Source organism: Pseudomonas retamae (genome assembly GCF_043496865.1).
In the GTDB taxonomy this organism is placed as follows: domain Bacteria; phylum Pseudomonadota; class Gammaproteobacteria; order Pseudomonadales; family Pseudomonadaceae; genus Aquipseudomonas; species Aquipseudomonas retamae.
Genome location: NZ_JBIEIL010000014.1, coordinates 1 through 115,343 on the forward strand (window position 1 = coordinate 1; position 115,343 = coordinate 115,343).

Here is a 115,343-nt window from a genome sequence, read left to right on the forward strand (position 1 = left end):
ACGAAGCATTCTTTATCGGCGCTTTGGTGGAAGGGGTGGGGCGATGTCTCCCACGGTCTGTACTGCGGCTAACAGTCAGAAGCCAGCTTGAGGTCCCACCCACCCCTTCGAGTCCTACCATACAAGCCAGCCTGCTGGCGATAGCGGTGTATCGGTTACAACTGCATTGACTGATATGGCGCTATCGCGAGCAGGCTCGCTCCCACAGGTATGTTTGCAATGCCCGAAAATCAGTAAGCCCGGCCGAAGCCGGGCTGTGTGAGGGACTGCTGATATTCAGCTGATGGCATCGGCCGTACCGGTTTTGTCGAAACCATCGGCGGCGACGGTTTTGCCGATGTGGGTCTTGTCGAAACCGTCAGCGGCATAAGTGCCCGAATGGCTGGTTTCGATGGCAGCAGTGGCGCCGGAAATGAAATCGGCGGATTTGGTGCGGTCCGAACCATCGGCAGCGAAGGTGTTGGCGGCCAGTACGGACAGGGTCAGGGCAAGCATCAGTCGGGTTTTCATGGCGGTTACTCCGGATGGGTTGGCGTGTGTGTCTTGCATGGGTTTGATGCTACGCCAATTAAATTGATTAAAAAGTGCAAAATAATGCTAAAAACTATCGATTAACTTGATATTAAGGGCGGCGCATGTTTTTCGCTTTTTTCGCAAGAGCGAGCGTCGCGCAGGTCATCGATCAGGTAGGGGCAGGATGCGGTGGCGGGATTAATTAGTGATTAATCGATGTGCAAAGGGAGTCATGATCTGAAGACCGCGAAGCCCCATTCGCGGGCAGACTCGCTCCTGCAAGGGATTGGTGTCGACCACCGATCCAGTGTGTAAGCAAGCCTGCCCGCGAAGGGCCATCAACGCCACCGTTGCAGTGGCGCTGTAAAACCCGATCAGTCAGTCACGATGCGCGAATGCTTCTGGGTGTCTTTCATGGTGATGTACACCAGCAACGACACGGCAATGCACGCTGTCACGTACCAGTAGTAACCGGTTTCCATGCCGATGCTCTTGAACCACAGCGCGATGTATTCGGCGGTGCCGCCGAAGATCGACACGGTCAGTGCGTACGGCAGGCCGACGCCCAGGGCGCGGATTTCGGTCGGGAACAGTTCGGCTTTGACCACCGCGTTGATCGAGGTGTAGCCACTGACGATGATCAGCGCCGCCATGATCAGAAAGAACGCGCCCCACCAGGTCTGGATGGTGTGCAGTGTCATCAGGATCGGCACGGTGAAGATCGTCCCCAGCACGCCGAAAGCGATCAGGATCGGCCGACGCCCGATCTTGTCCGACAGGCCACCGATGATCGGTTGCAGGCACATGAACAGGAACAGCGTGGCAGCGGAGATGGTGGTCGAATCGGAAATGCTCATGCCCACCGTGTTCACCAGGTACTTCTGCATGTAAGTGGTGTAGGTGTAGAACGCCAGCGTACCGCCCATGGTTAGGCCGACCACGGTCAACAGCTCTTTGGGGTGGCGCATCAAGGTGCGCATGGCGCTTTCTTTGGACTTTTCTTTCTTGGTGAACGACTCGGTTTCTTCCATGCCACGACGCAGGTAGAGCGCAACCACGGCACACAGCGCGCCGATGGCGAACGGAATGCGCCAGCCCCACGCGTACAGTTGCTCAGTGGTCAGGGTGTTTTGCAGCACGATCAATACGCCCAGCGCGATGAGCTGGCCGGAGATCAAGGTCACGTACTGGAAGCTGGAGAAGAAGCCGCGACGTTCCTTGGTGGCCATTTCCGAGAGGTAAGTGGCCGAGGTGCCGTATTCGCCACCGACCGACAGGCCTTGCAGCAGACGGGCGAACACCAGCAGGATCGGCGCGCCGATGCCGATGGTTTCGTAGTTCGGGCTCAGTGCGATCAGCAGCGAGCCGAAGCACATCAGGTAGACCGAGGCCATCAGGGCTTTCTTGCGGCCGACCTTGTCGGCGTACATGCCCATCAGCCAGCCGCCGATCGGACGCATCAGAAAGCCAACGGCGAAGATCGCTGCGGTGTTCATCAATTGCGCAGTGGTGGAACCGGCGGGAAAGAAGGTTTTCGCGAAGTACAGCGAGAAGGCGGCATACACGTACCAGTCGTACCACTCGACCATGTTGCCGACGGAACCGCTGAAGATCGATTTGATCCGGCTGGCGGTGGTTCTTGCTTTGACCGGCGCAGCCGCCGACCCAAGTGGCAGGGCGTTGGAGTTATCCATTGAAGGATCCTTCGTTTAATTGTTTTTGTGGAGCGCGTCGAAACGCAGCCTGCCAGGGCTATAGCAGGAGCTGTGCCAACGGGGGGAAGGCCGGTTTAGAGGGGCTGACGGGAAGGGGTGAGCGGTATATCGCCGAAGGATTTGGTTTGATGAGCGGATTTCCGCTTATTGAGGCGCAAGCCGAAAGCCCCTCACCCTAGCCCTCTCCCGGAGGGAGAGGGGACTGACCGAGTGGTTTATTTGAAGTGTTTCGACCTGAGATACCGAGTGGAATACATATTCTGAATAGCATGCAGATCGGCTCCCTTTCCCCCTCGCCCCCTTGGGGGAGAGGGCTGGGGTGAGGGGGATGGTTCTCAGCCCCACAGAAAATCACTCCGCCAGAAACATCTCCCGACTCAACCGATGCCGCTGCATTTTTTCATTGAAGGTCCGGCGCGGCAGTTGCAGCTCCTCAAGCACCGCTTTTACGTCACCCTTGTGCCGGGTCAATGCCGCTCGCAGACATTGCGCCTCAAACGCTTCCTGCTGTGCGGCTAGCGATTGCCCGGGATCGATCCCCGGCACCGGTTCATCCAGCCCCAGTACCTGGCGTTCGGCAACGTTCGCCAGTTCGCGCACGTTACCCGGCCAGTCATGGCTGAGCAGGTGACTCAGCTGCGCGCCGCTCAACGGCGCAAAGGTGCGACCGAGGCGCTCGGCGGCCTGGCGGGCGAAGGTGTCGAACAGCAACGGAATGTCTTCGCGCCGCTCGCGCAACGGCGGCAGGCGCAGTTCGGCGACGTTCAGGCGATATGCCAGGTCTTCGCGGAAACGTCCGGCGCGCGCCTCGTCGAGCAGATCCGGTTTGGTCGCCGCGACGATACGCAAATCCACGCGAATGCTCTGGTTCGAGCCCAGCCGTTCCAGCTTCTGCTCCTGCAACACGCGCAGCAGTTTCACTTGCTGAGCCAGCGGCATGCTTTCGATCTCGTCGAGAAACAGCGTGCCGCCATCGGCGTATTCGAGTTTGCCGATGCGCTTGCCGGAGGCACCGGTGAACGCGCCGCTCTCGTGACCGAACAACTCGGCTTCGAACAGTTGCTCGGGAATCGCCGCGCAGTTCAGCGCCACGAACGGCTTGTCTGCGCGCGGGCCGAAATCATGCAGGCAGCGCGCGACCAGTTCCTTGCCGCTGCCGGTTTCGCCGCGGATCAGCACGTTGACCGGCAACGCGGCCAGATCCAGCACTTGCCGGCGCAGGGTCTGCAAACCACGGGAAACGCCGAGCAACGTCGTATCGAGTCTGGCGCGGTGGTCGGCCTGTTCGTGCAGCGCGCGGTTCTCCAGCACCAGACGACGCTTGTCCAGCGCCCGACGCAGGCTGCCAAGCAGGCTCTCCGGGCTGAAGGGTTTTTCCAGAAAGTCGTAGGCGCCGTCGCGCATCGCTTCGACCGCCATCGGCACATCGCCGTGGCCTGTGAGCAGGATCACCGGCAGATCGGCATCGCGTTTCTGCATTTCGGCCAACAACGCCAAGCCACCCATGCCGGGCATGCGCACGTCGCTGAGGATCACCCCGGCAAAGTGCGCCGGCAGGGCGGCGAGGCATTCTTCGGCGCGGCTGAACAGTTGCACCTCGAAGCCGGACAGGCTCAGCCACTGTTCGACGGCGCTGCGAATGCTGCTTTCGTCATCAACGACCATCACCGAATTGAGCATCAGATATGTGCCTCCAGATCGATCGGCAAAGTCAGGCTGAACACCGCGCCGGTGTCGCCATTCTCGGCGCTCAGGCGCCCGCCGGATTCATGCACGATCGCAAACGATACCGCCAGGCCAAGGCCCAGGCCATCACCCACCGGTTTGGTGGTGAAGAACGGGTCGAACACCTGCGCCAGATGTTCTTCGGCAATCCCGCCGCCATTGTCGCTGACGCTCAGGTGCCACAGTTGCTCATCGGCCTGCAGACGGATTTCCAGACGCTTGCAGGCTTTGCCGTGCATCGCATCCAGTGCGTTGCGCAGCAGGTTGATCAATACCTGTTCGAGGCGAATTGCATCACCGCGCACCCACGCCGGGCGGGTCAGGTGCAGCACCAGGCTGACCTGTTCGTCACGCAGCCGCGCATCGAGCAATTGCAAGGCTTGATCGACCACGGTCGCCAGATCGAGACGTTCGCGTAAACCGCTGGGGCTCTTGCGCGCGAAGGTCTTGAGATGACCGGTGAGGGCGGCCATGCGTGTGAGCATGTCGTCCACCGGTTTCAGCGCTTTGTAGGCATCGTCGACGCGGCCATGTTCGAGCAGCAGGCGCAGCGTCGCCAGCTGCATGCGCTGAGCGGTCAGCGGTTGATTGATTTCATGCGCGAGCGCGGCGGACATTTGCCCGAGCGCGGCCAGTTTGGCCGATTGCACCAGACCTTCCTGCGCGGTGCGCAGATCGCGGGTGCGTTCCTCCACCAGCCGTTCCAGCTCTTCGCGGTTGCGCTGGCGGATTTTCGACAGGCGCCAGCGCTGATTGAGAAACAGCAGCAGAAACACCACGGCGAGCCACACCCCGGCGGCGGCCAGCCCGGCATTGCGCAGGTCTTCGAACGCCACCTGCGGACGGCGCAGTAAATGCAGGGTCCAGCCTTCGGCGGCCAGCGGCAGCGATTCCCACAAATAATCGGCGGTGCCGTCCGGGCCTTCGACGCGGCGCAGCTCGCTGTTGTCATCGAAACGGCGCAGCGCCAGGTGGGTCAGCGGCAGCAACGATTGTTTGTCGTATTGCCGCGTGGCCTTGATCTCGGCCAGGTCGCTGGCGTTCAGCGGCCGCAGTGCGCGGTAGCGCCAGCCCGGCTGATTGGCGATGAAAATGATCCCGCGAGCGTCGCTGACCAGCAGCGTGTCGCTGCCCTGGCGCCACTCGCGCTCAAGCTCCGGGAATTCCAGCTTGACCACCATTGCGCCGAGAAACTCGTCGTTGTCGCCGAGCACCGCGCTGGAGAGGAAATAACCGGGAATCCCGCTGATCACGCCCACCGCATAAAAACGCCCGGTGCCTTGGGTGCGGGTCTGGCTGAAATACGGACGGAAACCATAGTTGTGGCCGACGTAACTGCTCGGCAGGCGCCAGTTGCTCGCGGCTACGGCCAGGCCGGTGCGATCGAGCAGTTCAAGGGTCGATGACTGCGCCGCGCCGTTGATCTTTTCCAGTTTCAGGTTCAGCGCCGCTTGTTCTTCGGCATCCACTGGACCTGCCAGCGCCGTACGCAGTTGCGGATCCAGCGCCAGCACGGCGGGCAGAGCGCGGTAGCGGTCGATCAGGGTGTGTAGCGAGTTGGCATACAACGCCAGTTGCTGGTTGGCGCGGGCGGCGTCTTCTTCCAGTGCCTGACGTTCGGCGTGACGGATGGCAAGCGTGGCGGCAAGCGCCGTGCCGGCGATGATCAGCAGGGTATACAACGACAGACGCAGGGTACGGGAAGTCGGCAGCATGCTGGGCGATGGGTCGGCAGGACGGGGGGGCACGATAGCATGGGTTGACGTGGCCCGCCGTGCTGTTGCCGCGGGCCACGGTGGTCATGCGGATGATTGCTCTGCCTGACGTCGACGCTGCAGATCCAGGCGTGGTTTAGGTACCGGTTTGCGGCTTGGTTCTTCTGTGATCGAGCGCTGCAGTTGTTGAATGCGTCCGGTAACTCCGTCGGCTTCGCTAGGCTCTTCAAACATTTGCTCTCCTGCTTTGAGCACTTGCTCGATTGCCTCGAACGGGTCGATGCCGCTTCTCGCCAGTTTCAGGATTTCGCGTTGTTGTTCCCCCACCAGCGGTTTGAACTGGTCATAGAACATATCCTGAAGAGGTTGCGAATAGCTGCTGAGGTTTTCGGTGAAGCGTTTGATCCCGTTGAGCAGTCTGGTGCTGTCATCCACCAGATCAGTCACCCCATCCACCACGCTTTGTGCGAGGTCCGCTCCCGACTGGGCGGCGTCGCTGACCGCTTGGGCACCATTTTTCAGTTCTTCGGTATGCAGAACTTCAGTCAGCTTCAAACCCTTTTTGAGAAAGTGGTAGCGCATGATCGGGATGGCAATGGCACCTATTACTGCGCCTGCAATACCTCCTATCAAGCCGCCGACCGCGGCACCGCTCGCTGCTCCGGCAGGGCCACCAGCCATGCCGACCAACCCCCCGACAAAGCTGCCTACTGTCGCGCCGACCCCTCCGGCAAATCTGGCGCCCTTATAAGCTGATCTCAATGCGTAGCCTGATTTGAGGAATTTTCCGAAGGTCAGGTTTGCACGCGTATCGTTGATCGATGCGTCTTCAGGGATGAGTCCGTCGAACTTGGTCGCCAACTCATGCAATTGACTGATCGAATCGCTGGTTTTCTTCGCTATGCCCACGAGCCCACGCAGACTGTCCGCCAAAGATTTCCACTGACCTGACGTATCGACGTAGAGCAAGGGATTGTTTGACACCATCGCATACAGATTCAACCCGTCCACATCCCCCGCAGGGTCCGCACTGACCCAGCGCTGCAACCACGGCGCGTAATAGCGCGCGCCGTAGTAATACAGCCCGCTGACATCCATCTCCTTGCCCGAATAACGCACGAACCTGTAGCTCACTTCCAGCGCTGATTGCGCGGCCATCCACGCCGTTTCACCAAACGGGTAATAACCCTCCTGACTGATCAGTTGCGCTTGTTGATCCAGTTCCATGACGCAGGAACCGAGGTGATCCTCAAGGCTGTAGCGCAGTTGATCGGCGTCGATGCCTTCGGGTTTGTTTGCCACCCAATGCAGGCAGCGCGCGCTGCCGACGCTGATGACGTGCAGCTCTTCGCCATTGTCTTTGGTGCGGATTTCCAGGTCCGGCAAGTAGCGCACCTGATGGAAGTGCTCGGTATTGGCGGCGAGATATTCGTGGCGTTTGAACACCCGCGCACCTTGGCTGTAAGTGTAGTGCTCGAGGTCATTAATCTGGCTCTCGCGTGCCACGAGGATCACCTGTTGCACTTCATCCCGCGCATTCCAGCTCAGAGGTCTGCCGGAATAGGCGGCCTGCTGATTGCCGTGGCGGTCGAACAGCGTGTCGAAGTCCGGTTCGCCATCGCCGGGTGTCCAGCGCACGCCGCGATTGCTTTGCGGATCGATGCGCATCTGCCGGGTGTAGCTATTGCCGGCGCGCACATGGCGCAGTTCGGTCAGGTTACCGCCGTGGTCGTACTGGTAGGTCTGGGTGTAGTTGAGGCGATTGTTCGGGTCGCCCGGTTGCGGCAGACCGGGAATGTCCGCGGGCGGTGCATCGTCATAACCGGTGGCGCTGATCAGTCGATACAGGGAGTCGTAGCTGAAGTCGCGGTGGCCGTCGATAAGCTGGTTGGCGAAATGGCGGGTCTCAAAATTGTGATCTTCGATGCGTGTGATGTTGCCGACGCGGTCGTAAAAATATTTGAAATCCTGCAGGACATCGCCGTTGCTTATGCGGCTGGACTGGGTGTGCAGACGGCCGTCCGCCGGGTCGTAGGTCCAGCGACTGCGCACATCGTTGCCGGCCAGTTGCTCAATGATCTGGTTGGCGGCGTTGTAGCGCATGTCCAGCAGCACTGCCTGCCAATCACCCACGCCACCGATGTGCAGGTGCGTTTGTTTGAGTTGTCCGGCCAGGCTGTAATGCGATCGTTGTCGGTGGCCGCCCGCGTCGGTCTGCTCCAGCAACATACCGAGCGGGCTGAACCGCCACTGGCTGGCGAACGCTTCGCCATCGTTGAAGGTGCGGGTTTCGCTCAGCGGCTGCGCGGCCAGTGAATAACTGTCCACCTGCAATGTGCCCGAGCAGTCGTGCTGCTCCACCAACTGCCCACGCAGATTATGTCCGCCGTCGGCGGTCGCATCGGCGTAGATGAACGTATCGACCACCTTGTTATTTTCCGCGAGCGCCACCACCCGAAGTTGCTCATCGAAGGTGCTGTGCCAACGGCTACCGCGCTCATCCCAGCGCTGCAACGGCTCACCCGCCAGCCCCGGCAGATTCAGGCGCCAGCCGGCATCGACACTGATGGATTTCAACGGCTTGCCGGCCAGTGAATACAAGGTGGTCACATTGGGACGGCAATCTGGACTGGATAAACGTGCATCGCGTTTTTCGATCACTTCACCGATTGCGTTATAAGACTGTTGGGTTACAAGACGTTCCACCACCGTATCGATGGTGTTGCGCAAGTAAGCGATGTGTCTGACAGTCAGGCCCCTGCCGTCTTTCGCGACCAGGTCTGGGGTACGAGAAGCGAAGCGGATATTTGTCATCCTTTTACCGCGCTTTTCTGCTGAATGTGTGACGCCGCCCTTGGCAGCAGCTCGAGGGTACGATTCATTTTGCCAAGCACGGCGGTTTCAATTTGAGTGAGACGATAACGAGTACCCTGGGCTGTCGCGATGTTTTCGCGCCCGAGGTCCTCCAGTTCTTCCAGCGCCAGATCAGACAACTCCTTCTGCGACTCGAGGAAATCGGCAACCACCTGAACACCTGCTTCTACGAGATCCAGGTCATGTTGCCCAAGTGAGTCGTTCAAAGCCTCGGTCACTTCGATAGTCAGGCGGAAAAAAGCCAGATACTTTTCCAGATTAGTGCCGTCTGTCAGCGCATCCGCGGCTCCGATAACACCAACGAGCGATGCCTCCTTATTGCCCTCAGTGGTGCGAGGGTCATATTTTTGGAACACTTCTTTTATTTTCGACGCCCAGCTTTTGGGCTGCACTTCCTTCTTCAAACGGCCCACATCGTAGTCGGCACCGTCAGGCATGAGTGCGTATCCATAGGCATTGTCTTCGCCAAGCCTGTCAATCTGCGCTCCTGTTACGTCAGCGGCGATCGCTGCTGCACCCATTCCGATACCTATCCCGGCGATGGGATTGAGCGTGACGGCTGTGCCGATGACGGTTCCCACTGTTGCCACCGTGCCTGCGGTGATGGCAGAAGCGAAAACGTTGAGAAAGGTGAGTGCCGCTCGCTTGCCGCTGGAGCGGTAAATATCTCTGGTCCTGTTCAAGTGGCCCAGTTGATAGATTGATTTGTCCAGCCTGCGTTCTACGGCGCCCAGCAGGGTTTCGTAGTCCTTGGTCACTGTTAATAACTCAGAAGGCGTGCGCTGTTGCCCTTGAACGTCGAAGTATCGCAACGGGTTATTTCCAACGAAGCCATACAGATTCAAGCCATCCACATCGCCGGCCGGATCTGCGCTTACCCAACGCTGCACCCACGGCGCGTAATAACGGGCACCGTAGTAATACAGCCCACTGATATCCATTTCCTTGCCCGAATAACGGACGAACCTGTAACTCACTTCAAGCGCTGAGCGTGCGGCCATCCACGCTGTTTCGCCAAACGGGTAATAGCCTTCCTGGCTGATCAGTCGGGCCTGTTGATCGAGTTCAATCACGCAGGAACCGAGGTGATCCTCAAGGCTGTAGCGCAGTTGATCGGCATCGATTTCTTGCGGTTTGTTCGCCACCCAATGCAGGCAACGCGCGCTGCCGACGCTGATGACGTGCAGTTCTTCGCCGTGGTCTTTCGTGCGGATTTCCAGGCCCGGCAAGTAGCGCACCTGATGAAAATGCTCGGCGTTGGCGGCCAGATATTCGTGGCGTTTGAAGACCCGCATCCCCTGGCTGTACTCGTATCGCTCGATATCGCACATCTGATGTTCGCGAGCGATCAGCGACACCTGTTGCACCTCATCGCGAACAGTCCAGAGCAGAGGTTTGCCGGCGTGAACGGCCTGTTGATTGCCGTGGCGGTCGAACAGCGTGTCGAAGTCTGGTTCGACGCCTTCTGCCCAGCGCACGGCGCGATTGCTGCGCGAGTCAACGTGCATTTTGCGCGTGTAGTTGTTGTCGGCGCGCACATGACGCAGTTCGGTCAGGTTGCCACCGTGGTCGTATCGATACGTCTGGGTGTAATTGAGGCGATTGTTCGGGTTGGTCGGTTGCGGCAGGCCGGGGATCTCTGAAAGAGGGGCGTCGTCGTACCCCGTGGCGCGGATCAGCCGGTAGAGCGAGTCGTAACTGAAATCGCGGTGGCCGTCGACGAGTTGGTTGGCGAAGTAATGGGGCTCGAACGCGTGATCTTCGATGCGCAGGATGTTGCCGACGCGGTCGTAAAAATATTCGAAATCCTGCAGCACATCGCCGCCGCTCTTGCGGCTGGACTGGGTGTGCAGGCGACCGTCGGCCGGGTCGTAAGTCCAGCGGCTGCGCACCTGATTGCCGGCCAGCTGTTCGATGATCTGGTTGGCGGCGTTGTACTGCGCATCCTGCAACACCGTTTGCCATTCGGTGTGGCCGTTGATCAGCAGATGCAATTGTCTGGGTTGCCCGGCCAGACCGTAGCGCGAGCGTTGTCGATGGCCGCCCGCGTCGGTCTGCTCCAGCACTGCGTCCAGCGGACTGAATACATATTGACTGCCAAGCGCTGCGCCATCATGGAAAGTGCGGGTTTCGTTCAGCGCCTGGCCGGCAAGCGAGAAGCTGTCCACTGTCAACGTGCCGGAGCGGTCTTCCTGTTTGAGCAATTGGCCGCGCTGATTGCGTCCGGCGTCAGCCAGTGCATCGGCATAGGTGAACGTATCGACCACCTCGTCGTTTTCAGCGAGCGTCAGCACGCGCAATTGCTCGTCGAAGGTCGAGCGCCAGCGTGTGTTGCGCTGGTCCCAGCGCTGCAACGGCTCACCGGCCAGCCCCGGCAAGTGCAGGCGCCACCCGGAGTCGACGCTGGCGGATCGCAACACCGTTCCGTTGAGGTGGTGAACAGAAGTCAGGGCCGGCACCTCGAGTCGCGGATCCCATTGCTCGATCAACCGTCCTGTGGGGTCATGATGCTGACGAGTGACCAGCGCGACGGGCGTATCAGCGGCCACGGCTCGCAGATACGCGACCTGCCGCACCGGCAAGCCACGCGCATCGCTGACCGCCAGCGCCGGCGTACGCCAATGCAGGTTGGCGGTCATCACCTTTGCGCCTTTGCCGACGGTGACGGTTCGGCGGTGTCGTTGAAATCCTCGCTGATGACATACCAGGGCGTTGGACATTCGCGAGCAATGTCGCCCTTGGCATTGAGCAGCCTGATCTTGCGGCCCAACGCGTCATAAAACAGCTGATCACAATGGCCCGATTCGCGCAGCGACTGGTCGTTGACGTAGCGGTGGGTATTGGCAAAGAACGGCCGGAACTGGCGCACCGGCAGGCCCTTGTTGTTGTATTCGACGCGTTCGCTGATGCGCCAGCGCGGGTCGGCATCGACTTCCTTGATCTGGCCATTCTCCACGATCAACGAGCCGTCTGCGCCCACCGCCCAGGCTTTGCCCGGATCAACCAGTTGCTGGGTCTGCAACGCCCGGCCGAAGCCATCGACGCAGGCCTTGATGATCTGGATCTGCGCCGGCTCCGGATCGTCGGGATAGCGGTCGGCACTGAGCATCACGCTGTGTACCGGTTCGCGATGCGCTGTCGTGATCGCTTCGTAAACGGCCTGCTCATCGGCTGTCAGGACGCTCTGGCGCCGCGCGAGTTGCCGTCGCGCGCTGGCTCTGATGTGGCCGCTGGGCAGGAGATAGCCGGCTTCGATCCACTTGCGCAGGTCGCCTTCGGCGAGTTGCCCCATCCAGCTGAACAGGTCCTTGCGCAGTGTGCTTGCCGCTTGCTGCACAGCAGCGACCGGATCGGCGATGGCGGTGTCAGGGAGCAGATCCTCTGGCCGGACATAGTCGCTAAGCGGTTTGAAACCTGCGGGGATACCGTTCTCGGTGCCATGGAAACTGATCGCCAGCGGCTGTCCCGAGGGTTCGTAAAGCGCCTCTTGAATATTGTCATTGGCATCGATGATGTTCCGCGGTTGCAGCGCGTGGTAGTCGAAGGTGACACGCGTGGTGCAGCCATCCGGCAACTCGACCAGCGTGACGGCCAGTCCATGAACGTCATATTCGGCGCGGGTGTAACCGTGGCTGAGCGTTTCGCGGTAGCGGCGGACTTTGTAGAAGCCCTCAAGGCCGGCATATTCGGCGTAGCCGTAACAGGCGGACCAGAGGTTCTGCTCGTCATCGGGTGGCGAGTCATCGAACAGAAACGGCATGGGTTCGTAACCGATTTTCGCCAGCTCAAGCCGTATATCGATGCCCAGAGCGGGATCGCTGTAGGCATCCAGCGCAGTCTTGTCCAGCTGTGCCAGTTCCAGCGGCCCGGACAATGCTGCGAACCCCGCCACGCCATCGGGTAGCGGATCACCGTTCGTATCGACATAGCGCTGCACCGACTGATTGGTCAACACGCGCTCGGCGTTCCAGTGCGTGGAACCCTCCTCAACGATCAGGCATTCATAGGTGATCTGCGCCGGGTCCAGCCCACCCGGCAGCGGGAGCTTGGGCAACACCAATGCATTGCCACGCTGTTGATAAGGCAAACCGAGGCGCCAGTGATCCGGCTCCAGCAGATCAATGAATCGCGCGCGCATTTCATTTACGTAGTAGCACTGCTGACACGGGTCGTGGGCGTCACGCCACCAGCGCTGTTCGTCGGGATCACTGAACGGAGGCGTGTCGGTTTCGATAAGCCGACGGGCATAGCTGACCGTCAGTGAATGGGTCGGTTGGCCGTGGACGTTGGAGCGCAGGTTGAGCGTTTTGCGGCACAGCGGATCATCGACAAAACGGTCGTACTGGTAATCGATGCTTTCCAGTAGCAGGGGTAACAGCACGGCGGCGCCATAAGCACCTTGCGGGCGTACTTCGCGGACCCGGTAACGCAGTTCCTGGACAATGAACGGGACGGCGATGCCGGGCACGTCCAGATCGGCTGCGGCCCAGGTTTCGCTGCGCAATACCGAACCGACCAGTGCTCGGGCGATCTGGTAACGAGTGTCGTCATTCGCGGGATCGATCGTTTCATCGACGTCATCATTGAGGTGATAACGACTGAACAAGGTATTACCCAACGGCACTGCGCTTGCGTCCCGATTGAAATAGTCATCGCGCGGCAGATCCAGCGATTGCCCGGTGTGAAACCAGGTGCAGACGCACACGGCTTCACTGAAACCGACATCATCGTCACTCGAGGCACTTTCGCTGTCGGTCTGCGATAACTGGCCGAAACAGCGGAACTCGCGTTCACGACTGTCGTACATGCCTTCGCGCCAGGTGAAGGACTGGGTCAGGCAGTTGCCAGTGATTTCATCGAGTTGCCGCTGTTTTTTCACCACCGGCACCGGGAAGGGTAAATGGCAGACCGGCAGGCGTTTGAGCGTCAGCAAGCGATGCTTCTCATCCAGCCATTCCTGCGCCGAGCTGCGGTAGAACACCTCGGCGCTGCAACCCATGTTGTTGTTGCTGTGGGTCAGCAGATAGGGCTTGGCCGCAACGAAATCATAGCGCCAGTGCTGCGGCTGCATGTGAGGCACCGTGAGGATCAGGCTGGCACAGCCGAGGCCCTGCAGGTCGGCGAAACTGACTTGGGTGAAGCGGTCATAGCGCACGCCGGCCGGCCACGGCACGCTGATCGGGATCTGCTCTACGCCATTGCCGCCGCGGTTCAGGTAGATATCGAAGGCGTCGGAGCGCAGATAGATCAAGGCTGTCGCGCCAGACCCGTCGAGATCGGCCAGGCGCACACGGGAGGCATCGAATTGCTCGTAGGCAAAGGGCAGATCGCTGATCTTGCGGCCCTTGCCGAAGCGGCCATGGCCGAGGTTCGGCCAGCAACGAATTTCGTCGTGACGAATCCGGCACAGTTCGGGCATGTCGCTGCCTAGCAGGTTGCCCAGCAGCACCAGTTCCGAAGGCGAGTCACTGAACAGCGGCAGGCGGTCATCATCGGGTTCGTGCGCGACTTCTTCAGCGGCGGCGAAGCCATGTTCGCGCCGGTTGGCGAAGACCTTGACCGAGCGCGGGCTGATCAAACCGATCGAGAGCAGGCCGTCGCCACTGAAGTCACCGCGAACCGAGTGTGGATTGAAAAAATCCAGCGGGAAAGCGGGGAACGGCACGAAGTCGGCAAACACCTGTTGCGCGGTCAGGGTGCGAAAACCGCTGCTGCCCGGCTGTGCCGTGATCCAGTCCAGACGTCCGTCACCGGTCAGGTCAGTCAGCAGTTGTTGCACTGCGCGGTTACGGTTGGCCACGGGGATCCGCTCCAGTGCGGTCCATGGCCCGTAGGCAAGGTCGTCCGTGCCCTTGGCGGCCCGCAGCGGTTCGCGGTAATACCAGCTCTGGTCATAACGACACAGAAAGCCCGGCAGCCCTTCGCCAAAGAGGTCCACGCACTGGTAGAAACCACCGTCTTCGATCCCTGGCTGGACTTGCTGTTCGAACAGGCGCGTTGGGGTGTTATCGAGTTCGAAAGGGCTGTAATCGAACTCGACCGGCGGGGTGTCCTCGACCAGGCCATTGGCATCGAACGTCTGGTAGTGAGCCGCGCTGATCTGGCTGAAAGCCCATTGCCCGGTGTTTTGGGGCTGGCGATATTCCAGCAGCAGGCGGCGTGCGAGTTTTTTTGGCTCGCCTTTTTCAGCCGGCACGTGATGAAACATCAATACTTGCCGGCAGAGGCGGCGGGTGCCCAGTTCGAAGCCTTGGCCATGGGTGAAGAAACCGTCCGCTCGCAACGTCCACTGTTCGACGGCTTCACCGTCATAGACCGGAATCCCGGTTAACGAAGTGCTGCGTTCGCCGTAGTCGAACAGCAGGTGGAAGTACCAGTCGAGTTCGCCGGGGCTGGTTGTACCCCAGCTGTACAGCTCACTGCTGGCGATCGAGTTGCCATAACACACCCGCTGCAGATATCGCTGCGCGCGGTAGTCGTGCAGCGGGTCGGCTTCCTGGTCATCGGCCTTGTACTCGTAATAGATGTGATGACCGTGAGTGTTCATGCTTTCGCACAGCAGCCAAGCGCTGATTCGCTGCGGGTCATCGGGATCGGCGCGACGTGAAGCGGCGGTTTTGCCGTAAAGGTGCAGCGAACCGTCAGCACCGTGAATCAACCAGAAAACCGATGCATCCTCGACCTGGGTCCAGCGTTCGCGCAAGGCGAAATCGCTTTCGATTCGCGGCCAGTAGCGCACCACCCGGTGCAAGCCGATGGGGGTGCCGTTGTAGGTGCTTTCTTCGCGCAATTGAAGGTCGCCGTCATCATTCAGCTCCGGCATCCACACTTCGCCGTCGTGACCGATGATTTCATCGTGATCGGTGTAGCGCGGCACACCTTTGTTGGTGCGACGACTGATCTGACCGACGCCGAGCAGATTCCAGCCGATGCCAAAATTACCGTTGCCGCTCTGGCTGCTGTAGCTCAACGCCAGCGTCGGGCTCCACACATCTGCGGTCGACAGAGGAATTGGCAGTTCAAACGACGCCGCACCGGTCGGCCCGACGCTGCCCCAGCTTTTGCCGACGGTCGCGATCGACGCGCTGCTGGCGATGGAGGGCGTAACGATGCTCAGGTCTTGTGGCTCAGCCATGGTCTAATCCATTGCGCGCAGGTTGGGCGTGAATGGATCGACGCTAACAAGAAACGCCGAAAAATGGACCTGTCAGATCTGACAGGTGCGCAAGACTGTTTTGTGTGCTTGAGAGGGTTTTTAATCGCCAAATGCATGCAGATGAAAAAACGGCCGGGTCATCGCTATGGATGAGCCGGCCGTTTTGATTCGGGCAAAGCGCTTACTGCACTTCTACCGCCAGGCTCTCGCTGATCTTCTGTTGCCAGATCGCAGGACCGGTGATGTGTACCGACTCGCCTTTGCTGTCCACTGCTACGGTGACCGGCATGTCCTTGACCTCGAACTCGTAGATCGCCTCCATGCCCAGCTCGGCAAACGCCAGCACCTTGGATTTCTTGATCGCCTGGGCGACCAGATAAGCGGCGCCGCCGACAGCCATCAGGTACACGGCCTTGTTGTCCTTGATCGCTTCGATCGCGGTCGGGCCGCGCTCCGACTTGCCAATCATGCCCAACAGGCCGGTCTGCTCAAGGATCTGCCGGGTGAACTTGTCCATCCGCGTTGCGGTGGTCGGGCCAGCCGGGCCCACCACTTCGTCACCGACCGGATCGACCGGGCCGACGTAGTAGATGAAGCGGCCCTTGAGGTCGACCGGCAGGGTTTCACCCTTGTTGAGCATCTCGACCATGCGCTTGTGCGCAGCGTCGCGACCGGTGAGCATCTTGCCGTTGAGCAGCACGGTTTCGCCCGGTTTCCAGCTTTGCACGTCTTCCGGGGTCAGGGTGTCGAGGTTGACGCGACGGGCCGACGGGCCGGCTTCCCAGACGATTTCCGGGTAGGCGTCCAGCGGTGGCGCTTCCAGCGAGGCCGGGCCGGAACCATCAAGCACGAAGTGCGCGTGACGGGTAGCGGCGCAGTTGGGGATCATGCACACCGGCAAGGAGGCGGCGTGGGTCGGGTAATCCATGATCTTCACGTCGAGCACGGTGGTCAGGCCACCGAGGCCCTGGGCGCCGATGCCCAGCTGGTTGACCTTCTCGAACAGCTCCAGACGCATTTCTTCGATACGGTTCTGCGGGCCGCGGGCCTTCAGTTCGTGAATGTCGATGGACTCCATCAACACTTCCTTGGCCATCACCGCAGCTTTCTCGGCGGTGCCACCGATGCCGATGCCGAGCATGCCCGGCGGGCACCAGCCGGCGCCCATGGTCGGAACGGTCTTGAGCACCCAGTCGACGATCGAGTCGGAGGGGTTGAGCATGGCCATTTTCGACTTGTTCTCGGAACCGCCGCCCTTGGCCGCCACGTCCACTTCCACGGTGTTGCCCGGGACGATGGAGTAGTGAATCACGGCCGGGGTGTTGTCCTTGGTGTTCTTGCGCGCGCCTGCCGGGTCGGCGAGGATCGAAGCGCGCAGGACGTTTTCCGGCAGGTTGTAGGCGCGACGCACGCCTTCGTTGATCATGTCGTCCAGGCCCATGGTGGCGCCATCCCAACGCACGTCCATGCCGACACGCACGAACACGGTGACAATACCGGTGTCCTGGCAGATCGGACGGTGGCCGGTGGCGCACATGCGCGAGTTGATCAGGATCTGCGCCATCGAATCACGGGCCGCTGGCGATTCTTCGCGCAGGTAGGCTTCGTGCATCGCCTGGATGAAATCCACGGGGTGGTAATAGGAAATGAACTGCAGGGCGTCGGCAACGCTCTGAATCAGGTCGTCTTGCTTGATCACGGTCATGAGTCGCGCTCCTCTAAAACACGATGGGGCAGCTACAAGCTTCTAGCTTCGAGCGGCAAGTTAAGCATTACGCGGACAGCTTGAGCTTGCCGCTTCAGGCTTGCGGCTTGTAGCTGTCCCTTTGTGGCGCGACGCTAAAAAGGCGCGGCAGTATACCGCGCATCTAAGGGGCGTACACGCGTCGGCGGTCATTCGTTGGTCGCATGGGTGGGCGAATATCGGACATGGGGATGCGTTTCGACGGCGGCCCCTCACCCCAGCCCTCTCCCGAGGGAGAGGGAGCCGATTTTCGTGTGGTTCAATGGTGTGTTCGGCTTGGAAAGGAGCGGATCTTCGTGTCGTCAGAACCTGAGTCCGACGCGGTATTCAAGGTCGGCGCTGTTCGAACAGTCGACTCGGTCAGTCCCCTCTCCCTCCGGGAGAGGGCTAGGGTGAGGGGCTTTTGAAGTCAAACACAGGACACACTTTTGACGCCATTTTCCCGGCCCGAAAATCGGTGGTCATTTAGCGACCGGGCCTCTAAAGTGGCAACCGGTCTGTAGAGTAGGACACTCGGTCAGCTTCTTATCGCACGGTGAGTCAACGATTGACCCATAACGCCATTCAACGTCTTTTGCTCAAACGCTTCGCCCTCGCTGCAGCCACCTACGGATTGGCTTTGCTGCTGCTGTGGCTGGCGTTTTTTACCGGACACTACGAGCAATCCCTCAGCGCCGTGAGCATCGGCAGCGCCCTGGTGGTCATCAGCCAGGCGGTGCTGTTCGCCTTGTTCTGGAGCGGGCGCAACCTGCGTTTCGCCGATCCCAGCCTGACCGAAGCGCAGGTGTTGCTCGGGCTCGGCTGGCAGACCTGGCTGATCGCCCATCTGGATCAAGCCCGCAGTGTCTTCCTGGTGTTTTACGTGATCATCCTGTTGTTTGGGCTGTTCCATCTCAGCCGGCGCGCGTTCGTTCGTTGTGCCTTGCTGGTGTTCTTCAGTTTCAGTGCGATCACTCTGTGGGACGGTTACCAGTTGCGCCTGCGCGAGCCGGCGCTCGCCGCGTTGCAGGTGTGCGTACTGGCGCTGGTGCTGGCGTGGCTGGTGCTGTATGCGCGCTTCGTTCAGGTCTCGCGGCAACGCCAGCGCCAGCGCCGGTTTGCCTTGCAGGCGCATCAGGACACCTTGCGCGGGATGATGCGCCAGCTCGAAGATCTGGTCGCCACCGATGAGCTGACCGGGCTGTTCAACCGCCGGCACTTTCTGCGCCTGGCCTCGCGCGAACTCAATGCGATGGACAGCGATGTCGTGCATGGCCTGGCCTTGATCGACCTCGACCATTTCAAACGTATCAACGACCTGCACGGTCATGCGGCCGGCGATCAGGTATTGCAAGCCTTCGCCGGGGTCGCCCAGGCATGCCTGCGCGACGGCGATGTGCTGGCGCGTTATGGTGGCGAGGAATTCGTTGTGCTCCTGCCCGATTGCGACGCCGAGCGGCTGACCGCGTGCTGCGAGCGCCTGCGTATTGCCTTTACCGATGTGGAACTGGTGGGATTGAATGTGCGCAATCTCAGTTTGTCGGCCGGCATGACCCTGCTGGGTCTGGGTGATGATCTGGACGACGCCTTGCAGCGCGCCGATCAGGCGCTGTACCGGGCCAAGCGCGACGGGCGCAATCGCTGTTCTGCGGCGTGGGAGAACGTCGATGCCTGAATTGCGCGTCGGTGACCGCCACTGGGCAGTGGAGGCGGGCAGCAACCTGCTCGATGCGCTCAACCAGAGCGGCGTTGCGGTGCCTTACAGCTGCCGCGCCGGCAGTTGTCACGCCTGTCTGGTGCAGTGCGTGCAAGGCCTGCCAGCCGATAATCGACCGGACGCCCTCAGCGCCGAGCAACGTCAGGACGGCTGGCGCCTGGCCTGCCAGTGTCAGGTGACCGAGGATCTAGAGGTACACACCTTCGACCCGATCACCGACGGTCGCCCGGCCGCGGTCGAGGCTCTGGACTGGCTCAGCGACAACGTCCTGCGGCTGCGCCTGACCGCGCAACAACCGCTGCGCTACAGCGCCGGACAGCATCTGGTGTTGTGGCTCGGGCAGATTGCGCGGCCCTATTCGCTGGCGAGCCTGCCGCAAGAGGACCGTTTTCTTGAATTCCACCTCGATTGCCGCGAGCCCGGTGAGTTCAGCGATGCCGCTCGAAAACTGCAGCTCGGCGACCCGGTCCGCCTCGGCGAACTGCGCGGTGGGGCATTGCACTACGACCCGGACTGGCACGACAGACCTTTGTGGTTGCTGGCCGCCGGAACGGGGCTGGGCCCGTTGTTCGGTGTGCTGCGCGAAGCGTTGCGGCAGGATCATCAGGGCGCCATCCGCGTCATTCACCTGGCCCATGACGAACGCGAACACTATCTGGCCAAACCCCTGGCGGCGCTGACTGCACAGCGCGAAAACCTCAGCGTCGAGCTGTGGACGGCGGCCGAGTCAGCCGCCGCTTTGGCGCAACTGCGCCTTGTTTCCCGGCAAACCCTGGCCTTAGTCTGCGGCTCGACCGCCAGTGTCGACGCCTTCGCCCGGCGCCTGTATCTGGCTGGATTGCCGCGCAACCAATTGCTGGCCGACGTATTCCTCAGCCGTGGTTGAGCGCTGATTTTCAGACGCGAGACACCCCATGACCGAAGCCATTTTGTTGGAACGCGAACGCGGTTTACTGACCCTGCGGCTCAATCGCCCGGACAAGAAAAACGCCCTGACCCGCGCCATGTACGGCCGCCTCGCCGAGGCACTGCAACAGGCCGACAGCGACCCCGAAATCAACGCCGTGCTGATCAGCGGCAGCGCCGAATGCTTCACCGCCGGCAACGACATCAGCGACTTCCTCCAGCAACCGCCGAGCGACCTCGACAGCCCGGTGTTCCACTTCATGCTCAACCTGCTCGAATGCGGCAAACCGGTGATCGCCGCCGTGGCCGGTGCCGCCGTGGGTATCGGCACGACCATGCTGCTGCATTGCGATCTGGTCTATGTAAGCCACGATGCGCGCCTGCGCATGCCGTTCGTCAATCTTGGTCTGTGCCCGGAGTTTGGCTCCAGCCTGATCCTGCCGCGTTTGCTTGGTCAGGCCAGGGCAGCACAATTGTTGTTGCTCGGTGAAGGCTTCAGCGGTGAACAGGCCGCCTCGTGGGGGATTGCCACCGAGGCGCTCGGTAGTGGTGATGCGGCGTTGAGCAAGGCGCGGGAAATGGCGTTGCGCTTCGATGAATTGCCGGCGCAAGCGGTGTGCATCAGCAAGCAATTGATGCGAGCGCCGGATCGTCAGTTGCTGCGCAAGGTGATTGAGGAGGAGGGCGCGTTGTTCACCCAGCGGCTGCGTTCGCCGGAGGCGGTGGCGGCGTTGAGCAAGTTTTTTCGGTGAAGGTCAAGACTCCTTCGCGAGCAGGCTCCCACCGAGCGCATTGCAAATGTGGGAGCGAGCCTGCTCGAGAAGTGGGTTGACCAGACAATAAAACTCTCAATCAGGGGCAGCCGGCAATCTCGTTGCCAGGTCACTCGATCAATCCACGGCCGACGCATTGAACCGGTTGGCCGTCGACTTGCCTTTGGCCGAGGAACGTCATTTTACCTTCACCGATTGCAACCCCAGTACAAATCCCCCTCTCCAGGTCGAATACTCGCCAGCCGCCATCCGCAAAATCCGTGTCCAATTTGCCGTCATCGGTGAATCTGGCAATAACATGGTTAAAACCAGAGGACACTAGACTCAGCCCCGCAACAAGCATGTGTCCGTTGTTCTGGATGGACGCGTCAAGCCATAAGGTGTCAATGCCTTGCAGTCTGCTCAGAAGTGGTTTGCCTACGTTGAACTGGATGTTGGGTTTGCCGTCGGATTCCCGGCTGATCAATACGCCATGGTGTGCAGGCTCCGTATACCCAACGGATAACAGCCGCTTATTCGTCTGCCCGATAACTTTTACGACATTGACGCTCAGCAAGTTTTCTACTGGATCCATCACTTCAAAGCCATCAACGGCGAACGAGTCATCAATTTTCCCGGTAGCAGTCAAGCGGTTGAGTACTGCCCGGTAAGGATGATTGCCACGTACACAGCCCGCGAGCACGTAGGTCCCATCCTGTTTTGCCAATAGATCGTATAGCTCCGTGTGGGTGAAATTCGGGTGGAGAACATAGGCGATTTCTCCCTCGTTAAATTCAATATCCCGTGTGCCGTCAGACAAGAGTCGAATGACGGCTGTCGCTACTTTGTATCCATCCCGATCTACGGTGGTATGCAATACGATCTTGCCGTCAGGCAGAACGGTCGACCGCTGGCTCCCGGTTTTTGAGTTCGCTGCGTTGGGTTGTTGCTGGTGCTTCTGATGTGCCGTGTCGTCATCCGAGAGGTAAACAGCGACTTTTCCGGTCTCGTTGAATGCCGGATCAAGGTTGCCAGCGATGTCGAGACGCACGACTCCTATGGCACGCTTAAGGTTAGCCTGAAAGAAACTGCCGATGAGCAGCAGTTTGCCGTCGGCCTGCTCCACTATTTCGTTAGCGAAGGAATGCGATCTTTCTCCGACATCAAATTGACCGGTTACGTAGCCACTCTGGCCAAATTCAGTGTCGTGTACCCCATTGCTATCCAGTCTGATCAAGTAGTAGGCATCACCGTTCGATTGGCCTACGCTTCCCGCGATATAGGTGCGCCCTGATTTGTCGATCATCACTCCCCGCAGGACAAGGTTTCCTGAAAAATCAGGAGGTTTTTTCGGAGTGGCAACGCCCTGATTGCCAAACGTTGGATCGAATTTACCTGGCGAGATGTTTGCCGCAACGTCCATCTTCAATCCTCCTTGATTACAAGTCGTGTCCAGTCTTGAGTGGTTGGGTGGTGAAGTAGCACGCTAATCAAGAGTGGCTCTTGCAACAACTGACAGAACTGACAGTTGACGTTCTGTGAAAACTGGTTTTCAGCGACATGCAGACAACAAAAAGCCCCGCCATTCACATGGCGGGGCTTTCGTTTTTCAACTGCCGATCACTCAGACCTGCGGATCACCGACATGCAGAATCTTCATGCCGTTGGTGCCGCCAGTGGTGTGGTAGCTGTCGCCCTTGGTCAGGATGACCCAGTCGCCTTTTTCCACGACGCCGCGCTTGGTCAGTTCGTCGATGGCTTTCTGGCTGACTTCGTGCGGTTCCAGCGAGGCTGGATCGAACGGGATGGTGTAGACGCCGCGGAACATCGCTGCGCGAGCCTGGGCTTCGCGGTGCGGGGTAAAGGCGTAGATCGGCACCGAGGAGCGGATACGCGACATGATCAGCGGGGTGAAGCCACTTTCGGTCAGGGCGATGATCGCTTTGACGCCTGGGAAGTGGTTGGCGGTGTACATGGTCGCCAGCGCAATACTTTCGTCGCAGCGGGTGAATTCCTTGCCGATGCGGTGGCTGGAGGTCTTGCCGGTCGGGTGCTTCTCGGCGCCGACGCAGATGCGCGCCATGGCCTGCACGGCTTCCAGCGGGTAGAGGCCAGCGGCGGATTCTGCGGACAACATCACGGCGTCGGTGTAGTCGAGCACGGCGTTGGCCACGTCGGAGACTTCGGCGCGGGTCGGCATCGGGTTCTGGATCATCGACTCCATCATCTGCGTCGCAACGATCACCGCCTTGTTGTGGCGGCGTGCGTGCAGAATGATCTTCTTCTGAATGCCCACCAGTTCGGCGTCGCCGATTTCCACGCCGAGGTCACCACGGGCAACCATTACCGCGTCGGAAGCCTTGATCAGGCCATCGAGGGTTTCGTCGTCGGCCACGGCTTCCGCGCGTTCGATCTTCGCCACCAGCCAGGCAGTGCCGCCGGCTTCGTCGCGCAGTTGACGGGCGTATTCCATGTCGGCGGCGTCACGCGGGAAGGACACGGCGAGGTAGTCGACTTCCATTTCCGCAGCGAGCTTGATGTCAGCCTTGTCCTTTTCAGTCAGGGCCGGGGCAGTCAGGCCGCCACCGCGACGGTTGATGCCTTTGTGATCGGACAGCGGGCCGCCGATGGTCACGGTGCAGTGCAATGCATCGTCAGTCTGGGTATCGACGCGCATCACCACGCGACCGTCGTCGAGCAGCAGTTCGTCGCCCACACCGCAGTCCTTGACCAGGTCCGGGTAGTCGATGCCGACCACTTGCTGGTTGCCTTCGGTCAACGGATGGCTGGTGGAGAAGGTGAACTTGTCACCGATCTTCAGCTCGATCTTCTTGTTGGCGAATTTGGCGATACGGATTTTCGGGCCTTGCAGGTCACCGAGCAGGGCGACGAAGCGGCCGTGCTTGGCCGCCAGGTCACGCACCAGCTTCGCGCGAGCCTTGTGCTCGTCGGGGGTGCCATGGGAGAAGTTCAGACGGGCAACGTCCAGACCAGCCAGAATCAGCTGTTCGAGAACTTCCGGCGAGTTACTGGCCGGGCCAAGGGTAGCGACGATTTTGGTACGACGGACGGACATGCAAAGACTCCTGAGTTCAAGCGCAGGCAGAGGCTACTATGCTCGAAGGGTGTAGTCATTGTTCGTTTGCACTACTTATCGTTTTCTTTATTGAACCGACAACTGGCACAAACACTTCTGAAGATTTCTCGGCAGGGGTCGATACAGAGCACAAGACAGGAGAACCCCCATGCGATTGTTGCCCATTGCCGCCCTTGCCCTCAGCGTCCTCGCCGTCACGGGCTGCACCCGTTGGTCGATGAACCATCATTTGAACAACGCCTACAGCGCCTATGAGCGAGGCAATTGCGAGCAGGTCATGCTCGAGCTGTCCAAGGTCGAACGCGCCAGCCGCGCCCGCCCGTACGTGTGGCCGGAAGTGTCGATGATGCGCGGCCAGTGTCTGGAGCGACAGAAGCTCTATATCGACGCGGTGCAGACCTACCAGTTCATCATCGCCTCGTACCCCAACAGCGAATACGCCTACCGCGCCCGCGCGCGCCTGGAATCCTTGCAGAGCCTGGGCCATTACCCGACCCGCAGCGCCGCCGCCGTGGTACGCCCGACGCGTTTCTGACGACAGGGATACCGTACAAAATCTGGCCGTGTGTACAAGCTCAGCTATAGTCAGATAACCCGGATCCAGCATACAAGCAGAGATCCGGAGCAACACCTGCGACTGGTCAGCGGTAAGGTGACGGCGATTGTTGCGCCCGGCACACCGGAAGCGGGGAGAGCGGTCCCGCGTGCGGGCACGTTCCGAAGCAAAGGTGCGGCTCCGTGATGGAGCCTTGCATGGCGAACTGCGCATGTTTACCGACCGCCGGATCGAACGGCATCAGTTGCCGTACTTCCTCAGAGTGTTCAACACCGTCACCGACAAACCAATCGGCTTCCTCGGCAACGTCTCCGACGACGGGCTGATGCTCATCAGTCAATTGCCGATGATGGTCGGTGTCGACTTTCAACTACGCCTGAAAATCCCCGATAGCGATGGCTGCCAGCAGGTCATCGACTTCACCGCGTGTTGCGCGTGGTGCCATGAAGACGCCACGCCGTTGCATTACGACGCCGGGTTCATTCTTTTGCAGCCGCCGGTTGAGTTTGGCCTGTTGGTGCGCGCGTTGCGGCGGTATTTCAGTTTTCAGCCGTTGCCGGCTTCGGCTTGATTCACATCCCCCAAATATTACCCGCGAGCGGGCTGTCGTCTCTCTAAGGCGTACGCCGGTTCTGTGGGGCGGGCTTGCCCGCGAAAGCGGCATCATTAACGCGTGATGTGAACGATCAGGCTATGGCACAGGCAATGCCTGATCTCGCGTTGTCGCACTTCGGTTACAACGGGACCGTTTGTCCGGACTGTCAGAGTTGACAGGTGCGCAACGTCAGAATTGTCGATTCACTGCCAAGAGGGGGACAAACGCTGAATGCCCTTTTATCGAGGTGTGGGATCATGGAAAACGAATCGGATGACGCAATACAACCGGCTGAAGACGAGCTCTTTGGAAGCGCGAGCCAGAGCATGGAACCTGACGCCGCAACTCCGATAAAAAGACCTTTTACAGCACCCAAAACTGATCATGTACATGACATTTATAGTGATCTTATCGGGCCTTTAATCGGATCTGCAGATGGGTACGAGCTACATTTTTATGACGTAAATAGCTACAACTATTTTCAGATTAAAAAAACCATTTCGGTCAAGGATCCTGTTCATTTTCCAAGTAGCCTCGGTGGTCGCAAGGCGGGAAGAAATGCTATTCATTATCGTTGGCAAACAGGTACTCATTGGGGGGAGTGGTTTGACTCTGAATGGTTCTATTTTTTGCGGACCCCGATTATTACTGTATCGGACCGGACAGTTCATGAAACGGCCGTTCCGACCATTACAGGCGTGGCGGAAGCAGGGTCTCACGTGCAGTTGGCTAGATCAGGTACACATGCCCTTCTTAGCAATAAGTTCGAAGTGTCGGCAGGTGGCGGCTTCTCGTTTCAAACGCATACGTTGACCCAAGGCGACTATAAAGCGGTTGTTTTAAATACTCAAAATGGCTACCACGGCGTAGTGTTGTCTGCCGAGCATAATTTTTCCGTCTTGCTTCCTCCTGCGATAGATTCGGTAGACGACGGGCTCCACATCACGCCTCGTCCGTTAATTCGTGGAAAGGGTATGGTCGGCGCGACCATTGACGTTTATATAAAAAATACGGTTACACAAGTGCTCAAAAGCGTCGCAGTCGCCGCCGATGGAACTTGGGCTGCTTCGAGTAACCATGAATTTGTCGCAAGTGGCAGTTATACACTTGTTGCTTATCAGACATTGCGTGGCGTTCTCTCCAAAGAGGGGCCCGGTCACAACTTTAAATTCTACGTACCGCCGAAAATTTTGAAACCGTCGCCATCGACTACCCAGAATGCGTCTTTCCTGATGGAAGGTCACAACGGTGAGCCCGGCGCGCAGTTGGTGGTTATTGAGAAATCTAATCCATCAATTACTTATGGTACGACGACCGTAACGGCTGCGAATGGTGACTGGAGCATCGCAGTCTCCGGACTACCACTGCGCCGGATTGAACTGGTGGTTAAACAGTTCGTAGGGTTTTCCATCTCTATCAGTGCTGCCTTGCCGCTGGAAATCGGCATCCCGGCGCCTGTGATCGGCTCGCCGCCCTCGGGCAGTACACAAGACACTTCTTTTCGTATTGTCGGGACGGGGGCGCTGCCAGGCGCCACTGTTGAGATTTTCGAGGACCTTCTGAATAATCCTGCGCTGGGCTCCAAGGAAGATTCAGCCGCTACCTGGTATGTGAATTTGGAAGAGCTTGCGCCAGGTCCGTTGTCACTTGTGGCGATGCAGACCCTCAATGGCACATCCTCACCACGCAGCGGTGCTCGAAATTTCAAGATTCGCCCCGCTGAGTTGACAACAGTCACCGTCGAGCAAGCCGACGGGGCCACGCTGGTCTTCTCAGGTAATGGGCACTACAACGTAAAACTTCGAACGGAGATTCAGTTCACCGTCCCCGCGGCAGTCAGTGCGCCACCTAATGCCACCGTACAACCGGACGGCAAGTGGCAAACCACCGCGACCGACTGGCCCTTCGGCGAATATGACGTGGAGGTAATTCAGAAAGTCTCCGACAACGCCAATGGCTGGATCAAGTCCCGGCCATATCGGTTCAGCGTTGAAAAAAATGTGCCCAACGTCAGCGACCTCGACTACACCAAAGACTACCAACCCACTTTCACCGGTAAAGGTTTCAACGGAGCGACGGTTCAAGTTCGCGAGCGCGTCAGTCATGTAGCGCTGGCACGTGACACGACGGTGGTGCGCGGCGAATGGACCACCAGGGCGTTGGCGGAGTGGGGGCCTTCGTGGCAACGGCAGGTCGAGGTCAAGCAATTCGTGGGAGCGCAGGAATCACCGAACTGGGTTGCGCTTGATGTCACCATTCCCCCTAAACCGCCAGGCTTGAATGATCCCGAAGAAAACGGCCTTTCGCCGAAGTTCAGCGGGACCTGCTGGCGGGACGCAGACGTCACCCTCGAGTTTGATGACGAAAATCAAGTGCACAAGGGCGTCGTCAGCAACGGCACTTGGCAGTTCACACGCGCCCAGCCATTTGCTCCTGACAAGGAACACAAGGTCACGGTGAAGCAATCTTACGCCCAGCAAACCTCGGGTTCTGTATCGAAGACGTTTACCCTCTCGCGGCCCATGCAATCGCCCACGATCACCCATCCAGTGACAGGCTCGAGAGTCAATCGCGACGTGACAATCAGGGGCGGGGACGGCATGAAAAATGCCGTTCTACAACTGCGCGACAAACAGTTTGATCGGCCTTTGGGGATAGCCAAAACCCTGATCGCGGACGGTGACTGGTCGATTGATCTGCAAGGTCTGGAATTCCGGAACCACGGCATCGATGCACAGCAGACGTTGCAAGGAAGGCCTTCGGCAAACAGCGATGAACATAAGCTGGAAGTGGTATTGCTGCCTCCTGAAATCATCCAGCCACAGCGCGACGGCACGCTGGAGCGTATTGCGAAGATCAACGGAAAGGCAATGAGAGGAGGGCGTGTAACGGTTTTTGTGCAAGGCTTTGCCGCCCCTGTTCTTTCGAATGTTCCGGTAGACAACAACGGTAATTGGGCAGGCACAGTATTGCTGCCGGTGGGCCGCAATACCATCTGGGCGCGGCAAATGTTCCTGGATGAAAATGACGAATTGCAAGAGTCGGATGACAGCCAGGCGTTTGATTTCAGGGTCGTACCAGATGCTCCGGTAATCGAAACCCCGGTGGTCAACGATTGTGTTGGAACGCGAGTGGTGGTGTCGGGGTTTGGTGAGCCGGGCGATACGGTCACGGTCACGCTGGTGGGGGATCAGTCTTCAATGCCGGAGAGTACGCAAGTGCAGTTGAGCCGAACCTGGTCGGTAACGCTTGATGCCGGTGGATTGACTGGCAAGGATTACCGACTGGAAGCGGTAGCTTCATCAGGAGACTTTGGCTCAGGCAAGTCAGTGCGCGACGTCCAATTGGCTACTTTTCTACCTGTCATCGACCATCCAGCGGGGGGACAGTGGGTAAGCCCTCCGGTCCAGTTCGCCGGCCAGGGGCGAGAAGGCATTGGCAAAGTCGTGAGCTGGTACAACCCTGATGTGCACTGGGCGGAGCAGTTATCCGTGGTCGAAGGGCTATGGTGCGGCGAGTCGATAGCGCTGCGCGAGGCTGGCAACTGGTGCCGGTTCAGGCAGTCACTGTCCAGCTCCGATGGCGCGACAACATCGGACTGGGCTGACAGCGAGCGCTTTGACGTCGCACCTGCACCGGCTCGAGACGGCTAAGGCCCAACTACCGACGAGCGGTCATCGAACCTGTCAGAACTGACAGTAGACGGCTTGACTCGCAAAGCGCTCAATCCTACTGACCGAGTGCGACACCTGACGGACAATTCCAGGTGTCGCGGGACCGCTATCGCCTCAAGGAAATCCGATCATGGTTGATTCGCGCCGTCCCGCCCTGCAACTGCTGGATCAGTTGTTTGGCGAGGAACAATATCTGACAGACGTCGGGCTGGGAAAACTCAAAAGCTACCTCGAAGAGGGCGGGTCGATCTTTCCCTTGGTCGAGGGCGGTGCGCGTGGTCTGGAGCGCAACTACGGCGTGAAAAAAGACGACGCCCGACGGTTTCTGCGGCGCGCCAACAGTATGGCCTTTTACATACGGCGCCGATTTATCGAACAGGGTCTGCAGCGTCAGAAACCAACGAAAGAAGTTCCGCAGAACGGCATTTTGTCGATGGTCCCCGGGCCCACTATCGAAGACTTGTTCGATCCCAACTACGACGCTTTTTGCCCGCCGAGCGCTATCGAGTCCGCAGTGGGCCCAGCCGCCTATCTGGTCGATTTGATGAAGTGGGTTGAAGAACGTATCGAATCGGCTTCGGATTCCACAAGGATATTGCTGCATGATCGGCGCAGCGATCTGAAAAAACTGGTCGTCGATTTCAACGCTGTGCATCGTCCGGTGTCTTCGGTCGACATCATTGTGCGGGTTCTCGAAACCTTCATTGAGGCGACGCAGGAATCGCCCGATGAGCCAGTGGATGTCGAGCAGCAAATGATCGACGCACGTTATCCCAACGGACTGCCCTACTATCAACATTGGAACACTATCGATGCGGTTGCCCGCCACCATGGGCTATCGGTCGGTAATTTTGCGCACATGGTGGACAAGTCGTTTCCCTACTTCCTGCAGGCACAGGCCTGGGACGACGATGCAGGGCGTGCCTTGGCGCACGCGACACGATTAGGACCCTATCAGCGCAAGTTGCTGACAGAGGAGCCTGCGAATATTGACGACAGGGTTCGTTTCTACAGTCGTAATTTTGGCACCGGCGATATATACGGGGACATCAATCAAGTCAATTTTTTTGGGAAGCGAACCAAACTCGACACGCCGGGGATCGAGAAACTATTGTCAGTCGGCAGCTTTGTTCCACAGCGTTCAGCCAATGTGAAGTTTGCGACAGAACCGCCTGCAGAGCCGGAGAGTGGACGTTCCGGTTCCGTTTACGTTAATGCTCATTCCCATCCGGGCATTCATTTCATCGCTACTGGTACCGGCCCCACCTTCCTGCATAAACTCTCGCCTAACCACAGCAATGTCGAGGGATTGGACCGCTACGACCGCCTGAATCGCAAGTTGCGTCTGGACCAGTGGCTGGACCTGCCCGCGGATGAAGTCGATGCGTTGTTGGCAGCAGCCATGCGAGCGGAAGCACGCGGCAGTGCGCAGGCCGAGTCCTGGTTGATTACAGAGAAAGTTACCCATGCATTGGGTCTTTTCCAATCGCTAAGAGAGCGTTACGGATGTACCGCGCATGATTTCGCTGCGTTCATCGACGAGCTGTCGATTTACGGACGTGGCGAGGCACTGTCGCAATTCGATCAGGTTTTCAACGGCCAGGGAAACTATCGTGACCCCTTGGTGCTGGATGGTCTCCCGTTCCCGGTATTGCCCGTTCAAGGCAAGTCCGAGTTGACGATCACTCAGCTGTGCAGTGCGTTGAGTATTGATCTGCAGACGTATCATTATCTGGCGATGGCGATTGCCGGCGCCCATCGCATCGATGGCAATAATCTGCTGCGCACGCCGGCGATCATCTCCAGTTTTTATCGCATGGTGAAACTGCCGCGCTTGTTGGGCCTTACTCCTGTCGAAGGCGTGCTGATGCTGACATTGCTCGGCGGACAGGCATGGCTGGAGGGGCTGGCAGGCAAGCCGCAAATCAATTCGGCTGAAAGTACCAGCCCCGATGTGCTGAACCTCATCTATGCCATGCATTCGTGCGTGCAATGGTGTGCAGACCGTGATTTTCCGGTGCTGTGGATGCTTCAGCAGATTGCCGAACCTCGAGCCCTCGCCGTCGCCGAGACCGAGTTGCAGTTTTTCGAACAGGTGCGCAACTTGCTGGGTGCTGCCGGGTTCAGCAACTCGGCACTATTGATGGCGGGTGTCCCGCCATTGGCGGGTGCCAGTTGGTTGGACTTGCTGACGAAACTGGCCGATCTCGACGGCCTGGTCCTCGCCTGGTCAGGCACAGAAAGCGATTATCAGTCCTTTGCCCGGGATGTCCTCGACGATGCCGTAAGAGATGGCCTTGGCCAGATCGACGACAATGTACGCGCCAATATCGTCGAGCGCATGCTGGTTGTGCTTGTGCAGGCCAGAGACGCGCAGGTGCAAGTGGCCAAGGAGTGTCTGGAGGTTTATACCGGCGTCAGCGACGAGCACGCCTTGCAAATCTTGAAGTGGGCCAATGCAAGCGTGCCTCGATTGTTGCGACTGGTACTTGATCGGCCGCTTTTGCAACTCGAGACAAACAGCAGACGTGCCGAACCGTCCGACCCGCTAATGCTGCTGTTGGCCGACGTACGTCGACGCAGTGCCGTGGTGGCGCAACTGGACCTTGGCGTTGAGGCGTTACGCGATTATCTGGATTACGGTTACCAGGCCTGGCTTTCTCAGGAGGACAAGTACGCTTTCACGGTGCGGACCCTTTATTACCTGACCTCATTGACCCGAGGCTTCGAGTTGAGTCGGCTGCCGGCGCAACGGCTGCTCGATTATCTGCGCGAAGTCAACGCGCTGCCTTCCCCGCTTACGGGGCACGCGCTGCGTCTGGCACAGCAGGCGGCCGCCATCAGACTCGCCGAGTTTTTTGACTGGAGCGTGCAGGAAGTGCGCGAATGCGTGGGGCGTATCGACCCGGACAAGGGCATTCTGAAAACCCTGCCCCAACTGGACCAGTTCATGCGCATCCGCGTGCTGGCTTCGCACACAAGTATGGATGCCTTGACGATTTTCCTGATCGGTACCTTGCCGGAAGATGTAGACAAGAACCGCTACAAGGAAGCCGCTGAGCGGGCTTTGTTGAGTGTGTCCCAATCGATAACCTCTCGGGTCACTGTTAACGAGGATTTGCAGCAGATCGTCACCATGACCTGCGTATCGGATAAAACCGAGGTCGTCGCCAATAAACCGGGCGAGAAAATCACGTTCACCGTCACGCTCACCGACAGCGATGCAAACCCATTGAGCGGCGTCAATGTTTATTGGCATACCACGCTGGGCACCATCGCCACAAAGGCAACGGGTACCAACGGCGTGCTGCACACGGATTTCATTCCCGGTACGGCCACCGGCACGGAGGCTCCCCGGTTCTGGATTGATTTGCTCGAAGCAGCGTACGCCCCTGCCGTCCACGTTATCGTCGACACTAAAACCCTGCAATTCCCACCGCGGTTCATGTCTCCGGTGCCGTTGGAATCCGTGGCATTCGGCCAGGAGGTCGAACTCTCCGCCACGATGAAGGACGGCTTTGGCAACCTCGGAAGAAACACCCCGGTCAATTGGAGCGGCCATCCTTTGACGATCGGCATTGGCCCCTCACATGTTTCTATTCGCCCGGCACAGGCGCACACCGATCACGAAGGGGTGACGCGAGTGTACGTTTCAAGCCCTACCGGTGGAACGTTTCGGATCACCGTCGGTACAGAGGACGGCACGTCGTCCGCTGATTTCGAACCCATCACTTTCGACCTGCAGGAGCAAGCATAATGGCAATGGACACGATGGCACGCTTGCTCGAAAAACGTCGGGATGCGTTGGTCGAATACTGCATCGGGCATATCGGGAAAAACGATCCGACTTCCCCTTACATGTTCGTCGAAACTCCGGAAGATCTGTTTGAATTGCTGCGCATGGATCCTCTGGATAATGATCCGGTGAAGAGCTCCTGGGTCGCCGAAGCGATTGGCTGCGCCCAGCAATTCACTAACGCGGCCTATAAAAAGCTCGAGCGTGGTTATACAGATACCGAATTCGACAAGCGCGATGTGAAGACCTGGGAACTGTACAACAACTATTCGGATTGGGCGGCGCTGCAGATGATCGCGGTGTATCCGGAAAACTACATGAACCCCTTCGTGCGCCAGCGCAAGACCAGCCTGTTCAAAACTCTGGAAAACAACCTCAGTCAGACGCGCCTCCACAGCGATACAGTGCAGGTCGCCTTGCGCGATTATCTGCAAACGTTCGAGCAGACCTGCGATCTCGATGTGATCAGCAGTTACATGGATTTGATAGGCAGCACTACGGAGGTTGTCTCGCCCGCCCGTGCTGATTATTACTTTGTCGGGCGCCAGCGGGTGCCGCCGTTCCAGTATTTCTGGCGCAAGGCCGAGGTGGAGCTCACTGACGAATGCCGAGCGATCAATCCCGCTGCGTGGAGCGAATGGCGGCCGGTAGAAATTCCCGCAGGCGTAAAGGTTTTGGACATACGCCCGGTGTTGTGGAATTCCCGCTTGTGTCTGGTATGGGCGCAATGGCAGGACGAGATGAAGATGGCGGATAAGGAAGTAAGTCTGCCCCACCAGTTATCCATCAATTTGTCTTTCATGAGTCAGAACGGGCAATGGTCGGCACCTCTGAGTCTTCACACTTCCGAACAGGAGACGGATCACTCTGAAGGGGCTCGACTGATCGCAACGGTATGGGCGGACCGCTACAACCCCAAGGGCAAGCTGGGAGTCATGTTGATCAATGACCGGACTGCCCCGGATTCCTTCAAAGTATCGGCAGTACGTGATGTGCTGTTCCGTCGCCTGGACTGGGACGATGGTGGCTGGCTCGAGAAGGCAGCGACCGAGCGGTTCACCACACTCGATACCGTTCAGCATCAATTGCGCAACCAGCCGACGGTTGTCTCCAGCGCGACGGTGATGGGCAATGTTACGGACTTTCTGGACTTGCAAGCCGTGGTGTTTCGTGTGGACGAAAAAGATGTACTGTTCCTCCAGGGTTATTGCAGACCCACGGGCTCGACCGCAGGAGACGACAGTTTTACGTTGGAGGTCTTGGAGCCTGCCACAGGCGATCCCAAGCCGATCATTGGCAATTTTCCGCTTGCTGGTGGCTGGAGCACCGGATGGCTTGAATTGACACGAGACAAAGGTTCCTGGCCGCCGGCTACTTTTTCTTTCGGCACCGCCGGTGAACGCAGAGTATTTGTTGTAACAGTTGCCAACGTCACACCCTTCGTCCCGCCGACGCTGCTGAAGAACACAGCAGATGCTGCACAGTTTCTGTCACTGAACCAGGATGAGCTCAAGCTCAAATTCACCCGTCTGAATTCGCTGTTCGGGCCGGAACTGGTGCAGCGCGCCAATATTTCCGTCGATGCCGTACTGGATTGGTCCACCCAGTTTCTGTCGGAGCCGCCTCCACAATCCGGCACCATTGATGAGCCTAATGGCGCTTTCGACGGCGCCAACGGACTGTTCCACTGGGAATTGTTTTTTCATTCTGTGCTCTTCGTCGCCGCACGTTTACGGGATGAGGACCGGTTTCAGGAAGCGCTGAACTGGTTGCACTATTTGTTCGATCCACAAGCGCCGGCCGACCCCGCAGATTCAGAATTACCGGATCGCAAACCCGCTTATTGGCGGTGCCGGCCCCTGGATGGCGACGGTAATCTGGGCTGCGAAACCGAAGCCCCGACTGATCCCTATGCGATTGGCTACTCCGCACCCAGACATTTTCAGATACTGGTGTTCACCGAATATGTGAAAACCCTGATGGAGTGGGGCGACTGGTATTACCGGCAGCTCACGCGTGACAGCTTGTTATCGGCCAAGCTGTGTTATGTCCAGGCACAGTCTCTGATGGGCAAGCCACCGTCCGTACGAACGGTAAACCGCTGGGAAGCAGATACGCTCGGCAATCTGTTGAACAGAAGCCGGGCACGGCCAACGCTGGTGCAATTCGAACATGACCTGGCATTCAACCTGGAAGACTTGCCGGCGGCGGCTGAAGCGGCGCCACTGCTCGGGTTGCTGGCAGTCGAGCCGTTCAAACAGCCGATCAATGAGCAGTTGCTTGCGTTGTACGATCTGCCCGGTAAGCGCCTGCATAATCTGCGCAACAACCTGACCCTCGACGGCAAGCCGCTGAATATTCCACTGTTCAGTCCGCCGACAGATCCCAATCAATTATTACGCGACCTGGCAGCTGGACCCGGCGGACCGCGGCCCATGGGGGGGCGCCTGGTGGTTGGCGCTTTTCGCTGGCGCGTGTCGTATGAGGCAGCACTGCGGGCCGTGCAGACCTTGCAGGATTACGGCGGTCAATTGCTGCGTTTCCTGGAACAGCGAGACCGGGCCGAACAAGAAGAAATTCAGCAAAGCCATCTGGTGGAACTGGGTGCCTACGCCAAGACTGTACAGGAGCAAACCATCGCTCAACTGCAAGCGAGCCAGGTCGCGCTGGCACACAGCAGGACCGTAGCGCAGGAGCGTGCCATCGCCTATGCCGGACGTTTTGAGGAAAACGTCTCCGACATCGAATACGAAGTCATGGAAAGTTTGCGCGATGCAAAGATCGTAGCGCTGACCTCCACGAGCGTTAAGATTGCAGGCTCGATAGTCGCCGCTTTTCCCAATATTTTTGGCGTGGCCAACGGCGGACACAGGGTCGATAGGGGCTTCGATGCGGTGTGCTACGGCCTGGACATCGCCTCATCGGTGCTAAGTATGGACGCAGACAGGAAAGCAACGACCGAGGGCTACCGTCGGCGTCGTGAAGAGTGGCGTTTGCAGCGCGATCAGGCATTGGCGGAAGTCAATGCAATCGAGGCGCAAATCACCGCACAAAGTGTGGCGGTGCAAGCTGCCCAAACCAGCCTGGAGCAAACGCTGCTGGCGAACAACCAGGCATTGTCCGTTTACAATTTTCTGAAAAAACGCGCCACCAATGCCGAACTGTTCAACTGGTTGCTGGGCCAGCTCAAGACGTTGCATTACCAGGCGTATGACGCAGTGGTCAGCCTGTGCCTGAGTGCGCAGGCGTCGCTGAGCGCCGAGACTGGGGACTACGACTCACAGATTCCTTTGCCTCAGGTCTGGCTGGACAACCGCCATGGTCTGACGGCTGGCGAGCATCTTCGTGGCTATTTACTGCGCATGGAGCGCGAGTACCTGCAACGTCATGAGCGACGGCTGGAACTGGAAAAAGCCATCTCCTTGCGTCGGTTGTTCGAAGACAAAAGCGATCCGCAACCAGGTATCGGCAGCTGGGCGAGCGCGCTGCAAGAGCTGAGCACTCGCGGGACCCTTGAATTCGATCTCACTCAATTACTGTTTGATCGCGATTATCCGGGGCACTACTGCCGGCAAATCAGTTCAGTCGAGGTCGACCTGCCCGCATTGGTCGGGCCGTTCGAAAACGTCCGCGCTACCCTGCTGCAAATCAGCAGCATGACGGCGACCAAAGCAACGACCTCGTCGGTTAGCTACTTGCATCATCCGGTCGATGCGGTGGCCCCGCCGGATGTGCTGGTCAATCTGCGCAGCGGTCAGCAGATAGCTTTGTCGACAGGGGTTGCCGACAACGGCATGACGGCGATGAGGCCTGATGAAGGTTTGCTCAACTGCTTTGAAAGTACCGGGGTGGTGTCTCGCTGGCAGGTGAAATTTCCGTGGCCGACAACAGAACCGCAGGCCGGCATGCTCGCTTCGGTGACAGACATCATCCTGCGTGTTCGATACACCGCCAAGGCCGGGGAACCGACGTTTACCCGAGCTGTTGAAGATCTGGTGACCCGGGCTCTGACCGGGCAGCGAAAAGCATCTCGCGCTGGAGCAGACCATCATGAATGAGCCCGTCATCAAGGCCGGCGAAAGCCTCGTACGCAACGGCGATTTCGAGCAAGGATTCAGCCACTGGAAAAAAGGTTCGACCAATCCGTCCTGGTTGGGTATAGCGCGCGAAAACTGGAACGAAGAGGACGTACGCTTTCTCAAGGCCGGCAATCGTTCTTCGGTCAGTCAAACCCTGACAATTCCAAAAAGTCCCGATACCGGTGTTACCTATGAGCTCGGTTTCGACTGTGAAATGCGCCATACCTCGCCGGGCAGGTTGGTTGTCAGTCTCGAGGACCAGCCAGACGTCAGTCTGGAAATCGAGTTGCAACCGAGTGCTCGACGCGACTCGCTGGAAGATCAGGCCCGGCTGAAGAACGGTCAGCCGCTGGAGTTCAGGCCCAAACGGTATGACGCTGTGCTCGATATGGCTTTCGAGGCCGGCGATAACCTTGTCGTCAGTGTATTCAGCCCGCCTAACGATTCCGGGGACGATATCTCAGCGGTATGTATTACCGGCATCGATCTGCAACTGCGTCTGCCGGCAGTGGATCTGGACGCAATAAAGCTGGACAGCGAGACGCTGCCCCCGAACCGGACGCTGTACCTGTGTCCGGGAGCGACCGAGGCCGCAAACACCGCCGACCCCGTGATCATGCCCCATGAACTGACTTTTTTGCCGGCCGACGGTAGCCCGTGGCAGGGCACTGAAGCGGCGTTGAGCATTGTTGGCAATCCCTTGGGCGCGATTGTCGCGACGCCGCAGTGGGAGACCAATCAGCCCTTGGCATCAGCGTGGTCTCTACGGTGTCCGTGGCTTGATGGAGACGAATACACATTTCAACTGGTACTGCGCAATCGCTACAAAGCGCCCGACTGCTCGATCAATGTTTCGCTGGGGCATCACCGGCTGAAGTTTCGCGATCTTCTTGAACCGGGCTATTACCCTTTGATCGATCAAAGCGTTCGTTTGGGAGGACAGGTTTCTTCGTATTACACGGGCTTTCCGGTGGCAGGCCGGACCGTCAAGTGGTCCGTCGTCGGGCATGAAGATCTTGGGGAAACCATCACCGATGAGCAAGGGCGAGTGCACTGGGATTATCAGGCGACACAGGCGGGAACCTTCGTCGTTCAGGCAACGGTTGAAAGTCTCTATTACGCCTCGGGGAGCGTCACGCAAAGTTTCGACATCACTGTGCTGGCCGCGGATCCGTGGCCGACGCTCAAGTACATGGACAACAGTGAAGAGCGGCACTGGACCGACAACGGCTACCCCAACCGCGGGTCGACTCACGTTCTGCAAGTCATATTGCCGTCAGACAGCCCTCTTCGTGAGGCCCTGTTTTCACTGCACTGGAGTGGCGACGAGCCCGACAGGATCGGTGTCGCGGTCAGCCCTGCGCTAACACAGCCGGTGCCCGTCAATAACGGCAATCTGAGCTGGACGCTAACCTGCGACGATGTTTCCGACGGCCAGTTCGAACTGGAGCTCAGATGCTCGAAACTGCTGCTGCCATCGTCACCGAAAAAAATGTCACTGGCGCGTAACAAGGTCAGGGTCGGTGATGTGCGCGAAGCCGACAAGTCACCGGTCATCGAGGATCGCGAAAGCGCACTGGTGCGTTTGCAGGTTGTGCATCGCGCCGACGCGTCTGATAGCGCCGACGGTGATCCTGTGATCGATGCACTGGTAGATTGGGAAACGCCCAACGGCATCGTTTCCACGCGAACAGGCAGCGGCGGCTGGGCCAGCGTATTGTTCACCCCTAAACAAGCCGGGACTAACACCATCGCCGCCAGGATCCGGGCGCACGACGAGGACACGCCGATCGAGCACTCGTTCACGGTAACGGCGATCGAGCGAAGTTCATGGAAAAACCAGGTCAGCATCACGCTGGATGGCAGCGAAGACACTCGCCCTGGCAATGGGCTTGTGTGTAAACGAGGCAGCACTCACGTCTTGAAGATCACGCCGCGCGAAGGCAGTACGCTCATCGGCAAAGCCATAACGCTCAGTTGGCGCGGGGTCGACCGCAATATCGGATTGAGCATCAGTGATCTGGATGTACCGCGCACTCTCGATGCAGTGGAAGGTCTGAGCTGGACGTTGAGTTCCGAGTTCGCTACCAGCCTCAGCAGTATGTTCGAACTGCGATTGATCAACGAAGCGCTCGAGGACCGGGACTTGTATGGTCGGCTGATGTCGCCTGATATTCATGACGAGTTCACGGTGGTCATGGATCGGATGAGCGTCGACAAGGGACAGGTGTTGTATCCATGTCTGGGGGCGATGCACCGCTACACTTTCAGAACCCATGCCTTGAGTCCGTTAGTAGGAATCGACATGGATCTGCGGTGGGACGGTAGCTCAGCTGGAGAGCTGGGCATTGAGCTGTGCCCACGTCCGGGTAGCTTGAATGTTATCGATGACAGCGGTTTCACCTGGACGCTCGATTGTTGCAATAGCGTCGCATCCGGGACATTTCGGCTTGCATTTGTCACGCCTTACGGTACGGCGGCTTATAACGCGATGCATTTGGGCCACAACAAAGTCAATATCGAAGCCCTCCATGAATCTGCGGTGACGCCGGTTGTGGGGCAGGAGCCTGCCTGGATGTGGGCAAAGGTTCGCTCGCATTACACTGGACGTGCCGTGGATCGCTTCCCTGTGCAATGGAGCGTCGCCGGCAAGCCGGTGGTTTACGACACCGGTGCCAATGGCTGGTCCGGTTTTCCCTTCGAGCCCACCGAGGCAGGGGAGCAGACCGTTGATGTGTCGATCACCAGTCCTTATGACGGTCATACACAATCGCATTCTCTGGCGGTCAGTTCGCTGAGCAGCGATCCGTGGGCCGGCGTAACGATCAAATTCGATACCGGCGCACCTCAACTCTGGGGTGAGCACACCTTTTTTCCACGTCGCAAGGGCAATCATCGGATCGAGGTGAAAGCGGCGCAGAACAGTCCACTGTTCAATCAGAAAATGACGCTGGGTATGCGCGGTGCTGGCCCGGCGGCGTTTGATTTACGCTTCAATCCACCGGCACTGGGCGTCCCGGCAGTCTTCAGCGAAGCAGGCTGTTTTTACGATTTCAGCGTGGGCGATCTGACGGACGGCAGCTTTGAGTTATGCCTGGCTTCCGAGCGGCTCGCCAGATTGTCCCCGGCCAATGCCATGTCGGTAGGTAGTGGTTCACATGCGGTGAAGATTTCCGAACGCTCGCGCGCCGGACAATCCTTGCTTTGGGGAGAGACACTGTTCGAGCACATCACGGTTATCTCTTCTATCAGTGGTGAACCGATGGAAGGTATCAAGGTGATCTGGCGCAGTGCGGATCTGGGGGAGGTGACCACGATTACTGATCATTATGGGGTTGCGAGCGTTCGATTCCTTCCCAAAACGCCCGGTGAATTTGAGCTGACGGCGACGGTAGGCGATTCGTTGTATTGGGAGTCGCTTGTGTTGTCTTGCACCATGAGCGAACCGAGGGAAATTTTTGATCTGTGGGAGCCATCGGATTCCGAGGATTACGCTCATGCCAAGGTCGTTTCGGCGCTGACTGGAGTGCCGTTGGCAGGCGTAGAAGTGGAGTGGGAATACGAGAATCAGTTTTTGAAGAAATCGCTAACCGCAGAGGATGGGATTGCACGGTTATCTTTGAAAGCCATCGCACGCAGCCATGGCATGCTCTTCGCTACAGTCAAGGGCGGTATTGCTGGCTGGGACGTGGCCTCACTGGCGTACGGCGGGAATATGCCTGCAATTCAATCACTGGATTGTGAGAGGTCCTCCATTTACCTGGGCGACGAAGTCAATGCCTGGGTTACCGTTATCGATCTTTCGCAAAACAGCGCGATGCCGGGCATTACAATCAAATGGAGCTTTGGCGGAGAACCATTACCGGATGCTGAAACCGATCAAGAGGGCGTGGCCCGCACGAAGTTCAAGCCAGCAGTGCAATCGATGGGTGGCGTTGATTTGGTGGCAACTGCGCAGTTCGGTCATCCCAAGGAGAAACAGCAACGGATTATCGTGAATCCGCTGCACGACGGGCTATTGAAGGATATTCGTACAGAGCCGGAAATTGTTTACATGAATAGAGCCGTAAGGCTGAAGGTGTATGCGTATGCAAAAACATCGACATGGGAAGTGCCCCTTGAGGGGATAAAGGTGCAATGGAGTGTGGATCGCACGGGTATCGGGTATAGCTACAGTAACGAGCAAGGATGGGCGGAAATAGACTATGTCAGCGGGGCTCCCGGGCACTATTCGCTTGAGGTCACTACGACTAATAGAGATGGGCCAGTAAAGCTCGGAACAGACCTGTTGGTGAAGTGGCCGCAATAAGATTGTCAGCCTGATAATTCAAAGGTTACCGGACTTCTTCCAGCCGAGGTAATGCGTCACCAGTTGGGCGCCCAAGTACCCAGGCCGAACATCCACTACCGCAACTCCATGAGCACTCAACCGCTCATGGAGTTCTCCCCGCTCGTTCAGATAACTCACCGCCCCGCAGTAAGCCAACGCCTCGGGCAACGTTTGCACCGGGGTGTTGCGCAGCGCATCGAGCGTATCCTCGCGCAGGCTGGCCACCAGCACCCGGTGTTGAGCGCTCAAGCGTTTGACCGCTCCGAGCAATTGTTCATCATCTTCATCACGCAAGTTGGTCACCAGCACCACCAGTGCCCGGCGCTTTTGTCGGGCCAACAGCTGATTGACGGCGGCCTGGTAATCGGCCGGGCGCTGTGTGCTTTGCAGGTCATAAACCGCATTGAGCAAAACGTTCAGTTGGCGGCGGCCTTTGACCGGTGCCACATAACGTGGATCCCCGGCAAACGTGCACAACCCCACAGCATCACCCTGGCGCAGGGCCACGTAACTGAGCAGCAGGCAGGCGTTGAGTGCATGGTCGAAGTGCGCCAGCTCACCATCCTGGCTGCGCATGCGCCGGCCGCAGTCGAGCATGAAAATGATCTGCTGATCGCGCTCATCCTGATATTCGCGGGCGATTGGCGTGCGCTGTCGCGCGGTGGCTTTCCAATCGATCTGCCGCAGGCTGTCGCCTTCGCGAAATTCGCGCAATTGATGGAACTCCAGACCCTGACCGCGGCGTTGCCGCTGGCGTACGCCGAGCTGGCTGAGCCAGTTGTCCACGGCCAGCAGTTCACCGCCGTAGAGCCGGGCGAAGTCGGGGTAGACGCGGGTCTGGTCGCTGACTGGCAGCGAGCGCTTGCCGGTCCACAAGCCCAATGGGCTCGGTAGATTGATTTCGCAGTGTTCAAATGTGAAATGACCGCGGTTCAACGGACGCAGGCGATAGCTGATCTGGCTGAACTGGCCGGGTTGCAGTTCAAGCGCCAGCGGCAGATTGTCGAAGCTCAAGCCATCCGGGACATGATCGAAAAGGTCAATGTTCAGCGGCGCATTGAAGTCGTGTTCAATCGTCAGCGGGACTTCGGCCCAGCGCCCGAGCGAGAGGCTGCCCGGCATCTGCCGGCTGACACGCACGGGCGGCATTCGCTGCAAGCGCAGCGCATCCAGCACCGCCAGGGCCAGCAGCGCCAGTAGCAAGCCCCAGTTAATCGATATCAGGCTGGCCGGGATTGCCAATTCCAGAGCCTGCAGAGTGCCCAGTACGATGCCAATCACCAGCAGCGCGGCCACCCAGCCCAGCAACAGTCGTGAGGGTTTCACAGACGCGGCGCCGGCACTTGATCGAGCAATTGCGTCAACACCTGATCGACCTGCAGACCTTCGATATCGAGCTCCGGCGCAAGGCGCACACGATGGCGCAGCACGGCCAATGCACAACTTTTGATGTCATCAGGAATGACGAACTCGCCACCGCGCAACAAGGCGCGAGCCCGGGCGCAACGCACCAGGGCAATCGAGGCGCGCGGCCCGGCACCGAGGGTAAGTCCCGGCCAGGTGCGTGTGCTGCGCGCCAGGCGCACCGCGTAGTCAAGCACTTGATCATCCAGCGGCAGATCACTGGCGATGCGCTGCAAGGCTTGCACATCCTTGGCCTGCAGCACGGTGCGCAGCGGTTGCACGTCGAGCATGTCGGCGCGGGTCGAGCGGCTGACCTGACGGACCATGTCCAGCTCCTGATCGGCGTCGGGATAGTCCATGCGCACCTTGAGCATGAAGCGGTCCAGTTCGGCTTCCGGCAGGGGGTAGGTGCCTTCCTGCTCGATCGGGTTCTGCGTGGCCAGGACCATGAACGGTTGCGCAATCGGCAAGGCGCGGCCTTCGAGGGTGACTTGCCGTTCCTGCATCGCTTCGAGCAACGCCGCCTGGGTTTTCGCCGGGGCACGGTTGATCTCGTCGGCCAGCAACAGGTTGGTGAACAGCGGACCTTTGCGCAGCTTGAACTGTTCGGTTTGCAAGTCGTAAACGGCATGACCGGTGACGTCGCTGGGCATCAGGTCGGGGGTGAATTGAATCCGCGCGAATTCGCCGCCGAAGCAGCGGGCGAGGGCGCGCACCAACAATGTTTTACCCAGCCCGGGCACGCCTTCGAGCAATACATGACCGCCGGCAATCAGTGCCGTCAGCACATCGTCGATTACTTGATGCTGACCGATCAGCACTTTGCGCAATTCGCCGCGCAGCGCTTGCGCCAACTGGCTGGCACGCTGGCGTTGCTGCGCGGCGTGGCTGGCGCTGCCGGGCTCGATCTGTTCAGTCATAGCGTGTTCCTCAAGGTTTGCAGGTGGGCGACCTGGCGGCAGAAGTCAGCGCTGGACAGCCGCCGGTTCGACACCGGGCTCAGGGCCTGGCTGATGGCGCGGGTGGGTTGCCGGGTCAGGCGCGACAACGCCAGCCATTGTTCGGCAACGTTCAATTGGTCAAAGCCGGGATGGCGGCGGCGCGCCCGGCGCAGCACGTCTTGTTGCAAGGCTTGCAGCAGCGCTTGCTGGCCGTTGTGGCGCAAAAGGAAATCGGTACTGGCGCGCAAATGCTCCTGCAACTGTCGACGCCCGCTCGGCGCGGGCGCCTGAATCGGTCCGTGGCGCGTGCCGACGTGCCATAGCCACAGGCCGATCAAGGCGAGCAGGGCGACGAGTGCTTGCGGAAAGTAGCGCCAAAGCAAGGTCAGCAAGCCATCGTGTTCGCTGTTGTAGATCAGCGTGACATCGGTGTCGGCGCTCAGATACCACAGCAGCCAGGCGTTGTCGTACTTGGCGATGGCATCGGTTTTCCAAAGCTCGGCGTCGGTCACCACGGTGATCGAACCGAGGCCGTGAGGCAGTTGCATCATGTGCGTAGCCTTGGCGCTGTTGGCCCAGGCCTGGGCGAGATTTTTCGGGTCGTCAAGGTGGAAATCGGTATCGAAGCCGGCGTAGGCCGGTGCGGCTTCGTCTTCAACATAGAGTTTGGTCAGCTTTGGAAAAGGCTCGGGTTCTGCGTCTGCGGGGACGTCTTTCAAATCCTTGCTCAGGGACTGATGCAGTTGCACCCGATCGAGCAGCAGGTCGTTGCTCTGTTTGCTCTGTTCGTCCCACAGCGATTCGGCGACGAATATCAGTCGCCCGCCAGCGCGGGTCCAGTTCAACACCTGGTCGACCTGACGTGGCGTCATCCGCGAGCGATCGTGGAACAACAGCAGCGTATGCTGATGCGGGTCGATGTCCGGTAATACGGCGAGGCTTTCGCCATGGCTGACACGTAGGCCGCGTTGGCGCAGAAACAGTTCGGCCGCGAGATAGGGATTGGCTTGCGCAGCAGGTGAGGGGCCGTGATCGATCTGTTCCTGATACGGCGTGGCTTTGATGTACAGAAAAACGCCCAATGCGCCCAGCAACGCGACGAGCAATACGCCTGTCCAGCCCAATGTGCGGCGACTCAACGGGCCGTCTCCTTGCCGAACAGAACGCGCCAGCCACTGCACAATTCTTGCCGCGCAGAGGCGGCCGGTACGCGGTGTCCATAAGCCATGTTCTGCCAGTGAGCGGTCAGGCTGCGGCTGAAGGCGAGCAGTTGCGGATGCTGCAATTGCTCGACTCGCGCCAGCACCTGATGTTCGGTGTCGGCGGGTTTCAGTCGCAGGTCAAAGTCGTGCAGCAGGTGACTGAGCAAGCCGCGATAGAGCAGGCTCAACGCAGCGCGCGGTTGGCTGTGCCAGAGTTGTTCAGCGCTGGCGGCGATGTCGTCAGGCAGGCTGTCGCGGTTCAAGTCCAGACCAAAAGCCTGCTGCGGCACTGCGCGTTCGGGCTTCGCCGGCAGCTTCGGGCGGCGATTGACGAAGGCTTGCACAAAATCGCGATAGCGCCAGATCAGCCAGCCGATCACCGCAACGACCGCAGCCCACAACAACACCTCGATGAGTTTCGCGAGGGCATTGAAATGCTGCCCGTCGAGCCAGCCCAGCAAGGTTTTCAGCCATTGCGGCGCGTCGCCGGGTTCCGAGCCTTTGGCCGCTGCCGCCGGGTCGTCGCCGAAGCGATAGCGGGTGACGGTTTCCTTGTTCTTGAACGGTGGTTGTTCGAGTAACGCCTTGATGCTTTCTTGCGAGGCCTGACTGGTCAGCGGCTGATTCAACAATCGCGGCGCCTTCGGATCGTCATCGGGCGCGGCGGCCCAGACTGTCGGCACATTCGGCAATACCAGACACATCGCCAGCAGCAGCCCCAACAGCGAATGGCTCAGCCGTTGGCGCAGGCGGCGGAACACCAGTTCGATATCCCACGCCTCCAGTTGCGTGCGCCGGTTCAGATACAGGCTGAAGCCGCACGCGACATACACCGGCCCCCACACCACCAGTATCAGCGCATAGAAGGCATTGGTCAGGTGTTCCAGCCAGCGCCATTGATGATCCGCTGCCAGGATCAGTGACTGCCAGTCCCAATCGGTTTCTATCTGCTGCGGCAGCAACAGATAGAACAGCACCATCAGGCCGATCCACAGCGCGGTTTCCAGATGTGCGCCGATAATGGTCAGCCATTGCGCGGCGCCGGCGTTGCGTTGCAGCAGCACTTCTAAACGCTGCTGGCGGGCGTTGCCATCCAGACCTTCGAGTTGCACCACCGGCAGCAGAAAGCTGCGGCTCAAGCTCAGCCGGCGCCAGGTCAGGCTGGCCAGCAGTTGCGGCTTGAGCAGGCGCGGCCAGTCACGCAAGGCCTGGCGCAGCGTCGGCGTTTCGCCGAACAGCGCTTTGGAAAGGATGTACAACGGCAGCCTTTCGTACGCGGGTTTCAGCCACCAGAAGATGAACACCGCCAGCGACGGCGCATCCCACAGGAGCAGGCTTAGCAGGGCGAACAGCGGCAACGTGATGATCGCCCAACTGGTCATCAGCAAACGCCGATGCTGCTGACTCATGAGCACGCCCAGGTCCATGGCTTCCCAGGTCGTGCGCGGGCGAATCTCCACCGTGGCATCACTCAGGCGCATGAGGCGTCCTTCCGGCGAACAACAGGTAGACCGCGACCAATATCCACAACCCGGCGCCAACCAGATATTTGGTCAGCGGCGTGACGCTGGTTTTCGACGACCAATAGGCTTCGATGAATGCAGCAATCAGCAGAAACAGCATCACGCCGCACACCAGCAACACGCTTTTGCGCGCCGCACGTTGCAACGCCTCGCCGCGGCTCAGACGTCCCGGGGCGATCAACGCCCAGCCCAGTTGCAGGCCCGCCGCGCCGGCCAAGGCAATAGCGGTGAGTTCGAAGGCACCGTGGGCGATGACGAACGACCAGAAGGTCTGGCCGTAACCGATTTCGCTGAGGTGCCCGGCTACCGCGCCGATGACCATGCCGTTATAGAACAGAAAGAACGCACTGCCGACACCCAGCAACATGCCGCTGGCGAAGGTCTGAAAGGCGATGCCGATGTTGTGCATCACGTAGTAACCGAACATCACCCAGTCTTCGCTGGCGGCGCGTTCGACGGGCCGGCCGAGGTGCCCGGCGACCGGATCGTACATGCCTTGCATCTCACGCACTTGATCGGCGGGGATCAAGCTGTAGATGAGGTCGGGAAATCCATACACCAGCACAGCGACGCCGATCAGACTGCCGAAGAACAGCAGGCCGGCGGCGAGTACAAAGCGCCATTCGGCACGCACCAGTCGCGGGAAGTCCGCCAGGACAAAGCTCAGCAGGTTGGCGCCGAGACGGCTGCGATGACGGTAGAGCTGTTGATGCCCACGCAAGACCTGCTGTTGCAACGAATCGATGAGAAAGCTGCTGTAGCCGCGCTCTTGCGCCAGCGCCAGATGCAGGCAAAGTCTGCGATAGGCTTTTGGAAAACCAGCGACTTGCGGGGTGTCCTTGCCGTGCTCGAGGCGTTCAAGCGCCAAGGCGAAACGCTCCCATTCGGCCTTGTGGCGGCTTTCGAAAAGGCTTTGCTTCATGTCGGGCCCAACAGGCCGCGGGCGATGCCGTTGAGTTCGGCGACGGCTTTGGGCGCGGAAATATGCAGGGGTTGGGCCAGCAGTGCCGCGAGTTCCTTGACCCGTGCTGGCGACAGTTCGCTCTGGCGCTCGGCAAAGGCCAGCACCGCGCGTTGTTCCTTGAGGGTCAGCGGGACCGGAGAACGTCGCGCTTGGGCCTCAGGCAATTGCGGCCGGGTCAGCGGGCGCTCGCTGTAGACCACCAGCGTGCCGGCGGCGATATCGCCGAGGCGTTTGAACGTCGGGTGGTTCAGGCAGCTCAAGGTGCCGAGGAAATAACCGAACGGCAACAGATCGACAAAGCGCAGCAGATTGCGCAGCAGCGAGGCCGACCAGCCCACCGGTGTGCCGTCGTCGTGCACCACGCGCAAACCCATCCATTGTTTGCCAGGAGAACGGCCCTGGCGCAGCACCTCGAACAGCACCATGTACCACCAACTGATTGCAAACAGCAGCAGCGAACCGAGGCCCATGCCGAGCTTGCCGAGAAACGCCAGTGCGATGAACAACACGCCCATGATCACCCCGCGCAAGCCCAGATCAATGGCGAAGGCCAGCGTGCGCACCAGCAACCCGGCCGGGCGCAAGGGCAGGTCGATGCCTTCCGGTGTTTCGACCTGATACCGCGTATCCAGCGGTGCGGCCAGCGGTGCTTTCCTTGGCGGTGCTGTGGGCTCGAGCATGGGCTACCTGATGTTCGCCGGTTCGGGATGCGAGTGAGCCGATGCTAGCAGCCTCTCGGGGGAAAACGACATAACTATGTATTGCACTGCATGTAAAAAGCAGCCGGTTGAAAATCCCACAGGGAAACGCATTTACAGCTGTAGGAATCTGCAGAAATAACTGTTCGAGGGCTTCGAGGCTGGCCGTGGCAACCCGGTAGCGCCTAGACTTCGCCGATCCTCAGCTCAGGAACCGCCCGTGACTTCAATCTTCTGGTACGACTACGAAACCACCGGCATCAATCCACGCAATGATCGCCCATTGCAAGTGGCCGGGATTCGCACCGACCACGCACTCAACGAAATCGACGAGCCGGTCAACCTTTATTGCCAGCCGAGCGAAGACATCCTGCCGCATCCGGCAGCCTGCGCAATCACCGGCATCACGCCCGGCCAGCTTGCCGAGAAAGGTTTGAGCGAAGCCGATTTCATGACCCGCGTGCACGCGCAACTCGCTGCGCCGGGCACCTGTGGCGCCGGCTACAACACGCTGCGTTTCGACGACGAAATGACCCGCTACAGCTTGTATCGGAATTTTTTCGACCCGTACGCGCGTGAATGGCAGGGCGGCAACAGTCGCTGGGACCTGATCGATGTGGTGCGCGCCGCCTACGCATTGCGCCCCGATGGCCTGGTCTGGCCGACCGACGACGAAGGTCGGGTGACGCTCAAGCTGGAACGCCTGACCGCTGCCAACCAGATCGACCATGGTCATGCCCACGAAGCGTTGTCGGACGTGCGCGCGACCATTGCGTTGGCCAGGCTCATCCGCGAGAAACAACCGAAACTCTACGACTGGCTGTTTCAGTTGCGCAGCAAACAGAAAGTCATGGACCAGATTCGCCTGCTGCAACCGTTGGTGCACGTCTCCGGGCGATTCTCGGCGGCACGCAGTTATGTCGGAGTGGTGCTGCCTCTGGCCTGGCACCCGAAAAACCGCAATGCCCTGATTGTCTGCGATTTGCATCTCGACCCGCAGGGATTGCTCGATCAGGATGCGCAAACCTTGCGTCAGCGTTTGTACACGCGCCGCGATGACCTGGCGGACGGCGAATTGCCGGTGCCGCTCAAACTCATTCATATCAACCGTTGCCCGGTGGTGGCCCCGCTTGCAGTGTTGCGTGCAGAGGATCAGCAGCGTCTGGGCCTGGATATGGCGTTGTTTCAACAGCGAGCACTGCGGCTAACTGACGCACAACAAATCTGGAAAGATAAAGTTGCCGAGATTTATGTCGCTGAAGATTTCACTCCCAGCGAAGATCCGGAACAACAGTTGTACGACGGATTTATCGGTGATCGCGATCGGCGCCTGTGCGAGCAAGTGCGAAATGCCGACCCGGCGCAACTGGCACAAGAGCAATGGCCGTTCGATGATGAACGTCTACCTGAATTGCTCTTTCGATATCGCGCACGCAACTTTGCCGAGACCCTGACAGGCGAAGAGCAACAACGCTGGCGAATATTTTGCCAGCAGCGTTTGACCCTGCCTGAATACGGCGCGCCGAATACCTTGCAATCATTTACAGAGGCTGCCGAGCAATGGGCAGTTAATGCCACGCCTTTGCAGAGAGAGGTCCTCAATGAATGGCAAAATTATGTCCAGGCATTGCGCAAACGTTTGGATCTTTGAATTCGAACATGACCCGGCTTAAATGCCGGGCATAAAAAAACGCCAGCGTTCGCTGGCGTTTGTTTTTTCGCCGATTGCTCTGCGAAAGGGTTGCGGCTTAGCCCAGCAGGGTAGCCCAGCCTTCAACCACGTCACCGCCCCACTTGGCTTTCCACTCTTTCAGAGTCTTGTGGTTGCCACCTTTGGTTTCGATGACTTCGCCGTTGTGCGGGTTTTTGTATTGTTTAACTTTGCGTGCACGCTTGGTGCCGGTAGTTTTCACTGCGCCGCCACGTGGTGCCTTGGTTTTTGCTTCCGGATCCAGCAGCGCGATGATGTCGCGCAGGGATTTGGAGTATTCGCCCATCAGGGTGCGCAGTTTGCCTTCGAATTCCAGCTCGGCTTGCAGTTTGTCGTCTTGCGACAGGTTCTTCAAACGAGCTTGCAGCTCTTTGATGGCTTCTTCGGTGGCGCGATATTCGTTGATCAGGGACATGGTTACTACCTTGGTGAAGTGTTGAATGGCAGGGGGACAGTGTCGCAATAATAGTCAGGGTGTTTCATCAAGTAAACATTTAACCCGGGTTTTTATTTGAATTAGTTACGAGAAACTGCCGACTTTCGAATATTCCGTTAAATAATGTGAGCGACTCATCACAGACATTCACAGTTGCCTGGTGGAATGCCGCCGCCAGCGCCTGAGGCTTTTGCGATTAGTCCCGGCTAGAGGCACGCCGTCTGCCGTGGCACGGGCACAGGCCGATCAATACTGCAGTTTTCCTGCGCAGTCGCTAGAATGGCGGCCTTTGCGAAGTTCTGGAGTTCCCCCTCATGCGCACTTTTCGTCTGGTGATCTCTTGCCCGGACCGCGTTGGCATCGTTGCCAAAGTCAGTAATTTTCTAGCCTCTCATAACGGCTGGATCACCGAAGCGAGCCACCACTCCGACAATCAAGTGGGCTGGTTCTTCATGCGTCACGAAATTCGTGCCGACTCGCTGCCGTTCGGTATTGAAGAGTTGCGCGAGAAGTTTGCACCGATCGCCGAAGAGTTCGCGATGGACTGGCGCATCACCGACACCGAGCAGAAAAAGCGCGTGGTGCTGATGGCCAGCCGTGAATCGCACTGTCTGGCGGACTTGTTGCATCGCTGGCACAGCGATGAACTGGACTGCGAAATCGCCTGCGTGATTTCCAACCACGACGACCTGCGCAGCATGGTCGAGTGGCACGGCATTCCTTATTATCACGTCCCGGTCAATCCGCAGGACAAGCAGCCGGCGTTCGCTGAAGTGTCGCGGCTGGTCAAACAGCACGATGCCGAAGTGGTGGTGCTGGCGCGCTACATGCAGATCCTGCCGCCAGAGTTGTGCCGCGAATACGCGCACAAGGTGATCAACATTCACCACAGCTTCCTGCCGTCCTTCGTCGGCGCCAAGCCGTATCACCAGGCCTCGCTGCGTGGCGTGAAACTGATCGGTGCGACCTGCCACTACGTCACCGAAGAGCTGGACGCCGGGCCGATCATCGAGCAGGACGTGGTGCGGGTCAGCCACAGCGACAGCATCGAAGACATGGTGCGCTTCGGCCGTGACGTCGAGAAAATGGTCCTGGCCCGCGGCCTGCGCTATCACCTCGAAGACCGCGTGCTGGTGCACGGCAACAAAACTGTGGTGTTCTGATCGAACCCACGGGCTTGAAAAAAACAGGGTCTGGGCGTTGAATCGCTCAGGCCCTTTTTTATTTCAGCTACTCGGAGCAAGCCGATGAGCGATCCACTCGACAAAGCCACCTCCAAAGCCCCGGCAACCCTGGGCGAAGGCTGTCTGAGCCGCTACGACCCGGACGACATGAGCCCTGACGACGGCACGGAGTTTCCGGGGGCCGCCGAGTTGTGGGAACAGCTCCAGGAACAGCAGGACGACGCTAAGAAGCCTGCCTGACATTCATCAGCTTTTTCAGCAGTGGCCGGCCCAGCATCAACACGAACACCGGGCCACCGACCAGCAGATAGAAGTAATACGTCACCACCCGCCAGATCAGGATCGCCGCCGCAGCGGTGGATTTGCCGACCATTGGTGCCAGTAGCGCTGCCGAGGTCAACTCCGCCGCCCCGGCGCCGCCGGGCAGCAGACTGAATTGCCCGGCGCCCAGCGAAAGCATCTGTACCAGAAAGCTCCACGCCCACTGCAAGTCCGCGCCCAGCCCGCGCAGCGCCAGATACAACACGCTGTAACGCAGCAGCCAGTGCACGCAAGTCAGGGCGAAGACCTTGATCAGGGTTTGCCAAGGCAACTTCAAGGTGTCGGTGAACGCGGCAAGAAAGTGCAACAACTTGCGCGCCCAGCGCCGCCGCGTGCGCGCCGTGACGTTCATCCCCGCGAGCAATCGCCCGCTCAGACGAATCAGTGCGCGGTGGTAGCGCGCGATCAGCACACAGCTGAACAAACCGCCGAACAGCGAAACCGCACTGACCGTCAATAGCCACTCGAGGCGATCGCTCAGATGCTGGAACAACGCGTAAATCAGAATCGCGCTCAACGCGCAGAGAAAGAACAGCAGATCGCTGAGCTGATCCATGGCAAACACCGCGCTGCTGCGAGCCGGACGTACGCCGAAACGCGCCAGCAAGGCCATGATGGTCAGCGGCCCACCGCTGCCGCCGGGGGTGGCGCAGTAGGCGAATTCTGCGGCCATGACCACGCCCAGGCTTTTGATCGGCGGCACCTGTTCACGCTGGTCGCCAAGCAACAAGCGCAAACGCAGGGTGTTGATGCCCCAGCAGAACAGGATCATGCCGAACATCACCAGCAACCAGCGCAGCGGGAAGCTTTGCAGACGCGCCCAGGTTTCGCCGCCGCCCAACACGACCGGAATCAGCACCGCAACGAGCAGGCCGATCAGCAACAACAGGCTGCGCTTCATGCTGCGCGCTCCAGTTGCGCGCGCTGTCGAGCGAGCCAGTTGATCTTGGTCAGCGGTTCGCGGCCATCGGCCAGCAGGCGTTCCAGAGTCTTTAGCCAATAATTTCGAGAGAAGGGGTGGCGCATGTCCACCGGGTGCAATCCCAGGCGTATTACCGGCGCCTGCCGCCAGCGCTGTTCGCGTTGATCGCTGAGCACTTTGGACAAGCCTCGGCGCCAGGCACTGCGCGCGCTCCACACCAAGCCCGGTGCATCGATGGCGCTGAAATCCGGCAATCGATAGATGTGCTGTGGACTGCTGGTGTATTGCAACGGCAGCTCACGCAATGCCTGGCGCGTGCCATCGCTCATCAGCCACGCCGGGGCGACGAAACCGTGCACCGGCCAGTCGTGGCGTTGAAAAATCTCAAGACCGGCATGCAGGCGGGAGAGGGCGGTTGCGCGGGACAAGCGATAAAACTCGCCTTCGTGGGTGTAGACCCGGCGCATGAACCAGTCGCGTGGTGTCGTCGGGCCCGGCTCCTGATCGTCGTGATAGTAACCGTGCAGCGCCAGTTCATCGCCCCGGGCCAGCCGCTCATCAAGCAAGCGGCCGAATGCCGGGTGAGCATCCAGGGCGTTGCGTCGATGAAAATCCGGTACCACCAGCCAGGTCATCGGCACCGCGCCCATGGCATCCACGGCCTCGACAAATGGCTGGTAGTCGGCCCATGTTTCCGGCGCCACGTCGTGCAAGACCAACAGCACGGCGCGGCGATTGTTCGATTCAGCCATTGGCCACCCGGGGAATCGCATGGCCGAGTACGGCGTGATAATGGCTGAGCAGGCTGTCGACCACTGTGTCCCAGGCATAATGCCGCTCGACATGCTGGCGCGCCTGCCGGCCGAGTTTCGCGCAGCCGCGGCTGAACAGTTCGCGCACCGCATTGGCCATCGCCTGCGGATTGTTCGGCGCACACAGCAGGCCGCAGGATTCATCGACGATTTCTTCGAATGCTCCTGCGGCCACGGCAACCACCGGAATGCCGCAGGCCATGGCTTCGAGAATCACCAGGCCGAAAGTCTCCTGATCGCCGGCATGCAGCAGAGCGTCGGCGCTCGCCATCAATTGCGCTACCCGCGCCGGAGGGCAGAACTCGTCGATGACGCTGACGTTGTCCGGGACGATGGCCGGCATCGACGAGCCCACCAGCAGCAGGTGATAACGCGGGCCGAGACGTTGCATGCACTTGAGCAGCACCCGCAGGTTTTTCTCTTTGGAACCGCGCCCGGCGAAAATCAGCAGACGCGTGTCCTCGGCGATGCCCAGTTCCGCACGCAGATTGCGCTCGCACGCGCCTGGATGAAAGGTTTGCAGATCGACGCCCAGCGGCTGTACGAAAACGTTGCGCACACCCAGCCCGGTGAGCTTGTCGGCCATCACCTGGCTCGGCGCCAAGACCCGGTCGAAGTTGCCGTAAAGTCTGGTCACGTAGGCCTCGACATTCGGCGTGACCCAGTGGCCCATGCGGTTGCCGACCAGCAGTGGCAGGTCCGAGTGATAAAAGCCGATCACCGGCACATCCAGTTGCCGCCGTGCGTCCAGCGCCGCCCAGGCGGTCAGGTAGGGATCGCCGACTTCGATCAGATCAGGCTGCAAATCCTGCAGGACGTTGCGCCATGGCGCCAGACGCAGCGGGAAGCGGTATCCCTTGCCAAAGGGCAGGGCAGGGGCCGGAACTGTGTAAACACCGTCGTTTTCGCCATAGCGGGCACCGGGAATCAACAGGCTGTGACGAATGCCGGATCTGCCCGTCAACCGGCGGTGTTTGGCATCCAGATAAGTCCGCACGCCGCCGCTGGCCGGGGCGTAGAACATGGTGATGTCGGCGATATGCACGGTGATCATCCCTCCGCTGCTGGGTTCTCCCTTGTTGACCTTTATCGAGAATAGATGTTCGGTCGGGATTGCGCGGTGGATTTGAGGAACGCCCTCACCCTAACCCTCTCCCGGAGGGAGAGGGGACTGATCGGGGTGAATTCTGGAACTACATCGGCCTGGTCGTTTGAGTCGAACTCAGACTTTGAAAGGCTTGAAAATCTGCTCCCTCTCTACACGGACGGCGTTCCGATGAGGGGGAGGCTCTTGATCTTCAGATTCTGAAGCTGCCAACCAATTGCTTCAACCGCGCAGCCTGCTGCTCCAGATCCGAACAGGCACGCAAGGTCGCCTGCAGGTTTTCCACGCCTTCCTGGTTCAGCGTGTTGATCTCGGTGATGTCGACGTTGATCGACTCGACCACGGCGGTCTGCTCTTCGGTCGCGGTCGCCACCGACTGGTTCATGCCGTCGATTTCGCCGATGCGCTGGGTCACGCTGTTCAGGCGCTCGCCGGCGAGGTTGGCGATCTCGACGCTGTCCTGGCTGTGGCGCTGGCTGTCGCTCATGGTGCTCACCGACTCGCGGGCGCCGACTTGCAGCTCCTCGATCATGGTCTGCACCTGCTGCGCCGACTCCTGCGTGCGGTGGGCCAGATTGCGCACTTCATCGGCAACCACGGCGAAACCGCGACCAGCCTCACCGGCACGCGCCGCTTCGATCGCCGCGTTGAGCGCCAGCAGATTGGTCTGCTGGGAAATGCTGGTGATCACTTCGAGAATCTGCCCGATGTTCACGGTCTTGCTGTTCAGCGACTCGATGTTGCTGCTCGATGCACTGAGCATGCTCGACAACCGGTTCATCGCTTGAATGCTGCGTTCAACCACTTGCTGGCCATCCTCGGCGAGGCCGCGCGCATCGCTGGCCTGATTTGAAGCCTGCGCGGCGTTGCGGGCGATTTCCTGCGCGGCGGCGCCGAGCTGGTTGATCGCTGCCGCCACGCTGCTTGTGCGCGAGGCTTGCTGATCGGAGTTGTACATCGACGAGTTCGAGGCCGCGACCACACGCAGCGCGACTTCGTTGACTTGCCCGGTGGCCGACGAGACTTCACGGATTGAGCCGTGAATACGCTCGACGAAACGGTTGAATGCAGTACCCAGCACGCCAAACTCATCGTTGTTGACGATACTCAGGCGTTTGGTCAGGTCGCCTTCGCCGTCGGCGATGTCTTCCATGGCGCGGGTCATGACGTGCAGCGGCTGAATCAGGATGCGGATCAGCATGCCCAGCAGCGCGATAATGATCGCCACGGCAATAACCGTCGCGATCACCGCCGAGGTGCGGAATTCGCTGAGCATCGCAAATGCCTGATCCTTATCTACCGACAAACCGATGTACCAGTTCACCGACGGCAGACCCTTGATCGGCGCGAAAGTGACGATGCGGGTCTTGCCATCGACGCTGACTTCGCTGAAGTCGCTGCTGATGCGCGGCGTGTCCTGGGGATAGGCTTCTTTGAGTGATTTCATCACCAAGGCCTTGTCCGGATGCACGAGTATCTTGCCGTCGGCGCTAACCAGAAACACGTAACCCATGCCGTCAAAATCCCGCGCGGCGAGGGTGTCGACCAGCGATTGCAGGCTCAGATCACCGCCGACCACGCCGACGCTCTGGCCAGCCTTCTTCGAGGCGGTGGCGATGGAGATGATCAACTGCCCGGTGGCGGCATCGATGTACGGCTCGGTCAGGGTCGAGGTGCTGCTGCCCTCGGCGCCTTTGTACCAGGGGCGCACGCGCGGGTCGAAACCATCTGGCATTTTCGTGTCGGGGCGGATGGTGAAATGGCCGGTGGCATCGCCCAGGTAGGTGGCCATGAACGTCGAGGTCAGGGTTTTCTGCTCGAGCAGGCTGGCGACGTTGGCGGAGTCGGGGTTGATGGCGATGTTCTGGGCGGCGTTTTCGATCAGCAGAATACGCCCGGTCAGCCAGGTCTGGATATTACCGGCAGTGACCTCGCCCATTTCTTCGAGGTAGCTGTTCAAGTCATCGCGGATCGCGTTGCGTTGCAACCAATCGTTATAAAGGGTGAACGAGGCGAAGGCGGCGATGACGACGAGGGCGGCGGCAAGCAGGATTTTATGGCTGAAGCGCAGATTTTTGTTCATGGCTTGGGGTTCCGCTAAGGTCTTAATGTCCCGGGCGTGCTTTCATAGGGGCACGTGAAACGGGCAAGGGTCAAAAAAGCTGATATTTCCGTCTCTCCTTAGGGAAATGTCCGGCTGACTCGGGTCGGGTCTCTCCACCTTTCTATCGGCCATGCAGCATCAAAGATTAACCATTGGGTGACAAAATGCCTGACTCCTCGCAACTCGTAATCGGCGCCGATCCGGCGGGCCAGCAGACTGCTCAGGCGATGCGCCTGGCGAACCGCCACGGCCTGATCGCCGGCGCCACCGGCACCGGCAAGACCGTCACCTTGCAGCGCCTGGCCGAAGCGTTCAGCGACGCCGGTGTCGCGGTGTTCGCCGCCGATATCAAGGGTGATCTGTGCGGCCTCGGCGCCGCCGGCAATCCACAGGGCAAGGTCGCCGAGCGCATCGCCGGCATGCCGTGGCTCAACCACACGCCGCAGGCGTATCCGGTGACCTTGTGGGATATTCATGGCGAATCCGGGCATCCGCTCCGTACCACCTTGAGCGAAATGGGCCCGCTGCTGATCGGCAGCCTGCTGGAGCTCACTGACAGTCAACAGTCGGCGCTGTATGCGGCGTTCAAGGTCGCCGATCGCGAAGGTCTGTTGTTGCTCGATCTGAAAGACTTGAAAGCACTGCTCAATCACCTGAAGGACAACCCGCAACTGCTCGGCGAAGACGCGGCGCTGATGACCACCGGTTCCAGTCAGGCGCTGCTACGGCGGTTGGCAACCCTTGAGCAGCAGGGCGCAGAAGCCTTGTTCGGCGAGCCGGCGCTGCAACTGGAGGACATTCTGCAACCGACCGCCGACGGTCGCGGACGTATTCATTTGCTCGACGCCAGTCGCCTGGTGCACGAAGCGCCGAAGGTCTATGCAACGTTCCTGTTGTGGCTGCTGGCCGAACTGTTCGAGCAATTGCCCGAGCGTGGCGATGCCGACAAACCGCTGCTGGCGCTGTTCTTCGATGAGGCGCATTTGCTGTTTGGCGACACGCCGAAGGCGTTGCAGGAACGTCTTGAACAAGTGGTGCGGTTGATTCGCTCCAAGGGCGTTGGCGTGTATTTCGTCACCCAGTCGCCAGCCGATTTGCCCGATGACGTGCTGGCACAGCTCGGGTTGCGTATCCAGCACGGTTTGCGCGCATTTACCGCCAAAGAGCAGAAATCCCTGCGCGCGGTGGCCGAGGGCTTCCGTCCGAATCCGGCGTTCGACAGCTTGTCGGTATTGACCGAGTTGGGGATTGGCGAGGCCTTGGTCGGCACTCTGACCGAGAAGGGCACGCCGGAAATGGTCCAGCGGGTGCTGGTGGCGCCGCCGCAATCGCGGATCGGGCCGCTCAGCGCAACCGAACGCACCGTGCTGATTGCCGGATCGCCGTTCAAGGGCCGTTATGACAAGCCGATCGATCGCGAGTCGGCGTATGAAATCCTGATGGGGCGTAAAGGCCTGGCGCCGGAGGCTGAGGTGCCCGCAAGAAAACCCGCGCCTGAAGAACCAAGCCTGGCCGACCGGGCCGGGGAGTTCCTCGGCACCGCGGCGGGGCAGGCACTGAAGTCAGCCATGCGTCAGGCGGCCAACAATCTGGGCAAGCAACTGGTGCGCGGCTTGATGGGCTCTTTGCTCGGTGGCAGCAAACGCCGCTAAACCCGAACTACTGGAGATCCAGATGTGGAAGCGAGCCTGCTCGCGAAAGCGGTCTGCCATTCAACATCGATGGCGTCTGACACGACCGCTTCGCGAGCAGGCTCGCTCCCACATGGGTATTGCACGTTCGAACAAAAGTCAGGTTTTGGCCTTGGCATGCGCCGCCAGTCGTTCCAGCGCCGCACGCAAACCCGGATCGCTGATCCCATTGGCCGTTTCCTGAATCGTCGCCGCAGCATCGGTCGACAGATCCATGGTGTGCCCGGTCGCGCCGCGCTGCACCGTCGGCGGCTGCACCTTGAACAGAATCCGCGTCAGGCTGGCGAATTCGTCGAACATCTGCAATTGCCGCTGCAAGCGTTTCTGCTGATAGCGCAGGCGTGTGGCCCAATGGCCATCGGTGACAATCAACAGCAGACTGCCCTCACGCCACGACGCCACATGGCAGTGTTCGCGGGCGGCGGGTTGCAGCTGGCTTTCGAGCAGACGTTGCAAATGCCCCAGCCGTTGGGCATGGCCGAGGATGGCTTTGAGCGGCTTGGCTTCGCGTAGCAGAACGGCGGGTGCTCTGGCCGTGAGAGGGCGAAATGCCATGATCGAACACCTGAAGTAACAGAGGCGCCATGGTAGCAGAAAGCTGCGGAACCACTCGCCCATTGCTTTTGTCCCTGCTTTGCTCATTAAATCAACGACTAACTTCTTGCCCGCGTGGCTTGAAGTTGAGCAAAACGCCCTTATTTCAAGTGAGCCCCGTCAAAGCGCAGTGCCAGCATCGTGGAACATCGCCACTTTCCTCACCACCGTTTCCGGGTAGAATGCTCGTTCGCATGCGGCCATGAGGGCTGCACGGGCGACTCACGGGGCCGCCCTCCATCCCTTTAGTGTGGAAGATCCTGCCGATATGTTTGCGCCTTTGTTAAAGAAACTTTTTGGAAGCAAGAACGAGCGTGAAGTCAAACGCATGCTCAAGACGGTGCAGCTCGTCAATGCCTTCGAAGAGCAAATGGTGGCCCTTTCGGACGATCAATTGCGCGCCAAGACTCAAGAGTTCAAGGACCGCATCGCCAAAGGGGAAACCCTCGACAAGCTGTTGCCGGAAGCCTTTGCCGTGGCTCGCGAGGCCGGCAAGCGCGTGATGGGCATGCGCCACTTCGACGTGCAACTCGTCGGCGGCATGACCCTGCACGAAGGCAAGATCGCCGAAATGCGCACCGGTGAGGGTAAAACCCTGGTGGCAACCCTCGGCGTTTACCTCAATGCTCTGTCCGGCAAGGGCGTGCACGTGGTGACGGTGAACGACTATCTGGCCCGTCGTGACGCCAACTGGATGCGTCCGCTGTATGAATTCCTCGGCCTGACCGTCGGCGTCGTGACGCCGTTCCAGCCGCCGGAAGAGAAGCGTCTGGCGTACGCCGCCGACATCACCTACGGCACCAACAACGAATTCGGTTTCGACTACCTGCGCGATAACATGGCGTTCAGCATGGAAGAGAAATTCCAGCGCGAACTCAACTTTGCCGTGATCGACGAGGTCGACTCCATCCTCATTGACGAGGCGCGTACCCCGCTGATCATTTCCGGTCAGGCCGAGGACAGCTCCAAGCTGTACATGGAGATCAACAAACTGATCCCGCAGCTGGAACTGCACGTCGAAGAAGTCGAAGGTCAGGTCACCAAGGCCGGCCACTACACCGTTGACGAGAAGACCCGCCAGGTCGAACTCAACGAAGCCGGTCACCAGTTCATCGAAGACATGCTCACCCGCGTCGGCCTGCTGGCCGAAGGCGAGAGCCTGTACTCGGCGCACAACCTCGGTCTGCTGACCCACGTTTACGCCGGTCTGCGTGCGCACAAGCTGTTCAACCGCAACGTTGAATACATCGTGCAGGATGGTCAGGTCGTGCTGGTCGACGAGCACACCGGTCGTACTATGCCGGGTCGTCGTCTGTCCGAAGGCCTGCACCAGGCCATCGAAGCCAAGGAAGGACTGAACATTCAGGCCGAGAGCCAGACCCTGGCTTCGACCACGTTCCAGAACTACTTCCGTCTGTACGAAAAGCTGTCCGGCATGACCGGTACCGCTGACACCGAAGCGTTCGAATTCCACCAGATCTACAACCTGCCGGTCGTGGTCATTCCGCCGAACAAGCCGTTGGCGCGCAAAGACTACAACGACCTGGTGTTCCTGACCGCCGAAGAGAAATACGCGGCGATCATCAACGACATCAAGGAAGGCATGGCACAGGGCCGTCCGATCCTCGTCGGTACGGCAACCATCGAAACTTCCGAGCACGTTTCCAGCCTGCTTGCCAAGGAAGGTATCGAACACAAGGTCCTGAACGCCAAGTTCCACGAAAAAGAAGCTGAAATCATTGCGCAGGCCGGTCGTCCGGGCGCGCTGACCATCGCCACTAACATGGCCGGTCGCGGTACCGACATTCTGTTGGGCGGTAACTGGGAGGTGGAAGTCGCGGCGCTGGAAAACCCGAGCCCTGAGCAGATCGCCCAGATCAAGGCCGACTGGCAGAAGCGTCACCAGCAAGTGCTGGAATCCGGCGGCTTGCAAGTGATCGCCTCCGAGCGCCACGAATCGCGTCGTATCGACAACCAGCTGCGTGGCCGTGCCGGCCGTCAGGGCGATGCCGGTTCGAGCCGTTTCTACCTGTCGCTGGAAGACAGCCTGATGCGCATCTTTGCCTCTGACCGGGTGAAGAACTTCATGAAGGCCCTGGGCATGCAGCCGGGCGAAGCGATCGAGCACCGCATGGTGACCAATGCGATCGAGAAGGCGCAGCGCAAGGTTGAAGGGCGCAACTTCGACATCCGTAAGCAATTGCTCGAGTTCGACGACGTCAACAACGAACAGCGTAAAGTGATCTATCACATGCGCAACACGTTGCTGGCCGCCGACAACATCGGTGAAACCATCGCCGACTTCCGTCAGGACGTGCTCAACGCGACCGTCAGCGCCCACATTCCGCCGCAGTCGCTGCCCGAGCAGTGGGACGTCGCCGGCCTGGAAGCCTCGATTGCCAGCGATTTCGGTGTGACCCTGCCGATCCAGCAGTGGCTCGACGAAGACGATCACCTGTACGAAGAAACCCTGCGCGAGAAGCTCATGACCGAGCTGATGGCGGCATACAACGAAAAAGAAGATCAGGCCGGTGCCGAAGCACTGCGCTCGTTCGAGAAGCAGATCGTGCTGCGCGTACTGGACGATCTGTGGAAAGACCACCTGTCGACCATGGATCACCTGCGTCACGGCATCCACTTGCGTGGCTACGCGCAGAAAAACCCGAAGCAGGAATACAAGCGCGAGTCGTTCACGCTGTTCTCCGAGCTGCTCGATTCGATCAAGCGCGACTCGATCCGTGTACTGTCGCACGTTCAGGTTCGCCGCGAAGATCCGGAAGCCGAAGAGCAACGCCTGCGTCAGGAAGCCGAGGCGCTGGCCGCCCGCATGCAGTTCGAACACGCCGAAGCGCCGGGGTTGGATCAGCCCGAAGCACTGGGTGAAGAGGTCGATGTCGCCCTCGCCACCGCACCGGTGCGTAACGAGCAGAAGCTGGGCCGCAACGAGCTGTGCTATTGCGGTTCGGGCAAGAAATACAAGCATTGCCACGGGCAGATCCAGTAAAACCCGTCGCACACGCTGAACTACCCGCGCCGCGACCGGCTCTTGCCGTCGCGGCGTTTTGCCATTCACACCACCGTCGCTGCGAGTGGCGGTGCTGACATCATTGAGTAAGGAGCGCATTCATGGCTGTTGGTCTTGGTCCGTTGCCAACGTTGCACCCGGTTGCCGGTTTTGAACTCGGTATCGCCTCGGCCGGCATCAAGCGCCCCGGGCGCAAGGATGTTGTAGTGATGCGCTGTGCCGAGGGCTCGACCGTGGCGGGCGTGTTTACCTTGAACGCGTTCTGTGCGGCGCCGGTGATCCTCGCGAAAAAACGCGTGCAGAATGCCGTGCGCTACCTGCTGACCAACACCGGTAACGCCAACGCCGGCACCGGCGAGCCGGGTCTGGCGGCTGCCGAGCGCACCACGGCGAAACTGGCTGAGCTGAGCGGCGTCGATGCCAGCCAGATCCTGCCGTACTCCACCGGTGTAATTGGTGAGCCGCTGCCGGTCGAGAAGATCGAAGGCGCACTGCAAGCGGCGCTCGATGATCTGTCGGAAAACAACTGGGAAGCCGCCGCCACCGGAATCATGACCACCGACACCTTGCCGAAGGGCGCCAGCCGCCAGTTCGAGCATGATGGCGTGACCATCACCGTCACCGGCATCAGCAAAGGCGCGGGCATGATCCGCCCGAACATGGCGACCATGCTCGGCTACATCGCCACGGACGCCAAAGTCTCGCGCGATGTGCTGCACAACCTGATGCTCGACGGCGCCAACAAGTCGTTCAACCGCATCACCATCGACGGCGACACCTCGACCAACGACTGCTGCATGCTGATCGCCACCGGCAAGGCTGCACTGCCGGAGATCACTCGCGCCGAAGGCGAGCTGTTTGCCAAACTCAAGCAAGCGGTGTTCGAAGTGTGCATGGACGTGGCTCAGGCCATCGTGCGTGACGGCGAAGGCGCGACCAAGTTCGTCACTGTTGAAGTCAACGGTGGCGGCAACCATCAGGAATGCCTGGACGTCGGCTATACCGTGGCGCACTCGCCGCTGATCAAGACTGCGCTGTTTGCCTCCGACCCGAACTGGGGCCGTATTCTCGCCGCCGTCGGCCGTGCCGGTGTGCCGGACCTGGACGTGAGCAAGATCGACGTGTTCCTCGGCGAGGTGTGCATCGCCAGCCGCGGCGCCCGTGCGGCGACCTACACTGAAGCGCAAGGCTCGGCGGTGATGCAACAGGAAGAGATCACCATCCGCATAGAACTGGGTCGTGGCAATTGCAGCGAAACCATCTGGACCACCGACCTGTCGCACGAGTATGTGAAGATCAACGCTGAGTACCGTACTTGACCTGACCCGGGACCGAGTCGCTCGATTCGCGAGCAGGCTCGCTCCCACAGGGGTATCGCCGCAGCTCGGTCTATTGTGGGAGCGAGCCTGCTCGCGAAGACGGCGGTCCAGACACAATCCATTCAGAAGCTTTCCTCTGACGAAAAGGCGCCACCACCATGTCCCTGCACCTGATCATCGGCGACAAACTGCTTTCCTCCTGGTCCCTGCGCGCCGCCCTGGCGCTGGAGCTGACCGGCGCACCTTACAGCGAAGAACTGATCAAGCTCGGCAAACCCGACACTCGCGAGTTGCTGCTCAAACATTCGCCGACCGCCAAGGTGCCACTGCTCAAAACCACCCGCGGCACCATCGCCGACTCGCTGGCGATCGCCGAATACCTCGCCGAACAATTCCCCTCCGAGCAGCTCTGGCCGAGCGATGTGTTCGCCCGTGCGCAGGCCCGTTCTGCTTGCGCGCAGATGCACAGCGGCTTCTTCGCCATGCGCAATCACATGCCGTTCAACCTCAATCACGACGCGCCGCTCAATCCGGTGCCGCCAGAAGTGAAGGTCGACATCGAGCGCATGCTCGCCTTGTGGGCGGAATGTCGTGCGGCGGCGACCGAAGACGGGCCGTACCTGTTCGGTCGCGTGAGTCTGGCCGATGCTTTTTTCGCTCCGATCGCCGTACGCCTGCGTACCTATCAGGTACAACTGCCGGCCGCCGACGAAGCCTATGTTGAAACCATCTACCAATGGCCTGCATTCAAAGCGTGGCAGAAGGCCGGACTGGAGGAATTGAAGCCGTGAAACGCGTTCACGTCGCCGCTGCAGTCATTCGCGACGCCAGCGGCAAAATCCTCATCGCGCGCCGCGCCGACACCCAGCATCAGGGTGGTCTGTGGGAGTTTCCCGGCGGCAAGGTCGAGGCTGACGAATCGGTCGAAAGTGCGCTGGCCCGAGAGCTGAACGAGGAACTGGGCATCGTCGTCGGCGCTGCCCGGCCGCTGATCAAGGTGCGCCACGATTACCCGGACAAACAAGTATTGCTGGATGTCTGGGAAGTCTCGGCATTCAGTGGTGAGCCGCATGGCGCCGAAGGCCAGCCCTTGGCCTGGGTGACAGCGAAGGAGCTGGTGAATTATGAATTCCCGGCGGCCAACCAGCCGATCGTTGCCGCGGCGCGCTTGCCCAACGAATATCTGATCACCCCGGAAGATCTGGAAACCCCGGCGCTGCTACGCGGTATCCAGAAGGCGATTGCCGGCGGCATCAAGCTGATCCAGCTACGCGCGCCGAATGGCTATGACCCCAAGTACCGCGATCTGGCGGTCGATGCGGTCGGCCTGTGTGCCGGCAAGGCGCAGTTGATGATCAAGGGGCCGTTTGAATGGCTCGGCGATTTCCCATCGGCGGGTTGGCACATCACCTCGGCGCAGTTGCGTAAATACGCGGCGGCGGGGCGGCCGTTGCCGGCAGAGCGCTGGCTGGCGGCGTCGTGTCACAACGCTGAAGAACTGGCGCTGGCCGAGCAGATGGGCGTGGATTTCGTCACCCTGTCGCCGGTGCAGCCGACACTGACTCACCCGGATGCGCAGCCGTTGGGCTGGGAGCAGGCCGGGACGCTGATCGAATGTTTCAGTAAACCGGTGTTTTTGCTCGGTGGGGTAGGGCCGGCGAAGCGGGACAAGGCCTGGAGCGTCGGGGCGCAGGGTGTGGCGGGGATTCGCGCGTTCTGGCCTGAATCCTGATTTTGCGGTGGGGCTTCTAGCCTCTTCGCGAGCAGGCTCGCTCCCACATTTGACTGCGTTCCAGTTGGAGAAATGCAGTCCCTGTGGGAGCGAGCCTGCTCGCGAAGGCGTCCTGTCAGACGCTACTTATCTCGGGGTTTTGCCGCCGCCTGCCACAAAATCTCCGCCACCCCCTGCCGCCGCGCAATCAACCTTGCCGCCACAAACAACAGATCCGACAACCGATTGATATACGCCAGGCCAACCCCGGCCAGCGGTTCCAGCGCATTCAGATGCTGGCAACGCCGCTCGGCACTGCGCGCCAGGCTGCGGCACACGTGCGCTTGGGCGATCAGCATTGAACCGCCGGGCAAGATGAAATTCTCCAGCGGCCCCAACTCTTCATTCCACACGTCAATCGCCGCTTCCAGGCGTTCGATTTCCGCTGCGTTCAACGCCTGATATTCCGGCATTGCCAGTTCGCCACCCAAATCAAACAGGCGATGCTGACAAGGCGCCAAGACCTCGATCAGCTCATTCAGCCCCGGGCAGCGTTCACGCTCGGCGATCAACCCGGCCAGCAACACGCCGACCTGACTGTTCAGCGTATCGACCTCGCCGATCGCCTCGATCCGTGGATGATCCTTGGGCACGCGACGGCCATCGCCGAGGCCGGTTTCGCCCTTGTCACCGGTGCGGGTGTAGATTTTCGACAGGCGAAAGCCCATGAGTTACCTCGGTAGTTGACTGGTTTCGGCGGCGATGGGGGTTGGCTGGCTCAGCGGCAGGCGCAAGGTGAAGCAGGTGCCCTGGCCCGGCGCGGACTGCACTTCCATCTGCCCTTTGTGGTTATTGGTGATGATGAAGTACGACACCGACAGGCCCAGCCCGGTGCCCTGGCCGATTTCCTTGGTGGTGAAGAACGGTTCGAAGGTGCGTTTGCGCACGCTTTCGCTCATGCCGATACCGTTGTCTTCGACTTGAATCTCGGCCCAGGGCGGATTGAGTCTGGTACGCAGAATGATCCGCCCCGGCTCGCTGTCGTCCTCGCGCTGGTGGATCGCCTGCGCAGCGTTTTTCAACAGATTGAGCAGCACCTGCTCGAGCTCGTTGGCGGTGCCCGGCACCGGGCCGAGCGCCGGGTCGAACTGACGGATGATCGCCTGGCCCTTGAAGTCGAAACCGATGGCCAGATCGAAATCGTTGCCAGCGATTTCCACGGCTTGATCGATCAGTGCCGGCAAATCGCAGGGGGCCATTTGCCGGGTACTGCGGCGGCTGAAACTGAGCATGTGCGTAACGATCTTCGCCGCCCGCGCACCGGCCTGTTGAATGCCGTCGAGCAGTTGCGGCACTTCGCGCCCTTGCAGGTAGCGGTTGACCGTGTCCAGTTCGATGCCCAGTTGTTCGGCGGTTTCCAGGTTCTTCGGCAGATCCGCGGACAGGCGTCGGCGGATGTTCTGCACGTTGTGCAGGATCGCGCCCAGCGGGTTATTGATTTCATGGGCCATGCCGGCGGCGAGTCCACCGACCGAGAGCATTTTTTCCGACTGGACCATCATCTCTTCCAGCGACAGGCGCTGGGTGATGTCGTCGATGCGGATCACCACGCCACGCCCGGCACCGCCCATCAGCGGATAAAAGGTCAGCGCGTAGTGCTTCGGCTCGTCGTCCTTGAACCAGGTGACCCGCTCGATTTTCGCCACGGTGTGCTGCTCGACGGTCTGCTTGATTTGCGGCAGAAACGGCTTGAGCGGTTCGAAGGCAAGGAAGATCGGCTGGTTCAGCGCTTCGTCCAGACGCGTGCCGGAGAGGGCGCTGGCTTCCTGGTTCCATTGGGTGACGTAGAGCTGCTCGTCGAGGGCGATCAGCGCCGAGGGCATCGAGTCGATGATGCTGTTGAGGTAGTTCTGGAAACCGGTGAGCTTCTTCTCGATCTTGCTGCGCACCTGGACTTCCAGTTCCAGTTTGCGATTGGTGTGGCGAGTTTCTTCGGCCAGCCCCTGGGCCTGATCGTAAGCCGCCTGCGAATCATCGCGGGCGCGCTTGAGCTGCTGCTCGCGCGCTTCGATGCGCGACAGCATGGTGTTGAACGCCTCGGCCAGACTGCCGATTTCATCGTGGTTGCCGCGCGCAGCACGCAAGGCGTAGTTCTCTTCACGCGTAACTTGCCGCGACAGCTCTTCGAGTTGATGGATCGGCCGGGTGATCAGGCGTTTGATCTGCCGGGCAATCACCAGCCACAGCAGCACGCTGAAAATCAGAATACCCAGGCTGGCGGTCAGGGTGCCGGTGTAGAACGCCATCGGCAGCTCGCTGCTGGCAACCAGCAGCAAGTGGCCCGGTGAGGTGCCGGGACGGGGCAGCGTGATCAGCTGGTTGCTGCGAAACTCGGTCAGTTGCCAGGCCTCGACGTGGCGGTAATGCTCCGGCAGGCTGAGTTTGTCGCCACGCTGCACTTGCGCCAGACGTTGCCCTTTGCCGTCGTAGAGGGCGGCGGCGCGCAACGGTGAATAACTGTCGAGCTCCTTGAGCAGGCGCTCGGCACTTTGCGGTGATTGCAGGGCTTCGCTGACCAGGCTCGGATTGGAGATCAACCGGCCGATGGTCTGCAAGGCCTGCGGGGCCATGCTTTCCTGGGAGATGTAATAGGCGGCGCTGATAAAGGTCAGGTTGGCGACCAGCAGAACCGTGGTCAACAACACCAGCAGGGCGGCCAACAGTTTCTGGCCGACCGGCAGGTTTTCGAGGCGCTGGCGCAATGGCATCAGGTTTATCGCAACAAAGGAACAAGTCGCCAGCGTAGCCGCTGCTCAGTCGCTGGGCAATCCGAGGCTGCGCAGATGGCCGATCAGGCGCTGTTGCAGTTGCTGCAGATGCGGCAGGTTTACCTGGTGGCGTTCGGCAACCTTGCAGGCGTGGCCTAACAGGTAACTGATTTCGGTGCGGCGCTGGTTGGCGACGTCCTGGTACATCGAGGAGTAATTGGCCGCGGTGGCTTGAATCACTCGCTCGACTTCCGCTTGCAGGTTGTCCGCCGCTGCCGGTTGGCCACAGCGTTCAAGCAATTCGGCCAGCTCGCCACACAGGGTGGCGACTTCGCAGTGATGCTCGGTCAGTCCGCCGTTACGGCAGTCGTGCAACACCGTCAGCGGGTTGATCGCACAGTTGAGCGCCAGTTTGCGCCACAGGCGGGTGAGGATGTCAGCGGTCCATTCATGGGGAATGTTCGCCGCTTGCAGATCGTCCAGCCAGATCGGCGCCAATGGATTTGCGGCATCGCCGAGCCAGGTAAACCCATGCCCGGCAAACACCACGCGCCAGTCGCCATCGCGAAACGCACCCTCGGTGCTGGAGGCGCTGATACACCGCGCATGCGGCACCTGGGCGGCGACCGCGTCCTGACTGCCGAGGCCGTTCTGCAGCAGGATCAGCTCGGCATCCACCGCCAGACGCGGGGCGATGCGGGCGACGGCGCTTTCAGCGTCGTACGCCTTGCACGCCACCAGCAGGCGGCGGATCAGCGCGGGGTTGTCTGCGGTTTCAGCGGGAACTGCATGGGTGCTGGCTTGTCCGTTTTCTACCAGGGTCAGTCCACCGGCGGCCTCGTAGCTGCGCAAGCGCGTGTCGTCGCGCACGATCAACCGCACCGGCAGGCCCGCGCGGGCCAGGCGGGTCGCCCATAACGTGCCGAGACTGCCGGCGCCCAGTACATGCCAGGGAGTCGACATCAGTTTTTTGCTCGATTGCTTGCAGGCATGTGCGGCGCGCCGTATCGGTGAGAAAAGACCCGTTATAATGAGCCCGATTTTAACCGCAAGCCAAGCGCGCTCCATCATCATCGAGCGCGCCTTTTTATTGGAGAGATTACATGCCGTCGTTCGACGTGGTATCCGAACTGGACAAACACGAGCTTACCAACGCGGTCGAGAACGCCGTGAAGGAACTCGACCGTCGTTATGACCTGAAAGGCAAAGGCAGCTTCGAGTTCAAGGAAAAGGACCTGACCGTCAGCCTGACCGCTGAGGCCGAATTCCAGCTCGAAGCGATGATCGAAATCCTCAAGCTGGCGCTGGTCAAGCGCAAGATCGACGTACAGTGCCTTGAGGTCAAGGACGCCTATGCCTCGGGCAAGCTGATGAAGCAGGACGCCGTGCTCAAGGAAGGCATCGACAAGGAACTGGCGAAGAAGATTGTCGGCCACATCAAGGAAGCCAAATTGAAAGTGCAGGCCGCCATCCAGGGCGAGCAAGTACGTGTGACCGGCAAGAAGCGCGACGACCTGCAGGAAGCCATCGCGGCACTGCGCGCCAAGGAATTCGGTATGCCGCTGCAGTTCAACAACTTCCGCGACTAAGCTCTGTCGGATGGCCTGTGGGAGCGAGCCTGCTCGCGAATGCGATGTTTCATTCAGCCATGAGGTTGACTGACACACCGCATTCGCGAGCAGGCTCGCTCCCACATTATTTTGTGTACACCCTGGCAGTTGTTCTGTCGGTGATTTTTTACACCCGGGAAGCCGGAAATCAGGAGAAAGAACATGGATTTGAATGCTGAGGTGGACCACCTGGTCAAGGCGTCCCAGGCGTGGATTCCGATGATCATGGAATACGGCAGCCGCGTGCTGCTGGCGGTGATTACCCTGGCCATCGGCTGGTGGCTGATCAACAAGGTCACGCAAAAGCTCGGCGGTCTGTTGGCCCTGCGCAATGCCGACCTGGCGCTGCAAGGCTTTATCAGCAGCCTGGCGAACATCATTCTCAAGGTGTTGCTGATCGTCAGCGTCGCGTCGATGATCGGCGTCGAAACCACCTCGTTCGTCGCGGCCATCGGTGCGGCCGGTCTGGCTATCGGTCTGGCATTGCAGGGCAGCCTGGCGAACTTTGCCGGTGGCGTGCTGATTCTGCTGTTCCGGCCATTCCGTATCGGTGACTGGATCGAAGCCCAAGGCGTGGCGGGCACTGTCGACAGCATCCAGATTTTCCACACGGTGCTGCGTACCGGCGACAACAAGACCATCATCCTGCCCAACGGCAATCTATCCAACGGCATCATCACCAACACCAACCGTCAGCCGACCCGCAAAGTGGTATTCGATGTGGGCGTCGATTACGAAGCCGATCTGCAAAAGGCCCGTCAGGTGCTGCTGGATCTGGCCAAGGATGAGCGCGTGCTGCAGGACCCTGAGCCACAAGCGGTGATTTCGACACTGGGCGACAGTTCGATCACGGTTTCCCTGCGGGTCTGGGTTAAAACTGCCGATTACTGGGATGTGATGTTCATGTTCAATGAGCTGGCGCGCGATCGTTTAAAGGCTGCCGGAATTGATATTCCTTTTCCACAGCGGGTTATTCGTGTAATGCAGGAACCGGCAACTAAATGATAGGTTGCTAATTAACTGTCTGACTTCGCAGTCAGCGCAGTTGAATGCAGCAGCAATAAAAAAGGCCCATCCTGAGATGGGCCTTTTTATTTGTTATCGCAAACTAACTGGATGCGATTACAACAGCGACAGCGGGTAGTCAACGATCAGACGGAACTCTTTAACGTCGCCTTCGCCTTCATCGGCGTTGGCATTGTGCCACGCTTGACGAATACGGAACGACAGGTCTTTTGCCGGGCCAGACTGAACTACGTACTTGGCTTCCAGGTTGGTTTCGTTGTGCTTGCCATCTTCGCCATACAGACCGGTGTATGCACTGCCTGCCGGAGTATGGGTGCCATCGATGTCCCAGCCTTTAACGTAACGGGTCATGAAGCTCAGACCTGGAACGCCGTACTCGGCCATTTTGATGTCATAACGGATCTGGGCAGATTTCTCGCCAGGTGCGTTGAAGTCAGAGTACTGGATGGAGTTGGCGAGGAAAATCGAGTCGCCGCCACGGTTGTTCTTGCCGATACCGATGTAGTCGAACGGCGTGTCACCGTTGACTTTCTGGAAGGCCAGAGTAACGGTGTGCGCTTTGAGGAACGACAGCGCGGTGGCCAGGGAGAAGGCGGTGTTGCTGATGTCGCCTGCTTTCGAGCTGCCGGTATCGGTAGTGCGGTAGATGTTGAAATCGGTGTTCAACGAAGTGTCACCACTGAACGGGGTGGTGAGGTTCACGTTCGCGTAGTACTGGTTCCAGATATCTTCCAGCTTGGCGCCGTACAGCGATGCCGAGAGGTTCTCGGTGATGCCGTATTTACCGCCGAAGTAGTCGATGGTATTGGCTTCAACGCCGGCGTAGGTGGCGTACAGACCGCCATCACGGGCGTTCTTGTCCTGGCTGGTACCCGAGTAGAAGTGACCAGCCTCGAGGTCGAGGTCTTTGACTTCGCTGCTCTGCAGTTGGAAACCGCTGGCAGTTTGCGGAAGGATACGCGAGCCGCCGACGGCGAACACCGGAGCGGTGCTTGGCTGCATGTCGCCGATTTTCAGCTCGGTTTTCGATACGCGGAACTTGATGGCAGCGCCGGCTTTGCCTTGGCTGTCATTGACGTCGCGCGAACCATTTGCATTGACGGTGTCGCTACGGGACATGTTGCCCGAACCACTGGTACCGTCGCCACCATCGAGTTTGATCGCCAGGTAACCGAATGCATCGACGCCGACGCCTACAGTACCTTGGGTATAGCCAGAGCTGAAGTTGCCCCAGATACCCTGGGTCCAGTCCTTGACGTCCCGGGCGCGATCCTTGTTGTCACGGTTGAAGTAATAGTTACGAATCAGCAAGTCAGCTTTGGCGTCTTCAACGAAGCCCTTGGCCTCTGCCTGGTCACTAACGAACGGTGCGGCCGTAGCCAACTGAGAACCGGCAGCTGCTGCAACTGCCAGTGCGATCATGCTCCACTTCATCACGCGCATCGTGATTTGCTCCTTTGGTTTTAGAAGAGTACTGCCGTCCCACCTGTTTTATTATCTGGGCGGCTCTTTCTTTTTGTGTCGGCGCAAACTTATATCACGCCGACCATGTTGGCGATACTTGCGAATTCAACCTTTCAGCTTCTTTACGACGTTGTCGCGAATGACTGGCTGGATGTCGCAAATTCACAGTACCGACGCAGCCGGACTGACAACTTTCTCGCTGTTCATGGGCCTTTTTGCATCGGTAAAAAAGAGTCCCTGGCAAAACACTTGAATCTCCATCGGGCAACCCTGCCACTGTTTTTATGGGGCTTAGGCATCCACTTCCGGTGGTGCGCTTATAGTCCATATGAGTACGAATGCAACAAGCGTGCTCAAACCGCGTTTTTCCTGCGGTTATTTTTTCAAGCGCCCGCCTGCGTTTGTGAAAACCTTGTGAAACGGGGGCTTCAAGGCTGTTTTTTTCAGCGCTTGACGTCAGCCCTGCCATGGTGTTGTCACGCTGTTCCGCGCGCGTGACAACAAAAAACGTTACCCGTTCACCCCCCTCAGTGAGTATTCGGCGGATGCCCGACGCACTGAGCGTAGACGTGTTGTGCGTTTTTGGTGCAGATAATTTTCCGCCCCTGTTCGATTTCCCGCGGTGATGAGCGCTTGAGAGGCCGAGCATAGGGCATATTCCGATCATTTCTTCGGGATGATGACGGGTATGGGGTCCGTGTTGGTGCGTAGCGCTGCCAAATGTCCCATGTCGGGGCGCATGCGCGATGGCAGGCCACGCTGTCGTGAACGCTCGCGCAATCACAGGTATGCTGCACTCCTGTGGCTTGGCGGGTCGTTCCAGGAAACGCCGCCAAGCTGAATATGTCGATCAGCCGGGAGTGCGCGCAGTGTTTGCTTTAGATTCACGACTTCAACAGGACACGCTGGTGATCGGTGACTTCCCGCTCTGCCGCTTGTTGCTGTCCAACGACAGCCAGTACCCGTGGTTCATCCTGGTGCCGCGTCGCGAGGATATCAGCGAGTTGTTTCAGTTGGATGTCGCTGACCAGCAGCAGCTCTGGCAGGAAACCACCACACTGGCCGAGCTGCTCAAGGATTCGTTTGATGCCGACAAACTGAACGTCGCGACCCTGGGCAACGTCGTCAGCCAGTTGCACATGCATGTCATCGTGCGCAAACGCGATGATGCCGCCTGGCCGGCGCCGGTCTGGGGCAAGCACCCAGCCCAGCCGTACAGCGCAGAGCAGGTCGCCGCCATCCGCGAGCGCTTGCGTCTGGTGCTGACCGACGATTTCACTTTTGCGGAGGCCTGAGTCATGAGTCTGGAACAACGCGTTACCGATCTGGAGAGCCGGTTGGCCTTTCAGGACGATACGATTCAGGCATTGAATGACGTGCTGGTGGCGCAGCAGCGCGTGGTCGAGCGTCTGCAATTGCAGATGGCGGCACTGCTCAAGCGCCAGGAGGAAATGGTCGGGCAGTTCGGCTCTTTCGAAGAAGACGCACCGCCGCCGCATTATTGAGTTCGTACAGGCATAAAAAAACCGCGAGCAGCCAGGCTGTTCGCGGTTTTTTGCTTTGGGGTCAGCGGCGCGGCAGCGCGGCGATGACGTCCTCGGCTTGCAGGCCCTTGTCGCGGTTCATTACCGAGAACTCCACGCGCTGGCCTTCGACCAGAACGCGGTGACCTTCGCCACGGATCGCGCGGAAATGCACGAAAATATCATCGCCGGAATCGCGCGAGATAAAGCCGAAGCCTTTGGAAGTGTTGAACCACTTGACGGTACCGGTATCACGGTTGGTCATGTCGTAGCTGGTCGGCGCGGCGGCCGGTGAAGAGCGATAGAAACTCACTGCCAGGTGTACGACCACCGCAACCAGTGCGATTACCAGGCTGAACAGCACGGCAGGCTGGCCGGCGATGACCGGCATTGGTGCGATCAGGGTCAGGGTTTGCAGGACGACGGTCAGTACCAGAAGAGCGCTGACCAGGTTTTGCAGATGCTGGCGCGGACCTTTGTTCCAGTACGGGATCACTGGCGCAAGGATCAGGTTCAGCAGGCCGAAAAAGGCCAGATAAAGTGCATCGGGTTGTTGCAGGTAGGGAACGGCTTCGGATTTCAAGCTGGGTATGAACGACAGCAGCAAAGCCGCTGCGCCCATCAGCAGGTGGACGATTTTCAACATTTTGATTGGCTCACGTTTATGACGGCTCACAAGGAAGAGCTGAAGGCGAACGGTTCGCTTCGGAACAAAAAAAGAGGCGGTGGACACGTTCACGACATCAGCCTATGCGCAACACCCCGAAATATGGGGCATAGCGACACGTCGCCTATTTAACAGCAAAGCCTTCGGCGACTCAAATCAGCCCGGCCAGTGGCAGTGCGTCGGTCGTTTTGTCGCAGTGCGAGCGTGTGAACGGGGCTGCGAGGTGGCGGCAGCCTTGCTAGAGTGGGCCTGCATCTTTTGGATGAAATCAATCGCCCTCAGGAGGTCACCATGGCAATCGATATCGGTATCAGTGAAGAGGACCGCAAGTCCATCGTCGAAGGACTGTCGCGTCTGCTGTCGGACACCTACGTGCTGTATCTGAAAACCCATAACTTCCACTGGAACGTTACCGGCCCGATGTTCCGTACCCTGCATCTGATGTTCGAAGAGCAGTACAACGAACTGGCGCTGGCGGTGGACTCGATCGCCGAGCGCATCCGCGCCCTCGGCTTTCCGGCGCCGGGTGCCTATGCCACCTACGCACGTCTGTCGTCCATCAAGGAAGAGGAGGGCGTGCCAAGCGCCGAAGACATGATCAGGCAACTGGTCGAGGGGCAGGAAGCGGTGACCCGCACGGCGCGCGGGATTTTTCCGCTGCTCGACAAGGTCAGCGATGAGCCGACCGCCGACCTGCTGACCCAGCGCATGCAGGTGCACGAGAAGACCGCGTGGATGCTGCGCGCGTTGCTCGAAGCCTGATCGAACGCGCAGGCCTTGCATTCCTGGGCCTGCGCCCCGTGCAAAATCTTACTTGTATCGTTGGCTTATCCTACGGCGACGGTCAACAAGTCGTCTGGCTATAACTTTGTGTCTGCGCTTTTATGAACGCCACAGGATGTGACTTTTCAAACAAGCAGAGATGGCAAAGGAGTGTCAGCGATATGGTAGAAGGAGACAGGCGCGGCGACCGCAGGGTCGGCTCGCCACATGATTTGAAGGTCGATCCGTTCGTCAGCGGATTCGACATGGCGCTGATCAGGCCGTTGTCTCGATCCGTGCGCCTGAATGGTTACGCGACCTGCCTGCGTCTGGAGCAGGTCTACTGGAACATCCTCGGCTCGATGGCGGCGGACAATTGCTGTTCGATCAGCTCGCTGTTGTCCCATGTCGACCGGGAAGTGCATTTGCGGCACGGCGGGGTGAAAAATTTCAGCGCGCTGGTGCGGGTGGTGTGTGTGATGAACGGCATCGGTCAGACGGCGCGCTCCGATTCGCTCTGATACGGCGCTTGCAAACGAGGTCGCGGCCTGTGCAGCTTACCGGCTGCACAGGCCGCATTTAATCGATATAATCCCGCTCTTTCGCCGCAAAGCCCTGCGCGCGGCAGCAATCTGATCGCCGAGACACCTCCATGCCGATGTACGATTACCAATGTGCTTCCTGTGGTCATCAGTTGGAAGCCATTCAGAAGATCAGCGACGCACCGCTGGTCGACTGCCCTGCCTGTCAGGCGCCCGAACTGAAGAAACAGCTGTCCATGCCGGGTTTTCGCCTCAGCGGCAACGGTTGGTACGAGACCGATTTCAAGACCGGAACCAAGAAGAATCTGGCCGGTGGCGACAAAGCTGAATAGCGTTCAAGCCCTGAACGAACGACACGCGTGAGTTTCCGCATTGCATGAGCAACGGATCTCCACCGAATATCGAATGACGAGAAGCGAACCATTATCATGATGCGCAGCCACTATTGCGGCCAACTGAACGAAAGCCTGGAAGGTCAGGAAATTACCCTTTGCGGATGGGTTCACCGTCGCCGCGACCACGGCGGGGTGATTTTCCTCGATATCCGTGATCGTGACGGTCTGGCCCAGGTGGTCTTCGATCCGGATCGCGCCGAGAGCTTCGCCGCCGCCGATCGCGTGCGCAGCGAATACGTGGTGAAGATCACCGGCAAGGTGCGCCTGCGTCCTGCTGGCGCAACCAACGCCAACATGGCTTCGGGCATGATCGAAGTGCTGGGTTACGAACTGGAAGTGCTGAACGAGTCGGAAACCCCGCCATTCCCGCTCAACGAGTTCTCCGACGTTGGCGAAGAAACCCGTCTGCGTTATCGCTTCCTCGACCTGCGTCGTCCGGAAATGGCCGAGAAGCTGCGTCTGCGCTCGCGCATGACCACCAGCATCCGTCGCTTCCTCGACGAAAACGGCTTCCTCGACGTCGAAACGCCGATCCTGACCCGTGCCACTCCTGAAGGTGCGCGTGACTATCTGGTGCCGAGCCGTACCCACGCCGGTTCGTTCTTCGCCCTGCCGCAATCGCCGCAGCTGTTCAAGCAATTGCTGATGGTGGCCGGTTTCGACCGTTACTACCAGATCGCCAAGTGCTTCCGCGACGAAGACCTGCGCGCCGATCGTCAGCCGGAATTCACCCAGATCGACATCGAGACCAGCTTCCTCGATGAAAAAGAGATCATGGGCCTGACCGAGCAAATGATCCGCAACCTGTTCAAGGAAGTGCTGGATCTGGAATTCGGCGAATTCCCGCACATGACCTTCGAAGAAGCCATGCGCCGCTACGGTTCCGACAAGCCGGACCTGCGTATCCCGCTGGAACTGGTGGACGTTGCCGACCAGCTCAAGGAAGTCGAATTCAAGGTATTCAGCGGTCCGGCCAACGATCCGAAGTGCCGCATTGCCGCACTGCGCGTTCCAGGCGGGGCGAGCATGCCGCGCAAGCAGATCGACGATTACACCAAGTTCGTCGGCATCTACGGCGCCAAGGGCCTGGCCTACATCAAGGTCAACGAGCGCGCGGCCGGTGTTGACGGTCTGCAATCGCCGATCGTCAAGAACATCCCGGAAGACAAGCTCAACGTGATCCTTGATCGCGTCGGTGCGGTCGATGGCGACATCGTGTTCTTCGGTGCCGACAAAGCCAAGATCGTCAGCGAAGCCCTCGGCGCGCTGCGCATCAAGCTCGGTCACGACCTCAAGCTGCTGACCTGCGAGTGGGCGCCGATGTGGGTCGTCGACTTCCCGATGTTCGAAGAAAACGACGACGGCAGCTTCTCCGCGCTGCACCACCCGTTCACCGCACCGAAGTGCACCCCGCAGGAGCTTGAAGCCAACCCGGCCGGCGCACTGTCGCGTGCCTACGACATGGTGCTCAACGGCACCGAGCTGGGCGGCGGTTCGATCCGTATTCACCGCAAGGAAATGCAGCAAGCGGTATTCCGTCTGCTGGGCATCAACGAAGCGGAACAGGAAGAGAAGTTTGGCTTCCTGCTCGACGCGCTGAAGTACGGTGCACCGCCGCACGGTGGTCTGGCCTTCGGTCTGGACCGTCTGGTGATGCTGATGACCGGCGCCCAGTCGATCCGCGAAGTGATCGCCTTCCCGAAAACCCAGAGTGCTGCCGACGTGATGACGCAGGCTCCGGGTGTGGTGGATGCCAAGGCCTTGCGCGAGCTGCACATTCGTTTACGCGAAACGCCAAAGGCTGAGTAAGACGGGCCTGAAGGCGCATCTTCGGATGCGCCTTTTTTCTTTCTATAAAGAGCAGGTCGAGATTTTTGTGTTTGCTGGCTGCTGCACACGCAGGGCGGGCAACGTTTCAAAGAGAATTCGGAGCGAGTTATGGCAGGTCATTCCAAGTGGGCGAACATCAAGCACCGCAAAGAACGTCAGGATGCCAAGAGGGGCAAGATCTTCACCAAGTGGATCCGCGAACTGACTGTTGCGGCCCGTCAGGGCGGCGGTGACCCGGGTTCCAACCCGCGTCTGCGTCTGGCCCTGGACAAGGCGCTGAGCGCGAACATGAGCCGCGACATCATCGATCGCGCCGTTGCGCGCGGCGCCGGTGCGACCGAGGCGGACAACGTTGAAGAGCTGACCTACGAAGGCTACGGCCCGGGCGGCGTGGCGGTGATGGTCGAGTGCATGACCGACAACCGCAATCGTACCGCTGCGGCTGTGCGTCACGCGTTCAGCAAATGCGGCGGCAACCTCGGCACCGACGGTTCGGTGGCGTACCTGTTCGAACGCAAGGGCCAGATCAGCTTCGCGCCGGGCGTCGATGAAGATGCGCTGACCGAAGCGGCGCTGGAAGCCGACGCCGATGACGTCGTCACGCATGAAGATGGCTCGATCGACGTGTTCACCTCGTTCACCAGCTTCTACGCGGTGCGCAATGCGCTGGAAGCCGCCGGCTTCAAGGGCGATGACGCGGAAATCGTCATGCAGCCGACCACCAGCGCCGAGCTGGATCTGGAAGGGGCGGAGAAGGTGCTCAAGCTGATCGACATGCTTGAAGACCTGGATGACGTGCAGAACGTCTATTCCAACGCCGACATTCCGGAAGACGTCGCCGCTCAGCTCGGCTGATTAGCGACTAGTCTTCCCTGTGGGAGCTGGCTTGCCAGCGATGGCGTCGGCGCATCAGTATTGATGGCGCCTGACACTCCGTCATCGCTGGCAAGCCAGCTCCCACATTTGTTTTTGTGTTATTTCGAATCTGCAGGCGTTATGACTTTAATTCTGGGTATCGACCCCGGCTCGCGCATCACTGGTTACGGGATTGTTCGTGATACCGGGCGGGGCGGCTGTGTTTATGTGGCGTCTGGCTGCATCCGTACCGGTGCGGGCGAGTTGCATGAGCGTTTGCAGATTGTTTATCGCGGCGTGCGCGAAATCATCCAGACTTACGGCCCGGTCACCATGGGCATCGAAAAAGTCTTCATGGCGAAAAATGCCGATTCGGCACTAAAGCTCGGGCAGGCCCGCGGGGCGGCTATTGTTGCAGGTGCCGAAGAGTGTCTGGAGATTGCCGAGTACACCGCCACGCAGGTCAAGCAGGCCGTAGTGGGCACCGGTGCCGCCAATAAAGAACAAGTGCAGATGATGGTCATGCACATGCTGAAACTGACCAGCAAACCGCAGATCGACGCTTCCGATGCCCTCGCAATCGCTATTTGCCATGCGCACACGCGTTCCAGTCTGCTACCGCACGGCTTGGGGACCGCACGCAGTCGTGGCGGGCGCCTGCGTCTCTGATAGCATCAGCAGCAATTTTCCTGAAAGCGGATTCATGCGCCTGTGTCGTCGGCGCGAATTTCGCCTTTCGACAGTCGCCAGCCCACGGCTGGCCAATGCTCAAGGATCTGAAACGTGATTGGACGCTTGCGCGGCACCCTGGTTGAGAAACAGCCGCCGCACCTGATTCTGGATGTAAACGGCCTCGGGTATGAGCTGGAAGTGCCCATGACCACCCTCTATCGCCTGCCGTCTGTCGGTGAACCGCTGACCCTGCATACCCATCTGGTCGTACGCGAAGATGCGCAGTTGCTCTATGGTTTTGCCGGCAAGCGTGAGCGAGACTTTTTCCGCGAGTTGATCCGGCTCAACGGGGTCGGGCCGAAATTGGCCCTGGCACTGATGTCGAGCCTGGAAGTCGACGAGCTGATCCGTTGCGTGCAATCGCAGGACACATCTGCGCTGACCAAGGTGCCGGGTGTCGGCAAGAAAACGGCCGAGCGCCTGCTGGTCGAACTGAAGGATCGCTTCAAGGCCTGGGAAACCTCGCCGGCCATGTTCGCGCTGGTGCCGAATCAGCCGGACGGCCCGGCACCGGTCAATACCGCCGAAAACGATGCGGTCAGCGCGCTGATTTCCCTGGGCTACAAGCCGCAGGAAGCGAGCAAGGCGATTTCCGCCATCAAGGACAAGAATTTGAGCAGTGAAGACATGATCCGCCGCGCCCTGAAGGGAATGATTTAAGTGATTGAAGCTGATCGTCTGATCGCCGCTGCGCACAGCCCGCGCGAGCGCGAAGAAGTCCAGGACCGCGCCATTCGCCCGGTCAGCCTGGCCGACTACATCGGCCAGCCGACCGTGCGCGAGCAGATGGAACTGTTCATCCAGGCTGCGCGTGGCCGCAGCGAGTCGCTCGACCACACGCTGATTTTCGGCCCGCCGGGGCTGGGTAAAACCACGCTGGCCAATATCATCGCCGAAGAGATGGGCGTGTCGATCAAGAGCACCTCCGGCCCGGTGCTGGAGCGTCCGGGGGATCTGGCGGCACTGCTGACTAATCTCGAACCGCACGACGTGTTGTTCATCGACGAAATCCATCGCCTGTCGCCGATTGTCGAAGAAGTGCTGTATCCGGCCATGGAAGATTTCCAGCTCGACATCATGATCGGCGAAGGGCCGGCGGCGCGTTCGATCAAGCTCGACCTGCCGCCGTTTACCCTGGTCGGCGCCACCACTCGCGCCGGCATGCTGACCAATCCGCTGCGTGACCGCTTCGGTATTGTCCAGCGCTTGGAGTTCTACAGCACGGCGGATTTGGCGACGATCGTCAGCCGTTCGGCGAGTATTCTCGGGCTGCCGCTGGATCCGGAAGGTTCGTTCGAGATCGCTCGTCGCGCGCGTGGCACCCCGCGCATTGCCAACCGTTTGTTGCGTCGAGTGCGGGACTTCGCCGAGGTGCGTGCCAAAGGTCATATCACCAAGTCGGTGGCGGATCTGGCGTTGAATCTGCTGGATGTCGACGAACACGGTTTCGATCATCAGGACCGGCGTCTGCTGCTGACGATGATCGAGAAGTTCGACGGTGGCCCGGTCGGCATCGACAGCCTGGCGGCGGCGATCAGCGAAGAGCGCCACACCATCGAGGACGTCCTCGAACCTTATCTGATTCAGCAGGGCTACATCATGCGCACGCCGCGGGGCAGGGTAGTGACCCGACATGCGTACCTGCATTTCGGTTTGAACATTCCGTCACGCATGGGCGAGATGCCCGTGGCAGACGAGTTTCTTGATGCGGCGGACGATTGATACACATTTGTTGGCGATTTATTCAGGGTTTGTACTGTCACAGCACGGTACTTTTGCGGTAAAGCTCTGAAACCACGAAAAACAGTTGTCTCGCCGGATTGGCAACCTGAGGAGTAAGCACTAGAGTATGCGCGCGCAAAACGGGCTTGGGCCGTTCGCACATCGTTGTCGCGTTTATTACGAGGACACCGATGCGGGCGGCATCGTGTATTACGTTAATTACCTCAAGTTTATGGAACGGGCTCGAACCGAGCGGCTCCGCGAACTGGGCTTTGCCCAGTCTGCGCTTGCCGGGGAGGACCTGTTGTTTGTCGTGCATTCCAGCGAAGCGCGCTACCACGCGCCGGCGCGACTGGACGACGAACTGCTGGTAAGCGCTGATGTAACCGAATTGAACCGTGCCAGCCTGCGCTTCAAGCAGCAGGTCAGGCGGGCGACGGATAATGTGCTGCTCTGCGAAGGGCAGTTTCTGGTGGCCTGTGTGCGCACCGACAGTTTGAAACCCCGGGCCCTTCCCGAAGACTTGCGGGCGGCCTTCGCCGACGCGGTCGGTCCGGGTACACACTCAAAGCAGGAGATAAAGCGTGGAAGCTAACGTCGTCGACCATTCCTCCATGTGGAGCCTGGTCAGCAATGCCAGCATCGTGGTGCAGTTGGTAATGTTGACCCTGGTGGCCGCATCGGTGACCTCATGGATCATGATCTTTCAGCGCAGCAATCTGCTGCGTGCCGGTCGACGCGCCCTGGAGAGCTTTGAAGAGCGCTTCTGGTCGGGGATCGATCTGTCCAAGCTGTACCGTCAGGCCGGCAGCAACCCGGATCCGGACTCGGGCGTCGAGCAGATCTTCCGTGCCGGCTTCAAGGAATTCTCCCGTCTGCGTCAGCAGCCAGGCGTCGATCCTGAAGCGGTGATGGAAGGTGTGGCGCGTGCCATGCGCGTTGCTATCTCGCGTGAAGAAGAGAAACTCGAGCAGAGCCTGCCGTTTCTCGCCACTGTCGGTTCGGTCAGCCCGTACATCGGTCTGTTCGGTACGGTGTGGGGCATCATGAACTCCTTCCGCGGTCTGGCCAGCGCTCAGCAAGCGACCCTCGCCACCGTAGCGCCGGGTATTGCCGAAGCCCTGATCGCCACCGCGATCGGTCTGTTCGCTGCGATCCCGGCGGTCATCGCTTACAACCGTTTTGCTGCGCGCAGCGAAACCTTGCTGGGCCGCTACTACACCTTCGCCGACGAATTCCAGGCGATCCTGCACCGCAAAGTGCACACCAGCGAAGAATAAGCAGGTATTTCCCGATGGCTTTAATCGCTCGAGCTCGCAAAAAGCGCAAGCCGGTCGCCGAGATGAACGTGGTGCCCTACATCGACGTGATGTTGGTGCTGCTGGTCATCTTCATGGTGACCGCGCCGATGCTCAATCAGGGCGTGAAAGTTGATCTGCCCAAGGTTTCCAGCGAAGCCTTGCCGCAGGACAACAACACCCAGGTCCTGACCATTTCGATCAAGGCTGACAAGACCTACTACTGGAACCTTGGCAGCGAAGTCGACACCGAGAAACAGCAGGATCGCGCCATGACCCTGCCACAGATGACCGATGCGGTGACCAAGATCATTCGCGCCGGCACCGAGGGCGGCAAACGCACCCAGGTGTTCATCCGAGGCGACAAGACTGTCGACTACGGCGCCGTCATGGGTGCCATGGGCGGGTTGCAGAAGGCCGGGGTCGGTAACGTTGGTCTGATTACCGAGGCCCCCTGATGCAGCAACAGCGAGAGCCGTCCGCCTCGGAAAGCTACTTCTGGCCCAGCGTTCTGGCGATTGTCCTGCACGTGCTGGTGTTCGGCATGCTGTTCGTCAGTTTTGCCTTCACGCCCGAACTGCCGCCGGCCAAGCCGATCGTCCAGGCGACCTTGTACCAGCTGAAATCGAAAAGTCAGGCAACCACCCAGACCAATCAGAAGATTGCGGGTGAGGCGAAGAAATCCGCCGCGCGCCAGACCGAAGTCGAGCAGATGGAACAGAAAAAGATCGAGCAGGAAGCGGTGAAGGCGGCGGAACAAAAGAAAGAGGAAGCGGCTCAAAAGGCCGAGGAAGCCAAGAAGGCCGACGAGGCGAAGAAAGCGGACGAAGCGAAAAAGGCTGATGAAGCCAAGAAAGCCGACGACGCGAAGAAAGCCGAGGCGAAAAAGGCCGAAGAGAAACAATTGGCTGATATAGCCAAGAAGAAAGCCGAAGACGAAGCCAAGAAAGCCGCTGAAGAAGAGGCCAAAAAAGCCGCTGCGGAAGAAGCCAAGAAAAAGATCGTCGAAGACGCGAAAAAGAAAGCCGCCGAAGACGCCAAGAAAAAAGCTGAAGCTGAAGAGGCGAAGAAGAAGGTCGCCGAAGACGCGAAGAAGAAAGCTGCTGCCGATGCTGCGAAGAAGAAAGCGCAGGAAGCGGCACGCAAATCTGCCGAAGATAAAAAGGCTCAGGCCCTGGCAGACCTGCTTTCCGACACGCCGCAGCGTCAGCAGGCCTTGGCTGATGAGCAGGGTGACGAAGTCGCGGGCAGTTTCGATGACCTGATTCGTGCACGAGCGGCAGAAGGCTGGGCACGTCCACCTTCGGCACGCAAAGGCATGACGGTGGTGCTGCAGATCGGCATGTTGCCGGACGGTACGGTGACTTCGGTCAGTGTGGCCAAATCCAGTGGTGACGGCCCGTTCGATGCTTCGGCAGTCGCGGCAGTGAAGAATATTGGACGTTTGACAGAAATGCAGGGAATGAAGCCGAGCGATTTCGCTCCGTATCGTTCATTCAAGATGACATTCACACCTGAGGATCTAGCCTTGTGAGAAACCTTCTTCGAGGAATGCTGGTCGTGATCTGCTGCATGGCAGGGATCGCGATGGCAGATGAAAAGAACATTCTGGTCACCAGCGGCAGCGATCGGGCCACGCCGATCGCGGTCGTACCGTTCGGCATGCAGGGCGGCGCGGTGCTGCCGGACGACATGGCCGAAATCATTGGCAACGATTTGCGCAACTCGGGCTATTACTCGCCGATTCCAAAAGCCAACATGATCAGCCAGCCAAGCCAGCCGAGCGAAATCATCTTCCGTGACTGGAAGGCGGTAGGTGCTCAGTACATGATGGTCGGCAGCATCGCTCCAGCCGGTGGTCGCTTGCAGGTGCAGTGGGCACTGTTCAACGTAGCCACCGAGCAGAAAGTGGCCGACGGCAGCGTTTCCGGTACGACCGACCAGATTCGTGACATGGCGCACTTTATCTCCGATCAGTCGTTCCAGAAGCTGACCGGTATCGACGGTGCGTTCTCGACGCGTTTGCTGTACGTGACCGCCGAACGCTTCTCCGAGAAAAACACTCGCTACACCCTGCAGCGTTCCGACTATGACGGCGCCCGTGCAGTGACCCTGCTGCAATCGCGTGAGCCGATCCTGTCGCCGCGTTTCGCACCGGATGGCAAGCGCATCGCGTATGTGTCGTTCGAGCAGAAGCGTCCGCGTATCTTCATGCAGAACATCGACACCGGTCGCCGCGAGCAGATCACCAACTTCGAAGGCCTGAACGGCGCGCCAGCCTGGTCGCCGGATGGCACACGCCTGGCGTTCGTACTGTCGAAAGACGGTAACCCGGACATCTACGTGATGAACCTCGGCTCGCGTCAGCTGACCCGAGTGACCTCAGGTCCTGGCATCAATACCGAACCGTTCTGGGGCAAGGATGGCTCGACCATCTACTTCACCTCCGACCGTGGCGGTAAACCGCAGATCTATAAAACCAGCGTCGGTGGCGGTGGTGCCGAGCGTGTGACGTTCGTAGGCAACTACAACGCCAACCCGAAACTCTCGGCTGATGAAAAGACTTTGGTGATGATCCATCGTCAGGATGGCTTCACCAATTTCAAGGTGGCAGCTCAGGATCTGCAGCGGGGTAGTGTAAAGATCCTCACTGATAGCACTCTGGACGAGTCACCTACTGTTGCGCCCAACGGCACCATGGTAATCTACGCCACCCGCCAACAGGGCCGGGGAGTCTTGATGCTCGTGTCCATTAATGGACGCGTGAGGCTCCCGCTTCCTACCGCTCAAGGCGAAGTCAGAGAACCGTCCTGGTCCCCTTACCTGAAGTGAGCGGGCGCTACACGTTTTACTTAACACACTGGGGTTCATTAGGAGTTTCACGATGGAAATGCTGAAGTTTGGTAAATTTGCTGCGCTGGCTCTGGCCATGGCTGTAGCTGTAGGTTGCTCGTCCAAAGGCGGCGACAACGCCGGTGAAGGCGCTGTTGATCCAAACGCTGGTTACGGCGCAAACACCGGTGCCGTTGACGGTTCCCTGAGCGAAGAAGCTGCTCTGCGCGCAATCACCACCTTCTACTTCGAATACGACAGCTCGGACCTGAAGCCAGAAGCCATGCGCGCTCTGGACGTTCACGCCAAAGACCTGAAAGCAAACGGCGCTCGCGTTGTTCTGGAAGGCAACACCGACGAACGTGGTACTCGTGAGTACAACATGGCACTGGGCGAGCGTCGTGCGAAAGCCGTTCAGCGCTACCTGGTACTGCAAGGTGTTTCCCCAGCTCAGCTGGAACTGGTTTCCTACGGCGAAGAGCGTCCAGTTGCTACCGGCAACGACGAGCAGTCCTGGGCCCAGAACCGTCGCGTCGAACTGCGTAAGTAATTCGATATGCGAACGTGCCGTCGTGCTGTAACTGTTCTGGCTCTCAGCCTCGCGCCGCTTGCGGCGTGGGCTGCGGTTCCTGTGGTCGATGACAACTCCGGTTATTCAAATAGCGGGAGCAGTTATCCGCCTGCGGGTTACGGTACGAACGGCGCCTATGCCGGGGGAGCGGCTTCGGCCCCTGCCTCGGCACAAGGCATGCTGTTCAACCAATTGCAACAGATGCAGGATCAGATCTCGCGCCAGCAAGGCGTGATCGAAGAACTGCAGAATCAGGTTGCGCGCATGAAGCAGGAATCCCTGGAGCGATACCAGGATCTTGATCGGCGCATAGGATCCGGCGTTGCACCAGCCGCGACTCCCGAGAATTCTTCTGCCGGTGGCGATGCAAGTGCTGCTGCCGGTGCTGCCGCAGGTGCGGGGGCTGCTACGGCTGCCCAGGCGCCTGCCGCAGGTAGCGAACCGGCTGATCCGGCCAAGGAAAAGCTGTATTACGATGCCGCTTTCGACCTGATCAAAGCCAAGGATTTCGACAAGGCCAGCCAGGCGTTTGCCGCTTTCCTGCGTAAATACCCGAACAGTCAGTACGCGGGCAACGCCCAATACTGGCTGGGCGAAGTGAACCTGGCCAAAGGTGATCTGCAAGGTGCAGGTCAAGCGTTTGCCAAGGTTTCGCAGCTGTATCCCAAGCACAACAAAGTGCCGGATTCGCTGTACAAGCTGGCTGACGTAGAGCGCCGCCTCGGTCACACCGACAAGGTCAAAGGCATCTTGCAGCAGGTGGTTTCCCAATATCCGGGGACTTCCGCGGCGCAACTGGCCCAGCGCGATCTGCAACGCATGTAAGCAGCTTGACCCGTTTGGAAGAAACCCGCGCTTGTCGCGGGTTTTTTCGTTAGAATTCACGCCCTTTTTCTGAAACACGCTTCTTGTGGTCCGCGCGTTGGCGGGATTGCCTGAAGTGCCTGACGGAGGCGGACAGCCTGTTTAGCTGTTACGCCCGTGGCGACTATGCAAGACACATTGAGAATCACCGAAGTTTTCTACTCGTTGCAGGGGGAAACGCGGACTGCCGGGCTGCCCACGGTTTTCGTGCGCCTGACCGGTTGCCCCTTGCGTTGCCAGTATTGCGACAGCGCTTACGCATTCAGTGGCGGCACCGTGCGCGCCCTTGACGACATCCTTGAACAGGTCGCCGGGTTTCGCCCGCGTTATGTCTGCGTCACCGGCGGTGAGCCGCTGGCCCAGCCGAACGCCATTCCTTTGCTCAAACGGTTATGTGATGCCGGCTACGAGGTCTCGCTGGAAACCAGTGGCGCACTCGACGTCTCGGCGGTCGATCCGCGCGTCAGTCGCGTTGTGGACCTGAAAACGCCGGGCTCGAAAGAAGCCCATCGCAACCGCTACGAAAATATCGAACTGCTTACGCCCAATGATCAGGTGAAGTTTGTCATCTGCTCGCGGGAGGACTACGACTGGGCGGTATCGAAACTGATTCAGTACGGGCTCGACCGCCGCGCCGGGGAAGTGCTGTTTTCCCCCAGTCACCATGACTTGAATGCGCGTGAGCTGGCGGACTGGGTGGTGGCGGATAACCTGCCGGTGCGCCTGCAATTGCAGCTGCACAAATATCTTTGGAATGACGAGCCGGGGCGCTGAGATGACTGAACAACTGAACACTACCGAAAAACGTGCGGTCATCCTGCTGTCCGGCGGCCTCGACTCGGCCACCGTGGTGGCGATGGCTCGCGCCGAAGGTTATGCCTGCTACACCATGAGTTTCGATTACGGCCAGCGTTCTCACGCCGAATTGCACGCCGCCGCGCGCGTGGCTCGCGATCTGGGCGTGGTCGAGCACAAGGTCATCGGTCTCAATCTGAATGGCATGGGCGGCTCGGCATTGACCGACACCAGCATCGACATTCCAGAAGAGTTGGGCGAGGGCATCCCGGTGACTTACGTGCCGGCACGCAACACCGTGTTCCTCTCGTTGGCGCTGGGTTGGGGGGAAGTGCTCGGTGCGCGCGATATCTTCATCGGCGTCAATGCGGTGGATTATTCCGGTTACCCGGATTGCCGCCCGGAGTTCATCGAGTCGTTCGAGCGCATGGCCAACCTGGCAACCAAGGCCGGCGTGGAAGGCAACGGTTTCCGCATCCAGGCGCCGTTGCAGAACCTGAGCAAGGCACAGATCGTCCAGGCTGGTGTGAAGCTTGGCGTTGATTACGGCCTGACCGTTTCCTGCTATCAGGCCGACGATGACGGCCGCGCGTGCGGCAAATGCGACAGCTGCCGCCTGCGCGCAGAAGGCTTCGCGGCGGCTGGTGTGGACGATCCAACCCCTTATTTTTGATTATTTTCAAAAAGGTGTTGAATAGTCCTTAAAAATCAGTATTATACGCGCCACCACACAGCGGGTCGTTAGCTCAGTTGGTAGAGCAGTTGGCTTTTAACCAATTGGTCGTAGGTTCGAATCCCACACGACCCACCATATTTGGCGGTTTAGAAAATCCGGAAGGCCCACGAAAGTGAGGATTTCCGGGTTTTTTTTTGCCTGTAATTCGGCCATCGCCTGTTTCGCCGATGCCTGCGCTGACGCAGGTCAGAATGATCTTTTGTATCAACGGGATATTCTGTAGCCTTGCGCAGCTTCAACGCTGTCCGTGCCTGATATTACTCACTCTCCCGGCGGTACCCTCTAGCGGTCCGGAGCCGGGTGTATACTCGACTTTCGCGCGAATGCGCCTGCAGGTCTTGCGAACATGACGCAGATTTCCGAACGCCTTCTGGTTCAAGCCCACCTCGACGCCAAACAGCCCAAACCGCTGACTGCCGAGCAAGAGGCTTACTACCGTGCCGCTATCGCCGCCGAGCTCAAGGCTCAGGACGCGGTGCTCGTGGCGCACTTCTATTGCGACCCGGTGATTCAGGCCCTGGCCGAAGAAACCGGTGGCTGTGTTTCTGACTCCCTGGAAATGGCGCGCTTCGGCAATGCCCACCCGGCCAAGACCGTGGTGGTCGCCGGCGTGAAGTTCATGGGCGAGACGGCGAAGATCCTCAACCCGGAAAAACGCGTGCTGATGCCAACTCTGGAGGCGACCTGCTCGCTGGACCTGGGTTGCCCGGTCGACGAGTTCTCGGCGTTCTGCGATCAGCATCCGGAGCGCACCGTGGTGGTCTACGCCAACACCTCGGCAGCGGTCAAGGCGCGAGCCGACTGGGTGGTGACTTCGAGTTGTGCGCTGGAAATCGTCGAAAGCCTGATGGATAACGGCGAGACGATCATCTGGGGCCCGGACAAGCACCTCGGTACCTACATTCAGCGCAAGACCGGTGCCGACATGCTGCTCTGGGACGGTGCCTGCATCGTTCACGAAGAGTTCAAGTCCAAGCAGCTCGAAGACATGAAAGCGCTGTACCCGGACGCGGCGATTCTGGTGCACCCGGAGTCGCCGACCTCGGTGATCGAACTGGCCGATGCTGTCGGTTCAACGAGTCAACTGATTGCCGCAGCGCAAAGCCTGCCGAACAAGACCCTGATCGTGGCGACCGACCGTGGCATCTTCTACAAGATGCAGCAGTTGTGCCCGGACAAAGTCTTCATCGAGGCGCCCACCGCCGGTAACGGCGCCGCGTGCCGCAGTTGTGCGCATTGCCCGTGGATGGCCATGAATACCCTTGAGCGCACGCTGAAGAGCTTGAAGGAAGGCACGAACGAGATCTTTGTGGATCCGGCGTTGATCCCACAGGCGATCCGGCCTTTGAAGCGCATGCTCGACTTCACCCAGGCTGCACGGATGAAGCTGGCCGGTAACGCTTAAGGTCTCACAAACAACACAAAACAAAATGTGGGAGCGAGCCTGCTCGCGAAAGCGGAGTGTCAGTCACCATTGAAATCGACTGATACGCCGCATTCGCGAGCAGGCTCGCTCCCACAGTGGTTTTCAGAGTCCGGGAATTATCTGGTCTTCTTCGGGATCCGTACAACACGGCTATCGGAATAGATGTCATGCCAGGTGCGCTTCTGCTTGTCGTACAGCGACCAGAAGAATCCCAGCCCTACGCACAGCCACGACGCGATCGACACCATGAAGCGCAGCAGCGCCTGCCACAGGCTGATTGCTGTGCCATTGGCGTTCTGCACGCGGATGCCCCACACCTGCATGCCCAGCGTCTGCCCGCCATGGGTCCAGAACTTGGCGAAAAAGCCGAAAAGCACCAACAGCAACACCGTCGAGTAGAGCGGATCGCCATCGAGCTGCCCGGCATCAGTCATCACCCGCAGGCGTTCTTCGCCAAGGATCGCGGCCTGAATCAGTTTGTAAACGAAGCCAGTGACGATCAGCAGTGCGGTACACAATAGAAAGTCATAGAACATCGCGGCCAGACGGCGGCCGAGGCCAACAGCAGGAAAGTCGCCCTGTGGGGTGAGCAGGTTTTTCGACATGGCAGCCTCTGAGCGCGTAAGGAAATGGCATTTTACGGACTCGCGCGCACAAAAAAGCCCCTGATATCAATATCAGGGGCTTTTTCGTAGCAGAAATCAGGCTTCGGCTTGTACTTCGTCAGCCTGCATGCCTTTCTGGCCCTGCACAGCAACGAAGGTCACTTTCTGGCCTTCTTTGAGGCTTTTGAAGCCGTTGCCCTGAATGGCGCGGAAATGCACGAACAGATCCGGACCGCTTTCAGGAGTGATAAAACCAAAACCTTTCTCGTCGTTGAACCACTTGACGGTACCGCTCTGACGTGTAGACATTTCTTATTTCCTTTGACGCAATAAATTGATGACAGTCTCTTTCTCATGAAAGAGTACTGGGGCTGGTTGCAGGAGAGTAAGAAGACGTCGAGCGGGATGTAGCTAACTTGTAGGCTACTGCCCAGGTCACGATTCAAAGCTGACCCATGCAAACACAGTGAACGAACTCTACGCCAACTACGGGAGAAAAAACAAGCCCCGTGAAGCGCCCGGTTTTACTGCATTTGCTGGCATTTTGTCAGTTTGTTAGTGCAGCCTTACAAGGTTGCCTTGTTCGCTTGTTTTCAAAGGTTATAAGTAAAGTTCATATTCGAATCAAATGCTGGGTAATGCACTTTTTTGTGGCGATTGCGTTACACATTAGTGCACGCATAACGCAATCGCGTTACTTATAGAAACAGTCAATCAGCCACGGTAGTAGCGTTGCGGAACAAATGGCATTTTGCTTACAAGCATTTGCACCTTTTTCCCACGCACGATGGCCCACACCGGAGTCTCAAGAGCAGCATAAGCGCTGTCGAGATAACCCATCGCCAACGGCCCGCCCAGGGTCGGGCCGAAACCACCGCTGCACACGCTGCCGATGATCTCCCCGGCTTCGTTGACGATCTCTGCGCCTTCACGCACTGGCGTACGTTCCTGTGGCAGCAGGCCAACGCGCTTGCGGGCGATGCCGTTTTGCTGTTGCGCGAAAATCTGTTCCGCACCGGGGAAACCGCCGGCCCGCGTGCCATCCGCGCGACGTGCCTTGGAAATCGCCCAGAGCAGGCTCGCCTCGATCGGCGTGGTCTCGGTGTTCATGTCGTGGCCATACAGGCACAGGCCGGCTTCCAGGCGCAGCGAATCACGAGCACCGAGGCCAATGGCCTCGACCTCCGGTTCGGCGAGCAGGGCGCGAGCCAGTTTTTCCGCTGCTGCGGCCGGAACGGAGATTTCGAAACCGTCTTCCCCGGTGTAGCCCGAACGGCTGACAAAGCAATCAACGCCCAGCAACGACACACGGTTGAACTGCATGAACGTCATCTTCGCCACTTCCGGCGCAAGACGCGCCAGCACGGTTACGGCTGCCGGGCCTTGCAATGCCAGCAGCGCGCGCTCTTCGAAGAGCGCTGTAATGGTGCACTGATCGCCGATGTGTTGTTGCAGATGCGCCAGGTCCTGATCCTTGCACGCGGCGTTGACCACCAGGAACAATTCGTCGTTGCCGAGGTTGGCGACCATCAAATCATCGAGGATGCCGCCGCTCTCATTGGTGAACATCGCGTAGCGCTGCATGCCCACCGGCAGGTCGACGATGTCCACCGGCACCAGGGTTTCCAAGGCTTTGGCGGCGTTGGCGCCGGTCAGGCGGATCTGGCCCATGTGCGAGACGTCAAACAGCCCGGCCTGTTCGCGGGTGTGCTGGTGTTCTTTCATTACGCCGAGCGGGTATTGCACGGGCATGTCGTAGCCGGCGAAGGGCACCATGCGCGCGCCGAGTTCGAGGTGCAGCGCGTGCAGCGGGGTTTTCGAGAGTTGTTGTTCGGTGGACATGCGTGGCTCCTTTGAATTTGGATTGCGGGGGAGAGGCAAGATCAAGAGCCCCTCACCCCAGCCCTCTCCCGGAGGGAGAGGGAGTTAACTGTGTCGTCTTCCGGAGGGAGGTGAACTTGATTGCGTTATCTCCCGGTGGGACAGGGCGCTAGTTACGTTCAGCATTCGATAATGTTGACCGCCAGGCCGCCGCGGGCGGTTTCCTTGTATTTGCTTTTCATGTCGGCGCCGGTCTGGCGCATGGTGCGGATGACTTTGTCGAGGGAGACGAAATGCTGGCCGTCGCCGCGCATGGCCATGCGCACCGCGTTGATCGCTTTCACCGAGCCCATCGCGTTGCGCTCGATGCACGGCACTTGCACCAGCCCGCCAATCGGGTCGCAGGTCAGGCCGAGGTTGTGTTCCATGCCGATTTCCGCGGCGTTCTCGACTTGCTGCACGCTGCCGCCGAGCACTTCGCACAGCGCGCCGGCCGCCATCGAGCAGGCCACACCGACTTCACCCTGACAACCGACTTCAGCGCCGGAGATCGAAGCGTTTTCCTTGTAGAGAATGCCGATTGCCGCAGCGGTCAGCAGAAACCGCACGACGCCGTCGTCATTCGCGCCGGGGATAAAACGCATGTAGTAATGCAGCACTGCTGGAATGATCCCCGCCGCGCCGTTGGTTGGCGCCGTGACCACGCGCCCGCCGTTGGCGTTTTCTTCGTTGACCGCCAGTGCATACAGGTTGACCCAGTCGAGCACTGACAGCGGATCGCGCAGCGCCGATTCCGGGTTTTTGCACAACTGCCGATGCAGCGCCGCTGCTCGGCGTTTAACCTTCAGTCCGCCCGGCAAGATTCCTTCGTTGCGGCAACCCGCGGCGACACAGTCCTGCATGACCTGCCAGATCTTCAGCAGTCCGGCGCGGGTCTCCGCTTCCGGGCGCCAGGCGCTTTCGTTGGTCAGCATCACCTGACTGATCGACAGACCGTAGGTGCTGCAATGGCCGAGCAAGTCCTTGGCGCTTTTGAACGGGAACGTCAGCGGTGTGGCGTCTTCGACGATACGGTCGGCACCGGCGGCATCCTCATCGACGACAAAACCACCGCCCACCGAGTAATACTCGCGGCTGCGAATCTGCAGCCCCGCCGCATCGAAAGCGCGGAAGATCATGCCGTTGGGGTGATAGGCCAGCGGTTTGCGAATCATCGCCAAGTGTTCTTTCTCATTGAACGCAATGCTCTGTTCGCCGAGCAGATTCAGCCGGCCGCCGCCACGAATCTCTTGCAGACGCGCGGCGACGGTTTCGGTGTCGACGGTGTCCGGGTGCTCGCCTTCGAGGCCGAGCAACACGGCCTTGTCGCTGCCATGTCCCTTGCCGGTGGCGCCGAGCGAACCGTACAACTCGACGCGCACGCTGGCGGTGGCCGAAAGCAGGCTTTCCCGCCGCAAACCTTCAGCGAAACGCGCGGCTGCGCGCATCGGGCCGACGGTGTGGGAGCTGGAGGGGCCGATGCCAATCTTGAACAGGTCGAACACGCTTAACGACATGAGTGTTTCTCCGGTTTCTTGTTATGGGAATGGCGATGTTACGGCTCACTGCATTTCCCTGTGGGAGCGAGCCTGCTCGCGAAGGCGTAGTGTCAGTCAATGCTCCGGTATCTGACACGGCGCCTTCGCGAGCAGGCTCGCTCCCACATTGGGATTTGCAGTGTTGCTGAAATAGGGGCAGGCAAACCCGCCCCTCATTCCCTTAAGCGTAGCTTTCGATCGACGGGCAGGCGCACACCAGGTTGCGATCGCCGAAGACGTTGTCGACGCGACCGACCGGTGGCCAGTATTTGCCTTCAACCAGCGACGCCACCGGGTACACCGCTTGTTCGCGGCTGTACGGATGAGTCCACTCGCCCACCAGTTCCGCCGCGGTGTGCGGGGCGTTTTTCAGTGGGTTGTCGTCCTTGTCCAGCGTGCCGTTTTCCACCGCGCGGATTTCTTCGCGGATGCGGATCATGGCGTCGCAGAAGCGGTCCAGTTCTTCTTTGGATTCGCTTTCGGTCGGCTCGATCATCAGCGTGCCGGCGACCGGGAACGACATGGTCGGCGCGTGGAAGCCGAAGTCGATCAGGCGCTTGGCAACGTCATCGACGCTGATGCCGCTGCTGTCTTTCAATGGGCGCAGATCGAGAATGCACTCGTGCGCCACCAGGCCGTTGCTGCCGGTGTACAGCACGGGATAGTGCTCTTCGAGTCGACGGGAAATGTAGTTGGCGTTGAGGATCGCCAGCTGCGAAGCGCGCTTGAGACCGGCGCCGCCCATCATGCGGATGTACATCCAGGTGATCGGCAGAATGCTCGCGCTGCCGAACGGTGCCGCGCAAACTGCGCCTTCCTTGCGCTCCATCTGACCGTGGCCTGGGAGGAACGGAGTCAGGTGCGACTTGACGCCAATCGGGCCAACGCCCGGGCCGCCACCGCCGTGAGGAATGCAGAAAGTCTTGTGCAGGTTCAAGTGCGAAACGTCGCCGCCGAACTTGCCCGGGGCGCAGAGGCCGACCATCGCGTTCATGTTGGCGCCGTCGATGTACACCTGGCCGCCGTTGTCATGAATGATCGCGCAGATTTCGCGGATGCCTTCTTCGAACACGCCGTGGGTCGACGGGTAAGTGATCATCAGCGCGGCGAGGTGTTCGCGGTGTTCGATGGCTTTGGCGCGCAGGTCTTCGATATCGACGTTGCCACGCGCGTCGCACGCGGTGACGACTACGCGCATGCCGGCCATGTTGGCGGTGGCCGGGTTGGTGCCGTGGGCCGACGATGGAATCAGGCAGATGTCGCGGCGTTCATCGCCACGGCTCTGGTGGTAGGCGCGGATCGCCAGCAAGCCAGCGTATTCACCTTGCGAACCGGCGTTCGGTTGCAGCGAGATCGAGTCGTAGCCGGTGGCGGCGCAGAGCATCGCTTCCAGCTCGTCAGTTAGTTGCTGGTAACCGGCGCTTTGTGCGGCCGGGGCGAACGGGTGCAGGGCGCCGAATTCGGCCCAGGTCACCGGGATCATTTCGCTCGCGGCGTTGAGTTTCATGGTGCACGAGCCCAGCGGGATCATGGTGCGATCCAGTGCCAGGTCCTTGTCCGCCAGTTTGCGCAGGTAGCGCATCAGCTCGGTTTCCGAGTGATAACGGTTGAACACCGGGTGGCTGAGAATCGGCGACTGGCGAACCAGCGACGCAGGAATGGTGCTTTGTACCGAAGCGGCCAGCGCAGCGAAGTCCGGCAGGGTCTTGCCGTCAGCGAACAGGCCCCAGAGGGTTTCGATATCGGCCTGGGTGGTGGTTTCGTCGACCGACAGACCCAGACGTTCGGCATCGATGACGCGCAGGTTGATCTGCGCCGCGTGCGCCTTGTCGTGCAGCGCCGCGGTGTTCGCTCCGGTCGCTACGGTCAGGGTGTCGAAGAAGCTGGCTTGTTCGACTTTGGCGCCCAGCGCGGTCAGGCCCTTGGCCAGAATCGCGGTCAGGTGATGCACGCGGTTGGCGATCTGGGTCAGGCCTTTCGGGCCGTGATACACGGCGTACATGCTGGCGATGTTGGCCAGCAACACCTGCGCGGTGCAGATGTTCGAGGTGGCTTTCTCGCGGCGGATATGCTGCTCGCGGGTCTGCATGGCCAGACGCAGCGCCGGCTTGCCGAAGCGGTCAACCGAAACACCGACCAGACGGCCCGGCATGTCGCGCTTGAACGCATCTTTGGTGGAGAAATACGCGGCATGCGGGCCACCGAAGCCCAGCGGCACGCCGAAGCGTTGCGCCGAACCGATCGCCACGTCAGCGCCGAACTCGCCCGGGGCGGTCAGCAGGGTCAGGGCCAGCAGGTCGGCGGCCACTGCGACCAAAGCGTTGGCGGCGTGAAAGCGTTCGGTCAGTTCGCGATAGTCGAACACGTCACCGTTGCTGGCCGGGTATTGCAGCAGTGCGCCGAAGAACGGGGTCACGTCGGTCAGTTCGCGCTCGTCGCCCACGACCACGTCAATGCCCAGCGGCTCGGCACGGGTGCGCAGCACGTCGAGGGTTTGCGGGTGGCTGTGGATCGAGGCGAAGAACTGGTGGCTGCCCTTGTTCTTGCTCAGGCGTTTGCAGAAGGTCATGGCTTCAGCAGCGGCGGTGGCTTCGTCGAGCAAAGAGGCGTTGGCGATCGGCAGGCCGGTGAGGTCGCTGATCAGGGTCTGGAAGTTCAGCAGCGCTTCGAGACGGCCTTGGGAAATTTCTGGCTGGTACGGGGTGTAAGCGGTGTACCAGGCCGGGTTCTCCAGCAGGTTGCGCAGGATCGGCGAGGGTGTGTGGCAGTTGTAGTAGCCCTGGCCGATGTAGGTTTTGAACAGCTGATTCTTGCCGGCGATCGATTTGATCATCGCCAGCGCGTCGGCTTCGCTCAGGCCGTCGTCCATGCCGAGCACGCTGGTGCCCTTGATGCTTTCCGGGATGACGCTGGCGCTCAGGGCTTCGAGTGAGTCGAAGCCGAGGCTGTTGAGCATGGCTTGCTCGTCGCCGGCGCGCGGGCCGATGTGACGGGCGATGAATTCGTTGGCGGTGCCGAGGTTGATTTGGCTCATGTCGCTACTCCTCAGGCTTCGGCTTGGGCTTTGATCAGACGGTCGTAAGCGTCCTGATCGAGCAGTTTGGCAACGGCCGCGGCGTCGCTTGGCTGAAAGCGGAAGAACCAGCCTTGGCCCAGCGGATCTTCGTTGACCAGTTCCGGAGCATCTTCCAGCGCCGGATTGACTTCCAGTACGTCGCCATCGAGCGGCATGTACACGCCGCTGGCAGCCTTTACCGATTCCACGGTGGCGGCTTCGGCGCCTTTTTCGTAGGCCTGCAGCTCAGGCAGTTGCACGAACACCACGTCGCCCAAGGCGTTCTGCGCGAAAGCGGTAATGCCGACAGTAACGCTGCCGTCAGCTTCGGTGCGCAGCCATTCGTGATCTTCAGTAAAACGCAACTCGCTCATGGAAACTCCTCAGGGGCCAGACTCGTCTGGTGGACGCGGTGGAAAGCGTGGGCGGTGATGCCCTTATTAATGAGGAATTGTTTAGCAAGAATGCGGCCAATAAGATTTTTAGCTTTTGAATCAATAGGTTAGCTATTTACGACGGCGACGTTCGACGGTCGGGTGTAGCGAAATCGCTACAGTCGCCGCTGAGGATAAAAGCTGAGCGGGATCAAAGCCTTGCACAGCGCTGATCGAGGAAGGGTGTATCGATATCGTTCCGCTGTAGCGGTTTCAGTACAGATGGAGGTCGTTTTCAACGAATGTCGACCCTACACGCAAACCCTGTGGGAGCGAGCCTGCTCGCGAAGCGGTGTGTCAGTCGCTAATGATTTTGCTGATATACCGCTTTCGCGAGCAGGCTCGCTCCCACCGGGGGGACTTTTCCACAGGGAAAACAGATGTTGTGTTCAGGGCTTGTTGGGAATGCCGTACTTGCGCAGTCGATGGGCGATCGCCGTGTGCGAGGTCTGCAAGCGGCTCGCCAGTTGTCGGGTCGAGGGATAGCTGACGTAGAGCTTTTCCAGCAGCTCGCGCTCGAAGCCTTCGACTGCCTGTTCAAGGCTGTCGACGTCGGTGTCGGTCTGCCGTGCGACCGAGGTGCCAGCGATGTCCAGATCGCCGATATCCACCAGGCTGCTTTCACAAATCGCCGCCGCGCGGAAGATCACGTTTTGCAGCTGGCGCACGTTGCCCGGCCAGCGGTTGCCGAGCAGCGCCGGGTAAGTCCCCGGTGCGAGGCGGCAGACCGGGCGTTGAATCTGCGCGCAGGCCTGCTGCATGAAATAGCGCGCCAGCAGCAGAATGTCCTGGCCGCGTTCACGCAGCGGCGGCACTTCGACGTTGAGCACGTTGAGGCGATAGAACAGGTCTTCGCGGAACAGGCCTTCGCTGACCATTTTTTCCAGATCGCGATGGGTGGCGCTGAGGATGCGCACATTAACCTTCACTTCGCGATCACCGCCCACTCGGCGGAAACTGCCGTCATTGAGAAAACGCAGCAACTTGGCTTGCAGGTACGGTGACATTTCGCCGATCTCATCGAGAAACACCGTGCCCTGGTTGGCCAGTTCCATCAGCCCGGGTTTGCCGCCGCGCGCGGCGCCAGTGAAGGCGCCGGGGGCGTAGCCGAACAGTTCGCTCTCGGCGAGGTTTTCCGGCAGCGCCGCGCAGTTGAGGGCGAGAAACGGCGCACTGTGGCGCGCGCTGATCGCATGGCAGGCGCGGGCGACCAGTTCTTTGCCGGTACCGGTTTCGCCCTGGATCAACAGCGGAGCATCCAGCGCGGCGACCCGTTGCGCGCGCGCCTTGAGGGTGCGAATCGCCGGGGATTCGCCGAGCAGCGCATCAAAACCTTCGGCGTGGTCGTGGTGCAGCGCCGAGAGTTGTTCGCCGATACGGTTCGGTTGATACAGGGTGAGCAGGGCGCCGGCGTCGGTGATCGGCGTCGCGTCGAGCAACAAGGTCTGGCCGTTGACCGTGATCTCGCGCAGCGGCAGGCGGAAGCCGTTTTCGAGCAAGGCGTCGAGCAGCGCCGGATCGTTGAACAGTTCCGCGACACTTTCCCCGGCCGGTTCGCGACCGTACAAGGCAATCAGCGCCGGGTTGGCCAGCAGCACCTTGCCGGCGCTGTCGAGGGCCAGCACCGGGTCGGTCATCGCCGCCAGCAGGGCATCGAGTTGCAGGTGTCGACGCTGGCCGGGAAGGATGTCGACCACCGTCACCGCCTCGACGCCACGGACCCGAAACAGCGCATCCTTGAGTTCTTCGAGCACCTGTGCGCTCAGGGTCGGCGCGTCGATGTAGACGTTCGGCGGGATCATCTCCACCGCATCCAGATTGAGATTGCGCCCACCGAGGATAGCCAGGACTTCCTGGGTAATGCCGACGCGGTCGATGAAGCTGACGTGGATACGCATGGGGCGGTTCAGTGATCTGCAGGGCGGGAGCGCGCAAGTATGCCTTGGGGCGGGGAATTGGTGAAATCTGTGTCCTGCGCTGATCGTTCCCATGCTCCGCGTGGGAATGCCGCCACGGACGCTCCGCGTCCGCTGTGACGCAGAGCGTCACGGGATGCATTCCCACGCAGAGCGTGGGAACGATCATTGGAAGGGGTTCATTCGAAGTGTTCGGGATTCACCGGATCCCCCGAGTGCATATTCAGCTTCTGCCGAATATCCTCGAACATCAGATCGTAATGCTTGTGCACCGAACCGATCTGGCTGTGGGTCTTGGGGATTCCGTACTTCTCGGCGATCCGCGTGACATCGCGGGCGAAGTTGTAAGCCTCTTCCTTGGGCAGGAAAAATGTCTCCTTCACGTCCTTGCCTTGCATGCTGCCATGCAGAGTGAACTGAATGCCTTTGCCTTTCTGCGGATCGGTGAACACTTCATAGTCCAGATGCACGTTGTAATTGACGTCATCGTCGGTCAGCGCGTGTCGCTCGATGTGCAAATGACCAGGTTCGAATTGGGCCATTGAGTTACTCCTTTCAAGGCATGGGAGAAGGGCAGGCCCAGGGCCTGCCCCCGGAGTTATTGTTCTCGGTAGCTGATGCCCGGCTTGGCCGTGGACACGCGGGTACCGGTGGTGCCCTGCACGATCGCTTCGATATCCGCCAGCGAGCCGATCACCGCGACCTTGCCAGTATGGCGCGCGAATTCACAGGCTGCCTGCACCTTCGGTCCCATGGAGCCGGCGGCGAAACCCAGACGTTCGAGTTCATCCGGGTGGGCTTCGGCGATGGCTTTCTGTGTCGGTTTGCCGTAGTCGATGAATGCCGCGTTGACGTCAGTGGCGATCACCAACAGATCAGCTTCCAGCTGTTCAGCGAGCAGCGCCGAGCACAGGTCCTTGTCGATCACCGCCTCGATGCCTTTGAGGTTGCGCTGCTCGTCGTACATGGTCGGAATCCCGCCGCCGCCGGCGCAGATCACGATGCTGCCTTTGTCGAGCAGCCACTTGATCGGGCGGATTTCGAAAATGCGTTTCGGCCGCGGACTGGCGACCACGCGACGGTATTTGTCGCCGTCCGGGGCAATCGCCCAGCCTTTCTCGGCGGCGAGTTTTTCTGCTTCGGCCTTGTCGTACACCGGGCCGATGGGTTTGGTCGGGTTCTTGAAAGCCGGGTCGTTGGCGTCGACTTCAACCTGAGTGAGCAGGGTGGCGAACGGCACTTCGAAGTCGAGCAGGTTGCCCAGTTCCTGTTCGATGATGTAGCCGATCATGCCTTCGGTTTCGGCGCCGAGGACGTCCAGCGGGTACGGGCTGACCGAGGTGTAGGCCGCCGCTTGCAGCGACAGCAGGCCGACTTGCGGGCCATTGCCGTGGGCGATGACCAGTTGGTTACCGGGATGGATCTTGGCGATTTGCTCGGTGGCGATGCGGATGTTGGCGCGCTGGTTGTCAGCGGTCATCGGCTCGCCACGGCGGAGCAGGGCGTTACCGCCCAGAGCTACGACGATACGCATGGTGCATGTCCTTCTGAACAGAGGAAAGGCAAACGACTCGATCTCCCTGCCGGAACCGGGATCCCTGTGGGAGCGAGCCTGCTCGCGAATGCGGTATGTCATTCAACAGTGATGTTGTCTGATCTGGCGCTTTCGCGAGCAGGCTCGCTCCCACATTGGGTTTCCGGTTCCGGCAGCGGGAGCGCAGTGGCGTTAAAGATCAGCCAGGGTCGAAACCAGAATCGCCTTGATCGTGTGCATGCGGTTTTCCGCTTGCTCGAAGGCGATGCAGGCGGGCGACTCGAACACGTCGTCGGTCACTTCGATGCCGTTTTTCAGGTGCGGATACTGCTCGGCAATCTGCTTGCCGACTTTTGTATCGCTGTTGTGAAAGGCCGGCAGGCAGTGCATGAACTTGGTGCGCGGGTTGCCGCTGGCTTTCATCAGTTCGGCGTTGACCTGATACGGCAACAATTGCTGGATGCGCTCGGCCCAGGCTTCCACCGGCTCGCCCATCGATACCCAGACGTCGGTGTGAATGAAGTCGACGCCTTTGACCGCCTCTTTGGGATCTTCGGTCAGGGTAATGCGCGCGCCGCTTTCCTCACCGTATTTCTTGCAGCGCTCAACCAGATCGTCGAGCGGCCACAGGGCTTTCGGCGCGCAGATGCGCACGTCCATGCCCAGTTTGGCGCCGATCAGCAACAACGAGTTGCCCATGTTGTTGCGCGCGTCGCCCAAGTAGGCGTAGCTGATTTCATGGATCGGCTTGTCGGCGTGTTCACGCATGGTCAGCACGTCGGCGATCATCTGGGTGGGGTGATATTCATCGGTCAGGCCGTTGAACACCGGCACCCCGGCGAACTTGGCCAGTTCCTCGACGATCTCCTGTTTGAAGCCACGGTATTCGATCGCGTCGTACATGCGCCCGAGCACGCGGGCGGTGTCTTTCATGCTTTCCTTGTGGCCGATCTGCGAGGAATTCGGGTCGATGTAGGTAACGTTGGCGCCTTGGTCGTAGGCGGCGACTTCGAACGCGCAACGGGTGCGGGTCGAAGTTTTTTCGAAGATCAGGGCGATGTTGTTGCCCTTCAGGTGTTGTTGCTCGGTGCCGGTGTATTTCGCGCGTTTCAGATCGCGGGACAGGTCGAGCAGGTAACGCAATTCGCGAGGGGTGTGGTGTTCCAGGCTCAGCAAATTACGGTTGTGAATGTTAAAAGCCATGATGGATCTCCTTCGGTGTCGGTTATCCCCCTGGCTGCACTCGGTAAGTGCCGGCCAGGGCTCAGAGGTTAGTAATCAATCGGGTCGCGGATGATCGGGCAGGTCATGCAGTGGCCGCCGCCGCGGCCGCGGCCCAGTTCGCCGGCGCTGATGGTGATGACTTCCACACCGGCCTTGCGCAGCAGGGTGTTGGTGTAGGTGTTGCGGTCGTAGCCGATGACCACGCCCGGTTCCACCGCCACCACGTTATTGCCGTCGTCCCATTGCTCGCGTTCGGCGGCGAAGCTGTTGCCACCGGTTTCCACTACGCGCAGCTTGGGCAGGTTGAGCGCCGCGGCGACGGTGTCGAGGAAGCTGCCTTCTTCGCGGCGAATGTCGATGCCGCCCTGTTTGCTGTCATCAGGGCGCAGGGTGAAGGCGACGATCTGATTGACCACTTCGGGGAAGATCGTCACCAGGTCGCGGTCGCAGAAGCTGAACACGGTGTCCAGGTGCATCGCTGCGCGCGATTTCGGCAGGCCGGCAACGATGACTTTTTCCACCGCTTTGTTCTTGAACAGGTTCAGCGCCAGTTGGCCAATGGCCTGACGCGACGAACGTTCGCCCATGCCGATCAGCACCACACCGTTGCCGATCGGCATGACGTCGCCGCCCTCAAGCGTGGAGCTGCCGTGGTCCTTGTCGGGGTCGCCGTACCAGATCTCGAAGTCGGCGTTGGTGAACTGCGGGTGGAATTTGTAGATGGCCGTGGTCAGCAGGGTTTCCTGACGGCGCGCCGGCCAGTACATCGGGTTGAGCGTCACGCCGCCGTAGATCCAGCAGGTGGTGTCGCGGGTGAACTGAGTGTTGGGCAGCGGCGGCAGAATGAAGCTGGAGTGGCCGAGGAAGTCGCGGAACATCTGGATGGTCTTGCCACCGAAGCTGTCCGGCAGATCGTCGGCGGAAACCCCGCCAATCAGAAACTCGGCAATGTGCCGTGGTTCGAGGCTTTTCAGCCAGGATTTGACTTCGTTGATCAGGCCCAGGCCCACCGAATCGGCGGTGACCTTGCGCTCGAGAATCCAGTCCAGCGCCTCAGGGATGGCGACGATGTCGGTGAGCAGGTTGTGCATTTCCAGCACGTCGATGCCGCGCTCACGCATCTTGGTGACGAAGTCGAAGTGATCGCGCTTGGCCTGCGCCACCCACAGCACGTCGTCGAACAGCAGTTCATCGCAGTTGTTCGGGGTCAGCCGCTGATGGGCCAGACCTGGGGAGCAAACCATGACTTTACGCAGTTTCCCGGCTTCGGAATGGACGCCGTACTTCACTTTTTCCGTGGTCATTTCAGTGTTCCTCCAGATGACGATTCAATCAGGGGTTACAGCGTCAGGAAGCCGTCGTAGAGACCGTAGGCCGCCACCACGGCGCCTATGACCACTGCGGCGAAAATCAGCTTCTCGACGTTGGTGAAAACCGGTTGTTTGAGTTCCAGCTTGGCCTTGGCGAACAGGATCGCGCCGGGTGCGTAGAGCAGGGCCGAGAGCAGCAGATACTTGACCCCGCCGGCATACAGCAGCCACACCGCATAAATCAGGGCGATGCCGCCGATAATCAGGTCCTTGCGCCGCTCGGCGGCGAAGCCTTCGTAACTCTCGCCACGCACCGCCAGCAGCAGGGCGTAAGCCGCCGACCACAGGTACGGCACCAGAATCATCGACGTGGCGAGGTAGATCAGCGACAGGTAGGTACTGGCTGAAAACAGGGTGATGATCAGAAAGATCTGCACCATCGCGTTGGTCAGCCACAGGGCGTTGACCGGTACGTGATTGGCGTTTTCCTTGCGCAGAAACTCCGGCATGGTGTGGTCTTTGGCGGCGGCGAACATGATCTCCGCGCACAGCAGCACCCACGACAGCAACGCCCCCAACAGCGAGATGATCAGGCCGACGCTGATCAGCACCGCACCCCAATGCCCGACCACGTGCTCCAGCACCGCAGCCATCGACGGGTTCTGCAGTTTTGCCAGTTCCGGCTGGGTCATGATGCCCAGCGACAGCACATTGACCAGCACCAGGAACAGCAGCACGGTGATGAAACCGATCACCGTGGCCTTGCCGACGTCGGAACGTTTTTCTGCGCGGGCCGAGAAGATGCTCGCGCCCTCGATGCCGATGAACACCCACACGGTGACCAGCATCATGTTGCGCACCTGGTTCATCACACTGCCCAGGTCAGGGTTTTTCACGCCCCAGATGTCGGCGGTGAAGATGTCCAGTTTGAACGCGAAGACCGCGATCAGCACGAACAGCAGCAGCGGCACGACCTTGGCAACGGTGGTCACCAGGTTGATGAACGCCGCTTCCTTGATTCCGCGCAGCACCAGGAAATGCACGCCCCACAGCAACACCGAGGCGCCGATCACCGCCGCCGGGGTATTGCCTTCACCGAATATCGGAAAGAAGTAACCGAGGGTGCTGAACAGCAACACGAAGTAACCGACGTTGCCCAGCCAGGCGCTGATCCAGTAGCCCCATGCGGACGAGAAGCCCATGTAATCGCCGAATCCGGCCTTGGCGTAGGCGTAGACACCGCCGTCCAGGCCCGGCTTGCGATTGGCGAGGGTCTGAAAAACAAAAGCGAGGGTGAGCATGCCGACTGCGGTGATGGCCCAGCCGATCAGCACTGCACCGACGTCGGCGCTGGCGGCCATGTTTTGTGGCAACGAAAATATCCCGCCACCGATCATTGAACCGACTACCAGTGCAACCAGTGCACCGAGTCTTAGTTTTCCGGGCGCTTCAGACATTTGCATGACTCCATTGCAGGAGAGAAGAGATCACAGCGTAAATCTGTTGTCTGTTCAAACAGCTGACGTAGATCAGTTCATGGTCACATTCCATTGTTAATGAATGACTTAGGCAACCACTAGTGGCATATGGCTTTCGTCTTCGAGGCCCGTTCTAGAGGCTTTGTGGCTATGTGGTTGGGAATGGCTATTATTACTTTCGAATTATCACGCTAGTTCTTTTCTGGCGTTTGGCAAATTTTCCGCCGCTGTTTTCAGTACAGAATTGATTAATCAGGATCAGCACACAGAATGGCTTCGACGTGCTATGCGTTATCGTTGTCGGCTATATATAAAGGGGTACGCTGAACCTTTATCTGATAAGCGTCATCTACCATTAAGATTTTTAGCCGGTCCTTGTTACAAATAAACTTCGCCACTGTTTTTCAAGGAGACTTGCATGTCGCAACCGACACACAAGCTGCGACTGGGCGCGCTGATTGCGCTGGTGGTGGGGTCGATGATCGGCGGGGGAATTTTCTCGCTGCCGCAGAACATGGCCGCGCGCGCTGATGCCGGAGCGATCCTGATCGGGTGGGGCATCACTGCCGTCGGCATGCTGACGCTGGCCTTCGTATTTCAGACCCTGGCCAATCGCAAGCCGGAGCTGGACTCGGGCGTGTACGCCTACGCCAAGGCCGGGTTCGGCGATTACATGGGGTTTTCCTCGGCGTGGGGCTACTGGATCAGCGCCTGGCTGGGCAACGTCGGTTACTTCGTGTTGCTGTTCAGCACCCTCGGCTATTTCTTTCCAGTGTTCGGTCAGGGCAATACGCCGATCGCCATCGGCTGTGCTTCGGTGCTGCTGTGGGCCGTGCATTTTCTGGTGATGCGCGGGATCAAGGAGGCGGCGCTGATCAACCAACTGACCACCGTCGCCAAGGTCGTGCCGCTGATCATGTTCATTGTCATCGCGGCGGTGGCGTTCAAGGCGGATATTTTCACCCGCGACATCTGGGGCACCAGCAATCCGAATTTCGGCGGGGTAATGGATCAGGTGCGCAACATGATGCTGGTCACCGTGTTCGTATTCATCGGCATCGAAGGCGCCAGCGTGTATTCGGCGCGGGCGGAGAAACGCAGCGACGTCGGTCGCGCCACGGTGATCGGTTTTATCGGCGTACTGGCGCTGCTGGTGCTGGTCAATGTGCTGTCGCTGGGGATCATGACCCAACCGGAACTGGCCAATCTGCAGAACCCTTCACTGGCAGCGGTGCTTGAGCACATTGTCGGGCCGTGGGGCGCGTTGCTGATCAGCGTCGGCCTGGCGATTTCGCTGCTCGGGGCGTTGCTGTCGTGGGCCTTGCTCTGCGCCGAGATCTTGTTCGCCACCGCCAAAGACAAGACCATGCCGGCGTTCCTGACCAAGGAAAACAAAAATCATGTGCCGGTCAACGCGCTGTGGCTGACCAACGCGATGATCCAGATTTTCCTGTTGATCACGCTGTTTTCGGCGGGCACTTACACCAGCCTGATCTACCTGGCCTCGTCGATGATTCTGGTGCCGTACCTGTGGTCGGCGGCCTACGCGGTGCTGCTCAGCGGGCGTGGCGAAACCTACGAACAGGCCTCGGCCGAACGCAGCAAGGACCTGCTGATCGGCGGCATCGCTCTGGTCTATGCGGTGTGGTTGCTGTACGCCGGCGGGGTGAAATACCTGCTGCTGTCGGCGCTGTTGTATGCGCCGGGGGTGATTCTGTTTGCCAAGGCCAAACATGAAGCGGGCGAACCGTTATTCACCACGGTGGAGAAGGGGATTTTTGCCTGTGTGGTGATTGGCGCGGGGTTGGCGGCGTATGGGTTGTATAGCGGGGTGTTGAGTTTGTGATCGGAATGTTGCTTTGGCAGGGCCGGCGTATTCGCGAGCAGGCTCGCTCCCACAAGGGAGCGCACATCTCATGTGGGAGCGAGCCTGCTCGCGAAAGCGCTCCCAACATCACCACTGCGCTTGATGTGACCCCAATTCGGCGGCCGGCAGATCCCACCAAACCGGCGTCCCGCTGATCAGCACCGGCACGCGCAACCGCCGCGCCGCCCCCCACGCGGTCTGTTCAATCGCCGGATCCTGATCCAGCGCTTCTTCGGCACGCAACGGCTCATTCGTGCCGGCCCCACGCTCGACCAACAACTTCGCCGTACGCGCCAGCGACAACCGCGCCGACCCCCCGCGTCCGTTGGCCAGTCGTTCAGTCAGCAACCTCAGCGCACTCGCCGCCATCAGATACCCGGTCGCATGGTCCAGCGCCTGCACCGGCAAGGGCGTCGGTTTATCCGCCTGCTGCCAGCGCATCCCGGCCTCGGCGATGCCGCTGCTCATCTGCACCAGGCTGTCGAAGCCGCGCCGGTTGCGCCACGGACCGCTCCAGCCATAGGCATTCAGGCTGACGTCGATCAACCCCGGCGCCAGTTGTTGCCGACGTTCAAAGCCGAAGCCGAGATTTTCCAGGGCATCGGCGCGATAGCCGTGCAGCAGCAGGTCGGTCTCTTTCAACAGGCTTTCGAACACCGCGCGATCTGCCGCGTCGTGCAGATCAAGGCGCGCGCAGCGCTTGCCAACGGTCATTTCCGGGACGACGCCGGGTTCGTTCCACGTTGGCGAATCGATGCGCAACACATCCGCGCCCAGCCCGGCGAGAAAGCGGCTGGCCGTGGGGCCGGCCAGCACGCGGGTCAGGTCCAGCACCTTGATCCCGGCCAGGGGGCGCGCGGCTGAGCCTTGCCAAGCCAGGGTTTTGCCATCCGCCTGTTCAGCAAAATGCACCAGCGGCTCGGCATTCACCGCCAGCCCTTGCCGGTGCTGCTGCCACTGCGCCCAGCTGCGCATTTCGGCGGCGCAACCGTTGGCTTCGACCACCGCTTGCTCCAGCGCCGCACTGGTCCACTTTGCGACGTTGGCCGCCATCGCCGCACGGTCGGCGCAGGCACCGAGCACCCGTTCCGCGGCGGCGCGGTGATGCGGGGCGTTGGTGTGCAGGCGGATCCAGCCGTCGGCGGTGGCGTAGTCACCGGCGACCGCGTCCCACAGCGGCGGGACTTGCCAGCCGATTGGCCGGATTGAGGAACTGAACCAGAACGACGCCAGGCGACGATCGACGGCGACGGTCGGCAACTCAGCGGTCTGCTGGCCGAGCAATTCGCTGACCGTCTGACCGGCCGCGGCGAGGCTGGCGCAGGCCAGATCGGTGACGGCGAACGCCGAGGGCAGGGCACCACGCCCTTCGCACGCGATTGGTGTGGGTGGCAAGCCGAGCGCGGCTTGCAGGGAGGTGAGCAAGTCAGTCATCGAAAACCCCTCCGGAGCGAGAGGGCGATGATAGTGCAAAAAACACCCTGAAGATCGTTCCCACGCTCTGCGTGGGAATGCCTCAAGGGACGCTCCGCGTTCCAGCTTTCGATTGGGACGCAGAGCGTCCCGGGCTGCATTCCCACGCAGAGCGTGGGGAACGATCAGAGGGGGACTACACGCGGAACTGATCCATCAATTTCATCTGCTGGCTCGCCAGGCTGTTGAGCTGGCTGCTGATCGCGGCCGATTCAGTGGCCTGCCCGGTCAGGGTTTCGGTGACGGTGCGGATCGCCGAGACGTTGCGGTTGACCTCTTCGGCCACGGCGCTCTGCTGCTCGGCGGCGCTGGCGATCTGCAGGTTCATGTCGCTGATCACTGTCACCGCGTCGCTGATCTTGCCCAGCGCGTCGACTGCCTGACGAATCTGCCCGGCGTTGTTGTGCGCCTGGGTCTGGCTCGAATGCATGGTCGCGACCACGCCACGGGTGCCGGTCTGGATGCGCTCGATCACCAGGCGAATTTCCTCCACCGAGTCCTGAGTGCGCTTGGCGAGGTTGCGCACCTCGTCAGCGACCACGGCGAAACCACGGCCACTCTCACCGGCGCGGGCAGCTTCGATGGCGGCGTTGAGGGCGAGCAGGTTGGTCTGCTCGGCGATGCTGCGGATGACTTCCAGCACCGAGCCGATCTGCTCGCTGTTGACCGCCAACGCTTCGACTTCGCTCACCGCTTTACTGACTTCGTCGGCCAGTTGATTGATATCGCGGGTGCTGCGCTCGATGATCGCCATACCGTCCTTGGCCGACTGATCGGCGCCTTTCGCAGCATTGGCGGCGTTCGAGGCGCTGTTGGCGACGTCGTGGGCGGTGGCGCTCATTTCGTTCGACGCTGTGGCGACCTGGTCAATCTCGCGGAACTGCACCTGCATGCCTTCGCTGGTCTGCCGCGCGATCTCCGAAGACTGGTCGGCGGTGCCGCGGGCTTCGGTGATGCTTTGTTTGATCTGGGCGATGGTCGGTTGCAGCTTGTCGAGGAAGCGGTTGAACCAGTTCACCAGTTCGCCCAGTTCATCTTTTTTGCTGTAGTTCAGGCGCTGGGTCAGATCGCCTTCGCCGCTGGCGATGTTCTTCAGCATTTCAGCGACGCTGTTGATCGGCCTAGTAACGCCGGAAGCGGTGAGCCAGATCAGCAGCAGGCCGACCAAACCGGCCACCACGGCGACCAGCAGTGCGGTAATCACGCCGGTTTCCTGAGCATCGTCGAGCACCGCTTGCAGTTTCACCGAATCGGCCAGCAGCACGTGTTTCGGCAGGTCGATGACCACGCCCCAGGCGCGCGAATTGCCGATCGGGTCGACCGGATACACCGCGCGGATCAGGTCGCCCTGTTCGAGGATCTTCGGCGTACCGGCGGTGAGCAGTTGCAGCACGTCCTTACTGTCGACACCGGGGGTGTCGCCGATCTTCTTGCCGACCTTGCTTGCATCGGCGCTGTCCGCCGCGAGCACGCCGCTGCCGGAAACAATAAGCATGTGCCCGGCGTTGTTGAACAGGTTGCGCTGCGACTCGACGGCGGCGGCTTGCAGGGCGTCGAGGGCAATGTCGATACCGACCACGCCGAGGGCTTTGCCGTCGACCATCAAGGGCACGGAAATGGTCGTCATGAGCATTTCCTTGTCGCCGACGGTGTCGGCATACGGATCGAGCAGGCAGGTGCGCTTATTGTCGCGAGGGCAGGTGTACCAGCTGTTGTAGGGCGTGCCGCTGACGCTGAGGGTGGTTTTGGTCAGGTCTTCTTCGACCATGATCGTGTTCAGCGCAGCACCGCCGGCGCGGCTCCAGTAAGTGGCGAAGCGCCCGGCTTCGTTGGACTGGCGCGCGGCGTCATCGACGAATTCGCTGTCCTTGCCATCCAGACCGTTGGGTTCGAAGGCCAGCCAGATGCCCAGCACCTTGTCGTTGCGCTCGAACGCGGTTTTCAGGCTCTGGTTCAACTGTTCGCGCAGGGCGCCGGCGTCGAGTGAACGCTTGGCAGCCATGACGCGCAGGTCCTTGATCTGATCGGCCAGCGCGGTGATCACCAGCAGGCTTTCGCCGAAGGTTTTCTGCACACGCACCGCTTGTTCGGCGGCTTTGGCCTGCAGCAGATTTTGCACGCTGGCGGTGAGCAACTGGTTGCTGGAAGTACTGACCAGTTCGTCGTTCTGATTGGTCTGGTACATGTTCATGCCGACGATCAGCGCAACCACACCGAGCAGGCACAGGCCGCTGAGCAGGACGATTTTCAGGCGAATGGAGAGTGAGTCGAACATCGGGCGTCTCGTAAATGGAATAGGAAAAGTGACTGTCGGGTAAATGAACTACCCGGTTCGCCAAATCCATTCAGCGCCATGTCTGCTCATCGGCGAGCAACGAGACGGCATGAGGCCGCTGCCGACGAACGGTCAGTGCTAAACGTTTGCGCAGGAGATTGTGCCGAAACCAAGAATAATTACAGGGATGTTTCAGTTTGCTGCGGGGGGAGGTTTTCCGGGCGCGACCAGATCCACAGATTGCCCAGCGCCATGCCGGCGATCGCCAGATAGATCGGCCAGCCATGCTCGAGCAGCACCAGCATCAGCGTTGCGCACAGCAGCATGCTCAGCGTCGCGCTGACCTTGGCCTTGCGCGCGATGATCTTGCCGTTGCGCCAGTTGCTCAGGATCGGCCCGAACAGGCGATGATTTTCCAGCCACGCACTCAAGCGCGGCGAACTGCGCGTCGCTGCCCACGCGGCGAGGAGGATGAACTCGGTGGTCGGCAGACCGGGCACGACAATCGCGACCAGCCCGATGCCAAGGCTGACATAGGCGAGCAGGCCGAACAGCAGGCGGGCGAGTTTTGAGGAGGCGGGTGCGGGCATGGGTTCGGGATTGCAGTGAGGCGAAACGGGGATTCTACAGGCTTTCTGCAGTTCCCTTGTGGGAGCGAGCCTGCTCGCGAAAGCGGTTTATCGGGCACATTGATGTTGAATGTGCCGCCGTCTTCGCGAGCAGGCTCGCTCCCACAGGGGGGATTGTGGTGTGTCAGGCCGGTTCGGCTTCTGTGGCGTAAGCCTGATCCAGCAACACGGTGAAGCGATTGAACGCATCGAGCGCGCCTTGCTCGGCTTCGGCTTCTTCTTCAGCCGTAAATTGCAGCGAATCGAGGGTGCGCACAAAGCTCTTCCAGCCTTCGGCTCGGCCACCTGCAGGTTCGCCGAGATGACGCGCGCCGAAGCTTTCGCTCAGCTCCAGCGCCACCGCACGTTTGATCAAAAACGCCGCGCCGAGCTTGGAGCCTTCGGAGACGAACAGCCAGCCCAGCGCGCGCGCCTTGCTCGGTTTGTTCACGGCACCGGCCACCGGTGCCGGGACTTCGGTGGCGAGGTCAGCCAGGTCTGCCCTGGCAGCTTCGGCGCGGCACCGGGCCGGCAGGTCCGGGATGATCGCGGTCAGTTCGGCATCGTTGTACAGCGCGACCAGTTCCGACTGGAACAGGTACTGCGCAACGACAAAACGGGCGAAGCTGGCGCGCGTCTCGAACGGTGCATGGGCTTTCACCAACGCATCAAGTTTGCTGTGCGGCTCATGGGTGATCTGGTTCAGGCGTTGTGAACGCAGGGCTTTTTCCGAGGCTGTCATGGGGTGTCCTTGATAAATGAGGCGCTTGATAACAAGACGTACGGGCGGGCGCCAGAGCGTAAAAAAACCTCACTGCGCGGCGATGACACACGCAGTGAGGTCGGTCGGATCAGATGTCCCAGATCAGGTTGATCGCGAAGTTGCGGCCCGGCTGGGTCAGGCGATCAAGGTTGGCCGGTTGGGTGACCGAGGCTTCGCCGACGCTGTCGTAACCGCGCACGTCATCCCACAGCCAGTACTGCTTGTCGGTGAGGTTGTAGATGCCGCCGCTGACGGTGACGTCGTCGCTGACCTTGTAATAGCCGGCCAGATCGAGAATGCCGAAGCCCGGCGTCTTGAACTGGCTGCTGACGCCGTCCGGCGACTTGAAGTTGCTGTCGTCGACGCGGTCCTTTTTCTTCACTACGGTCCAGCTCAGCAGGCCACCGTAATGGTCCTGGTCGTAACCGAGGCCGAACACGCCGGTCAGCGGGTTGACGCTGTTGATCGGCTCGCCGCTGTCATTGTTGCGACCGTAGGCGTAGGCGATCGAGCCCTGGGTGTACAAGCCTTGCGGCGCGCCGAACGCATCCAGATTCAAGCGGCCTTTGACTTCGGCACCCTTGATGGTGGCGCGCTTGATGTTGTTGCTCTGGAAGGTCAGTTGATCGTCGCCCGGCTTGACCGCGTCTTCGTTGATGAAATCGCGGTACTTGTTATAGAACACCGCCACGTCGAACGAGCCGTGCTCGAAATGGCCGCGCAGGCCGGTTTCGAAGCTTTTGCTTTTCTCCGGTTCGAGATCGGAGTTCGGTGCGACGGTGTACCCGGTGGTGGTGTTCTCGAAGCGCCCGTACAGCGATTTTGCCGTCGGGGTGCGGAAGCCTTCGGCGTACTGGCCGTACCAGGTGTAATTCTCCGTCAGGGCATAGGTCAGGCCGAATTTCGGCGAGACTTTGTGCCAGGTCTTGTTCTTGTCGCTGACGGTGCCTTGGCCGTCGGCGGCCACGGTGTTGAGGAATTCCTGAGTGATGTGCGGCTTGAGCTGGGTGTAGTCGTAGCGCAGGCCCGGCAGAAAGGTCCAGTCGTTCCAGCTGATCTGGTCCTGGGCGAACAGGCTGTAGGTGTTGATGGTCGGGTCGGGGAAATCGCTGGCCTCGGCCAGCACGTCCGCGGCACTGGTCGCGCCGATGGCGCTGCAACCGCGGCCCACGGCCAGACAGGTGCCGTCGCCGCTGCGCGAACCGGTGACTTTCTGCTGCTTGATCGTGGTGCCGTAAGTCAGCACATGATCGGTGGCGCCGAGGGTGAAGGCCTTGTCCAGTTGCGCATCGAAGACCCACTGTTTTTCTTCGTAGATCGTGTCGCGGGTGCGCAGCACTTTGCGGGTGATCGGGTAGTAATACTCTGCGGTGCTCTGGTCAGTCTTGGCGATCTGGTAATTGAGGCTCCACTTCACGTTATCGGCCAGCAGGCTGTCGAGGGCGAAGGTGTGCTCGAGGCCAAAGCGCTCACGGCTGATGGTGTCGTTGCCGGTGCGCCACTGGTACATGCCGCCGGGCAACACGCTGTCGGGGATGGTCGGCGCACCGTTGAAGTAGGGGCCGCCGTAGGCGCTTTTCTGATCGGTGTCGCGGTCGTCCTTGTACTTCTCGTAGGTCAGGCCCAGACGGGAATCGTCGTTGTAGTTCCAGCCGAGCTTGGCCAGTACGTTGGTTGCGCGCACGTCTTCCGGGTTGGCGGCGGTGCGCGCAAGGCCGGTGCCGTTGTTGCCGCCGTAGGATTCGGTTTCGTGACCGTCGCGCTGGCTGTAATGCAGCAAACCGTCGAACTCGCCGGAGCGCCCGGCAACGGTGGCGGATTTCAGCCAGCTGTCGTCGGCCGAGCTGTAACCGGTTTTCAGGCGCGCGCCGAGGTCTTTGCCGGGCTTGATGATGTCGTCGGCCTCCAGCGTGTAATAGCTGACCGCGCCGCCGATGGCGTTGCTGCCGTACAGCACCGAGGCCGGGCCGCGCAGGATCTCGACGCGTTTGACGATTTCCGGGTCAACGTAATTGCGCTGGCTCTTGGCGTACGGGCCGTTGAAGAAACCGTTGGGGATTTCCACGCCATCGACCTGGGTGAGGATGCGGTCGCCGTCGATGCCACGGATGTTGTAGCCGCTGATGCCGCCACGCTGGCCGGCGCCGCCGACGGAAACGCCCGGCTCGTAGCGCACCAGTTCCTTGATGGTGTTGACGTTATTACGATCGAACTCTTCGCGGGTCTGCACGGTAACGGTGGCCGGCACGCTGTTGACCGACTGTTCCTGGCGGGTGGCGCTGATGGTCACTTGATCCAGATTCAGCGTGCCGCTGCTGTTGCGCTTTTCCAGCACAACGTTGTTGTTGCTCAGTTTGCGGAAGCTCAGGTTGGTCCCCACCAACAGCCGCTCGAGGGCTTGCTCCGGCGGCAGCGAACCGCGCACACCCGGCGATGCCACGCCCTGGCCCAGTTCCGCCGGCAGGCCGACCTGCCAACCGGTCACGGCAGTGAATGCATTCAACGCCGAGACCAAAGGCTGCTGGCCGATGGCAAACGCGTAATCGCCCATGTTGCGCGCCGGTTGCTCGGGCGCCGCCAGCAGCGGTGCGCTGCCGGCCATGAGGATGGCCGCGGTCAGCAGCGACAGTACGCGGGAAGGGGAAGCGGTCTGGCGGGTAAGGCGTGAGGACATCGATAGCGCTCCGTGTCGCACGAATCTTTATAGGTGCTGATTGGCATCGCTTGATGCGAATCAATTGCATTGGCTATAACGAGACGTACTGACGCGGGCTATCGAGTAAAAATAATTCTCATTCAGTTCAGGATGACCAAGGCGGGGAATTCCTGCAGCCGCGCCGAAGTGATGTGCGCAAGCGAGCGGACCACGTCGAGCGGCTGATCGAGGCGGTAATTACCGGTCACGGCGACGTCGGCCAACTGCTCGTTGGTATTGATGATCCAGCCCGGATAGTAGCGGCGCAGCTCGGCCAGCACCTGATTCAGCGGGCAGTTCTCGAACACCAGGCGGCCCTGTACCCACGCCAGATCGGTGTTGGCGTCGAGTTTGGCCGGGTGATCGAAACCGTTGGGGCCGATGCGGATGCTTTCGCCGGCGCTCAGGCGCACCCGCGCATCGTTATGGGTGGCGCGCAGATCGACATCGCCACGCTGCACATTGACCTGCGCGACCCCGTCGAGATAACGCACGGCGAACGCGGTGTCGCGCACGCTGGCGCGGACCGGACCGGCGTCGATTTCCAGCGCCTGACCGCGGCCGCTGGCGACTTCGAAAAACGCCTCGCCCTGAAACAGCCGGGCCACGCGCTGCTGATCGTTGATCGTGCTGGAAAACGCCGAATTGGTGTTGAGCAGCACTTTCGAGCCGTCCTCCAGTTGCAGGCGCTGGCGTTCGCCCACCACGGTCAGATGGTCGGCCTGCAGGCGCATCGGCAGGTTGCTGAAACTGAACAGACCGAGGATCAGCACCGCCGCCGTGGCCAGTGGTTTCCAGTGCGGGCGCAAGCGTTGCAGGAAGGTGACTTTCGCCGGTTTCGCCGCCAGGGCTTGCGCGCACAACGCCACTTGCGGACCGTCCCAGATCGCCTGGGCCTTGGCGAACGCCTCGGCATTCAACGGATCGGCCGCCAGCCACGCGTGGAACTGCCGGGTCTGTTCCTCGTCCGGGCTGCCGAGCACGATGAGCCAGTCCAGTGCCTGGTCCATTGCGTTGGCAGCGTCCTGCGCCGAATCCGGCGAAGGCGAGCGGTGGGTGTCCGTCACGGTGTTTCCTCGGCAGTGTCTGTGCACGGCTGTTTTATTAGTGAAGCGTAAAAGTCGGGCAAGGGTAACAAAGCGCGATGATCAGTGCAGTCGATGCTGGCACTTACGGAAACGCCCTACAGCATCAGTCGCCATTCAGGCGCTCAGCTACACCGATGCAGATCGACATGATCAGCTTCAGTTCTTTTTGTACGGTGCTGAGGGAGACGTTCAGTTCGTCCGCGATTTCCTGATAGCTGTTCCCGTGCAAACGGCTGAGGATGAAAATCTGCTGCTGACGCGGGCTGAGTTGACCGAGGCTCACGTTCAGGCGCTCCAGCATCTGTTCGGCGTGGGCAGCGTCTTCGGCGCTGCTGGCGGGGGCGGCGACGCTGTGGACAATATCCGGTGGGACATCATCGACCATGGTTCGCGCGTGGATCTTGCGCGCGCGCAGATGATCCAGCGCCAGATTGCGCGCGGTCTGAAACACAAACGGTTCGAGGTGATCGATGGCCCGCTCGCTCAAGGCGCGGGTGACGCGCAGGTAGGTTTCCTGCAGCAGGTCTTCAGCGGTGCTGTGATTGTTGACCATGCGCTCCAGCGTGCGCAGCAGGGACGTGCGCTGGGCAAGGAAGACATGATTGAAGCGCG

86 protein-coding genes, 1 tRNA gene and 2 pseudogenes (1 of these 89 running past the window's edge) are annotated in these 115,343 nt (G+C 59.9%); 41 read left to right on the plus strand and 48 right to left on the minus strand.

The features are described 5' to 3' along the window. Nucleotides 1-276 precede the first annotated feature (276 nt). From ACGSLL_RS23540 to ACGSLL_RS23575, 8 genes are all read right to left on the minus strand, one after another. Nucleotides 277-510, minus strand: a complete 234-nt coding sequence (locus tag ACGSLL_RS23540) for a hypothetical protein (protein ID WP_394508134.1) — start codon at nt 508-510, stop codon at nt 277-279. Nucleotides 511-887: 377 nt separating this feature from the next. After that, nucleotides 888-2,207: an MFS transporter gene (locus ACGSLL_RS23545; RefSeq protein ID WP_203419280.1), complete on the minus strand. Its 1,320-nt coding sequence runs from the start codon at nt 2,205-2,207 to the stop codon at nt 888-890. 372 nt (nt 2,208-2,579) lie between these two features. Continuing rightward, nucleotides 2,580-3,908 carry a sigma-54-dependent transcriptional regulator gene (locus ACGSLL_RS23550; RefSeq protein WP_394508135.1) on the minus strand — a complete coding sequence of 443 codons (1,329 nt, stop codon included), beginning with the start codon at nt 3,906-3,908 and terminating at the stop codon, nt 2,580-2,582. Next, a complete protein-coding gene (locus ACGSLL_RS23555; protein WP_394508136.1) occupies nt 3,908-5,668 on the minus strand; it encodes an ATP-binding protein in 1,761 nt (586 codons plus the stop codon). The genes ACGSLL_RS23550 and ACGSLL_RS23555 overlap by 1 nt, the downstream gene beginning before the upstream one ends. A gap of 84 nt (nt 5,669-5,752) precedes the next feature. Further along, nucleotides 5,753-8,482, minus strand: a complete 2,730-nt coding sequence (locus ACGSLL_RS23560; RefSeq protein ID WP_394508137.1) for an RHS repeat domain-containing protein — start codon at nt 8,480-8,482, stop codon at nt 5,753-5,755. Further along, nucleotides 8,479-11,181: an RHS repeat-associated core domain-containing protein gene (locus ACGSLL_RS23565; protein ID WP_394508138.1), complete on the minus strand. Its 2,703-nt coding sequence runs from the start codon at nt 11,179-11,181 to the stop codon at nt 8,479-8,481. Before ACGSLL_RS23565 ends, ACGSLL_RS23560 begins: the two co-directional genes overlap by 4 nt. After that, on the minus strand, nt 11,181-15,677 hold the full coding sequence (locus tag ACGSLL_RS23570) for a SpvB/TcaC N-terminal domain-containing protein (RefSeq protein ID WP_394508139.1): 4,497 nt from the start codon (nt 15,675-15,677) through the stop codon (nt 11,181-11,183). The genes ACGSLL_RS23565 and ACGSLL_RS23570 overlap by 1 nt, the downstream gene beginning before the upstream one ends. 202 nt (nt 15,678-15,879) lie before the next feature. Further along, complete coding sequence (locus tag ACGSLL_RS23575; RefSeq protein WP_007916251.1) at nt 15,880-17,403, minus strand: fumarate hydratase; 1,524 nt, start codon at nt 17,401-17,403, stop codon at nt 15,880-15,882. 586 nt (nt 17,404-17,989) lie between these two features. On the opposite strand from ACGSLL_RS23575, the gene ACGSLL_RS23580 reads away from it, so the two are divergent. Genes ACGSLL_RS23580 through ACGSLL_RS23590 form a run of 3 tightly spaced genes read left to right on the plus strand, consistent with a single transcriptional unit; the run spans nt 17,990 to nt 20,796 of the window. After that, nucleotides 17,990-19,096 (plus strand): GGDEF domain-containing protein, encoded by a 1,107-nt coding sequence (locus ACGSLL_RS23580; RefSeq protein ID WP_394508140.1) that lies wholly within the window; start codon nt 17,990-17,992, stop codon nt 19,094-19,096. Continuing rightward, nucleotides 19,089-20,024: an iron-sulfur-binding ferredoxin reductase gene (locus ACGSLL_RS23585; RefSeq protein WP_394508141.1), complete on the plus strand. Its 936-nt coding sequence runs from the start codon at nt 19,089-19,091 to the stop codon at nt 20,022-20,024. The genes ACGSLL_RS23580 and ACGSLL_RS23585 overlap by 8 nt, the downstream gene beginning before the upstream one ends. 28 nt (nt 20,025-20,052) lie before the next feature. Then, nucleotides 20,053-20,796 carry an enoyl-CoA hydratase-related protein gene (locus ACGSLL_RS23590; protein WP_394508142.1) on the plus strand — a complete coding sequence of 248 codons (744 nt, stop codon included), beginning with the start codon at nt 20,053-20,055 and terminating at the stop codon, nt 20,794-20,796. 130 nt (nt 20,797-20,926) lie between these two features. On the opposite strand, the gene ACGSLL_RS23595 is transcribed toward ACGSLL_RS23590, so the two are convergent. Both ACGSLL_RS23595 and pyk read right to left on the minus strand, forming a co-directional pair. Beyond that, nucleotides 20,927-22,219, minus strand: a complete 1,293-nt coding sequence (locus ACGSLL_RS23595; RefSeq protein ID WP_394508143.1) for a hypothetical protein — start codon at nt 22,217-22,219, stop codon at nt 20,927-20,929. Nucleotides 22,220-22,420: 201 nt separating this feature from the next. Then, nucleotides 22,421-23,872, minus strand: a complete 1,452-nt coding sequence (gene pyk, locus ACGSLL_RS23600; protein ID WP_090285716.1) for a pyruvate kinase — start codon at nt 23,870-23,872, stop codon at nt 22,421-22,423. A gap of 169 nt (nt 23,873-24,041) precedes the next feature. On the opposite strand from pyk, the gene ACGSLL_RS23605 reads away from it, so the two are divergent. From ACGSLL_RS23605 to ACGSLL_RS23630, 6 genes are all read left to right on the plus strand, one after another. Continuing rightward, nucleotides 24,042-24,428 carry a tetratricopeptide repeat protein gene (locus ACGSLL_RS23605; RefSeq protein ID WP_394508144.1) on the plus strand — a complete coding sequence of 129 codons (387 nt, stop codon included), beginning with the start codon at nt 24,042-24,044 and terminating at the stop codon, nt 24,426-24,428. 232 nt (nt 24,429-24,660) lie between these two features. Next, on the plus strand, nt 24,661-25,020 hold the full coding sequence (locus ACGSLL_RS23610; RefSeq protein WP_394508145.1) for a PilZ domain-containing protein: 360 nt from the start codon (nt 24,661-24,663) through the stop codon (nt 25,018-25,020). Nucleotides 25,021-25,301: 281 nt separating this feature from the next. Continuing rightward, nucleotides 25,302-28,697, plus strand: a complete 3,396-nt coding sequence (locus ACGSLL_RS23615) for a hypothetical protein (RefSeq protein WP_394508146.1) — start codon at nt 25,302-25,304, stop codon at nt 28,695-28,697. A gap of 151 nt (nt 28,698-28,848) precedes the next feature. Beyond that, nucleotides 28,849-32,475, plus strand: coding sequence for a Tc toxin subunit A (locus ACGSLL_RS23620; protein WP_394508147.1), 3,627 nt, complete (start codon nt 28,849-28,851; stop codon nt 32,473-32,475). Beyond that, nucleotides 32,475-36,572: a Tc toxin subunit A-related protein gene (locus ACGSLL_RS23625; RefSeq protein WP_394508148.1), complete on the plus strand. Its 4,098-nt coding sequence runs from the start codon at nt 32,475-32,477 to the stop codon at nt 36,570-36,572. The genes ACGSLL_RS23620 and ACGSLL_RS23625 overlap by 1 nt, the downstream gene beginning before the upstream one ends. After that, on the plus strand, nt 36,565-40,902 hold the full coding sequence (locus ACGSLL_RS23630) for a hypothetical protein (RefSeq protein ID WP_394508149.1): 4,338 nt from the start codon (nt 36,565-36,567) through the stop codon (nt 40,900-40,902). Before ACGSLL_RS23625 ends, ACGSLL_RS23630 begins: the two co-directional genes overlap by 8 nt. 18 nt (nt 40,903-40,920) lie before the next feature. On the opposite strand, the gene ACGSLL_RS23635 is transcribed toward ACGSLL_RS23630, so the two are convergent. Genes ACGSLL_RS23635 through ACGSLL_RS23660 form a run of 6 tightly spaced genes read right to left on the minus strand, consistent with a single transcriptional unit; the run spans nt 40,921 to nt 47,637 of the window. Then, nucleotides 40,921-42,249, minus strand: coding sequence for a DUF58 domain-containing protein (locus tag ACGSLL_RS23635; protein ID WP_394508150.1), 1,329 nt, complete (start codon nt 42,247-42,249; stop codon nt 40,921-40,923). Next, entirely contained in the window at nt 42,246-43,247 is a 1,002-nt protein-coding gene (locus tag ACGSLL_RS23640) for an AAA family ATPase (protein WP_394508151.1), read from the minus strand. The genes ACGSLL_RS23635 and ACGSLL_RS23640 overlap by 4 nt, the downstream gene beginning before the upstream one ends. After that, the gene (locus ACGSLL_RS23645; RefSeq protein WP_394508152.1) at nt 43,244-44,407 is read right to left on the minus strand and encodes a DUF4350 domain-containing protein; all 1,164 of its coding nucleotides are present in this window, start codon (nt 44,405-44,407) and stop codon (nt 43,244-43,246) included. The genes ACGSLL_RS23640 and ACGSLL_RS23645 overlap by 4 nt, the downstream gene beginning before the upstream one ends. Continuing rightward, nucleotides 44,404-45,951 carry a DUF4129 domain-containing protein gene (locus ACGSLL_RS23650; protein ID WP_394508153.1) on the minus strand — a complete coding sequence of 516 codons (1,548 nt, stop codon included), beginning with the start codon at nt 45,949-45,951 and terminating at the stop codon, nt 44,404-44,406. The genes ACGSLL_RS23645 and ACGSLL_RS23650 overlap by 4 nt, the downstream gene beginning before the upstream one ends. Further along, nucleotides 45,938-46,915: a stage II sporulation protein M gene (locus ACGSLL_RS23655; RefSeq protein WP_394508154.1), complete on the minus strand. Its 978-nt coding sequence runs from the start codon at nt 46,913-46,915 to the stop codon at nt 45,938-45,940. The genes ACGSLL_RS23650 and ACGSLL_RS23655 overlap by 14 nt, the downstream gene beginning before the upstream one ends. Continuing rightward, nucleotides 46,912-47,637: an RDD family protein gene (locus ACGSLL_RS23660; RefSeq protein WP_394508155.1), complete on the minus strand. Its 726-nt coding sequence runs from the start codon at nt 47,635-47,637 to the stop codon at nt 46,912-46,914. The genes ACGSLL_RS23655 and ACGSLL_RS23660 overlap by 4 nt, the downstream gene beginning before the upstream one ends. A gap of 238 nt (nt 47,638-47,875) precedes the next feature. Here ACGSLL_RS23660 and sbcB point away from each other — a divergent pair, with 238 nt between their 5' ends. Continuing rightward, nucleotides 47,876-49,306 (plus strand): exodeoxyribonuclease I, encoded by a 1,431-nt coding sequence (gene sbcB, locus ACGSLL_RS23665; protein ID WP_394508156.1) that lies wholly within the window; start codon nt 47,876-47,878, stop codon nt 49,304-49,306. Nucleotides 49,307-49,403: 97 nt separating this feature from the next. Here the strand turns inward: sbcB and mvaT are convergent, their stop codons facing one another. Next, nucleotides 49,404-49,781 carry a histone-like nucleoid-structuring protein MvaT gene (gene mvaT / locus ACGSLL_RS23670; RefSeq protein WP_085689457.1) on the minus strand — a complete coding sequence of 126 codons (378 nt, stop codon included), beginning with the start codon at nt 49,779-49,781 and terminating at the stop codon, nt 49,404-49,406. A gap of 335 nt (nt 49,782-50,116) precedes the next feature. Here mvaT and purU point away from each other — a divergent pair, with 335 nt between their 5' ends. Together purU and ACGSLL_RS23680 are read left to right on the plus strand one after the other, a co-directional pair. Then, nucleotides 50,117-50,965: a formyltetrahydrofolate deformylase gene (gene purU / locus ACGSLL_RS23675; RefSeq protein ID WP_394508157.1), complete on the plus strand. Its 849-nt coding sequence runs from the start codon at nt 50,117-50,119 to the stop codon at nt 50,963-50,965. 84 nt (nt 50,966-51,049) lie between these two features. After that, complete coding sequence (locus ACGSLL_RS23680; protein WP_394508158.1) at nt 51,050-51,226, plus strand: hypothetical protein; 177 nt, start codon at nt 51,050-51,052, stop codon at nt 51,224-51,226. Here ACGSLL_RS23680 and ACGSLL_RS23685 read toward each other — a convergent pair. The 5 genes and pseudogenes from ACGSLL_RS23685 to ACGSLL_RS23705 form a co-directional block, all read right to left on the minus strand. Next, nucleotides 51,210-52,208 (minus strand): lysylphosphatidylglycerol synthase transmembrane domain-containing protein, encoded by a 999-nt coding sequence (locus ACGSLL_RS23685; RefSeq protein WP_394508159.1) that lies wholly within the window; start codon nt 52,206-52,208, stop codon nt 51,210-51,212. The genes ACGSLL_RS23680 and ACGSLL_RS23685 overlap by 17 nt on opposite strands. After that, nucleotides 52,205-52,981, minus strand: coding sequence for a DUF2334 domain-containing protein (locus ACGSLL_RS23690; RefSeq protein ID WP_394508160.1), 777 nt, complete (start codon nt 52,979-52,981; stop codon nt 52,205-52,207). The genes ACGSLL_RS23685 and ACGSLL_RS23690 overlap by 4 nt, the downstream gene beginning before the upstream one ends. Further along, nucleotides 52,974-54,095 (minus strand): glycosyltransferase family 4 protein, encoded by a 1,122-nt coding sequence (locus ACGSLL_RS23695; RefSeq protein WP_394508161.1) that lies wholly within the window; start codon nt 54,093-54,095, stop codon nt 52,974-52,976. The genes ACGSLL_RS23690 and ACGSLL_RS23695 overlap by 8 nt, the downstream gene beginning before the upstream one ends. Nucleotides 54,096-54,339: 244 nt before the next feature. Further along, a complete protein-coding gene (locus ACGSLL_RS23700; protein WP_394508230.1) occupies nt 54,340-55,104 on the minus strand; it encodes a methyl-accepting chemotaxis protein in 765 nt (254 codons plus the stop codon). A gap of 93 nt (nt 55,105-55,197) precedes the next feature. Next, nucleotides 55,198-56,229 (minus strand): annotated as a pseudogene (locus ACGSLL_RS23705) (HAMP domain-containing protein); the annotation flags it as partial. 185 nt (nt 56,230-56,414) lie between these two features. On the opposite strand from ACGSLL_RS23705, the gene ACGSLL_RS23710 reads away from it, so the two are divergent. Next, nucleotides 56,415-57,902: a helicase HerA-like domain-containing protein gene (locus ACGSLL_RS23710; protein ID WP_394508162.1), complete on the plus strand. Its 1,488-nt coding sequence runs from the start codon at nt 56,415-56,417 to the stop codon at nt 57,900-57,902. A 138-nt stretch (nt 57,903-58,040) separates the two neighbouring features. On the opposite strand, the gene ACGSLL_RS23715 is transcribed toward ACGSLL_RS23710, so the two are convergent. Next, nucleotides 58,041-58,496 carry a DUF721 domain-containing protein gene (locus ACGSLL_RS23715; protein ID WP_090285657.1) on the minus strand — a complete coding sequence of 152 codons (456 nt, stop codon included), beginning with the start codon at nt 58,494-58,496 and terminating at the stop codon, nt 58,041-58,043. 307 nt (nt 58,497-58,803) lie between these two features. On the opposite strand from ACGSLL_RS23715, the gene secA reads away from it, so the two are divergent. From secA to ACGSLL_RS23735, 4 genes are all read left to right on the plus strand, one after another. Further along, a complete protein-coding gene (gene secA, locus ACGSLL_RS23720) occupies nt 58,804-61,539 on the plus strand; it encodes a preprotein translocase subunit SecA (protein ID WP_394508163.1) in 2,736 nt (911 codons plus the stop codon). Nucleotides 61,540-61,661: 122 nt separating this feature from the next. Beyond that, nucleotides 61,662-62,879, plus strand: a complete 1,218-nt coding sequence (gene argJ, locus ACGSLL_RS23725; protein WP_394508164.1) for a bifunctional glutamate N-acetyltransferase/amino-acid acetyltransferase ArgJ — start codon at nt 61,662-61,664, stop codon at nt 62,877-62,879. A 158-nt stretch (nt 62,880-63,037) separates the two neighbouring features. Then, entirely contained in the window at nt 63,038-63,670 is a 633-nt protein-coding gene (locus ACGSLL_RS23730; protein ID WP_394508165.1) for a glutathione S-transferase family protein, read from the plus strand. Then, nucleotides 63,667-64,611 carry a Nudix family hydrolase gene (locus tag ACGSLL_RS23735; protein WP_394508166.1) on the plus strand — a complete coding sequence of 315 codons (945 nt, stop codon included), beginning with the start codon at nt 63,667-63,669 and terminating at the stop codon, nt 64,609-64,611. Before ACGSLL_RS23730 ends, ACGSLL_RS23735 begins: the two co-directional genes overlap by 4 nt. Nucleotides 64,612-64,733: 122 nt before the next feature. Here ACGSLL_RS23735 and ACGSLL_RS23740 read toward each other — a convergent pair whose 3' ends face one another. The 3 genes from ACGSLL_RS23740 to ACGSLL_RS23750 are packed head-to-tail and all read right to left on the minus strand — an operon-like array spanning nt 64,734 to nt 68,321. Continuing rightward, nucleotides 64,734-65,318, minus strand: coding sequence for a cob(I)yrinic acid a,c-diamide adenosyltransferase (locus ACGSLL_RS23740; protein ID WP_394508167.1), 585 nt, complete (start codon nt 65,316-65,318; stop codon nt 64,734-64,736). A gap of 3 nt (nt 65,319-65,321) precedes the next feature. Then, a complete protein-coding gene (locus tag ACGSLL_RS23745; protein WP_394508168.1) occupies nt 65,322-67,358 on the minus strand; it encodes a sensor histidine kinase in 2,037 nt (678 codons plus the stop codon). A 45-nt stretch (nt 67,359-67,403) separates the two neighbouring features. Further along, complete coding sequence (locus ACGSLL_RS23750) at nt 67,404-68,321, minus strand: putative 2-dehydropantoate 2-reductase (protein ID WP_394508169.1); 918 nt, start codon at nt 68,319-68,321, stop codon at nt 67,404-67,406. Between the two features lie 140 nt (nt 68,322-68,461). Between ACGSLL_RS23750 and ACGSLL_RS23755 the strand changes: the two genes are divergently transcribed. Further along, on the plus strand, nt 68,462-68,947 hold the full coding sequence (locus ACGSLL_RS23755) for a YajQ family cyclic di-GMP-binding protein (protein ID WP_090285634.1): 486 nt from the start codon (nt 68,462-68,464) through the stop codon (nt 68,945-68,947). A 183-nt stretch (nt 68,948-69,130) separates the two neighbouring features. After that, nucleotides 69,131-69,973: a mechanosensitive ion channel family protein gene (locus tag ACGSLL_RS23760; RefSeq protein WP_394508170.1), complete on the plus strand. Its 843-nt coding sequence runs from the start codon at nt 69,131-69,133 to the stop codon at nt 69,971-69,973. Between the two features lie 117 nt (nt 69,974-70,090). Here ACGSLL_RS23760 and ACGSLL_RS23765 read toward each other — a convergent pair whose 3' ends face one another. Continuing rightward, a complete protein-coding gene (locus tag ACGSLL_RS23765; protein WP_394508171.1) occupies nt 70,091-71,437 on the minus strand; it encodes an OprD family porin in 1,347 nt (448 codons plus the stop codon). An 890-nt stretch (nt 71,438-72,327) separates the two neighbouring features. Between ACGSLL_RS23765 and ACGSLL_RS23770 the strand changes: the two genes are divergently transcribed. Together ACGSLL_RS23770 and ACGSLL_RS23775 are read left to right on the plus strand one after the other, a co-directional pair. Continuing rightward, entirely contained in the window at nt 72,328-72,753 is a 426-nt protein-coding gene (locus tag ACGSLL_RS23770) for an HIT family protein (RefSeq protein ID WP_394508173.1), read from the plus strand. Nucleotides 72,754-72,756: 3 nt separating this feature from the next. Beyond that, entirely contained in the window at nt 72,757-72,963 is a 207-nt protein-coding gene (locus ACGSLL_RS23775; RefSeq protein WP_394508174.1) for a SlyX family protein, read from the plus strand. A 61-nt stretch (nt 72,964-73,024) separates the two neighbouring features. Here the strand turns inward: ACGSLL_RS23775 and ACGSLL_RS23780 are convergent, their stop codons facing one another. Beyond that, nucleotides 73,025-73,627 (minus strand): cold-shock protein, encoded by a 603-nt coding sequence (locus ACGSLL_RS23780; RefSeq protein WP_090285622.1) that lies wholly within the window; start codon nt 73,625-73,627, stop codon nt 73,025-73,027. A 312-nt stretch (nt 73,628-73,939) separates the two neighbouring features. Here ACGSLL_RS23780 and ACGSLL_RS23785 point away from each other — a divergent pair, with 312 nt between their 5' ends. The 19 genes from ACGSLL_RS23785 to nadA all read left to right on the plus strand — a co-directional run bounded on the left by ACGSLL_RS23785 (nt 73,940) and on the right by nadA (nt 88,987). Continuing rightward, nucleotides 73,940-74,410: a Dps family protein gene (locus ACGSLL_RS23785; RefSeq protein ID WP_394508175.1), complete on the plus strand. Its 471-nt coding sequence runs from the start codon at nt 73,940-73,942 to the stop codon at nt 74,408-74,410. 182 nt (nt 74,411-74,592) lie between these two features. Further along, nucleotides 74,593-74,931, plus strand: coding sequence for a ribbon-helix-helix domain-containing protein (locus tag ACGSLL_RS23790; RefSeq protein ID WP_394508176.1), 339 nt, complete (start codon nt 74,593-74,595; stop codon nt 74,929-74,931). Between the two features lie 131 nt (nt 74,932-75,062). Next, a complete protein-coding gene (locus tag ACGSLL_RS23795) occupies nt 75,063-75,284 on the plus strand; it encodes an FmdB family zinc ribbon protein (protein WP_394508177.1) in 222 nt (73 codons plus the stop codon). 96 nt (nt 75,285-75,380) lie between these two features. Further along, complete coding sequence (aspS, locus tag ACGSLL_RS23800; protein ID WP_090285617.1) at nt 75,381-77,156, plus strand: aspartate--tRNA ligase; 1,776 nt, start codon at nt 75,381-75,383, stop codon at nt 77,154-77,156. A gap of 129 nt (nt 77,157-77,285) precedes the next feature. Beyond that, nucleotides 77,286-78,032 carry a YebC/PmpR family DNA-binding transcriptional regulator gene (locus ACGSLL_RS23805; RefSeq protein ID WP_034153419.1) on the plus strand — a complete coding sequence of 249 codons (747 nt, stop codon included), beginning with the start codon at nt 77,286-77,288 and terminating at the stop codon, nt 78,030-78,032. A gap of 141 nt (nt 78,033-78,173) precedes the next feature. After that, a complete protein-coding gene (gene ruvC / locus ACGSLL_RS23810) occupies nt 78,174-78,701 on the plus strand; it encodes a crossover junction endodeoxyribonuclease RuvC (RefSeq protein WP_208940039.1) in 528 nt (175 codons plus the stop codon). A 114-nt stretch (nt 78,702-78,815) separates the two neighbouring features. After that, the gene (gene ruvA / locus ACGSLL_RS23815) at nt 78,816-79,424 is read left to right on the plus strand and encodes a Holliday junction branch migration protein RuvA (RefSeq protein WP_090285615.1); all 609 of its coding nucleotides are present in this window, start codon (nt 78,816-78,818) and stop codon (nt 79,422-79,424) included. Then, nucleotides 79,425-80,486, plus strand: coding sequence for a Holliday junction branch migration DNA helicase RuvB (ruvB, locus tag ACGSLL_RS23820; protein WP_090285613.1), 1,062 nt, complete (start codon nt 79,425-79,427; stop codon nt 80,484-80,486). Nucleotides 80,487-80,613: 127 nt separating this feature from the next. Further along, a complete protein-coding gene (ybgC, locus tag ACGSLL_RS23825; RefSeq protein WP_090285611.1) occupies nt 80,614-81,081 on the plus strand; it encodes a tol-pal system-associated acyl-CoA thioesterase in 468 nt (155 codons plus the stop codon). Then, complete coding sequence (gene tolQ / locus ACGSLL_RS23830) at nt 81,071-81,766, plus strand: protein TolQ (protein ID WP_008080223.1); 696 nt, start codon at nt 81,071-81,073, stop codon at nt 81,764-81,766. Before ybgC ends, tolQ begins: the two co-directional genes overlap by 11 nt. A 23-nt stretch (nt 81,767-81,789) precedes the next feature. Further along, nucleotides 81,790-82,242 carry a protein TolR gene (gene tolR / locus ACGSLL_RS23835; protein ID WP_160767866.1) on the plus strand — a complete coding sequence of 151 codons (453 nt, stop codon included), beginning with the start codon at nt 81,790-81,792 and terminating at the stop codon, nt 82,240-82,242. Then, nucleotides 82,242-83,318 carry a cell envelope integrity protein TolA gene (tolA, locus tag ACGSLL_RS23840; protein ID WP_016773505.1) on the plus strand — a complete coding sequence of 359 codons (1,077 nt, stop codon included), beginning with the start codon at nt 82,242-82,244 and terminating at the stop codon, nt 83,316-83,318. The genes tolR and tolA overlap by 1 nt, the downstream gene beginning before the upstream one ends. A gap of 17 nt (nt 83,319-83,335) precedes the next feature. After that, on the plus strand, nt 83,336-84,616 hold the full coding sequence (gene tolB / locus ACGSLL_RS23845) for a Tol-Pal system beta propeller repeat protein TolB (protein ID WP_208941055.1): 1,281 nt from the start codon (nt 83,336-83,338) through the stop codon (nt 84,614-84,616). Nucleotides 84,617-84,668: 52 nt separating this feature from the next. Then, nucleotides 84,669-85,166 carry a peptidoglycan-associated lipoprotein Pal gene (gene pal / locus ACGSLL_RS23850; RefSeq protein WP_003178634.1) on the plus strand — a complete coding sequence of 166 codons (498 nt, stop codon included), beginning with the start codon at nt 84,669-84,671 and terminating at the stop codon, nt 85,164-85,166. Nucleotides 85,167-85,172: 6 nt separating this feature from the next. Continuing rightward, entirely contained in the window at nt 85,173-86,012 is an 840-nt protein-coding gene (gene ybgF / locus ACGSLL_RS23855; RefSeq protein ID WP_208940040.1) for a tol-pal system protein YbgF, read from the plus strand. 165 nt (nt 86,013-86,177) lie between these two features. Beyond that, the gene (gene queE / locus ACGSLL_RS23860) at nt 86,178-86,825 is read left to right on the plus strand and encodes a 7-carboxy-7-deazaguanine synthase QueE (protein WP_394508178.1); all 648 of its coding nucleotides are present in this window, start codon (nt 86,178-86,180) and stop codon (nt 86,823-86,825) included. A 1-nt stretch (nt 86,826) separates the two neighbouring features. Continuing rightward, entirely contained in the window at nt 86,827-87,519 is a 693-nt protein-coding gene (gene queC / locus ACGSLL_RS23865; protein ID WP_394508179.1) for a 7-cyano-7-deazaguanine synthase QueC, read from the plus strand. Nucleotides 87,520-87,581: 62 nt separating this feature from the next. After that, nucleotides 87,582-87,657 (plus strand) — tRNA-Lys (locus ACGSLL_RS23870). Nucleotides 87,658-87,928: 271 nt separating this feature from the next. Next, a complete protein-coding gene (gene nadA, locus ACGSLL_RS23875; protein WP_394508180.1) occupies nt 87,929-88,987 on the plus strand; it encodes a quinolinate synthase NadA in 1,059 nt (352 codons plus the stop codon). Between the two features lie 137 nt (nt 88,988-89,124). Here the strand turns inward: nadA and ACGSLL_RS23880 are convergent, their stop codons facing one another. The 12 genes from ACGSLL_RS23880 to arcD (ACGSLL_RS23935) all read right to left on the minus strand — a co-directional run bounded on the left by ACGSLL_RS23880 (nt 89,125) and on the right by arcD (ACGSLL_RS23935) (nt 103,941). Continuing rightward, a complete protein-coding gene (locus tag ACGSLL_RS23880) occupies nt 89,125-89,613 on the minus strand; it encodes an RDD family protein (RefSeq protein WP_394508181.1) in 489 nt (162 codons plus the stop codon). Between the two features lie 96 nt (nt 89,614-89,709). Next, nucleotides 89,710-89,922: a cold-shock protein gene (locus ACGSLL_RS23885; protein WP_003227496.1), complete on the minus strand. Its 213-nt coding sequence runs from the start codon at nt 89,920-89,922 to the stop codon at nt 89,710-89,712. A gap of 405 nt (nt 89,923-90,327) precedes the next feature. Then, a complete protein-coding gene (gene gcvT / locus ACGSLL_RS23890; RefSeq protein ID WP_394508182.1) occupies nt 90,328-91,455 on the minus strand; it encodes a glycine cleavage system aminomethyltransferase GcvT in 1,128 nt (375 codons plus the stop codon). Nucleotides 91,456-91,613: 158 nt separating this feature from the next. Then, nucleotides 91,614-92,990, minus strand: a complete 1,377-nt coding sequence (locus ACGSLL_RS23895) for an L-serine ammonia-lyase (RefSeq protein WP_394508183.1) — start codon at nt 92,988-92,990, stop codon at nt 91,614-91,616. A 202-nt stretch (nt 92,991-93,192) separates the two neighbouring features. Next, nucleotides 93,193-96,045 carry an aminomethyl-transferring glycine dehydrogenase gene (gene gcvP / locus ACGSLL_RS23900; RefSeq protein ID WP_394508184.1) on the minus strand — a complete coding sequence of 951 codons (2,853 nt, stop codon included), beginning with the start codon at nt 96,043-96,045 and terminating at the stop codon, nt 93,193-93,195. Nucleotides 96,046-96,056: 11 nt separating this feature from the next. Beyond that, on the minus strand, nt 96,057-96,440 hold the full coding sequence (gene gcvH / locus ACGSLL_RS23905) for a glycine cleavage system protein GcvH (protein WP_208940046.1): 384 nt from the start codon (nt 96,438-96,440) through the stop codon (nt 96,057-96,059). 449 nt (nt 96,441-96,889) lie between these two features. Then, complete coding sequence (locus tag ACGSLL_RS23910; RefSeq protein ID WP_394508185.1) at nt 96,890-98,398, minus strand: sigma-54-dependent transcriptional regulator; 1,509 nt, start codon at nt 98,396-98,398, stop codon at nt 96,890-96,892. Nucleotides 98,399-98,595: 197 nt separating this feature from the next. After that, entirely contained in the window at nt 98,596-98,958 is a 363-nt protein-coding gene (locus tag ACGSLL_RS23915) for a DUF5064 family protein (RefSeq protein WP_394508186.1), read from the minus strand. 56 nt (nt 98,959-99,014) lie between these two features. Beyond that, the gene (gene arcC, locus ACGSLL_RS23920; RefSeq protein WP_394508187.1) at nt 99,015-99,950 is read right to left on the minus strand and encodes a carbamate kinase; all 936 of its coding nucleotides are present in this window, start codon (nt 99,948-99,950) and stop codon (nt 99,015-99,017) included. 192 nt (nt 99,951-100,142) lie between these two features. Next, the gene (locus tag ACGSLL_RS23925) at nt 100,143-101,153 is read right to left on the minus strand and encodes an ornithine carbamoyltransferase (RefSeq protein WP_394508188.1); all 1,011 of its coding nucleotides are present in this window, start codon (nt 101,151-101,153) and stop codon (nt 100,143-100,145) included. 68 nt (nt 101,154-101,221) lie between these two features. Further along, on the minus strand, nt 101,222-102,478 hold the full coding sequence (gene arcA / locus ACGSLL_RS23930) for an arginine deiminase (RefSeq protein WP_093099008.1): 1,257 nt from the start codon (nt 102,476-102,478) through the stop codon (nt 101,222-101,224). Between the two features lie 35 nt (nt 102,479-102,513). Further along, nucleotides 102,514-103,941: an arginine-ornithine antiporter gene (gene arcD, locus ACGSLL_RS23935; RefSeq protein ID WP_394508189.1), complete on the minus strand. Its 1,428-nt coding sequence runs from the start codon at nt 103,939-103,941 to the stop codon at nt 102,514-102,516. Between the two features lie 439 nt (nt 103,942-104,380). Here arcD (ACGSLL_RS23935) and arcD (ACGSLL_RS23940) point away from each other — a divergent pair, with 439 nt between their 5' ends. Continuing rightward, nucleotides 104,381-105,808 carry an arginine-ornithine antiporter gene (gene arcD / locus ACGSLL_RS23940; protein ID WP_394508190.1) on the plus strand — a complete coding sequence of 476 codons (1,428 nt, stop codon included), beginning with the start codon at nt 104,381-104,383 and terminating at the stop codon, nt 105,806-105,808. A 108-nt stretch (nt 105,809-105,916) separates the two neighbouring features. On the opposite strand, the gene ACGSLL_RS23945 is transcribed toward arcD (ACGSLL_RS23940), so the two are convergent. From ACGSLL_RS23945 to ACGSLL_RS23980, 8 genes and pseudogenes are all read right to left on the minus strand, one after another. Next, entirely contained in the window at nt 105,917-107,263 is a 1,347-nt protein-coding gene (locus ACGSLL_RS23945; RefSeq protein WP_394508191.1) for a CoA transferase, read from the minus strand. Between the two features lie 175 nt (nt 107,264-107,438). Continuing rightward, nucleotides 107,439-108,194, minus strand: coding sequence for a methyl-accepting chemotaxis protein (locus ACGSLL_RS23950; protein ID WP_394508231.1), 756 nt, complete (start codon nt 108,192-108,194; stop codon nt 107,439-107,441). A gap of 102 nt (nt 108,195-108,296) precedes the next feature. Continuing rightward, nucleotides 108,297-109,577 (minus strand): annotated as a pseudogene (locus ACGSLL_RS23955) (methyl-accepting chemotaxis protein); the annotation flags it as partial. A 179-nt stretch (nt 109,578-109,756) separates the two neighbouring features. Beyond that, nucleotides 109,757-110,167 carry a YbaN family protein gene (locus tag ACGSLL_RS23960; RefSeq protein ID WP_394508192.1) on the minus strand — a complete coding sequence of 137 codons (411 nt, stop codon included), beginning with the start codon at nt 110,165-110,167 and terminating at the stop codon, nt 109,757-109,759. Nucleotides 110,168-110,330: 163 nt separating this feature from the next. Then, complete coding sequence (locus tag ACGSLL_RS23965; protein WP_394508193.1) at nt 110,331-110,927, minus strand: biliverdin-producing heme oxygenase; 597 nt, start codon at nt 110,925-110,927, stop codon at nt 110,331-110,333. Between the two features lie 109 nt (nt 110,928-111,036). Beyond that, nucleotides 111,037-113,622, minus strand: a complete 2,586-nt coding sequence (locus ACGSLL_RS23970) for a TonB-dependent receptor (RefSeq protein WP_394508194.1) — start codon at nt 113,620-113,622, stop codon at nt 111,037-111,039. 122 nt (nt 113,623-113,744) lie between these two features. After that, the gene (locus ACGSLL_RS23975) at nt 113,745-114,710 is read right to left on the minus strand and encodes a FecR family protein (RefSeq protein WP_394508195.1); all 966 of its coding nucleotides are present in this window, start codon (nt 114,708-114,710) and stop codon (nt 113,745-113,747) included. 124 nt (nt 114,711-114,834) lie between these two features. Continuing rightward, nucleotides 114,835-115,343: the 3' portion of an RNA polymerase sigma factor gene (locus tag ACGSLL_RS23980; protein ID WP_394508196.1), read on the minus strand. 10 nt of this gene lie beyond the right edge of the window; the window shows 509 of its 519 coding nt (coding positions 11-519); the start codon falls outside the window, past its right edge; its stop codon occupies nt 114,835-114,837.

Excerpts from the sequence above, each read along its gene's own strand:
- ACGSLL_RS23585 (WP_394508141.1), top strand. The coding sequence starts at position 19,089 with ATGCCTGAATTGCGCGTCGGTGACCGCCACTGGGCAGTGGAGGCGGGC.
- ACGSLL_RS23570 (WP_394508139.1), bottom strand. The coding sequence starts at position 15,677 with ATGGCTGAGCCACAAGACCTGAGCATCGTTACGCCCTCCATCGCCAGC.
- ACGSLL_RS23620 (WP_394508147.1), top strand. The coding sequence starts at position 28,849 with ATGGTTGATTCGCGCCGTCCCGCCCTGCAACTGCTGGATCAGTTGTTT.
- ACGSLL_RS23795 (WP_394508177.1), top strand. The coding sequence starts at position 75,063 with ATGCCGATGTACGATTACCAATGTGCTTCCTGTGGTCATCAGTTGGAA.
- ACGSLL_RS23790 (WP_394508176.1), top strand. The coding sequence starts at position 74,593 with ATGGTAGAAGGAGACAGGCGCGGCGACCGCAGGGTCGGCTCGCCACAT.
- ACGSLL_RS23650 (WP_394508153.1), bottom strand. The coding sequence starts at position 45,951 with ATGCGCCTGAGTGATGCCACGGTGGAGATTCGCCCGCGCACGACCTGG.
- ACGSLL_RS23550 (WP_394508135.1), bottom strand. The coding sequence starts at position 3,908 with ATGCTCAATTCGGTGATGGTCGTTGATGACGAAAGCAGCATTCGCAGC.
- secA (WP_394508163.1), top strand. The coding sequence starts at position 58,804 with ATGTTTGCGCCTTTGTTAAAGAAACTTTTTGGAAGCAAGAACGAGCGT.
- gcvP (WP_394508184.1), bottom strand. The coding sequence starts at position 96,045 with ATGAGCCAAATCAACCTCGGCACCGCCAACGAATTCATCGCCCGTCAC.
- ACGSLL_RS23655 (WP_394508154.1), bottom strand. The coding sequence starts at position 46,915 with ATGAAGCAAAGCCTTTTCGAAAGCCGCCACAAGGCCGAATGGGAGCGT.
- ybgF (WP_208940040.1), top strand. The coding sequence starts at position 85,173 with ATGCGAACGTGCCGTCGTGCTGTAACTGTTCTGGCTCTCAGCCTCGCG.
- ACGSLL_RS23715 (WP_090285657.1), bottom strand. The coding sequence starts at position 58,496 with ATGGCATTTCGCCCTCTCACGGCCAGAGCACCCGCCGTTCTGCTACGC.
- pyk (WP_090285716.1), bottom strand. The coding sequence starts at position 23,872 with ATGTCCGTCCGTCGTACCAAAATCGTCGCTACCCTTGGCCCGGCCAGT.
- ACGSLL_RS23785 (WP_394508175.1), top strand. The coding sequence starts at position 73,940 with ATGGCAATCGATATCGGTATCAGTGAAGAGGACCGCAAGTCCATCGTC.
- ACGSLL_RS23765 (WP_394508171.1), bottom strand. The coding sequence starts at position 71,437 with ATGCGCGTGATGAAGTGGAGCATGATCGCACTGGCAGTTGCAGCAGCT.
- queE (WP_394508178.1), top strand. The coding sequence starts at position 86,178 with ATGCAAGACACATTGAGAATCACCGAAGTTTTCTACTCGTTGCAGGGG.
- ACGSLL_RS23610 (WP_394508145.1), top strand. The coding sequence starts at position 24,661 with ATGTTTACCGACCGCCGGATCGAACGGCATCAGTTGCCGTACTTCCTC.
- ACGSLL_RS23945 (WP_394508191.1), bottom strand. The coding sequence starts at position 107,263 with ATGACTGACTTGCTCACCTCCCTGCAAGCCGCGCTCGGCTTGCCACCC.
- ACGSLL_RS23545 (WP_203419280.1), bottom strand. The coding sequence starts at position 2,207 with ATGGATAACTCCAACGCCCTGCCACTTGGGTCGGCGGCTGCGCCGGTC.
- ACGSLL_RS23575 (WP_007916251.1), bottom strand. The coding sequence starts at position 17,403 with ATGACCGTGATCAAGCAAGACGACCTGATTCAGAGCGTTGCCGACGCC.
- ACGSLL_RS23730 (WP_394508165.1), top strand. The coding sequence starts at position 63,038 with ATGTCCCTGCACCTGATCATCGGCGACAAACTGCTTTCCTCCTGGTCC.
- ACGSLL_RS23780 (WP_090285622.1), bottom strand. The coding sequence starts at position 73,627 with ATGTTGAAAATCGTCCACCTGCTGATGGGCGCAGCGGCTTTGCTGCTG.
- ACGSLL_RS23755 (WP_090285634.1), top strand. The coding sequence starts at position 68,462 with ATGCCGTCGTTCGACGTGGTATCCGAACTGGACAAACACGAGCTTACC.
- ACGSLL_RS23605 (WP_394508144.1), top strand. The coding sequence starts at position 24,042 with ATGCGATTGTTGCCCATTGCCGCCCTTGCCCTCAGCGTCCTCGCCGTC.
- ruvC (WP_208940039.1), top strand. The coding sequence starts at position 78,174 with ATGACTTTAATTCTGGGTATCGACCCCGGCTCGCGCATCACTGGTTAC.
- mvaT (WP_085689457.1), bottom strand. The coding sequence starts at position 49,781 with ATGTCCCTGATCAACGAATATCGCGCCACCGAAGAAGCCATCAAAGAG.
- arcD (WP_394508190.1), top strand. The coding sequence starts at position 104,381 with ATGTCGCAACCGACACACAAGCTGCGACTGGGCGCGCTGATTGCGCTG.
- ACGSLL_RS23700 (WP_394508230.1), bottom strand. The coding sequence starts at position 55,104 with ATGTACAACTCCGATCAGCAAGCCTCGCGCACAAGCAGCGTGGCGGCA.
- argJ (WP_394508164.1), top strand. The coding sequence starts at position 61,662 with ATGGCTGTTGGTCTTGGTCCGTTGCCAACGTTGCACCCGGTTGCCGGT.
- ACGSLL_RS23805 (WP_034153419.1), top strand. The coding sequence starts at position 77,286 with ATGGCAGGTCATTCCAAGTGGGCGAACATCAAGCACCGCAAAGAACGT.
- ACGSLL_RS23915 (WP_394508186.1), bottom strand. The coding sequence starts at position 98,958 with ATGGCCCAATTCGAACCTGGTCATTTGCACATCGAGCGACACGCGCTG.
- ACGSLL_RS23910 (WP_394508185.1), bottom strand. The coding sequence starts at position 98,398 with ATGCGTATCCACGTCAGCTTCATCGACCGCGTCGGCATTACCCAGGAA.
- ACGSLL_RS23925 (WP_394508188.1), bottom strand. The coding sequence starts at position 101,153 with ATGGCTTTTAACATTCACAACCGTAATTTGCTGAGCCTGGAACACCAC.
- ACGSLL_RS23560 (WP_394508137.1), bottom strand. The coding sequence starts at position 8,482 with ATGACAAATATCCGCTTCGCTTCTCGTACCCCAGACCTGGTCGCGAAA.
- ACGSLL_RS23685 (WP_394508159.1), bottom strand. The coding sequence starts at position 52,208 with ATGAAGCGCAGCCTGTTGTTGCTGATCGGCCTGCTCGTTGCGGTGCTG.
- arcA (WP_093099008.1), bottom strand. The coding sequence starts at position 102,478 with ATGACCACGGAAAAAGTGAAGTACGGCGTCCATTCCGAAGCCGGGAAA.
- ACGSLL_RS23660 (WP_394508155.1), bottom strand. The coding sequence starts at position 47,637 with ATGCTCGAGCCCACAGCACCGCCAAGGAAAGCACCGCTGGCCGCACCG.
- ACGSLL_RS23630 (WP_394508149.1), top strand. The coding sequence starts at position 36,565 with ATGAATGAGCCCGTCATCAAGGCCGGCGAAAGCCTCGTACGCAACGGC.
- ACGSLL_RS23690 (WP_394508160.1), bottom strand. The coding sequence starts at position 52,981 with ATGGCTGAATCGAACAATCGCCGCGCCGTGCTGTTGGTCTTGCACGAC.
- ACGSLL_RS23965 (WP_394508193.1), bottom strand. The coding sequence starts at position 110,927 with ATGACAGCCTCGGAAAAAGCCCTGCGTTCACAACGCCTGAACCAGATC.
- ACGSLL_RS23970 (WP_394508194.1), bottom strand. The coding sequence starts at position 113,622 with ATGTCCTCACGCCTTACCCGCCAGACCGCTTCCCCTTCCCGCGTACTG.
- gcvT (WP_394508182.1), bottom strand. The coding sequence starts at position 91,455 with ATGTCCACCGAACAACAACTCTCGAAAACCCCGCTGCACGCGCTGCAC.
- tolA (WP_016773505.1), top strand. The coding sequence starts at position 82,242 with ATGCAGCAACAGCGAGAGCCGTCCGCCTCGGAAAGCTACTTCTGGCCC.
- nadA (WP_394508180.1), top strand. The coding sequence starts at position 87,929 with ATGACGCAGATTTCCGAACGCCTTCTGGTTCAAGCCCACCTCGACGCC.
- ACGSLL_RS23750 (WP_394508169.1), bottom strand. The coding sequence starts at position 68,321 with ATGTCGACTCCCTGGCATGTACTGGGCGCCGGCAGTCTCGGCACGTTA.
- ACGSLL_RS23680 (WP_394508158.1), top strand. The coding sequence starts at position 51,050 with ATGAGCGATCCACTCGACAAAGCCACCTCCAAAGCCCCGGCAACCCTG.
- tolB (WP_208941055.1), top strand. The coding sequence starts at position 83,336 with ATGCTGGTCGTGATCTGCTGCATGGCAGGGATCGCGATGGCAGATGAA.
- ACGSLL_RS23615 (WP_394508146.1), top strand. The coding sequence starts at position 25,302 with ATGGAAAACGAATCGGATGACGCAATACAACCGGCTGAAGACGAGCTC.
- gcvH (WP_208940046.1), bottom strand. The coding sequence starts at position 96,440 with ATGAGCGAGTTGCGTTTTACTGAAGATCACGAATGGCTGCGCACCGAA.
- arcD (WP_394508189.1), bottom strand. The coding sequence starts at position 103,941 with ATGTCTGAAGCGCCCGGAAAACTAAGACTCGGTGCACTGGTTGCACTG.
- ACGSLL_RS23710 (WP_394508162.1), top strand. The coding sequence starts at position 56,415 with ATGCCTGACTCCTCGCAACTCGTAATCGGCGCCGATCCGGCGGGCCAG.
- ACGSLL_RS23885 (WP_003227496.1), bottom strand. The coding sequence starts at position 89,922 with ATGTCTACACGTCAGAGCGGTACCGTCAAGTGGTTCAACGACGAGAAA.
- ACGSLL_RS23555 (WP_394508136.1), bottom strand. The coding sequence starts at position 5,668 with ATGCTGCCGACTTCCCGTACCCTGCGTCTGTCGTTGTATACCCTGCTG.
- ACGSLL_RS23695 (WP_394508161.1), bottom strand. The coding sequence starts at position 54,095 with ATGATCACCGTGCATATCGCCGACATCACCATGTTCTACGCCCCGGCC.
- ACGSLL_RS23775 (WP_394508174.1), top strand. The coding sequence starts at position 72,757 with ATGAGTCTGGAACAACGCGTTACCGATCTGGAGAGCCGGTTGGCCTTT.
- ybgC (WP_090285611.1), top strand. The coding sequence starts at position 80,614 with ATGCGCGCGCAAAACGGGCTTGGGCCGTTCGCACATCGTTGTCGCGTT.
- queC (WP_394508179.1), top strand. The coding sequence starts at position 86,827 with ATGACTGAACAACTGAACACTACCGAAAAACGTGCGGTCATCCTGCTG.
- ACGSLL_RS23960 (WP_394508192.1), bottom strand. The coding sequence starts at position 110,167 with ATGCCCGCACCCGCCTCCTCAAAACTCGCCCGCCTGCTGTTCGGCCTG.
- pal (WP_003178634.1), top strand. The coding sequence starts at position 84,669 with ATGGAAATGCTGAAGTTTGGTAAATTTGCTGCGCTGGCTCTGGCCATG.
- purU (WP_394508157.1), top strand. The coding sequence starts at position 50,117 with ATGCGCACTTTTCGTCTGGTGATCTCTTGCCCGGACCGCGTTGGCATC.
- ACGSLL_RS23625 (WP_394508148.1), top strand. The coding sequence starts at position 32,475 with ATGGCAATGGACACGATGGCACGCTTGCTCGAAAAACGTCGGGATGCG.
- ACGSLL_RS23565 (WP_394508138.1), bottom strand. The coding sequence starts at position 11,181 with ATGACCGCCAACCTGCATTGGCGTACGCCGGCGCTGGCGGTCAGCGAT.
- ACGSLL_RS23895 (WP_394508183.1), bottom strand. The coding sequence starts at position 92,990 with ATGTCGTTAAGCGTGTTCGACCTGTTCAAGATTGGCATCGGCCCCTCC.
- arcC (WP_394508187.1), bottom strand. The coding sequence starts at position 99,950 with ATGCGTATCGTCGTAGCTCTGGGCGGTAACGCCCTGCTCCGCCGTGGC.
- aspS (WP_090285617.1), top strand. The coding sequence starts at position 75,381 with ATGATGCGCAGCCACTATTGCGGCCAACTGAACGAAAGCCTGGAAGGT.
- ACGSLL_RS23740 (WP_394508167.1), bottom strand. The coding sequence starts at position 65,318 with ATGGGCTTTCGCCTGTCGAAAATCTACACCCGCACCGGTGACAAGGGC.
- ACGSLL_RS23540 (WP_394508134.1), bottom strand. The coding sequence starts at position 510 with ATGAAAACCCGACTGATGCTTGCCCTGACCCTGTCCGTACTGGCCGCC.
- ACGSLL_RS23760 (WP_394508170.1), top strand. The coding sequence starts at position 69,131 with ATGGATTTGAATGCTGAGGTGGACCACCTGGTCAAGGCGTCCCAGGCG.
- ACGSLL_RS23640 (WP_394508151.1), bottom strand. The coding sequence starts at position 43,247 with ATGACTGAACAGATCGAGCCCGGCAGCGCCAGCCACGCCGCGCAGCAA.
- ACGSLL_RS23590 (WP_394508142.1), top strand. The coding sequence starts at position 20,053 with ATGACCGAAGCCATTTTGTTGGAACGCGAACGCGGTTTACTGACCCTG.
- ACGSLL_RS23950 (WP_394508231.1), bottom strand. The coding sequence starts at position 108,194 with ATGCAGGTGCAGTTCCGCGAGATTGACCAGGTCGCCACAGCGTCGAAC.
- ACGSLL_RS23880 (WP_394508181.1), bottom strand. The coding sequence starts at position 89,613 with ATGTCGAAAAACCTGCTCACCCCACAGGGCGACTTTCCTGCTGTTGGC.
- ACGSLL_RS23595 (WP_394508143.1), bottom strand. The coding sequence starts at position 22,219 with ATGGACGTTGCGGCAAACATCTCGCCAGGTAAATTCGATCCAACGTTT.
- ACGSLL_RS23745 (WP_394508168.1), bottom strand. The coding sequence starts at position 67,358 with ATGCCATTGCGCCAGCGCCTCGAAAACCTGCCGGTCGGCCAGAAACTG.